At 31.5% G+C, this 115343-nt stretch carries 111 protein-coding genes and 1 tRNA gene (2 of these 112 only partly in view); 47 read left to right on the forward strand and 65 right to left on the reverse strand.

The annotated features are described in order from the left end of the window. Together ABNT61_RS10795 and ABNT61_RS10800 are read left to right on the forward strand one after the other, a co-directional pair. Window positions 1-158, forward strand: the 3' portion of a protein-coding gene (locus ABNT61_RS10795) for a putative signal transducing protein (RefSeq protein WP_348711112.1). 70 nt of this gene lie to the left of the window's left edge; the window shows 158 of its 228 coding nt (coding positions 71-228); the start codon falls outside the window, past its left edge; its stop codon occupies window positions 156-158. Window positions 159-202: 44 nt separating this feature from the next. Further along, window positions 203-276: transfer RNA gene (locus ABNT61_RS10800), tRNA-Arg, on the forward strand. A 518-nt stretch (window positions 277-794) separates the two neighbouring features. Here ABNT61_RS10800 and ABNT61_RS10805 read toward each other — a convergent pair. From ABNT61_RS10805 to ABNT61_RS10875, 15 genes are all read right to left on the reverse strand, one after another. Then, complete coding sequence (locus tag ABNT61_RS10805; RefSeq protein WP_348743211.1) at window positions 795-1904, reverse strand: hypothetical protein; 1110 nt, start codon at window positions 1902-1904, stop codon at window positions 795-797. Continuing rightward, window positions 1891-2952: a hypothetical protein gene (locus ABNT61_RS10810; RefSeq protein ID WP_348743212.1), complete on the reverse strand. Its 1062-nt coding sequence runs from the start codon at window positions 2950-2952 to the stop codon at window positions 1891-1893. The genes ABNT61_RS10805 and ABNT61_RS10810 overlap by 14 nt, the downstream gene beginning before the upstream one ends. Before the next feature lie 6 nt (window positions 2953-2958). Beyond that, the gene (locus ABNT61_RS10815) at window positions 2959-4887 is read right to left on the reverse strand and encodes an AAA family ATPase (RefSeq protein WP_348743213.1); all 1929 of its coding nucleotides are present in this window, start codon (window positions 4885-4887) and stop codon (window positions 2959-2961) included. A 23-nt stretch (window positions 4888-4910) separates the two neighbouring features. After that, a complete protein-coding gene (locus tag ABNT61_RS10820) occupies window positions 4911-7745 on the reverse strand; it encodes a type I restriction endonuclease subunit R (protein ID WP_348743214.1) in 2835 nt (944 codons plus the stop codon). A gap of 4 nt (window positions 7746-7749) precedes the next feature. Further along, entirely contained in the window at window positions 7750-8610 is an 861-nt protein-coding gene (locus tag ABNT61_RS10825; protein ID WP_348743215.1) for a GIY-YIG nuclease family protein, read from the reverse strand. A 17-nt stretch (window positions 8611-8627) separates the two neighbouring features. Next, complete coding sequence (locus ABNT61_RS10830; RefSeq protein ID WP_348743216.1) at window positions 8628-9110, reverse strand: hypothetical protein; 483 nt, start codon at window positions 9108-9110, stop codon at window positions 8628-8630. A 3-nt stretch (window positions 9111-9113) separates the two neighbouring features. Then, entirely contained in the window at window positions 9114-10445 is a 1332-nt protein-coding gene (locus ABNT61_RS10835; protein ID WP_348743217.1) for a pentapeptide repeat-containing protein, read from the reverse strand. A 9-nt stretch (window positions 10446-10454) separates the two neighbouring features. Beyond that, window positions 10455-11747 (reverse strand): restriction endonuclease subunit S, encoded by a 1293-nt coding sequence (locus tag ABNT61_RS10840; protein WP_348743218.1) that lies wholly within the window; start codon window positions 11745-11747, stop codon window positions 10455-10457. Window position 11748: 1 nt separating this feature from the next. Beyond that, entirely contained in the window at window positions 11749-13311 is a 1563-nt protein-coding gene (locus tag ABNT61_RS10845; protein WP_348743219.1) for a type I restriction-modification system subunit M, read from the reverse strand. 261 nt (window positions 13312-13572) lie between these two features. Then, the gene (locus ABNT61_RS10850; protein WP_348743220.1) at window positions 13573-14172 is read right to left on the reverse strand and encodes a TetR/AcrR family transcriptional regulator; all 600 of its coding nucleotides are present in this window, start codon (window positions 14170-14172) and stop codon (window positions 13573-13575) included. Window positions 14173-14234: 62 nt separating this feature from the next. Continuing rightward, the gene (locus ABNT61_RS10855; protein ID WP_348743221.1) at window positions 14235-15806 is read right to left on the reverse strand and encodes a GMC oxidoreductase; all 1572 of its coding nucleotides are present in this window, start codon (window positions 15804-15806) and stop codon (window positions 14235-14237) included. A gap of 3 nt (window positions 15807-15809) precedes the next feature. Then, the gene (locus tag ABNT61_RS10860; RefSeq protein WP_348743222.1) at window positions 15810-17639 is read right to left on the reverse strand and encodes a fatty acid desaturase; all 1830 of its coding nucleotides are present in this window, start codon (window positions 17637-17639) and stop codon (window positions 15810-15812) included. 115 nt (window positions 17640-17754) lie between these two features. Then, window positions 17755-20340, reverse strand: coding sequence for a TonB-dependent receptor (locus ABNT61_RS10865; RefSeq protein ID WP_348743223.1), 2586 nt, complete (start codon window positions 20338-20340; stop codon window positions 17755-17757). Continuing rightward, window positions 20341-21252, reverse strand: a complete 912-nt coding sequence (locus tag ABNT61_RS10870; protein WP_348743224.1) for a FecR family protein — start codon at window positions 21250-21252, stop codon at window positions 20341-20343. It abuts the gene before it with no gap. Window positions 21253-21306: 54 nt separating this feature from the next. Then, on the reverse strand, window positions 21307-21816 hold the full coding sequence (locus ABNT61_RS10875; RefSeq protein ID WP_348711105.1) for an RNA polymerase sigma factor: 510 nt from the start codon (window positions 21814-21816) through the stop codon (window positions 21307-21309). A 236-nt stretch (window positions 21817-22052) separates the two neighbouring features. Here ABNT61_RS10875 and ABNT61_RS10880 point away from each other — a divergent pair, with 236 nt between their 5' ends. From ABNT61_RS10880 to ABNT61_RS10900, 5 genes are all read left to right on the forward strand, one after another. After that, window positions 22053-24554, forward strand: a complete 2502-nt coding sequence (locus tag ABNT61_RS10880) for a T9SS type A sorting domain-containing protein (RefSeq protein ID WP_348743225.1) — start codon at window positions 22053-22055, stop codon at window positions 24552-24554. 1 nt (window position 24555) lies between these two features. Next, the gene (locus ABNT61_RS10885) at window positions 24556-24966 is read left to right on the forward strand and encodes a hypothetical protein (protein WP_348741403.1); all 411 of its coding nucleotides are present in this window, start codon (window positions 24556-24558) and stop codon (window positions 24964-24966) included. 272 nt (window positions 24967-25238) lie between these two features. Next, window positions 25239-26144, forward strand: coding sequence for a hypothetical protein (locus ABNT61_RS10890; RefSeq protein WP_348711099.1), 906 nt, complete (start codon window positions 25239-25241; stop codon window positions 26142-26144). Window positions 26145-26249: 105 nt separating this feature from the next. Beyond that, on the forward strand, window positions 26250-27791 hold the full coding sequence (locus ABNT61_RS10895; RefSeq protein WP_348743226.1) for a glycine--tRNA ligase: 1542 nt from the start codon (window positions 26250-26252) through the stop codon (window positions 27789-27791). Window positions 27792-27872: 81 nt separating this feature from the next. Further along, complete coding sequence (locus ABNT61_RS10900; RefSeq protein WP_348743227.1) at window positions 27873-28088, forward strand: hypothetical protein; 216 nt, start codon at window positions 27873-27875, stop codon at window positions 28086-28088. A gap of 55 nt (window positions 28089-28143) precedes the next feature. Here ABNT61_RS10900 and ABNT61_RS10905 read toward each other — a convergent pair whose 3' ends face one another. Beyond that, complete coding sequence (locus ABNT61_RS10905; protein WP_348743228.1) at window positions 28144-29712, reverse strand: G-D-S-L family lipolytic protein; 1569 nt, start codon at window positions 29710-29712, stop codon at window positions 28144-28146. A 5-nt stretch (window positions 29713-29717) separates the two neighbouring features. After that, on the reverse strand, window positions 29718-32474 hold the full coding sequence (locus tag ABNT61_RS10910) for a TonB-dependent receptor (RefSeq protein ID WP_348743229.1): 2757 nt from the start codon (window positions 32472-32474) through the stop codon (window positions 29718-29720). A 184-nt stretch (window positions 32475-32658) separates the two neighbouring features. On the opposite strand from ABNT61_RS10910, the gene ABNT61_RS10915 reads away from it, so the two are divergent. Both ABNT61_RS10915 and serS read left to right on the forward strand, forming a co-directional pair. Then, the gene (locus tag ABNT61_RS10915) at window positions 32659-33591 is read left to right on the forward strand and encodes a bifunctional riboflavin kinase/FAD synthetase (RefSeq protein ID WP_348743230.1); all 933 of its coding nucleotides are present in this window, start codon (window positions 32659-32661) and stop codon (window positions 33589-33591) included. Window positions 33592-33650: 59 nt separating this feature from the next. Next, entirely contained in the window at window positions 33651-34925 is a 1275-nt protein-coding gene (gene serS, locus ABNT61_RS10920) for a serine--tRNA ligase (RefSeq protein WP_348743231.1), read from the forward strand. A gap of 67 nt (window positions 34926-34992) precedes the next feature. Here the strand turns inward: serS and ABNT61_RS10925 are convergent, their stop codons facing one another. Then, window positions 34993-35136: a hypothetical protein gene (locus ABNT61_RS10925; protein WP_348711090.1), complete on the reverse strand. Its 144-nt coding sequence runs from the start codon at window positions 35134-35136 to the stop codon at window positions 34993-34995. A 120-nt stretch (window positions 35137-35256) separates the two neighbouring features. Here ABNT61_RS10925 and ABNT61_RS10930 point away from each other — a divergent pair, with 120 nt between their 5' ends. The 23 genes from ABNT61_RS10930 to ABNT61_RS11040 all read left to right on the forward strand — a co-directional run bounded on the left by ABNT61_RS10930 (window position 35257) and on the right by ABNT61_RS11040 (window position 54037). Beyond that, window positions 35257-37032, forward strand: a complete 1776-nt coding sequence (locus ABNT61_RS10930) for a tetratricopeptide repeat protein (RefSeq protein WP_348743232.1) — start codon at window positions 35257-35259, stop codon at window positions 37030-37032. An 18-nt stretch (window positions 37033-37050) separates the two neighbouring features. Further along, complete coding sequence (locus ABNT61_RS10935) at window positions 37051-37380, forward strand: DUF4286 family protein (protein WP_348711088.1); 330 nt, start codon at window positions 37051-37053, stop codon at window positions 37378-37380. 2 nt (window positions 37381-37382) lie between these two features. Next, entirely contained in the window at window positions 37383-37988 is a 606-nt protein-coding gene (locus ABNT61_RS10940) for a hypothetical protein (protein ID WP_348743233.1), read from the forward strand. Continuing rightward, window positions 37981-38715 (forward strand): subclass B1 metallo-beta-lactamase, encoded by a 735-nt coding sequence (gene bla / locus ABNT61_RS10945; RefSeq protein ID WP_348743234.1) that lies wholly within the window; start codon window positions 37981-37983, stop codon window positions 38713-38715. Before ABNT61_RS10940 ends, bla begins: the two co-directional genes overlap by 8 nt. A 17-nt stretch (window positions 38716-38732) precedes the next feature. After that, on the forward strand, window positions 38733-39557 hold the full coding sequence (rsmA, locus tag ABNT61_RS10950) for a 16S rRNA (adenine(1518)-N(6)/adenine(1519)-N(6))-dimethyltransferase RsmA (protein WP_348724840.1): 825 nt from the start codon (window positions 38733-38735) through the stop codon (window positions 39555-39557). Further along, window positions 39526-40875, forward strand: coding sequence for a magnesium transporter (gene mgtE, locus ABNT61_RS10955; RefSeq protein ID WP_348743235.1), 1350 nt, complete (start codon window positions 39526-39528; stop codon window positions 40873-40875). The genes rsmA and mgtE overlap by 32 nt, the downstream gene beginning before the upstream one ends. A gap of 4 nt (window positions 40876-40879) precedes the next feature. Then, window positions 40880-41515, forward strand: a complete 636-nt coding sequence (locus ABNT61_RS10960) for a hypothetical protein (protein ID WP_348743236.1) — start codon at window positions 40880-40882, stop codon at window positions 41513-41515. 28 nt (window positions 41516-41543) lie between these two features. Then, on the forward strand, window positions 41544-42092 hold the full coding sequence (locus ABNT61_RS10965; protein WP_348743237.1) for a hypothetical protein: 549 nt from the start codon (window positions 41544-41546) through the stop codon (window positions 42090-42092). A 192-nt stretch (window positions 42093-42284) separates the two neighbouring features. Next, on the forward strand, window positions 42285-43046 hold the full coding sequence (locus ABNT61_RS10970; RefSeq protein WP_348743238.1) for an SDR family oxidoreductase: 762 nt from the start codon (window positions 42285-42287) through the stop codon (window positions 43044-43046). Window positions 43047-43057: 11 nt separating this feature from the next. Next, window positions 43058-44281, forward strand: a complete 1224-nt coding sequence (locus ABNT61_RS10975; RefSeq protein ID WP_348743239.1) for an acyl-CoA dehydrogenase family protein — start codon at window positions 43058-43060, stop codon at window positions 44279-44281. Beyond that, complete coding sequence (locus ABNT61_RS10980) at window positions 44281-45348, forward strand: phosphotransferase family protein (protein WP_348743240.1); 1068 nt, start codon at window positions 44281-44283, stop codon at window positions 45346-45348. The genes ABNT61_RS10975 and ABNT61_RS10980 overlap by 1 nt, the downstream gene beginning before the upstream one ends. Window positions 45349-45366: 18 nt before the next feature. Continuing rightward, window positions 45367-46194 (forward strand): SDR family NAD(P)-dependent oxidoreductase, encoded by an 828-nt coding sequence (locus ABNT61_RS10985; RefSeq protein WP_348743241.1) that lies wholly within the window; start codon window positions 45367-45369, stop codon window positions 46192-46194. Between the two features lie 19 nt (window positions 46195-46213). Further along, window positions 46214-46768, forward strand: a complete 555-nt coding sequence (locus tag ABNT61_RS10990) for a hypothetical protein (protein WP_348743242.1) — start codon at window positions 46214-46216, stop codon at window positions 46766-46768. Window positions 46769-46916: 148 nt separating this feature from the next. Continuing rightward, a complete protein-coding gene (locus tag ABNT61_RS10995; protein WP_348743243.1) occupies window positions 46917-47612 on the forward strand; it encodes a hypothetical protein in 696 nt (231 codons plus the stop codon). Between the two features lie 30 nt (window positions 47613-47642). Next, complete coding sequence (locus ABNT61_RS11000) at window positions 47643-48221, forward strand: hypothetical protein (protein WP_348743244.1); 579 nt, start codon at window positions 47643-47645, stop codon at window positions 48219-48221. A 114-nt stretch (window positions 48222-48335) separates the two neighbouring features. Beyond that, window positions 48336-49988, forward strand: coding sequence for a SulP family inorganic anion transporter (locus tag ABNT61_RS11005; protein WP_348743245.1), 1653 nt, complete (start codon window positions 48336-48338; stop codon window positions 49986-49988). A gap of 90 nt (window positions 49989-50078) precedes the next feature. Beyond that, window positions 50079-50453 (forward strand): DUF2200 domain-containing protein, encoded by a 375-nt coding sequence (locus ABNT61_RS11010; RefSeq protein WP_348743246.1) that lies wholly within the window; start codon window positions 50079-50081, stop codon window positions 50451-50453. Window positions 50454-50490: 37 nt separating this feature from the next. Continuing rightward, window positions 50491-51087 carry a hypothetical protein gene (locus ABNT61_RS11015; protein ID WP_348743247.1) on the forward strand — a complete coding sequence of 199 codons (597 nt, stop codon included), beginning with the start codon at window positions 50491-50493 and terminating at the stop codon, window positions 51085-51087. A 32-nt stretch (window positions 51088-51119) separates the two neighbouring features. Further along, a complete protein-coding gene (locus ABNT61_RS11020) occupies window positions 51120-51647 on the forward strand; it encodes a hypothetical protein (protein WP_348743248.1) in 528 nt (175 codons plus the stop codon). A 48-nt stretch (window positions 51648-51695) separates the two neighbouring features. Beyond that, the gene (locus ABNT61_RS11025) at window positions 51696-52196 is read left to right on the forward strand and encodes a hypothetical protein (protein WP_348743249.1); all 501 of its coding nucleotides are present in this window, start codon (window positions 51696-51698) and stop codon (window positions 52194-52196) included. Window positions 52197-52263: 67 nt separating this feature from the next. Then, window positions 52264-52806 carry a DUF4287 domain-containing protein gene (locus tag ABNT61_RS11030; RefSeq protein WP_348743250.1) on the forward strand — a complete coding sequence of 181 codons (543 nt, stop codon included), beginning with the start codon at window positions 52264-52266 and terminating at the stop codon, window positions 52804-52806. A gap of 464 nt (window positions 52807-53270) precedes the next feature. Next, complete coding sequence (locus ABNT61_RS11035) at window positions 53271-53447, forward strand: hypothetical protein (RefSeq protein ID WP_348743251.1); 177 nt, start codon at window positions 53271-53273, stop codon at window positions 53445-53447. Between the two features lie 53 nt (window positions 53448-53500). Next, window positions 53501-54037: a GNAT family N-acetyltransferase gene (locus tag ABNT61_RS11040; protein WP_348711057.1), complete on the forward strand. Its 537-nt coding sequence runs from the start codon at window positions 53501-53503 to the stop codon at window positions 54035-54037. A 9-nt stretch (window positions 54038-54046) separates the two neighbouring features. Here the strand turns inward: ABNT61_RS11040 and ABNT61_RS11045 are convergent, their stop codons facing one another. Then, window positions 54047-54724, reverse strand: coding sequence for a LysE family translocator (locus ABNT61_RS11045; protein WP_348711056.1), 678 nt, complete (start codon window positions 54722-54724; stop codon window positions 54047-54049). Window positions 54725-54738: 14 nt separating this feature from the next. Further along, window positions 54739-55785, reverse strand: a complete 1047-nt coding sequence (locus ABNT61_RS11050; RefSeq protein ID WP_348743252.1) for a ferredoxin--NADP reductase — start codon at window positions 55783-55785, stop codon at window positions 54739-54741. A gap of 144 nt (window positions 55786-55929) precedes the next feature. Between ABNT61_RS11050 and ABNT61_RS11055 the strand changes: the two genes are divergently transcribed. From ABNT61_RS11055 to ABNT61_RS11070, 4 genes are read left to right on the forward strand one after another with little or no spacing between them, the layout of a single operon-like run. After that, window positions 55930-56268: a PadR family transcriptional regulator gene (locus tag ABNT61_RS11055; protein WP_348711053.1), complete on the forward strand. Its 339-nt coding sequence runs from the start codon at window positions 55930-55932 to the stop codon at window positions 56266-56268. Between the two features lie 5 nt (window positions 56269-56273). Next, window positions 56274-56939, forward strand: a complete 666-nt coding sequence (locus ABNT61_RS11060; RefSeq protein ID WP_348743253.1) for a hypothetical protein — start codon at window positions 56274-56276, stop codon at window positions 56937-56939. Window positions 56940-56942: 3 nt separating this feature from the next. Beyond that, complete coding sequence (locus tag ABNT61_RS11065) at window positions 56943-57599, forward strand: hypothetical protein (RefSeq protein WP_348743254.1); 657 nt, start codon at window positions 56943-56945, stop codon at window positions 57597-57599. Beyond that, window positions 57596-58288 carry a hypothetical protein gene (locus ABNT61_RS11070; RefSeq protein ID WP_348743255.1) on the forward strand — a complete coding sequence of 231 codons (693 nt, stop codon included), beginning with the start codon at window positions 57596-57598 and terminating at the stop codon, window positions 58286-58288. Before ABNT61_RS11065 ends, ABNT61_RS11070 begins: the two co-directional genes overlap by 4 nt. Window position 58289: 1 nt before the next feature. Here the strand turns inward: ABNT61_RS11070 and rsmI are convergent, their stop codons facing one another. Continuing rightward, the gene (gene rsmI, locus ABNT61_RS11075) at window positions 58290-58961 is read right to left on the reverse strand and encodes a 16S rRNA (cytidine(1402)-2'-O)-methyltransferase (RefSeq protein WP_348743256.1); all 672 of its coding nucleotides are present in this window, start codon (window positions 58959-58961) and stop codon (window positions 58290-58292) included. 38 nt (window positions 58962-58999) lie between these two features. Here rsmI and dxs point away from each other — a divergent pair, with 38 nt between their 5' ends. After that, window positions 59000-60775, forward strand: coding sequence for a 1-deoxy-D-xylulose-5-phosphate synthase (dxs, locus tag ABNT61_RS11080; protein ID WP_348743257.1), 1776 nt, complete (start codon window positions 59000-59002; stop codon window positions 60773-60775). 209 nt (window positions 60776-60984) lie between these two features. Further along, complete coding sequence (locus ABNT61_RS11085) at window positions 60985-62904, forward strand: CocE/NonD family hydrolase (protein WP_348743258.1); 1920 nt, start codon at window positions 60985-60987, stop codon at window positions 62902-62904. A 107-nt stretch (window positions 62905-63011) separates the two neighbouring features. Here ABNT61_RS11085 and ABNT61_RS11090 read toward each other — a convergent pair whose 3' ends face one another. From ABNT61_RS11090 to gdhA, 28 genes are all read right to left on the reverse strand, one after another. After that, window positions 63012-63389, reverse strand: coding sequence for a hypothetical protein (locus ABNT61_RS11090; RefSeq protein ID WP_348743259.1), 378 nt, complete (start codon window positions 63387-63389; stop codon window positions 63012-63014). A gap of 11 nt (window positions 63390-63400) precedes the next feature. Beyond that, a complete protein-coding gene (locus ABNT61_RS11095) occupies window positions 63401-63952 on the reverse strand; it encodes a DUF6705 family protein (RefSeq protein WP_348743260.1) in 552 nt (183 codons plus the stop codon). Window positions 63953-63968: 16 nt separating this feature from the next. Further along, complete coding sequence (locus tag ABNT61_RS11100; protein ID WP_348743261.1) at window positions 63969-64637, reverse strand: hypothetical protein; 669 nt, start codon at window positions 64635-64637, stop codon at window positions 63969-63971. 99 nt (window positions 64638-64736) lie between these two features. Further along, complete coding sequence (locus ABNT61_RS11105; protein WP_348743262.1) at window positions 64737-65156, reverse strand: hypothetical protein; 420 nt, start codon at window positions 65154-65156, stop codon at window positions 64737-64739. 210 nt (window positions 65157-65366) lie between these two features. Continuing rightward, the gene (locus ABNT61_RS11110; protein ID WP_348743263.1) at window positions 65367-65675 is read right to left on the reverse strand and encodes a hypothetical protein; all 309 of its coding nucleotides are present in this window, start codon (window positions 65673-65675) and stop codon (window positions 65367-65369) included. A gap of 265 nt (window positions 65676-65940) precedes the next feature. Further along, window positions 65941-66801 carry an ATP synthase F1 subunit gamma gene (atpG, locus tag ABNT61_RS11115; RefSeq protein WP_348743264.1) on the reverse strand — a complete coding sequence of 287 codons (861 nt, stop codon included), beginning with the start codon at window positions 66799-66801 and terminating at the stop codon, window positions 65941-65943. Window positions 66802-66867: 66 nt separating this feature from the next. Continuing rightward, a complete protein-coding gene (atpA, locus tag ABNT61_RS11120) occupies window positions 66868-68448 on the reverse strand; it encodes a F0F1 ATP synthase subunit alpha (protein WP_348741372.1) in 1581 nt (526 codons plus the stop codon). A gap of 21 nt (window positions 68449-68469) precedes the next feature. Further along, complete coding sequence (atpH, locus tag ABNT61_RS11125; RefSeq protein WP_348741371.1) at window positions 68470-69027, reverse strand: ATP synthase F1 subunit delta; 558 nt, start codon at window positions 69025-69027, stop codon at window positions 68470-68472. 10 nt (window positions 69028-69037) lie between these two features. Beyond that, a complete protein-coding gene (locus ABNT61_RS11130; RefSeq protein WP_348743265.1) occupies window positions 69038-69535 on the reverse strand; it encodes a F0F1 ATP synthase subunit B in 498 nt (165 codons plus the stop codon). A gap of 101 nt (window positions 69536-69636) precedes the next feature. Further along, entirely contained in the window at window positions 69637-69834 is a 198-nt protein-coding gene (gene atpE, locus ABNT61_RS11135; RefSeq protein ID WP_348743266.1) for an ATP synthase F0 subunit C, read from the reverse strand. A gap of 40 nt (window positions 69835-69874) precedes the next feature. Next, complete coding sequence (atpB, locus tag ABNT61_RS11140) at window positions 69875-71014, reverse strand: F0F1 ATP synthase subunit A (protein WP_348743267.1); 1140 nt, start codon at window positions 71012-71014, stop codon at window positions 69875-69877. A gap of 127 nt (window positions 71015-71141) precedes the next feature. Next, complete coding sequence (locus ABNT61_RS11145) at window positions 71142-71516, reverse strand: DUF6168 family protein (protein ID WP_348743268.1); 375 nt, start codon at window positions 71514-71516, stop codon at window positions 71142-71144. Beyond that, window positions 71509-71736: an AtpZ/AtpI family protein gene (locus ABNT61_RS11150; RefSeq protein ID WP_348743269.1), complete on the reverse strand. Its 228-nt coding sequence runs from the start codon at window positions 71734-71736 to the stop codon at window positions 71509-71511. Before ABNT61_RS11150 ends, ABNT61_RS11145 begins: the two co-directional genes overlap by 8 nt. Then, entirely contained in the window at window positions 71705-72124 is a 420-nt protein-coding gene (locus tag ABNT61_RS11155) for a polymer-forming cytoskeletal protein (RefSeq protein ID WP_348711024.1), read from the reverse strand. Before ABNT61_RS11155 ends, ABNT61_RS11150 begins: the two co-directional genes overlap by 32 nt. A 5-nt stretch (window positions 72125-72129) precedes the next feature. Continuing rightward, window positions 72130-74364: a tetratricopeptide repeat protein gene (locus ABNT61_RS11160; protein ID WP_348743270.1), complete on the reverse strand. Its 2235-nt coding sequence runs from the start codon at window positions 74362-74364 to the stop codon at window positions 72130-72132. An 88-nt stretch (window positions 74365-74452) separates the two neighbouring features. Then, window positions 74453-75148, reverse strand: coding sequence for an ABC transporter ATP-binding protein (locus ABNT61_RS11165; RefSeq protein ID WP_348711022.1), 696 nt, complete (start codon window positions 75146-75148; stop codon window positions 74453-74455). A gap of 18 nt (window positions 75149-75166) precedes the next feature. Next, the gene (locus ABNT61_RS11170) at window positions 75167-76636 is read right to left on the reverse strand and encodes a DUF5687 family protein (RefSeq protein WP_348743271.1); all 1470 of its coding nucleotides are present in this window, start codon (window positions 76634-76636) and stop codon (window positions 75167-75169) included. Window positions 76637-76740: 104 nt separating this feature from the next. Further along, a complete protein-coding gene (locus ABNT61_RS11175; RefSeq protein WP_348741367.1) occupies window positions 76741-77238 on the reverse strand; it encodes a DUF1761 domain-containing protein in 498 nt (165 codons plus the stop codon). Window positions 77239-77331: 93 nt separating this feature from the next. Beyond that, entirely contained in the window at window positions 77332-78327 is a 996-nt protein-coding gene (locus tag ABNT61_RS11180; RefSeq protein ID WP_348741366.1) for a DUF4837 family protein, read from the reverse strand. A 48-nt stretch (window positions 78328-78375) separates the two neighbouring features. Continuing rightward, a complete protein-coding gene (locus tag ABNT61_RS11185) occupies window positions 78376-79719 on the reverse strand; it encodes a lytic transglycosylase domain-containing protein (protein ID WP_348743272.1) in 1344 nt (447 codons plus the stop codon). Window positions 79720-79735: 16 nt separating this feature from the next. Then, window positions 79736-80497, reverse strand: a complete 762-nt coding sequence (locus ABNT61_RS11190) for an exodeoxyribonuclease III (RefSeq protein ID WP_348724795.1) — start codon at window positions 80495-80497, stop codon at window positions 79736-79738. Continuing rightward, entirely contained in the window at window positions 80497-81153 is a 657-nt protein-coding gene (locus tag ABNT61_RS11195) for a CoA transferase subunit B (RefSeq protein WP_348743273.1), read from the reverse strand. The genes ABNT61_RS11190 and ABNT61_RS11195 overlap by 1 nt, the downstream gene beginning before the upstream one ends. Before the next feature lie 2 nt (window positions 81154-81155). Continuing rightward, window positions 81156-81857, reverse strand: coding sequence for a CoA transferase subunit A (locus tag ABNT61_RS11200; RefSeq protein WP_348741362.1), 702 nt, complete (start codon window positions 81855-81857; stop codon window positions 81156-81158). Between the two features lie 38 nt (window positions 81858-81895). Continuing rightward, the gene (locus ABNT61_RS11205) at window positions 81896-84196 is read right to left on the reverse strand and encodes a penicillin-binding protein 1A (protein ID WP_348743274.1); all 2301 of its coding nucleotides are present in this window, start codon (window positions 84194-84196) and stop codon (window positions 81896-81898) included. Window positions 84197-84199: 3 nt separating this feature from the next. Further along, window positions 84200-84700 (reverse strand): gliding motility lipoprotein GldH, encoded by a 501-nt coding sequence (locus tag ABNT61_RS11210; protein WP_348743275.1) that lies wholly within the window; start codon window positions 84698-84700, stop codon window positions 84200-84202. Then, window positions 84678-86144, reverse strand: coding sequence for a regulatory iron-sulfur-containing complex subunit RicT (locus tag ABNT61_RS11215; RefSeq protein ID WP_348743276.1), 1467 nt, complete (start codon window positions 86142-86144; stop codon window positions 84678-84680). The genes ABNT61_RS11210 and ABNT61_RS11215 overlap by 23 nt, the downstream gene beginning before the upstream one ends. Window positions 86145-86315: 171 nt before the next feature. Continuing rightward, window positions 86316-87155, reverse strand: a complete 840-nt coding sequence (locus ABNT61_RS11220) for an alpha/beta hydrolase family protein (protein WP_348743277.1) — start codon at window positions 87153-87155, stop codon at window positions 86316-86318. Between the two features lie 65 nt (window positions 87156-87220). Then, window positions 87221-88564 (reverse strand): NADP-specific glutamate dehydrogenase, encoded by a 1344-nt coding sequence (gene gdhA / locus ABNT61_RS11225; RefSeq protein WP_348710995.1) that lies wholly within the window; start codon window positions 88562-88564, stop codon window positions 87221-87223. A gap of 183 nt (window positions 88565-88747) precedes the next feature. Between gdhA and pheS the strand changes: the two genes are divergently transcribed. Continuing rightward, window positions 88748-89767 (forward strand): phenylalanine--tRNA ligase subunit alpha, encoded by a 1020-nt coding sequence (pheS, locus tag ABNT61_RS11230; RefSeq protein ID WP_348710993.1) that lies wholly within the window; start codon window positions 88748-88750, stop codon window positions 89765-89767. Window positions 89768-89773: 6 nt separating this feature from the next. Continuing rightward, on the forward strand, window positions 89774-90169 hold the full coding sequence (locus tag ABNT61_RS11235) for a hypothetical protein (protein WP_348710991.1): 396 nt from the start codon (window positions 89774-89776) through the stop codon (window positions 90167-90169). An 848-nt stretch (window positions 90170-91017) separates the two neighbouring features. Here ABNT61_RS11235 and ABNT61_RS11240 read toward each other — a convergent pair. From ABNT61_RS11240 to ABNT61_RS11250, 3 genes are all read right to left on the reverse strand, one after another. Continuing rightward, window positions 91018-91380, reverse strand: a complete 363-nt coding sequence (locus ABNT61_RS11240) for a cupin domain-containing protein (RefSeq protein ID WP_348710989.1) — start codon at window positions 91378-91380, stop codon at window positions 91018-91020. Window positions 91381-91392: 12 nt separating this feature from the next. Continuing rightward, window positions 91393-92193, reverse strand: coding sequence for a DUF6503 family protein (locus tag ABNT61_RS11245; protein ID WP_348743278.1), 801 nt, complete (start codon window positions 92191-92193; stop codon window positions 91393-91395). A gap of 140 nt (window positions 92194-92333) precedes the next feature. After that, window positions 92334-93239 (reverse strand): hypothetical protein, encoded by a 906-nt coding sequence (locus tag ABNT61_RS11250; protein ID WP_348743279.1) that lies wholly within the window; start codon window positions 93237-93239, stop codon window positions 92334-92336. Between the two features lie 183 nt (window positions 93240-93422). Here ABNT61_RS11250 and ABNT61_RS11255 point away from each other — a divergent pair, with 183 nt between their 5' ends. After that, a complete protein-coding gene (locus ABNT61_RS11255; RefSeq protein ID WP_348743280.1) occupies window positions 93423-94781 on the forward strand; it encodes an alanine/glycine:cation symporter family protein in 1359 nt (452 codons plus the stop codon). 9 nt (window positions 94782-94790) lie between these two features. Here ABNT61_RS11255 and ABNT61_RS11260 read toward each other — a convergent pair whose 3' ends face one another. From ABNT61_RS11260 to ABNT61_RS11280, 5 genes are all read right to left on the reverse strand, one after another. Next, window positions 94791-97238 (reverse strand): hypothetical protein, encoded by a 2448-nt coding sequence (locus ABNT61_RS11260; RefSeq protein WP_348743281.1) that lies wholly within the window; start codon window positions 97236-97238, stop codon window positions 94791-94793. A 96-nt stretch (window positions 97239-97334) separates the two neighbouring features. After that, window positions 97335-98036 carry a M50 family metallopeptidase gene (locus tag ABNT61_RS11265; RefSeq protein ID WP_348743282.1) on the reverse strand — a complete coding sequence of 234 codons (702 nt, stop codon included), beginning with the start codon at window positions 98034-98036 and terminating at the stop codon, window positions 97335-97337. Between the two features lie 21 nt (window positions 98037-98057). Next, entirely contained in the window at window positions 98058-98690 is a 633-nt protein-coding gene (locus ABNT61_RS11270) for an FMN-binding negative transcriptional regulator (protein ID WP_348743283.1), read from the reverse strand. A gap of 42 nt (window positions 98691-98732) precedes the next feature. Continuing rightward, the gene (locus ABNT61_RS11275) at window positions 98733-100058 is read right to left on the reverse strand and encodes a kelch repeat-containing protein (RefSeq protein ID WP_348743284.1); all 1326 of its coding nucleotides are present in this window, start codon (window positions 100056-100058) and stop codon (window positions 98733-98735) included. Between the two features lie 119 nt (window positions 100059-100177). Continuing rightward, entirely contained in the window at window positions 100178-100519 is a 342-nt protein-coding gene (locus ABNT61_RS11280; RefSeq protein WP_348741350.1) for a HopJ type III effector protein, read from the reverse strand. Window positions 100520-100636: 117 nt separating this feature from the next. Here ABNT61_RS11280 and aspS point away from each other — a divergent pair, with 117 nt between their 5' ends. Further along, window positions 100637-102397 (forward strand): aspartate--tRNA ligase, encoded by a 1761-nt coding sequence (gene aspS, locus ABNT61_RS11285; RefSeq protein WP_348743285.1) that lies wholly within the window; start codon window positions 100637-100639, stop codon window positions 102395-102397. 113 nt (window positions 102398-102510) lie between these two features. Here the strand turns inward: aspS and ABNT61_RS11290 are convergent, their stop codons facing one another. After that, on the reverse strand, window positions 102511-102744 hold the full coding sequence (locus ABNT61_RS11290) for a hypothetical protein (RefSeq protein WP_348743286.1): 234 nt from the start codon (window positions 102742-102744) through the stop codon (window positions 102511-102513). A gap of 151 nt (window positions 102745-102895) precedes the next feature. Here ABNT61_RS11290 and ABNT61_RS11295 point away from each other — a divergent pair, with 151 nt between their 5' ends. Together ABNT61_RS11295 and ABNT61_RS11300 are read left to right on the forward strand one after the other, a co-directional pair. After that, window positions 102896-103600, forward strand: a complete 705-nt coding sequence (locus ABNT61_RS11295; RefSeq protein ID WP_348743287.1) for a DUF6503 family protein — start codon at window positions 102896-102898, stop codon at window positions 103598-103600. 8 nt (window positions 103601-103608) lie between these two features. Next, complete coding sequence (locus ABNT61_RS11300; protein WP_348743288.1) at window positions 103609-105387, forward strand: chloride channel protein; 1779 nt, start codon at window positions 103609-103611, stop codon at window positions 105385-105387. 40 nt (window positions 105388-105427) lie between these two features. On the opposite strand, the gene ABNT61_RS11305 is transcribed toward ABNT61_RS11300, so the two are convergent. Beyond that, window positions 105428-106075, reverse strand: coding sequence for an energy transducer TonB (locus ABNT61_RS11305; RefSeq protein WP_348743289.1), 648 nt, complete (start codon window positions 106073-106075; stop codon window positions 105428-105430). Between the two features lie 290 nt (window positions 106076-106365). Between ABNT61_RS11305 and ABNT61_RS11310 the strand changes: the two genes are divergently transcribed. Genes ABNT61_RS11310 through ABNT61_RS11320 form a run of 3 tightly spaced genes read left to right on the forward strand, consistent with a single transcriptional unit; the run spans window position 106366 to window position 109274 of the window. Further along, window positions 106366-107475, forward strand: a complete 1110-nt coding sequence (locus tag ABNT61_RS11310) for an alpha/beta hydrolase family protein (RefSeq protein ID WP_348743290.1) — start codon at window positions 106366-106368, stop codon at window positions 107473-107475. 30 nt (window positions 107476-107505) lie between these two features. Next, a complete protein-coding gene (locus ABNT61_RS11315; protein WP_348743291.1) occupies window positions 107506-108555 on the forward strand; it encodes a sensor histidine kinase in 1050 nt (349 codons plus the stop codon). Next, window positions 108552-109274: a LytR/AlgR family response regulator transcription factor gene (locus ABNT61_RS11320; RefSeq protein WP_348743292.1), complete on the forward strand. Its 723-nt coding sequence runs from the start codon at window positions 108552-108554 to the stop codon at window positions 109272-109274. Before ABNT61_RS11315 ends, ABNT61_RS11320 begins: the two co-directional genes overlap by 4 nt. 1 nt (window position 109275) lies before the next feature. Here the strand turns inward: ABNT61_RS11320 and glpQ are convergent, their stop codons facing one another. The 6 genes from glpQ to ABNT61_RS11350 all read right to left on the reverse strand — a co-directional run. Then, the gene (gene glpQ / locus ABNT61_RS11325; protein WP_348743293.1) at window positions 109276-110253 is read right to left on the reverse strand and encodes a glycerophosphodiester phosphodiesterase; all 978 of its coding nucleotides are present in this window, start codon (window positions 110251-110253) and stop codon (window positions 109276-109278) included. 86 nt (window positions 110254-110339) lie between these two features. Next, window positions 110340-111383: a hypothetical protein gene (locus tag ABNT61_RS11330; protein ID WP_348743294.1), complete on the reverse strand. Its 1044-nt coding sequence runs from the start codon at window positions 111381-111383 to the stop codon at window positions 110340-110342. 7 nt (window positions 111384-111390) lie between these two features. Further along, complete coding sequence (locus ABNT61_RS11335; RefSeq protein WP_348743295.1) at window positions 111391-111837, reverse strand: T9SS type A sorting domain-containing protein; 447 nt, start codon at window positions 111835-111837, stop codon at window positions 111391-111393. Window positions 111838-112196: 359 nt separating this feature from the next. Further along, complete coding sequence (locus ABNT61_RS11340; RefSeq protein WP_412766943.1) at window positions 112197-113111, reverse strand: glutaminase; 915 nt, start codon at window positions 113109-113111, stop codon at window positions 112197-112199. A 165-nt stretch (window positions 113112-113276) separates the two neighbouring features. After that, on the reverse strand, window positions 113277-115178 hold the full coding sequence (locus tag ABNT61_RS11345; RefSeq protein WP_348724756.1) for an amidophosphoribosyltransferase: 1902 nt from the start codon (window positions 115176-115178) through the stop codon (window positions 113277-113279). 74 nt (window positions 115179-115252) lie between these two features. Further along, window positions 115253-115343, reverse strand: the 3' portion of a protein-coding gene (locus tag ABNT61_RS11350; RefSeq protein WP_348710954.1) for a PfkB family carbohydrate kinase. It continues 836 nt past the right edge of the window; the window shows 91 of its 927 coding nt (coding positions 837-927); its start codon lies off the right edge, out of view; the stop codon is at window positions 115253-115255.

Genomic DNA, 115343 nt, shown 5'->3' on the forward strand with positions numbered 1-115343 from the left:
AAACGGGTATCGCTTCAATTGTAAAAGACAATAAAGAATCAGGTAGATTGGCCGGTTTTGGAACATTAGGACAATCGGTAGATTTATTAATTAATGAATCTGATTACGAGAAAGCGAAGGAGTCATTAGATTTTTTTCACAAAGAAATTTCTAAATAGTTTTACAGTTAAGAAAAATAATATATATTTGCATCCGCAAAAACGGCCTCGTAGCATAACTGAATAGTGCACTTGATTACGGCTCAAGAGGTTGCAGGTTTGAATCCTGCCGAGGTCACAAGTAACAACAAGGGTTTCAAGAAATTGAGACCCTTTTTTATTTTTACATTTGCACAAGAATTGCACATAATAAAGGAGTTACTGATTTCTAATATATTATATTTTATCTTGCATTATCTTTTCATAAAAACATCATAAAAACCTAGAAAACAAACAGTTAAACATTGTTTTCGATTTAAATATTTTAAATATTAAACTTTATTCATTTAACTTTAGGTCTGTTACTCTTGACTAAACAAACAGACAATTCTTTGCAAGAACCTTTATAAACTATAATCTAGGTGCTTTTCATTAGACAAACACTGATTAATAATTATATGCCATCACTAATAATAAATTATAAAGATTATATAGTAATGATTTTCAACACATATCTAAGTAGATAGAGTTTGTAAAGACAAAAAAAATTAAACACTAAATTCTTGGAAGCAACTCCATGGGTTTAATTTCTTTATTTTACCAATTCGAAAAAACACTCAAAATCACCTCCTCTAAGTCCATATAAATAGTAAAACACTATACTAAACCATCTCTATCTATTCCCTTAAGTAAAACATCTTCTTTTTCAATAAAAGGATCATACCAATCTCCTTTTGATCTAGCCCATTCAATCCATTGTTTCTTTTCCTCATCAAAAGTGTTATTTTCTTTTTCTAAACGTTCAAATTTATCAATGTAATTTCTAATATATAGGTTTTTTTGATGCCTATCTGCTAAGCTAAATAAGTTTTTAAATTCATCAATTTCTTGATTCCTTTTTATTTTGAAGTCTTCCTCTTGTTTCTTTTTAATCTCATATTGTTTGCGCCATTCCTCCCTTTCAATTCTTTTCTTTTTTTCTTCTTTTGCCCTAAGTTCAATTGTTGCAATTATTGATGATATTTTAGTCTCTAATGGATTTTTATCAGAATCTTTCCATTGTCTTTCAGGGTATATATCTTCCAGTTTGAAAGTTAAAACCCCAGATGGCTCTAAATCAAACCTATCCCAACCATTATCATTAACTCGTATTCTTTTAAGAGACTCTCTTAACCGTATCTTAATTGGTTCTTCATTAATAACTACACAAGTTCCCCTATCAAATTTTATTTCAAATCCTTTTTTCTTGAAAGCCTTTATCAAAGTATCCATAATTCTCAACGACCTAGATATATTCTTTTTTGATACTTCTATGTTTAAAATTCCATTTGATGACACAATTAAGCCTTTCGAATTACCCCATTCTCTTATTTTCTTATTCTTTAAATCTTTTCTAGCTGATATAATTAAGGGATCAAACTTCGTTATCTTCTCAGGAACAGTATGCTTTATTGACTTATCATTTTCAACCTGTCTTTTTAAAATTTGAAACTCTGATAAACCTAAATGAATTTCTTTTTCTCCCTCTTTTCTAATTTTTAATTCAATTATAATATCATCGTCTCCTTTCGGCAGAGGTGTAACCTCTACTTTCTTGTTAAATTTTATTTTTGACCAATACCCAGATTTAGGAAATGGTATATTGTGCTTGATACATATTTTACGTAAACCATTATCAGAATAAGAATACTCCTTAGCTAATTGAACCAATGGTTTTGACCAAACTAAATTATAAAGTTCTCTCCTGCTAATTTTATTCTCCCTCATTTATAATATTCAATTCTTTCAAAATATCCTTTTTCATTTTACTAAAAGGTCTTTTACTAAAATCTTTTTCATCATAATAAACACCGAAAGCCAATCTATACAATTCTTCTTGTGAAATATTTAAACCATTATAGGTATTAGAACTTAAGATTGAAAGATATCTTTCACTATAAGCCTGTTTTATTTTAAGTAATTCTTTCAGTTCCTCGGTATGAGCATTATAAACCTCTTCTATTTTGTAAGACCTCATTGTTCTCCTTACTACGTGATCGTTATTTGGATATAATAATTTGATTGCAAATCCAGACTTAGTTTTAGAAGAATACCTATAACTAAACTTAAAATCTTTATTATTAATTTTATCTAGATAAGGATGAATGTATACACCTATCTTAAAAATCTGATCACCTTTAATAGAAGTATTACATGTTGAACAACTAGGAATTAAATTATAAAATGACAAAGCTAAGAGTGAAAGTTTCTTTTTGGGATACCAATGATCAAATTGAGGGCGAATAATTTTCTCACCATTCTCAGAAACTACTGTATTGGTATAATTACGATTACAATAAGTACATGTATTTTTATCAAGTTTTGATGAAAGAATATAAGCATTATATTTTTTCTCTTTTTTTATAAATGTTGAATATGAAAAAACCTTTAAAAGCTTTATATTAAGTTTTTTAAACCTTGAAATAAGCCTTTTTTGAGGTATAGTCCTATCAGACTCTTTAATTGAAAGAAAGTTAATATAATCATTAAATTCTGATAAGCGAAAATGCGTTGCGGAAAGATAAAATCTTTCTAAAACATTCCATAAAAAATCAGGTTTAGCCCTAATAATCTCATCAATTCTTTCCCTCGTTAAATACCTTTGGATTCTAACTGACAACTCATGTTTAACCTTTCTAGTTTCTGGACAAACTTTACAACTAGAATCATTACACCCAATTCCCGTTAGTCTTTTATAAACCAAACAAACAATATTGTTGGCATGCATTTTAATTGCCTGTTGTACAACTAGATTTTCTGGATACAAGTATATCATTATTCATTAATTTAAGCCATTTAACCTTAATTGAAGATTAGATATCTGAGATGAAAGAATCATTTTTTTAGCTTGATTATTATCTATTAATTCATCCATCATTTCAGCTAGTTTCAATTGAACTATATGTTCGTCGATCAGCTTTATAATCTTCAAATTCATATCAAACTCTTCTTGTTTAAAGTTATAATCTTCTTTTAATCTAAATTTTCTTTCATTTTCATTTTCTATCCATCTAATTACTCCATTAATCTTATTCTGAGCAAATTCACCTACTAGAGCCTCATCTGTCTCTCCCATAAAAAACGAATCCTCTAGTAAATCCGTAATGTTTGCACCAAATGATTTTTTAGTAGTCATAAAATCAGTTGTAGAAGCTATTTTTGTTTGCCCATTCAAATTATATAAATACACAATATTAGATGATGGAACATCTGACAATGGAAAGGGGTCGTGAGATGTAAAAACAATCTGAATCTGACTTTTATTTAAAATTTCACCTTCTATTTTAGGAATTTTAGATTCAAAAATTAATGGTAAAATTTTAACTAACGTATTTACAAATTTCTTTTGCCATTTAGGGTGAAAACCAGAGGTAGCTTCATCAAGTAAAAGTATCTGAGGTCTATTTTCCTTTAAATGCTCATTTACATAAAAAGAAGAAAGAAGATTCAAAAGATTTTCTTCTCCTTGCGACAGTGAATAAGAAGGCAATACCCCACCTAATTGAAAATCCACTCTGATCGCAGACTCGCTGTAAATTAGATAGTTATCTTGATTAAAAAAAATATTATTTAACTCTTCTTGTTTAAAAAAGAAATTGTTTTCTATAAGTTTATTTAGTCCTTGCAAGGTTATTTCTTCCTTTTTAGGTAATAAACTATACCACTCTAACCCTAACTCTATAAAGTATTTTAATTTTTCTCCGTTAGATTCCTTCTCATATTTCTTTTTTATTTGTTTGAGCCAACTTACAACCTTTTCTTCAGAAAGTAATTTTACTTCATCTTCTAAATATGGCTCGTCAAAAGATTTATCTCTTTTTTTAGACATCCAAATAAACATCAAAACTCTAGACATTACATAAATTTTGATAATAGCATTTAACCTAAAATTAAAAGAAGTATCATCATACCTACTAAGGAAATTAATTTTTTCGATATACTCCTTTCTATCTATCAACTCCAATAATTTTATATCAAAATCTATATCTTTTCCTTTCTCACCTTTCTTAATCGCACTTAATTCAATTTCTAATTGCCATAGAACTTCTTCTGATAGTTTATCTATCTTTATTTTTGCATTTTTATATCTAGGAAAATCATTATAAACTTCTGAAATTTCATCCATTAACTTAGAATTACTAAACATCAAAAGCGCTCTTTGCTGTCTAATTGCATTAAGTTCTAATAAATTTTCATATTCTACACTATCAGAAGCTACTTTTGATAAAAAATAATTAGTAGAAGCCTGCGGATTATAATAAGAAAACTTTGGGGAATAAAACCCGTTTGCTTCAATATTATAACCATAATGATTTCGTTCATCTAAAATATTTTTTTCAAGAAAAGCAACATTGTTTTTATTAAAATCTAGTTTATTTAGTTTTAAAGTAGGTTTGCCTAAATAATTATTTTTAATCACTGTTACCTCCTTGTCTCTCTCAAAAAATAATACTACCTCTTTATTAGTAATTAACTCCAATAACATGGAAGTCTTTCCTACCCCATTACTTCCAACTAAAGCGGATAACAATGAAACATCTTTACCAAAAAAGTCAGAAATGTAATTTTCATTCTCCTTTCTTAATATCGAAATACCATTACTAGACACATTGTTAATTTTGTAAAAAAATTCTCCTCCCAGATTAACAACCACGTTTTTTCCAAATTGCCTATGGTCATCTAAATAAAATGCTGATAATTTCCAACTCATGTCTTAAAACTAAAATTTAATTTCTAACCCATCCCATTTATAAATGTTTCAACAAAACCAACAATCTTAGTTGTTATCCTCTCAGCTACCGAAGCTCTTTCTCTTAAACTAGGTCTAACATTCATTAGTCCAATAACATCATCTCTTAAAGGAGCTTTTTCAGTAAATAAATAATTACTAATTACATCAACTAATTTTTGATAGTCTAAATTTTCTTCTTCACTAAGCTGTTTAACTGCTTTCTTCTTTTCATTAGTCCAGTATGTATCGAATTCATCTGCTACTAATTCAGAGTCTCTAACTAATGGTAGATTTTCTTCAATGAAACGTTCTATTAATTCTTTTTTACTTCTTAATTGTGTATCAGAAGTAAGCATATCAGATATTGTTTTACGCTGTTTTTCTCTTTCTTGTGGCTTCTTTGTTTCAGCAAGTTGGGCAAGGAGTGTTAATATGTAAGCTACATTGATCTCATCTCTTCTAATTAACTCAATTTCAAAATCGATATCGTTTAAAATGGATACTTTTTCTTTCTCCTTTTTAACATCATCCCTTATATCTAAATATTTACTTTGATAGTCTTCAAAATCTTGCTCTGTAATTCCTAAATCATCAAAACTAAATTCGGTAAACGTAGTTAACACATTCTTTAAACGCATTAATTCTCGAAACGCTTTAACAAACTCTAGTTTTTCAGTTTCAGAAGGCAAATCATTTACACTATCTACCGTCGGAACAATTTCATACAACTTCTCTACCGATTCTTTAAACTTACTTGTATAATCTTCGTATGGCTTAACTACTATTTCTTCTATCGCTTCTTTATTAGAAAAAAGTGTTATAGCATCATCTGTTGCCTTTTTCAAATTTCTAAACGCTACAACATTCCCTTGAGACTTTACCTCATCTAGTATTCTATTTGTTCGAGAGTATGCTTGAATTAAACCATGATATTTAAGGTTTTTATCTACATAAATTGTATTTAGTAACTTACTATCAAAACCTGTAAGAAACATATTTACGACAAGCAATACATCTACTTGCCTATGTTTAACTCGCTTTCCTATGTCTTGGTAATAAGAATAAAATAAATTCGTAGAATAGTTCGTCTGGAACATATCGTTGTAATCTGAAATAAATCCATCTAATTTATCTCTAGTATGAGAATAGACAGGAGCAGGTTCATTTACATAAAAGTCTTCAAAATCTTCATCAGGAATAAAACCATTTGCATCTTCATCTAACTCATTAGCTTTATAAGAGAATATAGTAGCTACCCTTAAATCATGTTTTCCTTCTTCTTTTTTAGTTTTAAACAACTCATAATACTTTATGAGTGTCTTTACATTATGGACACAAAAAATTGCCGTAAATCTTCTGTTATGAGTTTTTCGAGTATGATTGTGAATAATATATTCCGTAACGTTATCTAATCGCTCAGGTGCTTCCATGACCTCTGCTTTATCAATACTATCGACATTGATATCAATTATCTCGTCTTCATCTTTACTCTTGAACGTACTGATGTACTCAATAGCAAACTTTAATACATTCTTATCCCTGATAGCATCCGTAATAACATACTTGTGCAAACACTCTTGAAACAAATCTTTAGTCGTACGTTTTCCTAATTTATTTTTAACGGAATTATCTTTAAAAATTGGTGTTCCAGTAAAACCAAATAATTGCGCATTTGAGAAAAAATCTTTAATACGATTGTGTGTATCACCAAACTGACTTCGATGACATTCATCAAAAATAAACACCACTCTTTCATTTTTTAAGGCTTCCATACTAGCCAAATATTTAGGCTTGTATATCGCTGTATTTAATTTTTGAATAGTGGTTACGATTAATTTTGTGTCATCAGAAAACTGTTTTACCAATTTCCCTGTATTATTTGTTGCATCAATACTACCTTCACTAAAACTATTAAACTCTTTGATGGTCTGATAATCTAAATCTTTACGATCTACGACAAATACTACTTTTTTAACTCCTTCTAAATTGGTAAGTATTTGCGCTGTTTTAAATGAGGTTAATGTTTTACCTGAACCTGTTGTGTGCCAGATATACCCAAACTTAGTACTGTTTTTAACTCGTTCAACTATGGCTTCAGTAGCATAGTATTGATACGGTCGTAATACCATTAAAATTTTTGAGGTATTTAAAACGGTATACTTGGTTATCATCTTAGAAACATGACAAGGATCTAAAAATCGAGCTGTAAACTCACTAAGTTGTGTTATTATTTTATTCTCTTTATCTGCCCAGTAAAATGTTTGTTTAAAGGAACGTGCTTTTATAGGATTATTGGCATAATACTTTGTGTTAACCCCATTACTGATGACAAAGAGTTGAATAAACTGAAACAACCCACTACCTGATTGATAGGAATGGCGTTGGTATCTATTGGTTTGGTTAAAAGCCTCTTTTAATTCTAAACCTCTACGTTTTAATTCTATTTGAACTAAAGGTAAACCGTTGATAAGTATCGTTACATCATAACGATTGGTATACTTACCTTCCATAGTTATTTGGTGCGTTACTTGGTATTGATTTTTACACCAATGTATTTGATTTAATAACTCAATATACCCTGTTGTTCCGTCATCTTTTGCGTAGGTAACTTTATCTCGTAACGTTTTGGCTTTTTCGTATATATTCCCTTTAGATAATACATTTAAAATTTGTTTAAATTCATTATCTGATAGATTGGTGTTATTATGCTTTTCAAGTTGACTTTTAAGATTAGCTTTTAAATCAACTTCATCCTTAATAAGTACTTTTTTATAACCTAACTCTTGTAACTGTTTTACAAGATTTTCTTCTAAAATATATTCTGATTCTTTTGTCATTTTCTTATTGATCTCCTAATTGTTGATTTTCCCATTCTTTATAAGTAATAGTAGTTCCTTTAACTTTCCAATTTTGAGGACCCGAAATTGGTGTTCCTGTCAAAAAACAGCCTGCTGTGGATGAACTGGTAGTAGGATAATCTTCTATAACAAATAGTTTCCCTTCTCTTATTTCGAATATTCCTTTTTCGATAAGAGCATTTCTTTTTTCTCTAATGGTTTCATATAGTGACGGACTAGATTTTTCTTTACCTATAGAGCCTTTTTTAATTATAAATAAATCATCTTGGATATAAGCTTCAGCCTTTACAAATCTATTATTCATTTCAAATTCTGCCACAGCTTTGGTTTTGTCTTGCTTTGTAATAATGGGTTGTAAAATGTTAACACCTGTTGCAGGTAGTATGAATGACAGATTTTCAACAAATACTTCCATATCACTAATATCTGGGCGTGGAAGTATACCTGTGTAATCGTTTAAAGATTTTTTATTTTCTAAATTGTAAAAGGTTTTTTCTATCAATTGAGCACAACGATACTCCAAGTAAGAACAGTGTGTTTTGGTTAGGTTAAAATCCTTCGTTTGTACTAAAATCAATTTATCCCAAAAATCTTTTTTATCATCATGATCTTTTAAACGGTTAATGCCGTTCATGGTTTCACCAACATATACTTTTTTTTCTTCATCAGAAACTAAAAAATAAATCCCTGCTTTATCTATATCATTCATTTTATATAAATCAGCTAGAGCAGTTCTTGGTGCAGCAATAACGTAGCCTGTCCAATTAATCATCTCAGCTTGAATAATACCATGATGATTCCCTTCTTCAAAAAATAATTTTACAGTTTTTCCTTTAGTTGTCATATCGGGGGCGATGTGTTTTATTTTTCTAATATTCTGTTTATCATTGCTAAATCTCTTTTTCCTATTTTATTGTAGAGTAAGTCAAATTTTTCTCCTTTGTTCTTATGAATTAAGTAGCTTTCAGCTTCAGATCTTCCAAAATCGATATAATAAAATGTCATTTTAATATTTCTCTCAAAATATGCTGTCAACCTCACTTCTTCCTCCTCTGAAAAAACTCCTTTTTTGTTAACATCAGTTTCAAATAGTTTTCTACCTCTTTGTTTTCTAAATGTATGATTATAAGTTCTTCTTATATCCTTCATCCTTTTTAATAAACTTGAGGTTTCACCTATATATACCAAATCTCCATCGTCAAATAAAGCATAAATAGCTGGTCTATCTTTAAAATTTCTATTTGCCCAATCCAAAGTATACTCAAACTTTATTCTTTTTGATGTTTTTAAATGGTTATCAATTTCATTTAAATAATTCAATATTTCTAGATTAGAGAACTTCATATACTATCTATATTTTCTAAAAGCTTGAACTGTTTGATAAATTCCATAACCAACAAAAATTCTTCCTAAAAAATCACAGATATAAAAACACTCACCTAAAGTATACTCAGAAAAATCATCTCCTAAATAATCGAATTTATGAGTAGGGTTTAAAAAGTTTAAAAAGTGAGATATATTATCATCTACAATGAATATATCTCCTGAAAATAAATCAAAAGTGTATTTAGAAGTTCCTAACATAGATAAACTAAAGAAAATACAGCCAATAACAAACGTGAAAACAAATCCTACAAAGTAGGATTTTCCATGCCCATTAGATAAGAAATTTAAAACTTGAATTACCTGATTTGTAAACGCTTTTAATTTTGAATACAGAAAATATAACCAGTGTTCATTTTCTCCTATTTCTTTTCTAAAAAACTCATTACTAAGAGCTTTAGATTGAGCAGAACGTTCTAGATACTTGAAATCTAATGCTCTAATATTATTGGACTGCCCATCATAATATTTTTTGATAATCCTATACGTTTCCTGCTTATTCTTTAAAGGAATATTCCCATTTTCAGATACATCTTGTTCGTAATCATTTTCGCTCTTTGGTTCTGAATGGTTAAAGTACTTTACTTTTAAGTCAAATAAGTTTAAATCTCCTTTTAAGATCGCTAAAGATAAATCTAAACCCTTTTCAAATTTTGCCCCCCTAAAGATACTAACACTGTTTAATAAGGTATATGTAAACAGTACATTTTCCTTAAATATTGCAGCAGAAAAAACTGTAGTCTCTAAAAAATCTGTTTTGTAAAAAATTACAGGCTTTATAAAAGTTGTATTCCAAAAATCTGCTAAACTATTGAAAGTTGTATTTCTAAAATTAGCTTCATTTACAATACAATTGTGAAAGCGAACTTTACCCTTCTTTGTATTTTCTTCTGAACCAAAAATAGCATCCTCAAAATTAACACTTAGAATATTACTATCTCTAAATTTTAGACTACCTGAATACCGCCATACTCTTACTACATTTTCAATAATACAATCATTATTAAACTCTATATTTCTATCTGAATGACCTATTGTTATTTTTTGTTTAAAAACACAATTACTAAAAATTAAGCTACCAATATTTTGAAGTGCTTCCGCTTCCATTGAATTAATTACTTCATTTGAAAATGGTAAGTTCAATTCAAAATCAATTTCGATTGCTTTGAAATCATCCTTTTCCAAAGACCAATTAAGAGGACTACCATACTCATCAACTTCTTCTATTACAAACTTTAGATCCTCCTTCCAATACTCTATTAACTCGTGTATATTTTTAGCAATTCTTTTTGCCATAATTTAGTTTTAAACAAACATCTGTTGTAACAATCCTTTTTTAAACTCTTTTGTTTCTTCTATTTGTGTATGTACTAATTGTATTTTGTCATCGATAGCCGATAAAAAGTTGGCTATTTTTAATTGTTCTTCCATACTAGGAAGGTTAATCGTTAATTTAATAAAAGCCGATTTAGAAATATTATATCTTGTACTACCTTGAGCTAAAGGAATTATTTTCTTCTTAAATTCTTTGCTACGAAATATATACTGAGAAAAAGCTGGAAAAAGTATTTTTAAATCTGTTCTAAAACCAAAACAAAAACTATTCAAGTACATTTCATCTACATCTTCTAATAAAACAGATGAAGTACCTATTTCATCTGGTGTTTCCGAAGATGTTGTAAAAAACACATCTCCATATTGTACATTTGTTTGATTATCATCTTTTGATATATCAACTAATCCACATTTTCCTATATCTATCTTTGAACTATCAAAAATCTGTTTGTATTGAATATAAGGTTTTCCTTGACCGAAATCTTTTTTAGTTTTCCCTGTTAAACCATTTATTGTATATCCTATATCATCCAACTTTTTCTCTTCCCAATCAGGGTACTCGTTCCCATCATCATCACCTTCGACTTCGCTCAGGTCAGGTTTAAATCGTAACTCTTGACTAAAGATTTTTTGCATTATTCCCTTTTTATATTCTTCTAAAAGAGCTTTCTTTTTTTGTAGTGATTCTATTTTTTTATCTACTGAAGATAGGAAGGATGTTATTTTTTGCTGTTCTTTAATTGAAGGAATATTGACTTTAATATTTTTTATATCCTCTACTCCCACATTTGATTGATTTCCAGTCCCTCCCTTACTTTCATTAAAAAAATAATGCAAAAATTTATTAGTTTTAAGTTCATAGTTTATAAAACCATTTACAGAAACCCCTTCAATCTCCCTTAATCTAATTAATCTTTGATTTAGTAAATACCTATCATCTAAGGGAATATTAATAGAATAGCCATAATCTTTTTTACCAACTGTTCCCGTTAGAGTAAGAACAGTATCTCCTTTTTTTAATAAAAACTTCCTATGCTTTTCTTCCAAGTCATTCCAAAAAGATGGATTTCTATCTAACCTTAATTCGTTTTTATAAACATTAGACATTTTGATTAGTTGATACTTTCCTTGATCATTTGACATTTCAAAACTTTTGAAAGCATTACCTGATTGAAAATCTATAAAATCTCCCATTCTTTCTTTCTTCCAGAGATTTGAAAACTCCTTGAACCTTAATAAAGGTACTTGTTTAACATAACTCATACTAAAAAGGAGTTTTAATATTCAGTTGTTTACAAAAGTCAGTAATGGTTGTGTCTACTGTTGTAATTTCCTTTTCTAACGTTTGTAATTGATTAGCAACCAAATCTAAATCTACAGGTACTTCTTCTTCAAACGTATCTACATAACGAGGAATGTTTAAATTATAGTCATTTTCTACAACCTCATCTATAGAGGCTACATAACTAAACTTATCCATAGTTGTACGTTCTCTATAGGTATTTACAATTTTATAAACATGCTCTTCTAATAACTTATTTTTATTCCCTTCTTTTTCAAATTCCTTAGAAGCATCAATAAATAAAATATTCTCATTATGCACTCTACATTTACTTAGCACCAATATACAAGTTGGTATTCCTGTTCCAAAAAAGATATTAGGAGGCAAACCAATAACGGCATCTAAATAGTTAAGATTTTCAATTACATATTGTCGTATGGTTCCTTCAGCAGCACCTCTAAACAATACACCATGTGGTAACACACAAGCCATAGTTCCATTCTCCGCTAAGTGGTGTACCATGTGTTGTACAAAAGCAAAATCGGCTTTACTAGTTGGTGCTAGTTTTCCGTATTGACTAAAACGATCGTCATTTTCATTTAACGGATTATTTTTACCTTCCCACTTTGCAGAAAAAGGTGGATTAGCTACAATAGCTTCAAAACGTAAGTCTTTATGTTGAGGCTCTTTTAATGTATCTTCTTGTTTGATATCAAACTGACGGTAATGTACATCATGTAAAATCATGTTCATACGAGCTAAGTTATACGTAGTTCTGTTTAACTCTTGTCCGTAAAACTCGTCAACCTCAACTTCTCTAGCCACACGTAACAATAAAGATCCTGATCCACACGTAGGATCGTACACATTCTTTAAACGTTTTTTTCCTGTAGTAACAATTTGGGCTAATATTTTAGATACTTGTTGTGGTGTATAAAATTCTCCTGCTTTTTTTCCTGCTCCACTTGCAAACTGAGAAATTAAATATTCGTAGGCATCACCTAAAACATCTGCTTCTGAATCCTTTAATGCAAAGTCTATTTTATCTAAATGCGATAATACTCTTGCAATTAATGTATTTCTTGCATTAGGACTTCTTCCTAATTTAGTACTATTTAGATCTAGGTCTTCAAAAAGTTGATTAAAGTCATCTTCACTTTCAGTACCCATAGTACTTTGTTCAATACTATTTAGAATTTGTTCTAAATCTTCTAATATAAAATTGCTTTCGTTTTCTATATCGGCATTTCCTTTTTTAGCCATAGAACTAAATAATTCTTCTGGCTTTAAAAAGTACCCTAGTTTAATTAAAGATTCTTCTCTAATCGCTTCTAAATCTTCAGTATTCGTAACTTTTACATAGTCTTTAACTTTTTCTGTTTCTAATAAGGTATTAGCGTATATGTATTGTTTTTCTGAAAGGTATTTGTAAAATATAAATCCAAGTATATAATCTCTAAACTCATCTGCATCCATTTTACCACGCAATTCGTTGGCAATATTCCATAATTGAGCTTCGAGTAATTTCTTTTGTTCTTCTGACATTAATTCCTAGTTGATTTGAAATTTAAAAATAGGTAAAATTGAAATTTTAATTACACTATTTGCCAAACAAATCAAAAAACAACTAAACAGAAATAAAAAAGGTTGGCTATTCCACTAAGCCAACCCTAAATAAAACATGTAATAATTTGTTCTATTTTATCCAAACCTCCTTATAATTGGATTGATTACGGCTCAAGAGGTTGCAGGTTTGAATCCTGCCGAGGTCACAAAAAAAAGGTTTCAAGAAATTGAAACCTTTTTTTATTTTGTTAATGCTTTAATTCTCAAGTGTAAATACTGAGAAACAATATCTTTTAAGCTTAGTTTTTCCTCTTTAAAATGTTCATGATCGGTCATAATATTCATGATAAAGGAATTATCCATTGCCAAAAGCAAGGCAATATTGAAATTTGCAAAAACTCCTGTTTCCATTCCTCTTTTATAAATTAAAGAAAAGGTAGATAAAATTCCATCTGTAACTTCTTTTATATGATTCCAAATTCGTGGAAAATTCGTTTGAATCTCTTCTAAAAAGTGAATCGAAATCCCTTCAATAGAATCACTTATTTTCAGCAAACTTTGTTCATATAAGGAAACTACATCTACGTCATCAGAAAGTTCTTCTATCACCACACCTTTTAAATCATTAAGTACCATTGCGACCATGGTTGCATAAATCTCCTCTTTAGTTTTAAAATAGGTGTAAATTGTACTTTTACTTTTCTGAGTAAGAATCGCTAAATCATCTAACGTAAGCTTATCCAGTTTTTCATTCTGAACCTTATAAAATAGTTCTCGAACCCAAATCTGAGCTTTACTTGACAATTCCTTTCGTTCTGTATCTAAAGCTTTTCTTCCCATCTCTAAAATTATCTTTTAATCAATTCCGTTCTTTTAAAACAGCAGTCTAATATATGGATAAGTTATTGTTTTGTTGGAATTTTCGACATTGCTAGTTCAGAAATTGCAGTTATAGATAATGAGGGATTAACACCTGGGTTTGCAGAAATCATAGACCCATCGCAAACATACATATTTTCATATCCATAGATTTTATTGTTTTTATCTATTACTCCTTCTTCTTTTGTCTTTCCCATAACGGCACCTCCCAATATGTGAGCTGTTGTTGGAGTACCTAATAATACATCGGCAAAATTCGAAAAAGGTATTGCTTTAACTTTTTGACTCAATAACTTAGCCAATTTTGAAGCTTCAGGAATAAATCCACTTGGTGCTTCGTTGGATTCTTTTTCTGTTTTTAACTGAGTTACTTTTCCTAATTTTAAACGTAATGTGCTATCCAAAGTTTGCATAAATAATAATACGGTAGTTCTTTTGCTATACGCTTTCGTAAAAATGGTTTTAAACAACTGAACTGGAGAAGAAAACAACACTCCAAAAACACCAAGAATTCGAACTATTGCATACTTATGTTGAACAGACGGAATTGTTAACGTTCTAAAAAAACCAGATCCTTTACCATATCGAACAGGCTCTAAATGACTATTCTTATCAATATGTAAAATAGAACCAATTGCGATTCCTTTTGAGTAATCTTTTGACTTCTTTTCAGTTGATGTTATCAATAACAATGATTCGTTATTTGTTCTGATATTACCACCAACCATTTCAGACAAATTTGGCAACGATTTTTTTTGCTTCAATTTTAATAACAACGGAACTGTTCCTAAAACTCCACCAGAAAAAACAACTCCCTTTGATTCTACTTTTATAGTTTTTGAAAATTTCGAAGTGCTTTTTTTAAAATAGATTTCGTAACCAGACGTTCCATTTTTATCTTTAGGTAAAACATCTAAAACTTCATGTTCTGCAACAATTTCAACTCCTAATTTTTGAGCGAAATACAGATAATTTTTATCTAAAGTATTTTTTGCATTGAATCTACATCCCGTCATACAAGCACCACAATAATTACAGGCAGCTCGATCAGGACCTTCTCCATTAAAATATGGATCTTTTACTTTTTCTCCAGGTTTACCAAAATGTACAGCAACTTTGGTTGTTGAAAAATGATCTTCTCGCTTTAAGTCTTTTGATAAATCTTGTATCAAATGATCTGCAGGACCAAAATATGGATTCTCTTCCGCGCCCAACATCCTGTATGCTTCTTTATAATGCGGTGCCAATTCCGTTTCCCAATCATTCAGTCCATTCCAGCTACCCGATGTAAAAAATTCCTTTTTAGGAATTGGTAATGTATTCGCATAAGTAAGTGATCCACCTCCCACTCCTACTCCAGAAAGTATACTAACATGATTTAGATATGTCATTTTAAAAAAACCAAACAATCGTAATCGAGGTTCCCAAAGCCATTTTTTCAAGTTCCAATTTGTTTTTGGAAAATCTTTAGGCTTAAACCATTTTCCTTTCTCAATAACTAAAACCGAATATCCTTTTTCTACAAGTCTTAAAGCACTTACAGACCCTCCGAATCCACTACCAATAATTACGTAATCGTATTTTTCCTTTGTCATATTTTACGATTTAAGTTTTATATCTGATTTAGGTTTACACATACAAGTAAGTATTAAACCTTCCTTCTTTTCATTTTCTAATAATACAGATTGATCATCTGATTTCCATGTGACTTCTCCATCCTTTAACTCACAAGTACAAGTTCCACATTGCCCCATACTGCATGCATAAGGAATCGCGACTTTATTCCTTTTCGCTCCTTCTAAAATAGTTTCAGATTCATAAACCGAGAAACTCTTATTATTCATAGTTATTTGAAACTTTTGACCAGACGGGGTTTCTTTTTGATAAGAGAACTCTTCAATACTAATTCGGCTTGATAAAATTCCATTTGAGGTCAGTACTTCTTTCGAAGCTTCCATCATAGGTGCTGGCCCACAGATATAGTAATTTGTGTACTCTTTAAAATCTATCAGTTCTTTCTGATGAGTTGTAGTCATTAAATCATACGTAATCGTTAATGAGAATTCATTTTTATACTGTTTTGCGAGCTCTTTTAATTCTTGGTGAAACATTATGTCATTCTCACTTTTACAGCCATAAATCAGCCTTATATTCGACAAACCGTCATCTAGAATTTTTTGTATCATGGAAAAGATTGGAGTAATCCCGCTTCCGCCAGCAATAAATAAATGGTTTTTTACTGATTCATCTTCTTGAATATTAAATGTTCCAAAAGGACCTGAAACATTCACATACTTTCCAACAGCTAAATAATCTAGGATTCTATTAGACAATTTTCCTCCAGGAACTCTTTTCACCCCAATTTTCAATTCTCCCGAATTCGGGTTAGAACAAATAGAATAGCATCTGCTTACTTTTTCTCCATCAACTAACATAGAAATTACTACATATTGACCTGCCTTGAAATGGAATGGAATATCATCGAGCTTCTTAAAAGTTATCTCAGCAGCATCATGAGTTAACATTCTTATACGATCAACTTGAAGAGAATACTTCCAAGTTCTTCCCTCCAAAACATCAACATACGTATTTCTTTTCTTGAAAATTCTTAAATCCTCAACACCAATTCCTTCAACTGGAGAATGCTTTTCTTTTAAGTCCTTTTCAATTAACTCAAACTTCTTTTTATAGAGATAAAAAGGAACTCTTGGGTACATATGATGAATTAAATGGTAACTCTGAAAAAAAGATAAAAACTCAAGACCTGGAACCTTAACAATTCTTGTATTGTAATGTTTATCCATATTATGATGGGGATAGTGCGGCAGCCAATCGAAAGTAAATCCTAAAATTGGCGCTGCTACTAAAGCAGGGAATAAGAAAACAACAAGGAAATTATACCAAAGATTGAATTGAATAACCAACACAAGGATAGTAAAAATGAATCCTACGAACAGAATCGTTTGGACTCTTGTTTTTCTCATGGCTTCATTTTCTTTACTTCGACTTCCTAAAGAAGTCACGTAATAATGTCCTATTAAAGTAAAACATCTTAAAAAAACAGATAAAAGATTATTTCCTCTAACATAGCCATCTGGATCTTCCTCTGAATCATTGGTATGCGCATGGTGTTTTAAATGAATTACTTTAAAAGCGCTAAATGGAAAGAACAGAAAACAACCGGCTATCCATCCTATTAAACTTTCCAAACTGTGGAATTTTACAATTCCTCTTGAAATATTCCCATGACTAGATTCATGAACCACAGTAAACATGCTATACGCCAAAAACGCTCCAATTGCGATTGCTGTAAGTTCATTAACAACACTCGCTTCAAATAAATAATATAAAAATCCATAAGAAGTTAATAACACCGTGAAAAGAATCAATGTTGGGTATGCTAGAGTGCTTTTGTTATTCAATATCATAAATCGAACTATTTTTACAAATATAGTTCGATTTATGTGTTTTGCAAAATAATTCTGTTACAGATGAGATTATACCCGACTGTTTGCTAATATATTACATCAAATATCAAAATTGTTAATTATATATAATTCTAAACATTACATTTGGAGTAAACCCAAGAGAAACCGTATCAGTTGTACCTAAAACTACGTTTGAATTTTGTCCATTTGTTAAGAAGAAACTACGTTGTAACTTATTGCTACGATCAAAAATATTTAAGAAAGAAACACCTAGTTTTCCTTTCCATTTTTTATTCTTAGATATATTGAATTGATATGTTGAAGAAAAGTCTAATCTTTGATAACTTTCTAATCTTCTTCCATTAATATCACCAAAGAAAAACTCTTGTGTTCCATTATTATTTCGCTCTAAAACCTCAGTAAAAGGAATACCTGTTCTATACACCCAACCTAGTGAAAAATCAAAATTACCAACCTTGTAATTATGAGACCATCTTAAACGATGTGTTATATCATTATTTCCGGAGAATGGATTTCCTTCATTTGTTTGTGGAAAAGTAAACTTAGTATCTCCATAGCTATAACTGATCCAGGAAGTATAATCATTAAAACGTTTTTTCAATAAGAAATTAATTCCCTTAGAAGTACTTGAGCCATTAGCAATAATATTAGCATTTGTAGCCACACTTTGCCCCAGTGATGTTAGTCCGTCAATCTTTTTATGATAGGCATTTACATCTATCATCCAATCATTTTTTCTAAACACTAATCCACTTGAAAATTGATCGGATTTCAAAATCGGGATTTCATTCTTGTTGGATAAACTCCATACATAATTCTCCAAACCAAAATCATTAGTTGAAAACTCTATAATCTGACTAATATTCTGTTGTTTTTTCTCATAGGAAAAATTCGCCCAGAAATTCGGAAACACTTTCACTTGAGTATAAATTCTAGGAGTAACAAAGAATAATTTTTCAAGCGAGAAATAAGTGTTTCTTAGTCCAATTCGAATATTAAACTTGTCTTCATTTTCATATATGTAGTTACTATATAAAGCGTAGATAGTACTTGAACTTGCTTCTTCAATATTATAATCACTATCTGGAGCAAACGAATATGTTCTGCCTAAATTATAAGCAACATCATTATTGATTAATTCAAAACCATAACCAATTTGATGATTTTTTCGGAATTGATTTTTAAGTTCTGTTTTAAAACTAAACTCCTTTATGGAGTTCTTTTTTAAAGAAGACTGGGAAAAAACTGGATCTACATTTTGACCTCCTATAAACGAATAATTTAAATCATAATCAGAATAGTACACGGTTGTTTCCTGAGATAATTTTTCATCCCATTGCTTCATCCAATTAGCACCTAATCCAATATTTTTCACATCCAATTGATCCGTTTGTAAAAAAGAACCATCACTTAAACCAAAACGATAATCCAACTTGTTACTTACAAATAATTGATGCAACATTAATTGATCATTCTCTCCAATTTCTAAGTTTAATTTGGTATTAAAATCTTGAAAATAGAACCTGTTGTTTTTATCAAAAACTTGATCAACATCATTTTTTTCATTTTGGTCTATAACTGTATTTTGAAATACTTTTTTAGCCAAACTTTGAAAGGTAGAAGTTTCAAAAAAGTCAGATAATGATCTTCTTCCTGAAACTAAAATTGAAGCTTTTTTTCCTAATGGCATTTTTAAAAAAGCATCAGCGTGAGTTAGGTTAGATCCAAATGCTGCGCTTATTTCCTTTGCCACTTTCGATTTTGTTCTAATATCTACAACTCCAGAAACATGATTTCCATATTGAGCTCCTACACCTTCACTCAACACATTTACTTCCTCAATAATGTATGGATTGAAAGCGGAAATCATTCCAAAAAAGTGAGCAGGATTATATATTCTTATTCCATCAAATAAAACCAAATTCTGATCAGGTGTACCTCCTCTAATGTGCAAACCTGATGAAGTTTCATTTGGACTTAATACTCCTGGCAACAATTGAACACTCTGTAAAATATCTGGCTCGGTTAACCCAGGTAAAATATCTCGTTGTTGTGGTTTTATAGCAATTGACCCATCTTTATTCTTTGAAATACCGTTAACCAAATAACTATTAATTAGTACTTCATCTAATTCAGATGAATACTCTTCAATTTCAAAAGTTTTACAATTATTTCCATCAATACTACCAACGGCTTTCTTAATTGTTCTATAACCTCCGTAAGAAATTATCAAAATATCATTTTTCTCAGCTTGCTTGAGTTCGAAGTAACCATTTTCATCTGAAAAAACTCCTACTTTTTTTTCTTCAATATAAACGCTAACACCTTCAATGGTTTCTTTGGAGAATATATCTTTTATGTATCCGCATAAAACACCTGGTCTCGGCTTTTTCTTTTCTAGGACTAAAATATATCTTTCTGTTGCTCGCTTGAAAATCAAACCAGATTGCTCCTCAAATTTTAGCAATAAATCCTCAAGTGAATCATCATAAGAAACTTTTGTAATTAACTTATCATTAATTACATCATCTGAATATGAAAATTTAATTTGGTGTAGTTCCTCAAGTTTTTGAAGTATTTGTTTAAGAGGAATTCCTTTTTTTAAGGTTTGCGAATAAATGTTGTTTACCATTAGCATGGTAAACAATAGACCAATGACCTGAAGTTTTCTAAAACTCATTTATTCCTCAACGAGTGTAATTCTGTTTTTATCTACAATTGTAGCATTTATTTTTAATGGTTTGAAAACTGTTTCTAAAGCAATACTTAAATTTTTATGAGTAAATGCTCCTGTAAATTTATGGTCAATATTAATTTTTTCAGCGTCTATTTCAACACTGTATTGATTTTCAATTGCTTTGATAACATATTTCAATGGAATACTTACAAAAGAACTTTCTCCATTCTTCCAACTTGGTTCTTCTTCACTAAATTCCCATTCCTCAGAAGTACCGTTTATGTTTCTGTAAGCTTTCCCTCGGGTTAAAAATATCACTTTTTTTTGAGATGACACCTTAACTTTACCTTCATAACAGCTAACTTCCATTAAATTTTTATCTGTCGTAACGTTAAATTGTGTTCCCAAAACAGCAACATTCCCTTTCTCAGTTTCTACCGTGAACTTACTTCCTTTCTTCACTTTGAAGAAACCTTCACCTGTTAATTCTACTTTTCTATTTACATTCCAATTCTTTTCATTGAAAGCAATTTCAGATTTTGAATTTAAAATAACTTCAGAACCATCTGGTAAATGAACTGCCATTTGCTCTCCAAAATCTGTAGTGTAAGTTGTTGGTGAATTTATAAATTGAAATATTCCAAAAAGAATTGCAACCGATGCTGCAACTGCAATTGTAATAGTTGAATATAAAGATCTAACTTTCCCTTTTTTTCTTGTATTATCTATACTGCCTTGAATTTTAGTAAATAAGGCAGATTTATCGTATGTCGGCGCAACTAATTCTTGTGATTTAGTGGCGATTTTATTGTATAACAAGAAATCCGGATGGTTTTTAAAATCATCCAGTTCTACTTCGCTCAAATCGTTATTCAGCCATCGAGCTAAAAAAGTATCATCGTATTCTTTCATCATGTTTAAGCTTCCTACTTTTATTTAAAAAACAGTTTACTAAAAATTTACCCTACCTTAGAGTACATCTATTTTTTCTCTAAGTTTTTTTAGAGCTAATGACATTCGTTTTTCAACAGCTTTAACTGATATTCCAACTATCTCTGCAATTTCAGTATATGTCTTTTTATCAATTCTATTCAACAAGAAAACTTCTCGTTGCTTTTCGGATAAATCTGCTATAGCATTTTGCAGTTTTTCCATAAACTCTTTCTCTTCTAAAATAAATTCAGGGGTTTCTTTTGTGTACTGTTTTGTTGTTTGCTTTTGATGTTTTAAAACTACTTTTTTATGAGCAACAACATTTAAAAACAGATTACTTGCCACAGTAAACAGAAAAGATTTCGCCTTAGAAATTAAAACTTTAGAACAACTTTGCCAAAGTTTAACAAAACTTTCTTGAACTAAATCTTCGGCAAGATGCATGTCACCACACTTGTAGTACATATAATTCCTTAGGGATTCAGAATGATTATCAAATATTTCTGCAAACACTTTTGGTTTACAAATTGATTCTTCATGCTTCATAGACAGCAAACTTAATTTTTTTTTATTAAAAAGTAGGGTATTTTTTTGGAAGTCTGTTTCATAGCCATATAAAGCGAATAATTACCCTATGACTTGAATAATTATTGAAATTCTAGAGTTCAATTTAATTACGCAAAAACAAAATTCGCCTTATGTATTTATAATCCTAACCTAAGAAGCTGCCCCCTCAAAACTTTTAATACCAGCTTCTTGGGTTTACCCAAACCATAATTAAAATGAGAAACAATCTTAAACTTTTAATCGCTTTATCATTAAGCCAATTCACAGTTTTGTCGCAAGAGACAAACTGGAGAACAGCACCTCTAGAGAAAGAGAGTAATTTTTATGAAATAGTTCAAAAAAATAGTCCCGCTTTAAAAGTTGCTCGAACAAAAAATGACCGAAAAAGTAGAAAACAAGTAAAACAATTCGAAAGATGGAAAAGCTTTTGGAAAGATAGAATTACTTCAGATGGATCATTCGTTTCTGCAGCTCATAATTACAATGAATGGGTGAAAGAAAACCAACGTCATGCAGAAATGACTGAAAGAAGTACAAATTCTTGGAGCTTGGTTGGTCCAATAAAACTACCTACTTCTTCTATTTCTTTTTACCCAGGAATGGGAAGACTAAATACCGTAGCTTTTAACGGATCTGACACAAATACAATGTATGTGGGAGCCCCAGGTGGAGGAGTTTGGAAAACAACAGATGGTGGAAAAACTTGGAGTGCAAAAGGTGATAATTTCCCGAATATGGGAGTTTCTGATATTGTTATTAATCCTACAAACACAGATGTTGTTTACTTAGCAACTGGAGATTGGGATGGAGTTCAAAATAGATCTCTTGGTGTTTTAAAATCAACAGATGCAGGTGAAACATGGAATACTACTGGATTAACATTCACGCTTCTTGAAAACAATAGAATCAGTAAACTTTTAATTGATCCTAACAATGTAAACACAATTTTTGCTACAACTGTAAATAGCATTAAAAGATCTACAGATGGTGGAACAACATGGAACGATGTTTACACTGAAAATCGTGCGACTTTTAATGATATTCAATACAAAATCGGGAGCAATTCAATTATTTACGCAACATCAAACTCAGGGAGATTCTATATTTCTAAGAATAATGGAAATACTTGGGAAGTAGCTTCTAATCCAACAAGTACAGGAAGATTGGATTTCGCATTAACAGCTAATAATCCTGATTTAATTACAACTGTTGATAATGGTGGTGTAATTCGAAAATCAACGAATCAAGGAACGACTTGGACAACAGCATCAACGATAGCACAATTCTCGTCTCAAGGCGGGTATAATGTTACCATAGCAGTTTCTCCATTAGATTCTAATTTAATTTTAGTTGGTGGTGTAGATGGATGGAGATCTAGAAATGGTGGATCTTCTTGGGAAAAATATTTAGATGGTTATTGGGTAAGTGGAAATCCGTATTTCTATGTTCACTCTGATCATCATGATATGGAATTTGTTCCTGGGACAAATATTGCATTCTCAGCAAATGACGGTGGACTTTTTAAAGGAGATGCTTCAAAAAGCACAAAATGGGATGATCTTTCTGAAGGAATTGCGATTACTCAATATTATAACGTATCAGGAACTCCTCAAAATGCAGGAAAATTAATAATGGGTGCTCAAGATAATGATATCGCAGTTTATGATGGAACTGAGTTTAAAGGAGAAAACCCGGGAAGTGATGGAGTTGAAGGATTATGGGATTACTCGAACTCAAACATCGCATGGACTTGTAGTCAAGCTGGAATATTTAGAAGAACCTTAAACGGTTTTACTACACCTGCTCAAAGCTTAAGTACTCCTGGAGGTGCTCCATTTGTGTGGGAATTAGAAATTCACCCTACTGATCCTAAAACCATTTTTGGAGGTTTTGGTGATATTTATAAGTCAACAAACAGAGGAGATAGTTGGGTAAACTTAAACTCTGGTTCTGGTGCAGTTGAATTTATTTCAATTTCTCCATCTAATCCGAATGTAATTTATGTTTCTGGAACTTTCGGAGTTAAGAAAACAACCAATGGTGGAACTAGTTGGACTAATGTGAGAACACCTAAAATTGGAAATGTAAAAAGTATTGAAATTCATCCAACAAACACTGATGAAGTTTACTTTGCATATTCAGGATATGGAAGTGGAAAAGTTTATAAGTCAACTGATGCAGGTGGAACATGGACAAACATTACCGCTTCATTACCAAATATTCCAACGCATAAAATCGTATATAAAACTGGAAGTACTGACGGAGAATTATTCTTAGCTACAGATCTAGGAGTTTATTATTGGACAAATACTAAAAACGACTGGGAACGCTTAGGAAGTGGATTGCCAAATGTAATTGTTCATGATATTGAAATTCATTATGGAACGGAAAAATTAAGAGCTGCGACGTATGGTAGAGGAGTTTGGGAAACTTCTATTAAGGCATCTGCATTAGGAACTGACGATACATTGCTTCCTGATAATGCGGTAACAATTTACCCAAATCCAACCACTAACAAAACATTCTCTGTAAGACTTAATAATTTAACAGGGAAAAGTAGAGTAATGATTTACAACATTATTGGTGGAGTTGTAAAAAATATCACTACTACAAATACTAGAGAAGAAATAAATCTGCAAAACTTCTCTAAGGGGATTTACATAGTAAATATTACTAACAATGGTAAAAGTTTATCTAAAAAATTAATTGTTAACTAGAATGAGATATTCATTTATCATTTTACTTAGCTTTTTATCACTTCTAAGTTGTCAAAGTAACTTAGAGGTGGTAAGCGCTAAGCGCAAAACTATTTATCCCGGAGTTCAAACCGCGAATCCTTACGTTAAATTTGTAGTTACATTAAAAACCTCCGATTTAATAACTATTGATAGTGCAACCATTGTTGACAAGAATAAGTGCTACAAGTTAAACCGTATACACACTGTTATCGAAAATACTGGAATGCAAAAAAAACATATTATTGAAGTGTTATTTAAAGGAAATGAAAATGTACTTCAAAGTTCAAACGATTCAGAAAACGGAATGTTGACCTTATATTATACAGCTTCAAACTCTCAAAAATCAATAGAGATTTCATCTTTCACACATCAAAAAGAGACGAGAAGATAATTTTTCAACTCTAAAATTATTGCTGATTTTATAAAAAAATCCATCGATTAATTTATAATAATTTACTCATCATTAAGTTATTAATAAAAAAACGATGGTATATATATTTTTTTAAGTTTTTGTTAACTATTACAATATTATACTATCTTTGAGCCTGGTTTTTTTGAATTAATTCAATTAATTGTAACTTAGCTCACTAAGTTAATCCCCCTTACTAGGCAAATGTTTTAGTTAATAATACATAAAAGTTAAACCCCAATATTAGCAATATAATGAGTTCTAAAATTACCATTAAACCAAGCGGTTTTAAATATCTATTTGCGGCATTGGTCATATTATTGATTGTTTACTCTTTTAAGCTGAATAGTGATTATCAAAAACTTGAAGATGCATTTTCTGAACAAAAAATAGAACTTCAAGCAGAACTTGACGAAATCATTGAAGATTACAAGAATGTTAATGTTAAGAATAAAGACTTATCTCAACGATTAGTAAAAGAAATTAATAAAATCATACTTCTTAGAGATTCTATTAAAAATTTAAAGAAATCTAACTATAATTTAATCGTAAAGTACTCTAGAAAAATAGTAAAACTAGAAAGAGAAAACAGACGTTTATTTATCCAGGTTGATTCTTTAAATAAGCAAAACTATGAACTACTTCAAGAAAATATTGTTGTTAAACAACAACTTGATGAAAACACTGCTTCTCAGAAAAACTTAATGCGTAAAAACATTTCGTTGCAAAAGAGGCAAGCACAACTTAAAGCAAAAGTTGATATCGCTGGAGTTATTAAAGTAAATAATATTGTTGCTGAAGCAATGAAAGAAAGAAGTAGCGGAAAATTAACTAGCACTTCAAGATCTAGAAGAACTGATGCATTTAGAATAAAATTTGATTTATTAGCAAATCCAGTAACTACTGCTGGTAAAAAAGAAATCCTAATTCAGATTCTTGATGAAGATAAAAAGGTAGTTGCTGCTAAAGGAAATAAAAAGATTAAAGATGGATCTTCAGTATTCTTTAGCGATAATATGTCTGCCAACTATGATAACAATAGATTAGGTGTTGTTTCATTAATACTAGTGAACAGAGATGACATCAAAAAAGGAACCTATACTGTTAATGCTTATGTCGATGGCAATTTTTCTGCTAGAACACAAGTAAAACTGAGATAGGATATTCGCAAAAAACACATCATAAAAAAGTGAAGAATCTAAATTCTTCACTTTTTTGTTTTTACACTATTATAAATTCAAACCATATTATATTTTTGCAGTATTATGGCAAAACAAGAAGATCAATTTAAAAAGGTTATTTCACACGCTAAGGAATATGGTTATATATTTCAATCATCTGAAATTTATGATGGTCTTAGTGCTGTTTATGATTATGCTCAAAATGGAGTTGAGCTAAAAAAGAATATTAGAGAATATTGGTGGAAAGCAATGGTACAAATGAACGAGAATATCGTTGGTATCGATGCTTCTATATTAATGCACCCAACAACTTGGAAAGCTTCAGGACACGTTGATGCATTTAATGATCCTTTAATAGATAACAAAGATTCTAAAAAAAGATATAGAGCTGATGTTTTAGTTGAAGATTACTGCGCTAAAATTGAAGCTAAAATTGATAAAGAAGTAACTAAAGCTGCTAAAAGATTTGGAGATTCATTTGATAAAGATCAGTTTTTAGCTACTAACCCAAGAGTATTAGGTTATCAAGAAAAAATAAATACTATCCTTTCTAGATTAGCTAAATCATTAGAAAATGAAGACTTGGCTGATGTAAAAGCCTTAATTGAAGAACTAGGAATAGCGGATCCTCTAACAGGATCTAAAAACTGGACGGATGTAAAGCAATTTAACTTAATGTTCGGAACTCAATTAGGAGCTTCAGCAGATAGTTCTATGAAAGTTTATTTACGTCCTGAAACAGCGCAAGGTATTTTCGTAAACTTTTTAAATGTTCAAAAAACAGGTAGAATGAAAATTCCTTTTGGAATTGCTCAAACAGGAAAAGCATTTAGAAATGAAATTGTAGCAAGACAATTTATTTTTAGAATGCGTGAATTTGAACAAATGGAAATGCAATTCTTTATCAAGCCAGGGACTCAAAAAGAATGGTATAAACACTGGAAAGAAAGTCGTTTAAAATGGCATTTATCATTAGGATTAGGAAGTGATAATTACCGATTCCACGATCATGAGAAATTAGCACATTACGCTGATGCCGCTGCGGATATAGAATTTAAGTTCCCATTTGGATTTAAAGAATTAGAAGGAATTCACTCTCGTACTGATTTCGACCTTAAAGCACACGAAGAATTTTCTGGAAAGAAACTACAGTATTTCGATCATGAAGAAAACAAAAGTTATGTACCATATGTGTTAGAAACTTCAATCGGATTAGACCGTATGTTTTTAGCTGTTTTCTCGAACTCTTTGCAAGAAGAGGAAATAGGTGACGGAAAAACAAGAACAGTATTAAAGCTACCAGCTGTTTTAGCGCCTACGAAAGTGGCTGTATTTCCTTTAGTAAATAATTCTGGTTTACCTGAATTAGCTCGTAAAATTGTAGACGATTTAAAATGGGATTTTACGGTTATGTATGAAGATAAAGACTCTGTAGGTAAAAGATACAGAAGACAAGATGCTGCCGGAACTCCTTTCTGTATTACAGTAGATCATGATACTTTAGAAGATAATACTGTTACTATTCGTCACAGAGATACCATGGAACAAAAACGCGTAAAAATCGACGATTTAAGAGCCATAATTAAAGAAGAAGTTGATATGCGTGCTTGGTTAATGAAAATGTAAGAAACTACACTTAAATAAACTTAGAAATCCTGTTAGTAATCTATTAACAGGATTTTTATTTTTGCACTAAATTATAATTGAATGAAAACGATACTTAAAATATTATTTGTAATCTTTCTTATATGGATGATTACTGGGATATATCTACTAAATACACAACATGAAAAAGCTCAAATAGTAATGGGCTTAGGAGTTTTATATATGTCTTTTATATTAATGCCTACATTTATCTATTATAGATATAAAGATGGGAAGTATAAAAAATATATAATCCAAAACGATAAAGACAAAAAATAAAAAGGTTGGGAAATTAATCCCAACCTTTTTATTTATCTGTGTTAAATTTACTCTCTTATCTAAACGTAGGTGAATAATTTGTAGGATAATCATCTGCTTTTGCCAATCCATCAGTAGCCGAAGCAAAATTACTCGAATATTGAGCATCTATAGCTTCTAAGAATTTATTAGCCATTAATGCATATCCTCTACCAGTTAAATGAACACCATCTAAACTAATTAATCCTCCAGTCACTAAGTCTGTAGTTAAGGTATATCTATCAAATTCAAGACCTCCAGTTGAAGCATTTTGAAGAACCACATTAAAATCAACAAAAGCTAAACCATTTGCGTCTGCAACACTTTTAAGCGTTGTATTATATGCATCTGTTGCCACTCTAATATTATTTTGCTCTTCAGGAGTCAAAACCCATTTATCTGCCAAAGGAACACCAACACCATTAACACTTGCTGGATTACTAGGGTCAGCTAAAGTTCCAATAAACGATGAGCTTGGTAAAACTAACAAATCTTCCTGGGTAGCTTGACGCATACTAACTAAAGCTGGATTAACCGCAGTTAAGTCTGTTAAATATTCGTCCATTATAACAACAGCATTATTACCTTCTGTAAAGTTTATTTGACGTTTATCAACTTCTGCTTGATCAAAACCTGCCTGATCTAATAAAGCAATCACTTGAAGCGGTAATAAACCTGCGTTCTTAGCATCTAAAACACCTTGTAAACCTTGGTTATATGCTGCATAAGCTTGATTCACACCAGCAACAGTAGCGGCATCTAAAGGAACAGGATTATGAGGCACTGTAGTAAAATGTGCTAATGTAGTTATATATGGTATATTCCCTATTACACCTTGTGCTCCATTTGAAGTTAATGTTGTAACCATTTGATTAACAACCCCTGCAAAAAGAGTAGGATCAGTAATATCAGCAGGTCCATATGAAGTAGCATCAGGATTCCCTGTTTGATCGACTCCAGCACCACCACCTAAGGCATAACCTAAAACATCATTTCCTCCGATTTCAGAAAGACTAAAGAAAGTTGGTGCATTTGCCATTGCATCTCCAAGAACCGTTGCTCCCGTACTAGAAGATATTCTAGCAAAATATGGATTTGCCTGTCCTAATGGCACTGCATTAACACTACCATATCCAGGAGCTACGAAATGAAAACTCTTTGCACCTGGAATGCCATAATTATTGTTGTTACTTGGTAATTTCGTTGTAACTTCAGTCGTTGGCATAGCACCAATAGAAGCTGGTCCAGATCCATTAAAATACAATCTAGGTCCCTGAATCATTGTACCACCGAATAGTAACCCTCCAATATTATCACTCATAAGAGGTTGAACGAAGTCACCTCCACCTGCCATTTGGAACTTTTGACTCATAATGTTTGGAAAAGAGCTCTCTTGAGCAGCTATAAACAAAGCATTATCGGTAAAACCTGCTGTAAACGATGCTCCAACAGCAACGTAACTTGAAAAGTTTAAGTTCCCTGTAGTAAGATCAACTTGAGGAACATCTGGTCCTGCAATTGGTTCTAAATCATTGTTAACATCACATGCTACTAATCCTAATAAGGCAATAGATAACCAACTATATTTTAATATATTTTTTTTCATCTTTTTTAGTTATTAATTGTCCAAGAAATATAATACTGAGATCCGATTGCTCCAATACCTGGTGCACTAAAGTATTCTTGTCCTGTTAAATTCGCTCCTCCTAATTTAATCACAGATTTAAGAGAAGGAATCTTATAATTCATTTGAGCATCAAGAACAGTTCTGGCGTCTACCATACCATCGTGGAAAGTAGATTCCCATAAAAACTCATCTTGCCATCTAACATTCACGTTAAATCCAAAATTCTCGAAAAGATTTGTATGTCCAAACTGGAATTTCACCTTATGCTCTGGAGTATTAAATCCAGGTTCGAAATCTGGATCAGAACTTTGATCAAAGTCAAACTTAGACCATGTATAATTTAATCCAACATTGAATCCATTAAACACTTTTGTGTTTAAACCTAAAGTAGCACCATACGAACTAATATCTGCATTTGAATTTGTGTAAGCATTAAAAATTGTTGTATCTCCATTTGCTAAAGCAGCTTGAGCTAAAGGAGTTGTTGTTCCTGGTACAGTATCAGAAAAATCAATTTTACCATATAATGGAACAAGAACATTCTCTACAGCAATAAAATCTTCGTATTCATTGTAATAAACACTTAAATCAACACTCAACTTGTTATCTCCTGTAGGAATAGCTCCACGATAACCTACTTCATAAGCAGTAACCTTTTCTGGTTTTACTAATCCAGCATTAGCAGAAACTGGATTACCAGATAAAACAGACTCTAAAGAGAATGCGTTTTCATAAGCCACTCTACCAGGTAAAGAAACACTACCTGCTCCAACAATAGCCTCTCCATTATCACTTAAATCAATTTGAGGAGTATTATATCTATCTAAATTGTCTGCAGCTGAACCAACTAAGAATGCTCTACCAACGTTTAACCCAATATATTGATCTTGTGTAGTAGGATTTCTAAATCCAGTCTGAAAAGATGCTCTAAAGTTGTGGTTTCTAGTTTCACCCGCAGCATATGCAACAGAAATTCTAGGAGAGAAGTTTCCGTCAAAATTTTGTGCTTTATCATAACGAACAGAACCAGTTAATTTAAGTCTGTCGTCCATAAGTTTCCTTTGCATTTGTGTATATAATCCGTATTCATCATAAGTGATAGGACCATCAAAATCAGTATAAATTGTTCCTCTTGAGTTTAAAGAATATTCTCTGTAAGAACCTCCAACTTGAATTTCTGCAAAGTCAATGTACTCTTTCAAGTTTAAATTTGCGTCAACATGACGAATTTGCGATTGATCTTGGAACTTTGAACCTGTAGCTAAATCTGGATCAGACGTTACTCGTTCAAATGCACTTTGGAATTCTGCAGTTCCAGGAATTAACCTATCTCTATCAGCAAAAGCTCTTGCCGCTTGATGACTAGAAGCTGTTACACCAGGTACTGCTCCAAGATAAGCTGCAGCATATTCACCAAACCAATCCTGATTAGATTTCCATAAATTATTAATATTAATACCTGTAAATCGGGTATCATAAGAATCTCCTGCATCTTCCGAAGTAAGATATCCTCTTACGAAGAAATACTTTCCTCTAAACTCTAACTTGTGTTGCTCCATAAAGAAATTCTTTATGTAGTAACGGTTAGCCCCTTGATAGATAGTATTACCTCTACCAAATTTAGAATTCCAAATAATCTCTAAACGATCATTACCCCAAGGACGATAGTGAAGAGATGTACCGAATTTCATACTTCTAGCATCATAATCCATTAAATCTCTTTCGTCGTAACCTGTTCTACTTACGTTTCCTATTGCCCCTCCTAAACTGGTAGCAACTTCATCTCCGTAAACATTTAAACCATCATAATTTGGATCTGAATCTCTATCCCCAAAAGTATAGTCTCCGTTTAACGTATTTCTATCATCAGTTGCAAACCATTCAGTTCCTTTTAAATATGATAAAGTCGCCTTAGCTGCAAAATAATCGTCAAAAGTGTGAGCCATACGAATACTTGTATCATAAAATTCGTTATTACCTGCAGCATCCTGAGATGTCAATCCAGTTTTGAAAACAAAGCTTATACCTTGATCATCAAATGGACTTTTACTTCTCATGAACATAATACCGTTGAAAGCATTTGCTCCATATAATGCAGAAGATGCACCTGGAAGTAATTCTACACTCTTAACATCTAATTCAGATAATCCTAATAAATTACCTAAAGCAAAGTTTAATGCAGGTGAAGAGTTATCCATTCCATCTACTAATTGCATAAAACGTGTATTAGCAAAAGTTGCGAATCCTCTAGTGTTTACCGACTTAAACGTTAAACTGTTCGTGTTAATATCAACACCTTTTAAATTTTCTAAACCATCATAAAAAGAAGGTGCAGAAGTGTTTTTAATTGCTCTAGAGTCAAACCTTTCAATAGTTACAGGAGATTCCATAACTCGTTCTGGTGTTCTAGAAGCTGAAATTACAACTTCATCTAACGCTGTAGCATTCTCCTTTAAAGAAACTTCTACAACTTGGTTGTTTTTAGTAATTTCTACTGTTACTGTTTGATACCCTAAAGAAGAAATTTCAAGTGTGAAAGGAGGTGTATCTGTAACAGTTAAAGTAAATTTTCCATCAAAATCTGTGTTTGTTCCCACAGCCTTTCTAGAAACTTTAATGTCGGCCCCTGGTAAAGGACCTCCAAGTGTCGCATCGTTTACCGTTCCCGAAACGGTAGTTTGTCCCATCATTAATGAGCTACAAAACAATGTAAACGCAGCCAATAATAACTTTTTTATCATAATGTAAATAATTTGTTAACTATATCGCAAAATACAATTTTTTTTCATTCATAAAATATTTTGTCAGTTTTTATTACTATTCACACATTATTCAGAGCGTTTTTTTATCATTTTCACATTTTATGACTTAAAATAAAATATTGCTATTTTAACTTGTAAATTTGCCTTAAAATATAAATTCAATTTGGAGACAGTCCATTCTATTTTTGATTTCACACCAACACATGAAACCTATGTTACTATAGGTACTTTTGATGGTGTTCACATTGGTCATCAGAAAATTGTAAAAGATTTAGTGAAGCAAGCACATGATAATAATAAGAAGTCTGCTTTACTAACTTTTTTCCCTCATCCTAGAATGGTTCTTCAAAAAGAGGCTTCTATTGAACTTATCAACACCATTGATGAAAGAAAAAAACTTCTTGAAGCAACCGGGTTAGATTATTTAATTATCCATCCTTTTAGTAAAGAGTTTTCTCGTTTAACAGCACTCGATTTTGTTAGAGATATTTTAGTGAATCAATTAAATGTATCTAAACTCATTATTGGATACGATCACCATTTTGGAAAAAATAGAGAAGGAAATATCGAACAACTCACCGAATATTCTCATATCTATAACTTCGAAGTTCAAGAAATACCTGCACAAGATATTGATACCGTAGCCGTAAGTTCAACTAAAATCAGAAGAGCTTTGAAAGAAGGAGCTCTTAAAACCGCTAATAACTATTTAGGATATCATTTTACAATCAAAGGAAAGGTTGTTGATGGTAAAAAAATTGGACATACAATAGGTTTCCCTACTGCTAATATAGAAGTTAAAGAAGATTATAAATTAATTCCTAAAGCCGGGGTTTATGTTGTAAAATCTTCAATTGACTCAAAAACGTTCTATGGAATGATGAATATTGGTAATCGTCCTACCTTAAATGGAAGTCATCAAACAATTGAAGTGAATTATTTCGATTTTTCGGAAGATTTATACAATCAAACTATCGAAATAGAATTACTTTATTTTCTACGAGAGGAAGAAAAATTCAACTCACTTGAAGCTCTTACCGACCAGTTAAAACAAGATAAACTCGCTTCTTTAGAATTCATTAATAATAATATGTAAGTAGCCGTTGTTTAAATGTAGCGCTTCTTTTATCTTTGTCGCTTAAATTTTTAAACAACATGTTACAAGTTCAATTTATTCGAGAAAACAAACAAACTGTTTTAGACGGATTAGCAAAAAGAAATTTTGCTAATGCTGAAGAAATTCTTGACCAAGTATTAAATGCAGATGAAACTAGAAGAGCTACTCAAGTTTCATTAGACGAAACACTTGCTGAATCGAATAAATTATCCAAAGAAATTGGTGGTTTCTTCAAGTCTGGAGAAGTTCAAAAAGCTAATTTACTAAAGGAAAAAACTGGACAGTTAAAGGAAAAATCAAAAGCGTTAACTGAAGAGTTGCATACTGTAACTGATAAATTACAAGAACTATTATATCAAATTCCTAACGTTCCTCATGTTTCTGTTCCTGCTGGAGTAAATGAAGAAGATAATGAAGAAGTTTTTAGAGAAGGAACTATTCCTGATTTAGGCGACAAAGCTTTACCTCACTGGGAATTAGTTAAGAAATATGATATTATTGATTTTGACTTAGGAGCAAAAATAACTGGTGCTGGTTTCCCTGTGTATAAAGGAAAAGGTGCTCGTTTACAACGTGCGTTAATCAATTATTTTTTAGATAAGAATACAGCTGCTGGTTACAAAGAAGTTCAAGTTCCTCATTTGGTAAACGAATCTTCTGGTTTTGGTACCGGACAATTACCAGATAAAGAAGGACAAATGTATCACGTAACTGGTGATGATTTATATTTAATTCCTACAGCTGAAGTTCCTGTTACGAATTTATTTCGTGGAGATTTATTGAAAGCTGATGAATTACCAGTTGCTTTAACAGGATATACTCCATGTTTTAGAAGAGAAGCTGGAAGTTATGGAGCTCACGTTCGTGGATTAAATCGTTTACACCAATTCGATAAAGTAGAGATTGTTAGAATTGAACATCCTGAAAATTCATACAATGCCTTAAATGGTATGGTTGAACACATCAAAGAAATATTGAGAGAATTAAAATTACCGTATCGTATTTTAAGATTATGTGGTGGTGATACAGGATTTACTTCTGCTTTAACCTTCGATTTTGAATTATATTCAACTGCTCAAGAACGCTGGTTAGAAATTAGTTCTGCTTCGAACTTTGAAACGTTTCAAGCAAATCGTTTAAAACTACGCTTTAAAAATAGTGAAGGAAAAAATCAATTAGTACACACATTAAATGGAAGCTCATTAGCTTTACCTCGTGTACTTGCTGGAATTATTGAAAATTACCAAACTGAAGAAGGAATTAAAATACCTGAAGTATTAGTTCCTTATTGTGGTTTTGATATTATAAATTAAAAAGTTTTTAGAAGTCAGTGATCAGTGCGCGCCGCTGATAACTGGATTTCTTCAAACAATGTATATATTAATTGGCAGCAATTGCCATCATTAATCTTTTGTATTTATTCATTTCAAGCAAAGCCTCAAAATACTGTGATATTTGACCGTTTTTCATAAACTCCTTTGCTTTTCTATTCGACTGCTCGTATTGTTTAGTTATGTTTTTCATAATAAATTTGTATTAGTTTCTATGTATAAGACAAATTCCGTGCCAAAACATTACACTTACCTCAAAAAAAACCATCACTTTTAATTAAAATTTAACATTTATCTTCCTTATTTTTGATTGATGAGATTTCGATTACTATTCCTAACCCTTCTGGTTCTTAGCGTTTTTACCCAAGCACAGTCAAGTTCTTTTGCACTGGCAGAAAATTATTTCAGAAATAGTGAATACGAAAAAGCAACTCAACTATATAAAGACTTAGTAAATCGAAGCCCGTATAACACTACGTACTTACAACGTCTGATAAGTTGCTATCAGGAAACAACGAAATTTGAGGCTGCACAAAAACTTCTTGAACAAAAAATAAAACGAATACCTAAACTTGCTACTTTAAAAGTAATGTTAGGTTACAATTACGAACGACAACAAAAAACTAAAGAAGCAGAAAAGCTATATCAAGAAGCATTAAATTCAATAACAAAAGAACCAGGTTATGGCGGTGCGATTGGACGATTATTTAAAGAGTATAATAAATTAGATCTTGCTGTTAAAGCATACAAAGAAACTTCGAAATTCAACTCCAATGCTAATTATGGTTTTAAAATAGCTCAGATTTATGGTGAGAAAGGAGATTTTGAATTCATGTTTAACGAATATGTAGATTATCTAGATAAAAATGACAATTATTTAAGTATTGTTAAACGTAGTTGTGCACGTTACATTTCTGACGATAGTGAAGATGAAAATAACATTTTATTTAAAAAAGCACTTTTACGCAAGTCTGCTAGTAATCCAAAAGACGTATGGAATGATTTATTACGTTGGTTATTTATCAAACAGAAGGATTACGGAAAAGCTTTTATCCAAAATAAGGCTTTATATCAAAGGAACAATGATCGCTTAATTAGTATTTTCCAACTTGGAGAAATTGCTTTCGATAATGAGGATTATGATACGGCTAAGCAATGTTTTGATTTTACTATTGAAAAAACCAACTATCAGCGAGATAAATTCAATGCAATTCGTATGAATCTTCAAATTGCAGTAAAACAAAATGATCCTGAAGTTGAGCAGAAGTTTGATGGAGTTTTTAAGGAATTTGGAATCAACAGTAATACATTCTCTATTCAAGTTGCACATGCTGATTATCTGACTTTTAAAAAGAATAAACCTGAGCAAGCAAAAAAAGTATTGGAAACAGCGCTTCCTTTTGCTGCCAATAAATTTCAAAAAGCAAGAGTTAAATTAAAGTTAGCTGATGTTCATGTATATCAAAGTTTATTCAATAAAGCTTTAATCTACTATTCTCAAATCCAAACTCAGTTCAAAAATCATGAACTTGGGCAATTGGCGAGATATAAAGTTGCTCAAACCTCATATTTTAAAGATGATTTTAAATGGGCAAAAGCACAATTAAAAGTATTAAAAGGTTCTGCAACACAATTAATTGCCAACGATGCTGCTGATTTATTCTTAGTTATATCTGATAACCAACCAAAGGATAGTGTACCTTCTGGATTAAAAGAATATGCGCAAGCGGATTTGTTAGCTTTTCAAAACAAAACGACTGAATCTCTAACGGTACTAAAAGATATCCTTTCAAAATATAAAGGTCAGCCTATTGAAGATGAAGCTTTATTCAAGCAAGCTGAATTGTTTGTAAAAACAAAACAAATTAATAAAGCCATTGAGAATTATAATCAAATTATTGCGTTAGGAAAGGAAGGAATTTTAGCCGACGACGCTTATTATTTAATGGCTGGTTTGTACGAGAACGAAATAAAAGACTTAGAAAAAGCAAAGGAATATTACCAAAAAATTATTTTTGATTTTCCATCAAGTATATATTTGGTAGATGCACGAAAGAAATTTAGAAAATTAAGAGGGGACTCTATTTAACATAGATAAAATAAAGGAATGTATATATACAACGTAACAATTAATATTGACGAGACGGTTGAAAAGGAGTGGTTAACTTGGATGCAATCTCATATACCAGAAGTACTAGCAACAGGAAGATTTACTAGTGCAAAAATGACTCAAGTTTTAGTAGAAGAAGAAATGGGCGGAGTAACTTATTCAATTCAATACACTGCAAAAACAAGAGAAGATTTAGACAATTACTATAAACATGATGCCGAAAAACTTCGTTCTGACGGAATGAAACGTTTTGCTGATAAAATGGTTGCTTTTAGAACTGAATTAAAAGTAGTTGAAGAGTTTTTTCCTATAGTTGCGAGTAACTAAGAATGCTGAAACGAATCGTTTACATATTTTTTCTTTGCCTAAGTTTAATTTTATCTTCTCAAGAAAAAGGAACGTTTTCTTTATCTGGTTACGCCAAAGTGATTGTAGGTAATGACACACTGCCCAGTAATGATTTGGTACTAGAATTAAAACCAGGTTATCATATTATTGAAACAGACAGTTTAGGTTTTTTTGAATTTAAAAACCTAAAAAAAGGAAGATATACGCTTAAGTATGTTTATGACGGAAGCATAAACAATAAATTTAAGATTCAGATTAAGAACAAATCAATTAAAAACTTCAATATAATTTACAATTCAAATTGTGAATTCACAAAAACTCAAGCACTTGAAGATATTAAGAACAACAATATAAGACTTATAGTATTAGGTGGAATAGCGATCTCTCATTTTAAAGATGAAGCTAATCATGAAAAGAAATACAATTTTAAGTATCACATATTTGGCTGTATAATAGAAGATTTCGAATGTATGAAACAATACAATCAAACAATTTTTAAATACTTTAACAATAAATACGGCGAAAAATGGAGAAAAGAGGTACGTGACGATGTTTACTTTTTAAACAGAACTAAGTATTATGAGTAAAAATGTATTTCTTTTATTTTCGACAGTTTTTTTATTGAATTGCGCAAACAAAACACAAAACTTTTCTTCTGATTTGATAAAAATCACCAAAGTATCGAAACATGTTTGGCAACACACCTCTACTCTAGAAACAAAATCTTTTGGAGATGTTCCTTGTAATGGTGCAGTAATGGTTAATGATGGAAAAGCAATTGTTTTTGATACTCCTGTTGGTAAGAAAGCTACAAAAGAGTTAATTACCTGGGTACAATCTGAACTCAATTCAGAGATTATAGCAATTGTTCCAACTCACTTTCACATTGACTGTTTAGATACGCTGGAAGAGTTTCATAATGCCAACGTTGAATCTTATGCTTCAGAAAAAACCATTGAACTAGCTAAAAACAACAACTCTAGTCTACCTAAAAACGGATTCGATTCATCCAAAGAATTTCAACTAGGAAACACAAAAGTTCTTGTTTCATTTATGGGAGAAGGTCACACTAAAGATAATATAGTAGCCTACTTCCCTGCTGACAATGTTCTTTTTGGTGGATGTTTAGTTAAAAGTTTAAATGCACCCAAAGGTAATTTAGCTGACGCTAATATTACCGAATGGTCCAACACGATACAAAAGATAAAATCTACATATCCAAATATTAAAATTGTTATCCCTGGACATGGAAAATCTGGTAATTCAGAATTATTAGATTATACGCAGCAACTATTTCAAGAAAGCTCTTTATAACTTGCTATCTTTGCAGCATGAGTGTACGCGCAAAAAAACATTTAGGTCAACATTTTTTGACAGATGAAAATATTGCTAAAAAAATAGCAGATACTTTAACTGAAACTGGTTACAATAACGTATTGGAAATTGGTCCAGGAATGGGAGTATTAACCAAATATCTATTAGAAAAGAAACCTAAAGTAACTGTGCTAGAACTCGATTCGGAATCTGTTTCTTATTTACAGGACACTTTTCCAGTTGAACACATCAAACTGGACACTTCGAGTGATAACTTTCAAATTATAGAAGGAGATTTCTTAAAGCAAAACTTACAACAGTTATTCAACGGAGAGCCTATAGCTATCATTGGTAATTTTCCATATAATATTTCGAGTCAAATTGTTTTTAAAGCGATAGAAAACAGAGATCTTGTACCTGAATTTTCGGGTATGTTTCAAAAAGAAGTAGCTCAACGAATTGCAGAAAAAAAAGGAAGTAAAGCCTATGGAATTATCTCTGTAATTGCTCAAGCATTTTATGATGTTGAGTACTTATTTACAGTTCCTCCAACTGTATTCAATCCACCACCAAAAGTAGATTCTGGTGTAATGCGTATGATTCGAAAAGAAAATTACACATTACCTGTGGATGAGAAATTATTTATAAGAGTAGTTAAAACTGCATTTAACCAAAGAAGAAAAATGCTTCGAAGCAGTTTAAAATCTATGAATCTCTCGGATAACTTAAAACAAGACCCTATATTTGCCATGCGTCCCGAACAATTATCGGTACAAGAATTTATAGAATTGACGGACAAAATTGCAAGTCATGGCGATAGAAATAACGAAAGAACTTCTTAAAAACGTTTCCAACTTAATCGCAAATCAAAAAGACAATGCGCTTTCTGATTTATTTACTGACGTACACCACGCCGATATCGCTGAAGTTTTAGATGAATTATCTTTTGACGAAGCTTTATACATTATTCGTTTATTAGATAGTGAAACTACTTCTGAAGTGTTAATGGACGTTGATGATGATGTTCGTGAAAAAATTCTTGAACAATTATCTGCAAAGGAAATTGCAGAAGAAATTGAAGAGTTAGATACTGATGATGCGGCCGACGTAATTGCAGAACTTCCAGAAGAACGTAAGGAAGCGGTAATGCAACAAATTGAAGATGAGGAGCATGCCAAGGAAATTGTTGAATTACTGCGTTTCGATGAAAACTCTGCTGGTGGTTTAATGGCTAAGGAATTAGTTAAAGTAAACGAAAACTGGTCTGTTTTAGGTTGTGTTACTCGTATGAGAGCTCAAGCCACAGAAGTTACCAGAGTTCACTCTATTTATGTAGTTGATGATAGCGGAAAACTAAAAGGGCGTTTGTCATTAAAAGATTTATTAATGGCTTCAACAAAGTCTAAAATTGCGGATATTTATATTCCAAGAGTAGATTTTGTAAATGTTCATGACAGTGCTGAAGATATTGCTAATAAAATGCGTAAATATGATTTAGAAGCCATTCCTGTTGTTGATGAATTAGGGATTTTAGTAGGACGTATTACAATTGATGATATTGTTGATGTAATTAAGGAAGAAGCAGACAAAGATTACCAATTAGCTGCCGGTATTACACAAGATGTTGAAGCCGACGATACTATTTTAGAACTTACTCGAGCACGTCTACCCTGGTTATTCTTAGGTTTAATTGGAGGAATTGGAGCCTTTTTAATTATGGGCGGATTTGAAGATTCTTTCAAAGAAAATGCTGTGTTATTTTTCTTCACTCCATTGATTGCTGCAATGGCTGGAAATGTTGGAGTACAATCTTCGGCAATTATAGTACAAGGTTTAGCGAATGATGATGTAAAAGGAAGTATAAACAAACGTTTAATCAAAGAAATGCTATTAGCTACCTTAAACGGGATTGCATTAGCTATTGTTCTTTTCATTTTCATTTGGTTTTATAATAACGATTTACAAACCTCTTTTGCTGTTTCCGTTTCTTTAGTTGTAGTAATTATTGTTGCTGGTTTAATTGGTACATTTATTCCATTATTTCTAGACAAACGTGGTATCGATCCTGCAATTGCTACAGGTCCGTTTATTACAACAAGTAATGATATTTTTGGAATATTAATTTATTTCACTATTGCTAAGTTAATTTTAGGAGTTTAAATAAATGAGAGTTTTTGTCCTTTGTACCGGTAGAAGTGGTTCTCTATCTTTTGTAAATGCTTGCAAACACATTAGAAATTTTACTACAAGTCATGAATCATTAGCTGATGTTTTTGGTAACGAAAGATTTAATTTTCCTAATAATCATATTGAAGTTGACAATAGGTTATCTTGGAGTTTAGGTCATTTAAATAAATATTTTGGTGATGATGCGATTTACATCCATTTAAAAAGAGATCGAGATAAAACAGCCAATAGTTTTTTTCAAAGATTTTATCTTCCTGGAAGTATTATTGATGCTTTTTGTGATGGTGTTCGAATGAACCCGGTAGAAAAGTTATCTAAAAAAATGAGATTAAAAGCTTGTTATGATTATGTTGATACCGTAAATACTAATATCGAGTACTTCCTATTGGATAAATCAAAAAAAATGACAATTAACTTAGAAACTATTGAACAAGATTTTCCGAAGTTTCTAGAGTTCATTAATGCCGATATTGATTTAGAGAAAGGAATTGAAGAATTGAGAAAATCGCATAATTCATCATTTCAACGAAAGTTAAACTTAGATTATAGAGTTAAGCTTACTATTATTAGAGAATGGAGACATTTAAAAATGTATTTCAGTAAAAAATCATAACCGAATACATTTTTCATAATTACAATAAATGAAAAAGAAAGCTCTTTTAATAGGGTTAATAATGCTTATTATTAATTCTGTAACCGCTCAACATACTGAAAGATTTAAAGAAATTACTTACATTTTTAAGCCATCTGATACCATTCTTGTTAACACAAAACATAAAAATGGTAATAAGAAAGAATTCGGGTTTTATTATACGTATTTAACCAATAAATATCAATATACAGTAGCAGCAGGAAAACATATAAGATATCATTACAGTGGTGGAATAGCAGAAGAAATGTACTATGATAATTTCGGAATATTACTTAAATCGAAATTCTATGATAGTTTCGGTAATTTAATGGAAGAGACAAAAGCTATCAGCATAGATACTAATGAGAAAGATTTGGATGCATTTTTAAGTTACAATAAGTCATATGATATAATTGTACATGAAAAGAAATATCAGTTCTCACCTGAAATTTGCGGTTGGTTCTTATTTAAAGAAGGTAAGCGAATGAATGGTAAAAAAATTGATAAATGGATAAAATATTATCCAAATGGAGATATAAAAAAAGTTAGAGATTTTTAAATTTTATAACAACTGAGATAATTACTTTTCATTTCATCTAAAAAATAAAATTTCAAGATTTTTTTAATGGTTCTCATTAAGTCTATGAAAAACCTCAAAATTTCAAAACATAAATTTCTTTTTTAACATAAGTAAAAAAATAAGCCATTTCAATTCCTTACTTTTAGAGTATTCAACTCAAATTCAACTATTGTGAATCGAAAAAACATACTCATTACTGGAGCTAGTTCTGGTTTAGGAAAAGGAATGGCCATAGAATTTGCCAAACAAGGCTGCAATTTAGCGCTATGTGCCAGGCGTACAGAAAAGCTCGAAGCTCTTAAAGAAGAACTACTTAACATTAACAGTAATATCTCTGTTTTTATTCGACCTTTAGATGTCACTAAGCAAGAAAATGTATTTTCAGTTTTCAATAGCTTCAATGAAGATTTTAAAACTCAAAACGGAACTTTAGATAGAGTAATTGTGAATGCTGGAATGGGAAAAGGAGCTTCTATTGGAAAAGGCTTTGCAAACCAGAATATGCAGACTGCTGTTACAAATTTCTGCGGTGCCTTAAATCAAATGGAAGCGGCTATGGAAATTTTTAGAGCACAAAACTCTGGCCATTTAGTTGTAATCTCCTCTATGTCTGCTTTCAGAGGTTATCCAAGAGCAATGTCAGTTTATGCAGCCACAAAAGCAGGTGTTAGAAGTTTAGCCGAAGGAATTAGAGCAGATGTTTTGAAAAAACCAATTAATGTTTCTACCATATTTCCGGGATATATTCAATCTGAAATGACAGATTCTATTGGTAAACCTCCACCGTTTATGATTCCTTTAGAAAAAGGTTCTAAACTTTTAGTCAAAGCCATCAATAAAGAAAAAGCAAATGCCTTTGTTCCTTTTTGGCCTTGGCGTTTTTTCAAATTACTAATGCCGTTTTTCACATTAAAAATGTTGAGAAAATTTTAAGCTATATCCTTATGAATTTCAGTCCTTCTCAAAAATCTAAAGACTATTTAAGTCGACTAAAAAAGTTCATGGAGCAACATGTATATCCAATAGAACATGAATTTACTCAATATTACAAACAACATAATTCTTCGGGAAACTGGAAAGAATGGACAGAACACCCCAAATTAGAACATTTGAAAGAGCTTGCTAAGGAAGCTGGTTTATGGAATTTGTTCTTGCCTGATAACGAATTAGGACAAGGATTAAGCGTACTTGATTATGCGCCACTCGCAGAAGAAATGGGACGTGTTTACAATGCAGCAGAAATTTTTAATTGTAATGCTCCTGATACAGGAAATATGGAAGTACTGTATCATTTTGGTTCCAATGATCAGAAAAAAGAATGGTTACAGCCTTTACTTGATGGAAAAATAAAATCTGTATTCTGTATGACAGAACCTGATGTGGCTTCTTCTGATGCAACAAATATAGAAACCTCCATAATTGAAGATGGAGACGATATTGTAATCAATGGAAAGAAATGGTGGTCTACAGGATTAGGACATCCTATGGCTAAGTTGGCAATTGTATTGGGAAAAACCGACACTTCTCAAGAAAAACACAAACAGCACAGTATGGTGTTAGTTCCATTGGATACACCTGGAGTAGAAATTAAGCGCATGCAAAATACATTTGGCGTATATGATGCTCCTGCTGGACATGGTGAAGTTCATTTTACCAATGTACGTGTTCCTAAAAAGAATTTAATTATGGATTTTGGAGCTGGTTTCGCCATTGCACAAGGAAGATTAGGGCCAGGAAGAATTCATCATTGTATGCGTTGTATTGGCGCAGCTGAACGTGCTTTACAATTAGCCATAATTAGAAGTGGAACCAGACAAGCTTTCGGAAAACCTTTGGCTAAACTCGGTGGAAATTCTGAACAGTTTGCTAAAGCAAGAATTGCAATAGATCAAGCTAGATTACTAACACATTATGCAGCATGGAAAATTGATGAACATGGTGTAAAAAATAGCATGACTGAAATTTCTGCCATAAAAGTAGTTGCACCTAACGTCTTACAAGAAGTGAGTGATATGGCTATGCAGATTCATGGAGGAGCGGGATTATCAGATGATTTTCCTTTAATTAATTTCTTTATACAAGCTCGAGCTTTACGATTAGCTGATGGACCAGACGAAGTTCATTTACGAATGATTTCTAGACTTGAATTTAAAAAATACTTGAGCTAATGTCGAACACAATTAAAGATCTTGAAAAACAACAACGCTCAGGTGAGGAATTAGACCTTAAGAGTTTATTACCTTGGATTAAAAATCATATTCCAACTATTGATGATAATCCTACAATAACACAATTCTCAGGAGGAGCGTCAAATTGGACGTATCGCCTAAAGTTTAATCAGCATGATATTATTCTTAGACGAGCACCACTTGGAAAAAAAGCAGCAGGAGCGCATGATATGCCAAGAGAATTTAAACTGCAGCAAAAATTAAAACCTCATTATCCTTATGTTCCAGAAATGATTGCTGTTTGTGAAGACGAATCTGTATTAGGATCTACCTTTTATTTGATGGAACGATTGGAAGGAATTATTCTTAGAAAAAATCCTCCCAAAGGAATTCATTGGGACGAAGATACGGTAAGAAAAATATGCTATTCTTTCTGGGATAAAATGATTCATTTACACAATGTAGATTACAAAAAAGAAGGATTACAAGATTTAGGAAAAGGTGAAGGCTATATTGAACGTCAAATTCTAGGTTGGAATAAACGATATATAAATGCTAAAACTTGGAATGTTCCTTCAGGGAAAAAGGTCAGACAATGGTTAGAAAACAATATGCCGAAGGAAGAAAATCTTTGTATAATTCACAATGATTTTCGATTAGATAATGTTGTAATCGATCCGTCAGATCCAGAAAATATCCTAGGTGTTTTAGATTGGGAATTGGCTGCTATCGGTGATCCTTTAATGGATTTAGGAAACAGCTTAGCCTATTGGGTGCAAGAACAAGATGATTTCTTCGTGAAATCCATCAGAAGACAACCGAGTAATATTCCTGGTATGTTAACCAGACAAGAAATTATAGATTACTATTGCCAACAAACAGGCAGAACAATTGAAGATTTCCGTTTTTATAGAGTTTACGGATTATTCCGACTCGCAGGAATTGTTCAACAAATCTACTTCAGATACTCAAAAGGATATACAAAAAACAAAGCTTTTAAAAACTTTTGGTTAATCTCTATTTACCTTATCAAAACTTGTGAAAATATTATAAAACGTAAAAAGTAACTTCTAACAACACCCCTTATGAATTTAAAAAAATTGAATGCTTTATATCCTAACAAAATTGCTTTTATTACTGGAGCAGGTTCTGGATTGGGCGCAGCTTTTGCTAAAGTACTTTCTGAAAATAATTGGACACTTCATTTAAGTGATATCAATGAAAATGCTTTAAAAAATGTAGTTGGAGATTTAAAAACAAATGAAAAAATATTTCAATATACATTAGATGTTGGCGATAAGCATCAATTTGAAAAAGTTGTTCAAGAAGTATTTAAAAACACCGAATCCGTAGATGTGGTCATTAATAACGCAGGAATTGGCGATGGTCTTTTATTTAAAGATTATCCTGTGGACAAATGGGAAAAGATGATAGAGATTAATCTTATGGGAACTTTTTACGGTTGTCATTTTTTTTCACCTCATTTAATCAAACAAAAAAGAGGATTGTTACTTAACGTAGGTAGTTCTGCTGGTTTTATGAATGCGCCTGCTATGTCCGCATACAGCACATCAAAAGCTGCGGTTTATTCATTATCAGAATCATTACACCATGAATTAAAGCCCTATAATATTCAAGTAAGTGTATTAACTCCGACGTTTTTCAAAACGAATATTATGGAAAATGCAAGTTCTCCAGTAATGAAAGGGTATGCCGAAAAACAAATGAAATACTCCAAAACAAATGCAGATGAAGTAGCAGAAATTACGTTGGATAAAGCAGCAAAAGGAAAATTTCAAATCATACATCCTACAGATGCAAAAACTAAGTTTTTTCTAAAAAAATGGTTGCCAAAATTAGTCGCAAAAGAATATCATAAGATGATGACTAAGCTTGTTAAGATGAATGGTTAATGAAAATATTACTTGATCAATGTTTAAATATCTCATTATATTCATTCTATCATTAACGCTTTGTTCGTGTTTCAAATGTGATCTTTATCTAACCAATCAAAAGGGACTACGGAGTTCTAAGTTATATAAAAAGTACTTAAAAAATAGAATTGACCCTAATCACGTCAATATTAAAACTCATGGTGTATACAAATCAATAAAATATAAGTACGAAGAAGAATCGAAAAAAATTTCTAAAATTACGGACACAATAAACTTAAAAAATGACTACTATTTTAAGTTTTATACCAACGGAACTTATTATAGCTTTTCAAAAAAACGAAATGCACCTTTAAATAAAAATTCTTTCGATCCAGAAAAAGGTAAAATAGGATTTGTTATTCATAAAAGAAATAAAAATTATTTTCTCGATTATTCAACGATAAACTGTGGTTCTTTTTCTAAATGGGAGTTTGAAACTAAAAAGGATACTTTAATCGTAAAACAGGGAAATAATAAAGGATGGCGAATTTTTTATTATTATGTATTACAAGATGTTTCTAATGAGTTCTTAAATTACCCCACGAAAATTTAGATTCTATTTAAAGTAATTATCCTACTCAAACCGAACTTCATACATTCTCGTTATTTACATCTCCCTTTCATTAGATTAGTAAACCTAAAGATTATTAGTAAATTCGCATTCGAAAATGAGTTTCTAAGCCGAAAAATTATTTTGAAAAATGACAAAAACAATCACTAAAGTTGTAATCTTATTTGTAATTCTTGTAGCCTCTTCATGCACAGGAAATGTTGCTGTTACCGAAAAAGAATCTAAAGCAATTAAAGAGGTTTTAAATTTTTATAACGGAAAATGTCATAGATCTAAAGGATTCGAAACCAAGAATGGAGAAACTAAAAATTTCTTCGAGCTTGAAATGAAGAAGAGTGATTTACTTGAAAAAAATAAAAAAAGAGCTAAATCTCATGCAGGTAACATTGCTCATTTATTTTACTCAAATTTAGAAGATGAAAAGTCAAATTATAATCAAATTCGAGTAAAAATTACGCTTAACGATGATACAACTTCAGATTATGTTTTTTCAGATGAACAATTGGAAGGAGTTGAAAAAATAATACCTAAGGTACAAGAGGTAAACGCTTATATTGAAACGGATAACATTGATGCTTTAGCAGATACATTCAACAAATCTATTTTACTTGAAAAAAAAGTGTTAGCTAAATTATTTGTGGACTTGAAAGACAAATACGGGGTTATAAAAAAATCTGAATTTCAAGGATTTACTCTAAGAGACACCAAACAATTCGGTAAAATAACTTCAGTATATATTGCACAAGTAAGAGAAAAAGCCGCTCTTTCAATGATTTTATTATTTAATTCGGTTAATCACGAATTATTATCTATTGAGTTTGAATAGAAATAAAACTTTACCAGAATCTATTTGCATATGAAAAAAATCGCTACTTGTTTAGTATTACTTATCTTAACCTCATGTTCTACAAAACAAAAAGACAAGAATGAGGAAAAGGTGGTTACTAGTGCTAAAAAAGAAAAATCCTTAGACAAAACTCCTGACTCTTTAAAAACAATTTTTGATGTAAACTACCAAGAAATTTTAGAAATTAAGGAATTTAAGAATTATGAACATAACTCCTCTTCAGTAATAAATTATAAAGATAGTCAATGGGAATATGCTGTAATCGTATTGCAGAAAGAAGAGTCTAGATTGGTAGTTTTTGAAAAAATTATAGAGACTGGATTACCTCGAAAAAAATTTCAAATTCTAGATACACTTCACTTAAATAATTTATCAAAATATGAATTTATTTCTGTGGGGTTATGTGATAAAAATGATATTGCTGACTCTAGAATTTTTGCTCGAATAAAATATAAAGAAACTGATCCTGATCTAGAATATTACACTGAAATTGAAGCAGCATGGAAGGTTAATCTTCAAAACAAAAAAATAGAAAAGTTATCTGATCTTTCAGGAATTAAATGTGTAAATGAAGGATACGGAATTTAATCAATCGACATTAAATTGAATTAATTAACTTTAAGCACTTACAGAAAAGGCATAAAACGCTTTCCCTGTATTTTAATTTAACCAAATGTTGCAAGCAACTAAAAAGAAAAAACAATGAAAAAAAAGCTTTTTGATTTTAAACATATAAAAGGAGATTTTACCGGTGGTTTAGTAGCAGGTGTTGTTGCTTTACCTTTAGCCTTAGCTTTCGGAGTTCAATCAGGAATGGGAGCAACAGCCGGATTATACGGAGCCATTGCTGTAGGAATTTTTGCTGCCTTATTTGGTGGAACTGAAACTCAAGCAAGTGGGCCAACTGGACCAATGACTGTGGTTTCAGCTGCATTAGTAGCTACAGCTATTCAATCTCACGGAAGTTTAGATAACGCAATGAGCGTGATTCTTCTTACCTTTTTAGTTGGAGGTTTATTTCAGGTAATTTTTGGATTCTTAAATATTGCGAGTTATGTGAAATACTTCCCCTACCCCGTTATATCAGGTTTCATGAGTGGTGTAGGATTAATTATTGTTATTCTTCAACTATTTCCTTTTGCTGGTTTAGGTTCATCAAAATCAACACTAGCTGTAATACAAAACTTACCAACATTATTTACAGAATTTAATGTTTCTGCGCTTATTTTAGGTGCAATTACAATCGCTATATATTATCTATTCCCAAAGATCACTAAAGCAATTCCAAGTGCATTAGTTGCTTTAATTGGAGCAACTTTAATTGCTTATTTCACTAAAATGGATGTTCCTTTAATCGGTGAAATTCCTTCAGGACTACCAGCTTTTAAACTTGGTGGAATTTTAAATGTTGATTCTAGCGTCTATTCTTTAGTTATAGAATATGCTTTAGTATTAGCAGTTCTTGGAAGTATTGATTCCTTGTTGACCTCTGTAATAGCAGATAATATGACCAAAACAAAACACAATAGTAATAGAGAACTTATTGGTCAAGGAATTGGAAATATGTTAGCTGCGGCAATCGGAGGAATTCCAGGAGCTGGAGCAACAAAAGGAACGGTTGTAAACATTAACGCTGGTGGAAAAACGAGATTATCTGGAATTATTCATGGACTTGTTTTATTAGCTGTTTTATTAGGACTTGGAAAATTAGCTGCTCATATTCCTCTTTGTGTTTTAGCTGGTTTACTTATTCCGATTGGTTTTAAAATTGTTGATTTTAAAGGATTAAAACACTTAACTAAAGTACCACGACCTGATGCAGTTGTGCTTGTATTAGTATTATTAATTACAACTTTTGGTAGTTTAATTCACGCTGTAGGAATTGGAATTACACTTGCTTGTTTATTATTCATGAAAAAATCAGGTGATATTAGTGAGAAAGGATTAGAAGTTGGAAAAATTTCTGATATCGACAATTCTAAACCTTGGCAAGACGAAAAAGAATTCTACGAAAAATATAAAGACAAAGTCATCATCAAACACTTATATGGTCCTTTATTCTTTGGATTTACTTCTTACTTTAAAGATCAAATTAAAGCCTTACCAGACGATATTAAAGCCGTGATTTTAAGAATGGACAGAGTTCCTTATGTAGATCAATCGGGTTTATACACTATCGAAGAAATAATTTTCGATTTACGAGCTCAAGGTACCGAAGTAATTATTGTAGGACTTAAAGATCAACCTAACGATATGTTTAAGGCTATTGACATAATTCCTGATCTTGTTCCTGAAGAAGACTTGTTTGATACTGTCGAGGAAAGTTTTGTGTATTTAAGAAGCAAGCTAAAATAGGTAGTAAATCTCCTCTTATTACGCCCTTTTCTGAAAAGGAAAGACTTGTCAATTTTTCTTTTCTTAATTTTAGAGTAAAATCATATTAAAATGGAAGTTACAGCTAAAAAGAATGAACAAGTTGCTAATATGGTATTTGGCTCAATTTACCCGCACTACGTCAACAAAGTAGAAAAAAAAGGCAGAACCATAGAGGAATTACATCAAGTTATTGAATGGCTTACTAGTTTCGATGCTAATAAACTACAGTCTCTAATTGATGAAAAAGTAACATTTAGAACATTTTTCGAACAAGCAACAATTCACCCAAATGCCCATTTAATTAAAGGAGTTATTTGTGGTTATAGAATTGAAAACATTGCTGATGAATTTGAAATTTATAGAAAATGTAGGTATTTAGACAAATTAGTTGATGAATTGGCAAAAGGACGTAAAATGGAAAAGATTTTACGAGAAGAGAAGTAATTTACTAATACTTCAAGTGTTCCAACACAATATTAATATGAAAAAGACCTTAGTCTTACTATTCTCATTCATCTCGTTAACCCTATTTAGTCAAGATATAAATCAGATTGATAAAGCATTAAATATACCTGATTCCTTGAGCTATGATGCGGAAATTCGAATTTATAAGGGTTTCGGTATTACCAATTTGACAGAAGTCTTTCGAATGTATAAAAAGCGAAACCAATGGAAGATCGAACGATACTTTTACTATGCACCTGTACAGGAAATGCAAAAACCAAATATTAAAAAGATCAAATTAACTGCTAAAACACATCCTGAGTTTGTTTGGCAAAGTATACTTCGAGCTAACATTCTCGAAATTCCAGACATGGAGGAAATAATGTATAAATTGCAAAAAAGAGGAGAAGTTCAATTCGTCGATGAGAGTTATGAAGTATGGAATAAAACATCTTTTATAACCGATGGAACAGGATTTAAAGTAAAAATTAAACGAGGTAAAGACTCCAATGAAATTTATTATGGAAATCCTGAAAGCTATTTAAAAATGTATCCTGAAGTTGATGAATTGCTTTTTTTCTCGGAACTTCTAAACGTAATTAAATCTGAATTTAATATGTGGAGATATAACTAGAAGAAAGCTATACTCTTTTAAACATAAAATAAATGAATCGAATACTTTTAATATTTGGAGTTCTCTTATTAATCTACAGTTGCAAATCAACCAGAACAGAACATAAATCAAAAACACTAAAAGAGTTCGTAAATCTATATGCCTTTATAGGTGAGAAAATTTCATTGACCGAATTTGATCCCAATAAGAATAATACAAAAATGGAAGTTGACTCTATAACAGGTGATACAATTTTGTATCACAATATTTCTATAGATTATGCTTTTAAAGCTAAATATAAGGTTCTAGAAAAAGTATATAACAAATTCAAATCAGACACTATTGAATTTTTAGTTTATGATCATTATGGCAGACCTAAATTTGAAAACTACGAAGTTGTTATTTTGTATTTATCAAAAGACAAGAATACAAATGAATACTATCACCAAAAGTATCAATTTGATCCTATAACTATTGATTTAGATAATGGAGACTGGATAGGCTTTGAAGGAGAGAGTATTAAAGAATTATTTGAAAGAAAAAAAAATGGAGTTTTAAAAGCTCGAGGAATATTTGATTAATCATTTTCTTGAACTATAATTTCAATTGTTTTTTTAAATTTTAAAAAAATGAAGCTAGTTATTTTATTAATTTTAATGTGTTTCACGACTTATTCTCAACAGTCAAACGCTAAGATTTACCAAGAGGCTTTTGAAAGTGGTAAAGCATTTTCTAAAAATATAAAGTCAGGAAGAATCGAACCTTTAAAAAGTAGAATTCCTCCAAAAGATACTTGGGATTACTCAAGGCTAGTTGAATACAAACAAAACATCGGATCTAAAGATGTTATTTATGGCAATTTCCTTATGCCTAATAAAGACAAAACAATTATTTCTTACAATTTATTTGCTTTTGATATTAAACAAAATTCCTACTATTTTGTAGCTGTTGTTTCTTATAAAGTAATCAATGAAAAGCTAGAGTCCAATGGTTCATATTTATTTACTGAAAAAATTGGATTGAAAAATTGGTGGATGAATGTCGCACGTTTTTACCAAGGAAATGACATAAAAGAAGTGCCAAAAAAATATTTAATTGAAATTTGCCCGCCGCCACCGTTTAGGGAATAATTCATAAAGTATAGTTTCCTGAGTTTTTTATAAATTTAGAATCTGAACACCTTTAAACCATCATATTATGGACAAAGCATTACAAACAATGATTGATAATATGCCTGAAAAAACAGGTAAGTCTCTAAATGAATGGAAAGCTATTCTTAAAGAAAAAGAGTTTACTAAACACTCTGAAGGTGTTAAGTACTTAAAAACAGAACATAATGTTACTCATGGATTTGCAAATACTATTGTAACCCTATCAAAAGAAGAGAACAATACTCCAGATGATTTGGTTAGTATTCAGTATAAAGGAAAAGAAATCTTATTTCCTATATATGAAAAGCTGATAGAATTTGTGAAAACACTTGGTGATGATGTTACGATAACTCCTAAAAAAGGAAGTGTTAGCATTATTCGAAAACGACAATTTGTTCTTATAAAGCCAGCAACTAAAACAAGAATCGATTTAGGATTTAAGCTAAAGGATAAACCAACAACAGATAGACTTGAAAACTCTGGTCCGTTTGGAACAATGTGTACTCATAGAGTAAAACTTTCTACTATTTCTGAAATTGATGAAGAACTAAAAAATTGGATTTTGGAAGCGTATTCAAAATCTGTTTGATTGAGAAGCATTAACCTAAAAAAATTAATGATAAAATATATAAAATACGTACTTTCTTTATTACTTGTTTTCGGGCAAGCAGAAGGTGAATGTTCTATATTTTCTCATTTACAAACTACTACGTATCATCAAATTTTAGTAAGCCGTAGAAGATATTCAACAAATCAAATTTCTTACTACAAACGAAAGGCGGTAGTCGTATCAAAGGTAAAGGTTCAGTTCTTAAAGGATTTCGCCTTCATCTCTATTCATTTTCATAATTTCTGCACACTTGTAGTTAAATTACATAGAAAGAATTTTCAAAGACTAAAATCTACTTTTATAAACCAATTCTTTCTAACATCTAGAATTGCTGCTAGCAACTTCGCATAAAGTTTATACATAATCTAAAAGGCATTTCGCCTACTAGCACTTACGAATCCAGTAAGTGTCAAATCTTATGTTTCATAGTTTAAGAAAACAGCATGTATAAACACACCAAAAACACAAAAAATAAAACAAGAAAAAGATCGTGGTTAAGAAGAAAGCTACTTTACATCATCACAGCTTTTATGTTGGGAATGTCAAACGCAATGTATGATGAAAATAAAATGATAACTGGAAATGACAATTATATAGAACAAGAACACAAGAAAGATTAGAAGTTTCATAAAAATTGATGATATTGTAGTTGAAAAAGTTAATCAACTATACTATGAAAATTCATATTGAAACAGAACGACTTATTATTCGCGACTTAGAGGAATTTGATGTAGACGGAATGTTTGCCTTAGATTCAGATCCCGACGTGCACAAGTTTTTGGGTAACAATCCTATTTCTAAAAAAGAGCAAGCTGAAGCTGTTATCGCCAATATCAGACAACAATATCTTGATAATGGCATTGGACGTTGGGCCGTAATCGATAAACAAACTAATGATTTTATCGGTTGGACTGGTTTGAAGTATGAAGAAGGTCTTCGAAAAGAGTTTAATTATTACGATTTAGGCTATAGATTCCGAAAAGAATATTGGGGAAAGGGAATTGCTACAGAAACAGCTCTAGCGTCTTTAAAATACGGATTCGAAACAATGAATTTGAAAGAAATTGGTGCTGCTGCAGATATCGATCATATTGCCTCGAATAAAGTACTACAGCGAGTTGGTCTAAAACTTATAGAAACTTTCGAGTACGACAATACACCACATAATTGGTATAATTTGACTAAAGAAGAATGGTTACGATTAAAATAAGAGTAAAAATCACCTTTTAATCTCAACCTTATTTATAAGTTCATCTATTTTCTCTTTTGGAACAAAACCTTTAAGCATCATTAATGCTCCAAAAGCAATAAGTAAAACTCCCATTCCACGTTTAATTCTATAAATCACCAAAGGAGTTAATTTATTACGTAGTTGTTTGGCTAGTAAAATTTTAATGATGTCGGTTGCAAAGTAACCTATAATAACTAATGTAAAATACCAAAATATTGAGGTAGGATTCATGTTTAAACTTGGTCCTACTACAACCATAATTCCTAACCATCCTGCTAAAACACCAATATTGATAAAGTTTAAAAAGAATCCATTTAAAAATAGCTTGAAATAATTATTTCCTTTTGCTACTTCAACTTCAGATTGATCTAGCTCCTTTTTATTGTTCTTATCTAAATAGGTAATTAGTCCATAAACAATTAGCACTAGACCTCCTATAAAAAATAAACGAGGATCATCTTTAATCTTTTCAAGTAAGTTTCTACTTCCATAGTAGGCAATACTAATAAAAACAATATCTCCTAAAATTACTCCTACATCAAAAGCGAGAGCTGCTCTAAATCCTTTTAGAACACTTGTTTTTAATAACATAAAGAATACAGGACCAATCATGAAAGACATGAAAAGTCCAACCAAAAACGCATCTTTATAGTCTAGTAAACTCATAATTTATAGCAATTTTATACATCATCAAAATCAACTGTAATTTTTGATGTTGTTGGGTGCGCTTGGCAAGTTAATATAAATCCTTCTTCTAATTCAGCATCTGTTAAAATTTGATTTTTCACCATTACTGCTTTTCCTTCAGTAACTTTAGCAATACAACTACTACAAACTCCTCCTTGACAAGAATATGGAGCATCTACATTATTGCGTAAACTCTCAGAAAGTATATCTGTATCTTGAGGCATCGTAAAAGTTGTAGTTTCATCATCTAAAAGAATCGTAACTTCAGTTTGACCATCTTTTACTTGACTTGCCGCTTCTTCATCGATAGAAGAAGTAAATAACTCAAATAAAATGGCATCTTCAGCAAATCCGTTTTCAGCTAACGTCTCAGAAGCGGTATTGATCATCTCTTCTGGTCCGCACAAAAATGCCTTATCGAAGTTAATATCTTTGTAAATATTCTTGATGAAATAATTTACATGAGCTTTATCAATTCTACCGAAAACAGAACCTTCAACATTTTCACGGCTAAAGACATAACTTAAATTAAATTGAGAAGTATAGTTCTCTTTTAATTCATTTAACTCTTTATAAAAAATAGTATCGTTTATAGATTTATTTCCATAAACCAATGTGAAGCTAGCAGAATCATCACTTTCTAATACTGACTTCACCATTGATAGTACTGGAGTAATTCCGCTTCCGGCAACAAAACCTATGTAGTTCTTGTTTGCTTCTGGATGTAAAAGAAACTTTCCTTCAGGCTTAGATACTTCTAATTCATCTCCTGATTTCAATTTTTCACTAGCATAAACTGAAAATGTTCCGTTTTCAACTGCCTTAACCGCTACTTTTACAGTATTACTTTTTGGTGAAGAACACAAAGAATATGCTCTACGAACTTCTTCTCCATTAATTGTTGCTTTTAACGTAATGTATTGCCCTGCAACAAATGTAAATTCTGATTGTAAATTGGTTGGTATATCAAAAACTAAAGAAACTGCCGCTGCTGTTTCTCTAATCACTTCTTTTATCTTCAGTTTGTAAAATTGACTCATTCGTAAAAATTTGACCACAAAAATACGGAAACAAAAGAAGATTTGTGGTTAAAGTATTGTGATAATAATATACCTAAGATTTTTATGTATAAGAAAATTATGTATATTTGTATACCTAAAAAACTTAGGTATTAAAAATTTGACATGGGAAATCAGAAATTATACAAAGGTTCTTTACAAACAATCATTTTAAAGCTATTAGCGGAAAATGATAAAATGTATGGTTATGAAATTACTCAGAAAGTAAAGGAATTAACTAAGGGAGAATTGCAAATTACAGAAGGAGCTTTATATCCTGCATTGCACAAATTAGAAGCAGAAGGACTGTTAGATGTTGAAGTTGCTAAAGTAGGAAACCGCTTAAGAAAATATTATAAACTTACAGAAACAGGAACTAAAGAAACCGTAAATCGGTTAGCGCAAATGCAAGAGTTTTTGAGCACAATGCAACATTTAGTAAATCCTAAATTTAGTTTAGAGTAACAGCTATGGAATTGAATAAAGAACAGATTAAAAAAATAGATTCATTTCTTGAAGCTATTGGTGTTGAGTACATTGATATTCGTTTTGAAATGGTAGATCATATTGCTTCAGAAATAGAAGATAATGTGGAAGACATTGATTCTTTTTTCAAAGAAGATGGCTTTCAAACCACTTTCATAAAATTTATGTTGAGCAAAAAAGAATCCCTTTTACAAAAGTATAGAGCTCAAGAAAAGAACTTGAATTTATTTTTTATAAAGTCATTTTGCAAAAGTATTGTAAAAACACTTTTAACCCCAATTACCTTAACAACAAGTCTTTTTTTAATTTTTATAACAACAAAACTTGGTCATACTTACTTTAAAGAACTGTCTATTTTCTTTATTACACTAACCTTTTTAATGCATATAAATACTTCCATTAAAATTAATGTATTTATGAAGAAATACCATGAAATTAAGTTTATCAGTTTTTATATGATACTTATTTCAATGTTGTCTTTATTAATTATGATATTCCCAGGCTTTATTCATGTTTTCGTTGAAGGGAATTACTCTACAGCTGCTTTGAATAAATCCTTATTTACGCTATTAGTAACAGGTATTGTACATCTTAATTTTTATCATAAAAGTAAGATTGTTATTCAAAGATTTAAACATTTAATTCAATAGGCTATGGAGTTGAATAAAGAACAAATAGAACATATTGATTATGTTCTAGAGAAAAAAGGTATTCAATACTGGGATTTACGTATTGAAATGATTGATCATATCGTTTCTGATATAGAAAATCACGCAACATCAGACAACTTTAAAAAAGAATTTGAAAATGCCTTAATTAGAGTAAAATGGAATAAGAGTTTATTGTCTGAAAACAAAGTTGGCTGGAAAAATATCAATAAGAGATATCGTAATTTATTTAAAAAAGAGCTGCTAAAATTCTTTCTTTCAACAAAAAAATCGTTTTTAGTGATAGCCTTTTTTATAATCTATTATACATTATCTCAAAACTTAACTTTTGCTATTTTCAGTAAAATTAGCTACATCATATTTACACTTCCGATGTTGATTGTTTTAGTATCTTCTATTTGGTTACTTTTCAAAAGATTTGGAAAGTCAGTCCACATCAGTTATGGACTATTTTATTTTTCTTTCTCCTTTCTGATGATAAATTCGGTAATTCATTTTATGAGATACACTTCCGATACAAACCAACAAATTATATGGTTGATTACCTTACCAATATATTTGGCAGCAATGTATGCGGGCTTCATAGTTTTTACAACTGCAATAAAAAAAGTAACACAAATTAAAAAAGAACTTGCGCTATGAAATTAACAGATAACAACATAACAGAATTATATAAATTTACTAGAAAGCATTTCGTTGAGCATTATGATGTTCAAACAGAATTAGTGGATCATCTAGCAAATGATATCGAAGCTATTTGGGAAGAAGATCCGAATCTAAGTTTTGAAAAAGCCAGAGATAAATCTTTCAAAAAATTTGGTGTTTTTGGTTTTATGAATGTCGTAGAAGAAAAGCATAAACAGGTTGGAAAAAGATATCGTAAAGTTTTATGGACATTATTTAAAGCGTGGTTTAAACTCCCAAAACTTGCAACAACACTGGCGCTAATTTTTCTGTTTTACACCATCCTTAGATTACCATCAATAGGAACATATTTCTATTATACTATCCTAGGAGTTTATATGGTTTACTTTTTTGTTAGATGCAGATTACTAATGGTAAAACATAAAAGAAAAGTAAAAGAAACTGGAAAAAACTGGTTACTTGAAGATATTATTTTTAAACTCGCTTCCTCTAATTTCTTAATACTGTTGAGTAATGCCTTCAACATACTTCAATTTGGAGATTTACTTCAAGAAATGCAATATGCTTTTCTAGTAGCTGTTTTATTGGTAATGTTATTACTTGTTGGATATATCACCTTGGTGTTAATTCCAAACAAAGCAGAAGAATTACTGGAAGAACAGTATCCCGAATACAGCCTAGTTTAGCTTATTTTTTACCATCAACAATAATTACAATTTCGCCTTTGGCTGGTTTTTCTGTATAATATGATAACACTTCTTTTACACTTCCTCGCTTGGTTTCTTCAAACATTTTGGTAAGCTCTCGAGAAACTGAAACTTGACGTTCTTCTCCAAAATACTCGGAGAAATTTGATAAGGTTTTTAGAAGTTTATGCGGACTTTCGTAGAAAATCATTGTTCTGCTTTCTTCTGCTAAAAGTTTCAATCGGGTTTGTCTACCTTTTTTAACCGGTAAAAAACCTTCAAAAACAAATTTATCATTGGGTAAACCTGAATTCACTAAAGCAGGAACAAAAGCTGTTGCTCCAGGTAAACATTCAACTTCTACCCCATTTTGAATACAAGCTCTTGTAAGTAAAAATCCTGGATCAGAAATTGCTGGTGTACCAGCATCAGAAATTAAAGCAAACGTTTCTCCAGCTTGAATTCGTTTTACAATATTCTCAACTGTTTTATGCTCATTATGCATATGATGAGATTGCATTGGTGTGCTAATATCAAAGTGCTTTAGCAGTTTTCCACTAGTTCTTGTATCCTCTGCTAAAATGTAATCTACTTCCTTTAAAACAGTTAGTGCTCTAAACGTGATATCTTCTAAATTTCCTATCGGTGTAGGTACCAAATACAGTTTACTCATATAACAAAGCTACAACAAAGTTTTAGTACATTTGTCTCATGTCTGAAAAGTTGTTACAACATATTAATTTTCCTAAGGATGTTAGGAGTTTAAATCCTGAGCAATTGCCCAAATTAGCTCAAGAATTAAGACGTTTTATCATTGATGTTGTAGCCACAAAAGAAGGGCATTTAGGTGCCAGTTTAGGAGTTGTAGAATTAACCATTGCGTTACATTATGTATTTAATACTCCTGAAGACTTATTGGTTTGGGATGTTGGACATCAGGCATACGGACATAAAATTTTAACGGGTCGAAAAGATGTTTTTCATACGAATCGACAATTGAATGGAATTTCAGGTTTTCCTAAACGAAGTGAAAGTGAATACGATACTTTTGGAGTTGGACATTCTTCAACTTCTATTTCTGCGGCATTAGGAATGGCAATCGCTTCTCAAATTAAAAAGGAAGACAAACAACATATTGCTGTGATTGGTGATGCTTCAATTGCTAGTGGAATGGCATTCGAAGCCTTAAATCATGCTGGAGTTACAAATGCAAATTTGTTGGTTATTTTAAACGACAATGCTATTGGAATTGATCCTTCAGTTGGTGCGTTAAAGGAATATTTAACTCGAATGAAATCAAAGCGAAGTGATATTGAACAACACAATATTATTGAAGCATTAAACTTTGATTATTCAGGGCCAATTGATGGTCATAATTTGGAAGAATTGATTTCTGAATTAAATCGCTTGAAAGAAATTGAAGGTCCAAAATTCTTACATGTTACAACAACTAAAGGAAAAGGATTAAAACAAGCAGAAGAAGATCAGGTTAAATATCATGCTCCTGGAAAATTCGATAAAGTCTCTGGTGATCTACTACCAAAACCCAGTATTACACAACCTCCAAAGTACCAAGATGTATTTGGTAAAACCATTGTGGAATTAGCACAGCAAAATGAAAAAATTGTAGGAATTACTCCTGCTATGCTTACGGGAAGTTCATTGAAATTTATGCTAGATAAATTTCCTGAAAGAACATTTGATGTTGGAATTGCCGAACAACATGCCGTTACTTTAGCTGCTGGAATGGCAACTGAAGGAATCATCCCTTTTTGTAATATCTATTCTACTTTTTTGCAAAGAGCATATGATCAAATCATTCATGATGTTGCTACTCAAAACCTTCCTGTAATTTTTTGTTTAGATAGAGCAGGTTTGGTTGGACAAGACGGAGCAACACACCATGGAGTTTTCGATTTAGCGTACTTACGATGCATTCCTAATATGATCATTTTTGCTCCACGAAATGAAGTAGAGTTGCGCAATATAATGTACACGGCTCAACTGGGATTAGATCATCCAATTGCAATTCGATATCCTAGAGGAAGAGGAATTACAGTAGATTGGCAAGGACCTTTTGAAGCTATAGAAATTGGAAAAGGAGTTTCTATCAAAGAAGGAACAGATATCGCTGTTTTATCTATAGGAACTATTGCCAAAAATGTTTCAGAAGCAATAGATTTAGCAACTGATAAAGCCAAGGTTGCGCATTATGATTTGCGATTCGTTAAACCATTAGATGAAAATTTATTACACTCTGTATTTCAAAAGTTTGATAAAATTCTAACTATTGAAGACGGAACGGTAAATGGAGGTTTTGGATCTGCTATTTTAGAATTCGCAGCAACACATAAGTATAACAATTCAATTACTGTTATAGGAATTCCAGATACTTTCGTCAATCATGGAACTATTGATGAACTTCAGCAACTTTGTAAAATAGATTCAGTTTCTATTTCTAATCAAATCAACGATTTAATAAAATAAGTTTTTCTTAAAATTTGAAGGTATCTTCAGATTTTAACATGGCGTGAATATAGCATTAGTTATATTTACCTGAACTTATCTATTAACCATGAAACGAACATTAATTTTCCTCATTTCAGCTTCATCAGAGAAATGATTAAAATTAAGGGGAGTTACTGAATGTATTTAAATTTTTTAAATATTCGAAAATTAAAAAATCTTAAAACCAGATGAAAATAAATCTTACCAAACTAATTCTTTTACTAGGATTAACGGTTACCATGAGTTGTTCTAAAACAGCTAAAAAAGAGGTTGAGCCTGTTAATTACGTAAAAGAAAATTACACCAAGAAAGAAGTAAAAATTACAATGCGAGACGGCGTAAAATTGCACGCCACGATTTACGCTCCTAAAGACACTACTAAAACCTATCCTATTTTATTACAGCGCACACCATATAGTTGCAGACCTTATGGTGAAGATCAAATGCGACCAAAAATTGGTCCGAATGAAATTTTAATGAAGGAAGGAAACATTATCGTTTATGAAGATGTTAGAGGACGTTGGATGAGTGAAGGTGTTTATGATAACATGCGTGCTTATATTCCAAACAAAACTGAAAAACAGTCGGATGAAACTACTGATACTTATGACACTATTGACTGGTTAGTTAAAAATGTTCCACATAACAATGGAAAAGTTGGAACTTGGGGAATTTCTTATCCAGGACATTATGCTACAGTTTCAACAATTGATGCGCATCCTGCTTTAAAAGCTGCTTCTCCACAAGCTTGTATTGGAGACTTTTTCTTTGATGATTTCCACCATAACGGAGCATTTTTATTAAGCTATTTTAGAGCAATTTCATTATTTGGAACGTATAAAGATCAACCAACGGATAGTGCTTGGTATTCTTTCCCAAAAATGAACACCCAAGATCAATATCAATTCTTCTTGGATAAAGGTCCATTGAAAAACTTAAACGAGTATTTCCAATACGATAAACCAGATTCTAAAAATGTGGCTTCAAAAAGTGATATTGATGATTTCTTCTGGAAAGAAATTGTAGAACACCCAAACTATGATTCGGTTTGGCAAAGTAAAGGAATCATTCAGCATTTAGATAAAGTACCTTCTACAGTAGCAACAATGATAGTTGGTGGATGGTTCGACGCAGAAGATTTATACGGGCCATTAGAAACGTATAAAGGAATTGAAAAAAATCAACCTAATAATTACAATACAGTTGTATTTGGTCCTTGGGATCATGGAGGATGGTCTCGTAGTAAAGTGAAAAATGCAGTTGGAAATTATTATTTCGGAGATTCAATTTCATTAAACTTTCAGAAAAATATTGAAACAAAATTCTTCAATCATTTCTTAAAAGGAAGTGGTTCAAAAGAAAGCGGATTGCCAGAAGCTTATGTTTATGATACTGGTAAAAAAGAATGGAAATCATATGATGTTTGGCCTCCAAAAAATGCACGAAAACAATCTTTGTTTTTAACCGAAGATCAAAATCTATCGAATACAAAAACGAACACATCTAAAATTTCGTTTGTAAGTGATATTAAAAGACCTGTTCCATATTCAGAAGATATTAAGACTGTTTTCACTCCTAGAAAATATATGACCGATGATCAGCGTTTTGCCGCAAGAAGACCAGATGTTTTAGTATTTGAAACTGAAATAATGGAAGAAGACATGACATTAGCTGGAGACATTTTAGCGAAGTTAAATGTGGCAACAACAGGAACTGCTGCCGATTGGATTGTTAAGGTAATTGATGTTCATCCAAGTGATTTGAAAAACGATAATGAGGATATGCAATCTCACATGAAGCTAAGCAACTATCATATGATGGTGCGTAGTGAGGTGTTAAGAGGCCGTTTTAGGAATAGTTTTGCTAATCCGGAACCATTTACACCAAATAAGAAAACAAAGGTAGATATAAAGCTACAAGACGTTTTTCACACGATTAAAAAAGGACACAAACTTCAAATTCAAGTTCAAAGTACATGGTTCCCATTAATTGATTTGAATCCGCAAATCTATGTAGACAATATTTATAAAGCAGATGAGAAAGATTTTAAAACACAAACTCACTCTGTCTTTACGGATTCTAGCATAGAGTTTACAGTTTTGAAATAAATCCTATTACATAATAGATAAAAAAAAGCGAATCTGATGAGATTCGCTTTTTTTATTCACACTTTATCTAAGTATTTGAATTACATCTTTCCTTTACATTAAATATACTATTGCTGTCTCGTATATTTTAATAAGTTTGTACTTCTATCACCTAAATAATCTAAATACATTACAGTATCATTTAATCCATTTATATCATACTCATTAGTGTCTTTTGGATCATTTATATTTACTGTTTTCAAATATGAAAAAGTAACTCCATTTGACGCTGTAGATTCACTAATACTATAATTATAAGTATTATCAATACTTCCTTGATAATAATCATATAATTTGCCATTTGTGGTAAACACTAACTTACACTCGAGACATCCTTCAGGAATCCAAGTTCCAATAATTAATTCTTTATCGTTTTGTATTGTTTGTATTATTGTAAAGCTAGCTAAGCTTAATACAAATAATATAAATAGTGTTATTTTTCTCATTTAAAAAACTTCTACTGTTTTGTCAAGTTTATTTTACGAGGGATTATTTGTTCATCTTCTTGAATACAATTATCAGAATAAAATTCTCCGTCAACTTGTAAAGAGAGCTCCATTTTTTTGTTTTGAGAATCATACACAGATATGTATATGTTTCCATTTTGACCACAATTTCCTCTACCAATGTATCGTAAAAGGTAGCCTCCTGATTTAGTTAAATAGCGACCACTAACTGTCATTACATCATTATCAGGTAGCGACAATGTGTTTTCTATAACTACTCCTTTAGCGTTTGTTATTTTATATCGCATTAATAATAAATCTTCTTTGAATCTTTCTTCTAAATATTCCTGTGTTTTTTTTATAATTCTAAATTCGTAGGTTTTGTTATCAAGGACACCTTTCCAAACCCCCTCATATTTGTTTAAAACATTATTTACGTCTTTGATATAAGCCCCTTCTGGTAAATCAGAATTGTAATCAACTAGATTTTCAATCGTAATTATTTGAGATTTACAGCTGATACTTATTAGTATTATGAACAATAAGGTTATATTTTTTTTCATGATTTTTTTATTTATGTTATTGACATTCGTCTGTGATTAAATCACCTGCGTTATTTAATGATTTCTTTTGTAAAGTCCCGTTGTCTTTAAATCTATACAAGTTAATACCATTCACCTTTATATGATCTCTTAAAAATACTAGAAAGGCTTTTTCTAAACCGCTTTTTGATCTCTTATCAACTGCTCTTTTGTAAGGTATATCATAGTCTCTAGCTTCCTTGAGTTGGTCAATAGGAAAATTTACATCTCCAGTAAAGGTAAGCACATAACTCCTTTTTCCTGTAACTAAAGTTCCATAGACTAGGTGTATTGGTATTCCATTAGATTTTGTTCTCCTAACAAGCTCTAAAAATTTGAGGACATCTTGCGGAGAAAATATTTTAATTGGTTTAATTAATCTAGGATTTCCCGATTTTGGGTCAATTCCTTCTTCGTAATCGTCCAAATGCGTGTGCATGTATCCTCGGGTATTTGCATCTATATCAAAAATTGCTGTATGTCCATTAACAGGTTGTTTTAACGCTTCATACACTCCACTTTTGTTTTGCTTATATCCAGATTCTTTTTTCTCTCCTACTTTTGTTCTTAATTCTTCAATTTTAGCCTTGTAACTTGGGTTACTTAATTGTTGGCTCAATGTTTTACACGGGTCTGGAATACAGTTTCCTGTAGCATTTTCAATCATCCCTGAAGGGCACTCACAGCTCTTGGTAGTTGTATTGTAAATTTTACCGTTTTTACAGATAAGTTCACACTTTCCTGTAGTTGGATTTTTTATATGTCCTTAAGGACATTTATCTTTCTCATCTGGATCTATTGGAGTTGACACGAAAGTCTCAGGGTTATCATTGTCACTACCACTGGAACCAGATAATCCTGAACCACCTCCCCCGCCTCCTCCAGGAGTTGGGTCTCCAGGATCTCTTGAGCCATGTCCTGGTCCACTAGGCGGGTCATAAGTTCCTCCAGTACAGTGTGAAAAATCAATAATATAACCAATAAAATCACTTCCATTACATTTGGTTATCCCATCATGTTGCAAAGCTGGCTCATGTCCATCAGCTCTACCTCCTTTGTTACATGCTTTATATTCTTCAATCCAAATTCCTTCACAAGGATTTGAACTATCTATACCTCCTCCACCATCATCAGTTGGTGCCCAATCAAAATCGTTTCCTCTTCTTTGTAATGGAATATTTTCCAAGTTTAGTTTTTCTTCAGGTATCTCAAAAGAAAAAGATCTTCCTTCCTCTTTTTCAGATGTATTTTTAGTATCTAAATAACTTATAAGAAAATAGGTGAATTTAGAGTTAGATTTTCGAACTACAAAATTTTCAAACTCAGAGTTTTTAAATAGATTCCTTTCAAGCTCAAAAGTCCATGTAATACTATTCTCTTTTTCAATTTTTATAACTTAATCTTGTACTATAGATAATTTTACTTTTTCATCTGAGGTGCTCTTACCTCGATATGCTTGTTTATTAATTACTAGATCACTTGAATGGTTTTCTAATAGAGAAACGGTTTTTCCAAAATCTAAATCTTTTACAAGTTCTGTGTAATTTATTTTTTGGAATGGGTTATGATATTCTTCATGACTCGTATGTTCATTTGAAGTTAATATGCCATAGTCTTCGTTTTTACAATTCCATAATCCAATCATTATTAACAAAATGGAACTAATTTTAAGTAAATAGGTTGAACCTCTAGGTCTAATTTTCATATTACAATTTAATTTATGGTTTTCTTTATTGTTCTTATTTGAGTTAAATGTTACCCAATTCTTTTTCAAGACTCAAAAATAAATTAATTTTCAAAATATTTAGTCTGGTTTCCCCATACTAAAGGTAAGGTAAAACCATACTTTTTAAAGAATGTAATATTTCAATTTTTGACGTTCATTATGATATGATAAAATATAATGTTATAAATACAAAAAGCGAATCTTTTTCAAGATTCGCTTTAAATATATTGATAATTAATATCTTCTAGTTATTCAATGCTTCTGCTCCACCAACGATCTCTAAGATTTCGTTTGTAATTGCAGCTTGACGAGCTTTGTTATATGTTAATAATAACTCATCTCTTAATTCCGTAGCATTATCTGTTGCTTTGTGCATCGCAGTCATACGAGCTCCGTGTTCGGCAGCAAATGAATCACGTAAAGCTTTATATAACTGAGTTTTTAATGACTTAGGAATTAATTCTAAGATAATTTCTTCCTTAGACGGCTCGAAAATATAATCTAAACTAACACTAGAATCACTTTCTACAGGTTGAATCGGTAAAAACTGTTCAACCATAGCAATTTGAGTAGCTGCGTTTTTAAAACGGTTATAGATTATTTCAATTTTATCGTAAGAACCATCTACGAAAACATCCATTAAATGTTGAGCTATAGCAGCAGTATTCTCAAAAGTTAACTCATCGAAAATCTTATTGTTACTCTCAACAACATTATATTCTTTTGATAAGATATCGTTACCTTTTTTACCGATAGTAAAAAGATCAACATCTGCATCGCTATATCTTTCCTTAATTGTACTAACAGTCTTTTTAATAATTGATGAATTAAATCCACCACATAAACCTCTGTTAGAAGTAATAGCAACTAATAAAACTTTTTTCACTTCTCTTTGTTCAGAATAAGCACCACCAACGTTCCCGTCTAATGTAGCACTAATGCTCTGTAAAAGCTCTGTTAACTTAGATGCATAAGGACGCATTGCTGTAATTGCATCTTGAGCTTTTTTCAACTTTGCAGCAGATACCATTTTCATGGCAGATGTAATCTGCATTGTTGATTTAATTGAAGTAATCCTGTTACGTATTTCTTTTAAGTTTGCCATCTATTATGAACTTAAAATTAGTTGAATTTCCTCACCTTTTACAGATGAGGAAATATTGTTTTATAATTATGCTGAATATTTAGCTGAAATCTCTTTAGCAACTTCAGTTAAAATATCAGTAACCTCATCAGTTAATTTTCCTGACTTTAATGTATCTAAAGCATCTCTGTGCTTAGCGTTTAAGTATTCGATATAATCTACTTCGAATTCTTTTACTTTATTTACAGGAACTTCCTTTAATAAGTTTTTAGAACCTGCATAGATAATTGCAACCTGATCTTCTACAGTAAAAGGATCACCTTGATTCTGCTTTAAGATTTCCACGTTACGTTGTCCTTTAGAGATTACGTTCATTGTAGCAGCATCTAAATCAGAACCAAACTTAGCGAATGCCTCTAATTCACGGTACTGAGCTTGATCTAACTTTAATGTACCTGATACTTTCTTCATTGATTTAATCTGAGCAGAACCTCCTACACGAGATACAGAGATACCTACGTTAATCGCTGGACGAACTCCTGAGTTGAATAAATCAGACTCTAAGAAAATCTGTCCATCTGTAATCGAAATTACGTTTGTAGGAATATATGCAGAAACATCTCCTGCTTGAGTTTCAATAATTGGTAATGCAGTTAAAGATCCTCCACCTTTTACTTTACCTTTTAATGAATCTGGTAAATCGTTCATTTCAGCAGCAATAGCATCGTCATTAATAACTTTTGCAGCACGCTCTAATAATCTTGAATGTAAGTAGAAAACGTCTCCAGGATACGCCTCACGTCCCGGTGGACGACGTAATAATAAAGATACCTCACGGTAAGCAACTGCTTGCTTAGATAAATCATCATAAATGATTAAAGCTGGACGACCAGTATCACGGAAATATTCACCGATTGCAGCTCCTGCGAAAGGTGCATATACCTGCATTGGAGCAGGATCTGAAGCGTTAGCTGCTACGATTGTAGTATAAGCTAAAGCTCCTTTTTCTTCTAACATGTTCGCGATTGCAGCAACTGTAGAACCCTTTTGACCTACAGCAACGTAGATACAATATACTGGCTCACCTGCATCGTAAAATTCTTTTTGATTTAAGATAGTATCAATAGCAACTGTAGACTTACCAGTTTGACGGTCTCCAATGATTAACTCACGCTGACCTCTACCGATTGGAATCATTGCATCAACAGACTTGATACCTGTTTGTAACGGCTCAGTTACTGGTTGACGGTAAATTACACCTGGTGCTTTACGCTCTAAAGGCATTTCGAAAGTTTCACCTTCGATTGGTCCTTTACCATCGATTGGGTTACCTAAAGTATCTACAACTCTACCTACAATTCCTTCTCCAACTTTTAAAGAAGCAATTCTTTCAGTACGCTTTACAGTAGATCCTTCAGTTACACCAGTTGAAGGTCCTAATAATACAACCCCAACGTTATCTTCTTCTAAGTTTAATACGATTCCTTCTAAACCGTTTCCAAAATCTACTAATTCTCCGTACTGTACGTTAGATAAACCGTAAACACGAGCAATACCATCACCCACTTGTAATACAGTTCCTACTTCGTTTAACGTAGCCTTTGATTCGAAATTTGTTAATTGTTCCTTTAAAATTGCTGATACTTCAGCTGGTTTAATTGCTGCCATCTTAAATCTTTTGATGTATAATTAAATTTTTGGAATATAATGACTGTCGTCAAATTCTCTTCTTAATTCGTTTAATTGGTTTGAGATACTTGCATCATATTGCACATCTCCAACACGTAAGATAAATCCTCCTAAAATATCAGGATTCACTATATTTTCAATTGCTGCACTGTTCCCAGTAATTTCAACTATTTTTTCTTGAATTTTAGCTTCTAACTCGCTAGTTAATTCAACAGCTGTAGTTACAGTAGCAACTTGCATTTTTTTGTAATAATCGTAAATAATAGAATACTTCTTTGCTACACTTTCTAGCATTAACATTCTCTTATTCTCAGCTAAAAGATTAAATAATCCTTTAGAGATATTATTTACTTTATCTCCGAATAATGCATCTAATACTTTTTTCTTATCAGCTGCTTTAATTACCGGACTTTTAAGCATTGCATCTAAATCGTCACTCTCAGCAATAGTAGCAACAATATCTTTCATATTGTTGTTTACTTCTTCATCTGAACCTTGCTCTTTAGCTAAGTTTAAGATTGCTTTTGCGTAACGTAATGCTGGTCTTGCTTCTTTCATCTTTACTTAATTAGTTTAAAGTAACGTCTTCTAACATTCCTTCAACAAGCTTTAATTGATCATCTTGTGAAGCTAATTCTTTTTTAACTACAGTTTGAGCGATACCGATAGATAATTCAGCAACGTTTTTCTTTAATTCTGCGATAGCAGCTTGCTGCTCTTGCTTGATAGTAGCTTTAGCACTTTCGATCATTTTAGCAGCTTCTTCACCTGCTTCTTCCTTAGCATCAGCGATAATCTTATCTTTTATCTCACGAGCTTCTTTCATCATTGCATCTCTCTCAGCTCTTGCTTCTTTTAATAATCTATCGTTATCTGCTTGTAAGTTTTGCATTTCCTTACGTGCATTCTCAGCTTGATCTAAAGCATTTTGAATACCCTCTTCTCTTTCGTCTAACGAGTTTAAGATTGGTTTCCAAGCAAACTTTGCTAATAAAACTAATAACACAATAAGAATTACCAACTGCATTGCAAATAACCCTACTGAAAAATCATTAAAAATATCCATAACGTAATGTTTCTGTTTGTCTTTTTTGTTGTTTAATTTTTAAAAACATTTCTGCAACCAACCGTTGCAGAGAATGTTTTCGTTTGTTTTTTTTCGGAATATTATTTTCCTAAAAGTAAAGCACCAAATGCTAATCCTTCTAATAATGCTCCGATGATGATCATCGCAGTTTGGATTTTACCAGCAGCCTCAGGTTGACGAGCAATTCCTTCCATTGCTTTTCCACCGATTTGACCTAATCCGATTCCTCCACCGATTACGATTAATCCTGCTCCAATTAAATTAAGAGTTCCAGTCATAATTTCTAATATATTAAATTAAACAAATTCTTATTCTAAATTAATGTGCATGATCGTGTTCATGCTCTTCTACTGCCATTCCAATAAATAAGGCAGATAACATCGTAAAAATAAATGCTTGTAAGAAAGCTACTAAAACTTCAATTACACTTAAAAACAATGTTAGTAAAAATGATATCCCTGTTGCTCCAACAGTTCCAAACTGTGATTTCAACAATAACATTAATGCTGCAATACCCATAACTACAGAGTGACCCGCAGTAATGTTTGCAAATAAACGCACTAATAAAGAGAAAGGTTTAATAAGGATAAAACCTACCAACTCTAAAAACGCTAAAATTGGTCTTAAGATTACTGGAACTCCTGGCATCCATAATGTGTGCGCCCAGAAATCTTTTGAACCATTTGTAATGTAAATCACTAAAGTAAATAATGCTAAACATACAGTAACAGCAATCTGACCAGTTACGTTAAACCCTAATGGAGTTAATCCCATTAAGTTTAATATCCAGATAAAGAAGAATACAGTTAATAAATAAGGCATAAACTTCTTATATTTTTTCTCACCAATATTTGGTCTTGCGATCTCGTCTCTAACGTATAATACTAATGGCTCTAATACACGTCCTATTCCAGTAGGAATAGCTCCTTTTTTATAACCTTTAGCTAAAGAACGGAATCCTAAAAACATTAACAACCCAGCCAATAACATTCCGAACACACTCTTGGTAATAGAAAAATCTAATACTTTGTGTGCATTTGTAGCATGATGAGTTTCATCAAAAGCAACATGCTCTGCTCCTTCATTTAATTCATAAATCTTACTGTGGATCTTAGCTAATTTTACACCACCTGCATCTACAACAACATGCCCATCATCATTGTGGTGAAACTTAGAAGACATAAACGTCTTTAAACCTTTACTTGTCCAAACAATTACTGGCAATGGAAATCCAAAATGCTTTCTTTCTCCTGCATCGTTAGTATACGAAAACAAAGCAAAATCATGTGAATCAGCCAAGTGATGTTTAATGTAATCTTGAATCTCCTCTTTGGTGTTTACTTTTCCACCGTCATTATCAGAAGATTGTTTTTCACCGCCTCCAGCGAAAACGTTTAATGAAGAAAATACTATTGCTAGTATTGCTAAACATTTGATAGGTTTTTTTGCTATCATCATACCTTTACTAAATATAGAATTTATGGTCTCTAAATTTCCGTGCAAAGGTACACATTTAATTAAAACTACAAACTCTTTTTTAGATATAGTTTTAAGCTGTTAAAATTTAAACAGGAAAAGCGTTAAACTACTTACTATTTAGGAGTTTAGAAACAGCAACCGCTTCTGTTATTAAAAACAAGAATAATGGTGCTACTAATGAAAATCTCTCAGGCTTAGATAAGTTGTCATTTGCGAAAACGGTAGAATTAAAAATCAGCACAAAAAAACCGATTTTTATAAATATGGAAGCCAAATATGCATAACCCGCTTGATTTGGCATATAATCTGCAACAAATTCAACAATTGTATACACAATTAATGCCGCAATGGTATGAAATAAGTATACACTTAAAAGCGAAAACGAAAACTTTTCTTCTACCACTAAATAGCTATTTAAAAAATAACTTACTATAAAAAGTAATACTAGAGCAGATAAAAAAAGTAAAATTCGTTTAATCATTTTTTGAAAGATTTGTTACTTGCCTTATAACCGAATACATAGCTATAAACACTGCGGCTAAAGTACAAATTTTCATATACATTTGATTTGGGTTAGGATATTTTCCATCCAACCATTCCCCTAGAAGATTACCTAAATAAATAGTAACTCCCATTTGAAGGGCAATTCCACTAAAACGAATGTATTTACTAAGCTGAGGCTTGCTTTCCTTTCTTGGCATCTTTCTCTTTACCTAATTCTTTAATTGCTCCTCTCATATTACAAGTAGCATTAAAAGAAGCTCCAGGCTCTGTAGATAATTGACCAACATTTACATTTCCTGTAATGTAAGCTGTAGTTTTTGCAGTTAATGTGTCAGAAACGTTGAACTCTCCAGCGAATTTACCTTCCACATCGGCATTTGTACATTGTACTGTTCCATTAATAAAACCACCTTTACCAATGATTACTCTACCTTTTGTGTTTAGTGTTCCTTCAAATTCACCATCTATTCTAAAATCTCCTTCTGAGATTAAATCTCCAGTGATTTTAGTTCCTTTACCAATTACGTTTCTATTAGAAGAATTTCTCTCAACGATCGATTCTTTTTTCTTGTTTTTTTTTAACATGAGGATTATTTTAAAAGTTTAATTATTTCGGTTGCTTTTTTGCCTTCGATTCGGTTTGCGTAGTTAAATGCAACAAATTCAAGTGCTTTTTTGTATTCGTCTTTACTTTTGTATTTACCGATTGCCAAAGCTCGAAGGAGAACAAATTTAGCAATTAATTCTGAATTTTGAGCTGCAGCACTTAAATTATCTACCTGATCCACAACATCTTCAAACTGATTATGCTTATATAAACTATAAACAAGTCTATATTTTTTATCAATTTCGTCAACCTTTTTACTCTCTGTAATTTTACTATTTGGCTTTCTAATAATTTCAGCAAACTTGGAATCTGCATAATTCTTTAAAATAAAATCCTTCTTCTCGTTAGCCTTTTCTTCCTCTCCTATTTCATCATAAAGTTGATATAAGTGATAATTGATTGGTAATACTAACTCAGGCTTATCATTAATTACATACAGCTTCTCGAAGTTACTGATAGCCAAAGTTGAGTTCTTGAATTGCTCCTTATAAATAAGACCTAATTGATATAACGCCTCGTTCTTGTCTACTTTTAATTTATTGATTACTGCAGGATCTGAAGGAATTTGCTTTAAATATGTTTCTACAACATATCTGCTATCTGTCTTCTCTGTTTGTACAGTTTCTTCTTCCTCAGTTTCTGATCCTACTTCATTTTTATCAGACCATCTCCAATTGTCTTCCAGAGGACGTTTTCCCCAAGATTTTTGGAACGCGACTTTCCCAAAACCAACAGACTGTGAATTGTAGAAATACCATTTACCTTGATTATTCCCTCCTCCAAAAGATGATCCTCCGCCAAATTGACTACCGAAATCTTGTGCGTTTAAAAGACGTTGTCTTTTCTTTTCGTCACTTTCTTTGATTTTCTCTATATATCCTTCAAAAAAAGCAGTTCGTTCATCAGAACTCATTGCAACTAGCTTAAGAACACTATCATTAGCAGTTACTGTTTCCTCAAATGCTCTTAACTTCGTTAATCCTTTATTTTTTCTTTTAATTCTACGAATTCTCTTCTCAGTTTCAAACTCTTCTGTAGTTGCTTTTAAAACACTATCGTAAAATGAACCCGCAAGTAAATACTCTTGTTTTTCGAAATATATATTACCTAACTTCTCGTACGTGTATGTTTTTTGATAAATATCTCTACTTGGAACTTCTAAAGACTTTAAATAAAAATCAATAGCCTTCTCAGTATTTCCACGATCTTCTTGAAGTACCCCTGCCTGATAATATAATTCATTTAGATACTTTCTATTATCCGAATTACGAATCAATTTTCTAAGTCGGTCAACCAATAAAACATTTGAAGAATCTTTAGCTTCTATATTTTTTACCATTTCGATACTCGCATGAATTCTATATTTTTCAGGAACCCATTTCTCATCAGCAAGCTTTCTAAACACCATTCTTGCCGAATCTTTTCTGTTTAATTCACTATAAATCTGACCTAAAACGAATGCATTTCTAGCAGATTGGTGATTCTTTAAAAATGAAGTTGAAATCGCAAGATTATCGATTACTTTCTGAATCGTATCTGTTTTTTCATAAGCCATTGCCATAGCAGTGTATGCTTGTTGTCTTTGTAATGGCGTTAAATTCTTTTCATTCTTATCTAGCTCAATTAATAGATTCAATGACTCTATAGCTAATTTTTCATTCTCTAAACGAATGTTTGATTTAGCTCTCCAAACCTTAGTATCATAAATTAAAGCTGCTTTTGGATAATTGGAAATTATGTAATTAAAAGCTTCAATCGCTGGTATAAAGCGTTGAGTATAATATCTTGACTTTCCTAATAAAAGATAAGCGTCATCAATTTTTCTGTTCTTTTCATATCCATTGATGTTCATAGAATGCTTCTGGATAGCTTTAGCCGCTTTTTCCTCTGCTCTATCAAAAGGAGTTGCTGGCGCACTATTATCCGAACCACCATCTCCATCAAATCCTGAACCTGGCGAACTAAACTTAATCAAGTTTGCATTTCTTTCGTCAAACTTTATAGGTTCAATTGGTAATCTTTTCCAAAAATTATCTACGTACCCATTTTCAATGTTCTTCAAACCTTTTTCAAAGGCTTGTTCCCCATTAAAAAGCACATTGTACTTTGTAGTTAATGCGTGAAAGTTTCTATTAATTACAGAATCTTTTTTAGTGCTACAAGAAAGCACAGAAGAAACTATAAGTATAAATATGATTAAGTTATATGATTTTTTCATGAAAAAACGCTCTACAAGTACAACAGATAAATATAGCAACTATTGTACTAGTGAGCGTAAAAATAGAAATAAAAAGCTAATTTTCTAATTACGATGCAAAATAGCTTTCTAATTCCTTTAATGTCACAGGAGAAGTCTGAATATCTTTGACCACATTACCTTTTTCAAGAACAACAATTCGTTCACATACTTCGGTAACATGACTCAAATCATGACTAGATACTAAAACGGTAGTTTCTTTCTCTTCTGTTAATTTTTTGATGATATTTTTTAATCTAATTTGGGTTGTTGGATCTAGGTTGGCAAATGGCTCATCTAAGATTACCACTTTTGGATTCCCCATAAGCGCCGCAACAATTCCTGCTTTCTTTTGATTTCCTTTACTTAAATCTCTCAAAAACTTTCTTTTACCTAAGATTTCCCCATTGAAAAATTCTTCGAACTGACTAAGGAAACTCTTGATATCAGCGGAATTCATTCCTCGTAATTCTCCAATAAACTCGAAGTATTCATCTGGAGTTAAGTAACCAATTAAAAAGCTTTCATCAATAAAAGATCCTGTGAATGTTTTCCATTCCTCACTTTTATTCACAGTAATATTATTACTATCAATGTGTCCCGTTGTTGGTCGAATTAAATCTAATAATATGTTGAATAACGTTGTTTTTCCTGCTCCGTTATTACCCACTAATCCAAACGACTCTCCTTTTGGAATATCTAATGTTGGAATATTTAAAACTTCTGCTGATCCGTACTTTTTTGAAATATTTTTTACTTGTATCATTTTTTTCTTTTTATGTAATTATTTTTTTTGATTGAAGGCATGAATTGCAGCATACTTATCTCTGATATACTTTTTCTCAATCAAATTCATGAAATAGTCTTTTAATAATAAACCTAAAACTCCAACTGTTGCAATTGCAATTATTCCTGCATTAAATCCAACATATTTGTTGAACACCCAGAACAGTAACATTGGTAATCCCATTAATGGTAATATTATTAAAAACTGTGTTGCACTTGTTCCTTGCGTATTTCCAAATCCTCCAGCTTGTAAGTCAATTCTTTTTCTATTAAATGAACCTGCAAATAATAAGAATAAAGTATTAAAACCTATGTTAAACACAGCTCCAGCTGTAATCATAAGAAACTTATCAACTCCGAAATAGATATAAGGAATACTTAAAATGTAAAGTACAAATGTCACTACACACATCAACAACCACTTACTCTCTAAAAACTTTCTGTATCGAATATTCTGACTCATAATCATTTTATAATATTCACTATCCCAAGCGGGAATAAATTGTCCAAAATTAATGGCAAATCCACCTGTAACAAATAAGGAAGCGAAAATTAAAAATGCAGGCATTTTCTCCTCGTAAGTCTTATCAGTAAAAAATATAACTGCATAAAACAAAAACAAAAACGACATTAAAAAAACCGTTTTGGTTCTTTTATTTCTCCAAATTAAACGCATATCGTTTTTAATGAACGGAGCTAAATCTCCAAGTTTATCCACAAAAGATAAATCTGCCGTTGACGCCTCTTTAGTTTTTACCTGTACAGCATCATCTAAATATAATTGTGCTATTAAATTTTTAAAATTTAGAATATACAAGACAATAACTAATAGAGCTGGCACTAAAACGTAAATCCAGCTGTTATAGAAACTACTAAAAATCGTTATACTATCCTGTCTGAAATTATAAATATCAAATTGTTGTAACGCTATTATACTTCCTAAAATCACAACAAGAGTTCCAAAAGCGATATTACTCTTATTCGTCAAGAAATTCAAGAAATTAGCAGATACAATTATTAATAACATAGCTGTTAGCCAACTCATCACATTTGACGCCGGGTATCCTTCTTTAATCAGAATCAAAGAAAATGGTATATAGAAAAATAGTCCAACGATATTAAAAAATGAAAATATCGATTTACTAAGAATATAATTCACCAACTTGCTTTTCTTTATATTTAATATCAGCATTGGTTTTACATTCATAACCGGTAATTTTTGCATCACATATCTAAAAATCAAATCACCGATTACAAAAAACAGCATAATTCCATTAACTATTTGAAGAGGATCTTGTTCTGGAAATTGTTTTTTTAAGAAATAAAAACCCCCTAAACCAATGGCTAAAAAAGTACCAATAAAGTATAAAGCAAAAATTCCCATAAGAATATTTACTGCTATACTTTTCTGCCAAAACATGGAACGAAAGAATTGTTTCCACTCTAAACTTAAAAAGCGTGATATCATATATAGTTTGAATTAATAGTTGATTAATTAGTAAATAAAACTTTAAAAATGTTACATAAAAAAAGCACCAAAAAAATTGGTGCTCATTATTTGTTGTCTTTTTTTTATAGCCATTGGCATATAATACCTCCCATAATTGCTAGGGTCACTATCCAGTAACCAGCATTGATTGCGATGTATTTAAAACTCTTTCTTTCAAACATTGCCTGTATCGCTAAAATCGGCATAACTGTAAAAAAACCTAATAAACCTCCATGTAATGTTCCGTGTTTAAAAGACCTAAAATTATGTCCATGACTTTCCATTATTGATGTAAATGTTTTATAACCTTCTCCTGTTTGTTCGTTAAACCCAGGATCCCCAGCGAAAACAGCAAAAACTCCCATTTGATGAATAACAACTGGCATTAACCCTAACGCTATTATAAATCCTAATACATAACATAACCCAAAAATTAGCGGCATGTTTGCTCCTTGCATACTTTCCTCTGTAAACCCCATCTCTTTCATCCATGCATTTTTAAATAAAGGTCCGTACCAAACGAAACCTATCACTAACGGTATTAATGCTGCCACAGCACAAATTAAAAAATTGAATTCCATTGCTTTACCAGTTTTAAAAGTTGATTCTCTCAAATATAAAAAAAAGCAGCAAATAAAATTTGCTGCTTTGATTTTCAATGAATTGAATTATCTCTATTCTTTAATTTTTAATGATTTTCCAATAGCCTCTAACTCGAAAACAAAATCTCTTTTGTTCACTGCAGGAGCAAATGTAAACCCTTCAAAAATGACTAATCTATTGTTCTTTTTATCCACTACGGTATAATTTAAAAACGGACCTGCCATAAAATCATTCTTCACTTCCCATTTACCTCTAGTTTCGTAGGCTTTTTTATTGTCTATTTGCGTTTCATACGTAAAAGGAGCGTAGGCTTTTTCAGTAATCATATACATTCCTTCTTTACTACCTGGAATAAACTTCTCTCCAATACTATCTCTAACCTTGGTAATATTGTCTACAATTGAATCTTCATTAGTTAATGGAACACTGTAAATTAAAATGTTATTTGTACCGTCTCCACGAGCGATTCCACTTTGTAAACGCTGACGCATCCATAAAAAGTTATTTAAAGTATCTTGAACTAAGCGGTATCTTTTCGGAATTGTAATATCTATTCCCAAATTTTTAACCGTTGCTAATTGCGTATGATCAATTCTTTCTTTGTGGAATATATTTTGAATAGCCTTGATATCTTCGTCTTTAAATATCTGGATGATTTCCTTGCCACGAGTTTGAATTAAATTAATCATTTCCTCCTCGTTTTTAGCTGTTGCCACAACAATTACTTGAGGAGCTGCATATTTATTCTTAATTACAGAGATGTCTGCCGTATCAGCTTTTTGAAATAATAAAACCGCTTTGTTATTTTTTACAAATGAACCAAATCCAGATGGATCAATTTGTGAAACCGAAAGTAATGTTTCTGGTTGTGGTAATCCTACTTGATGTTCTCCAAATACTCTTCGGATTTCATCTCCTGGTTTACCTATCCAATCTGTTCCTTTCATAACAACAAGGATTCTATTGGTGTTCCCAGTTGAAGAAGGAAGCGTAATTTCTCCTTTTTTTCCTCCACCGCAACTCACGATAAAAAGTGCTATTGCTAGTATTGCTATAATTTTTTTCATGCTAGTGTTTTTGTTTGATTAGTTTACAAGTGACAAAAATTATTCCATTTACATTCTTCGAGGATAAATATATAAACGCTGACCAATTCTTAGGTTCGTTCCTCGCATATTATTCCATCGTTTTATGTCCTTTACTTTTACTCCAAATCGACGAGCTATTTTACCTAAATAATCTCCTGAACGCACTTTGTAACGGATTCTCTTATCCATTTCAAAATACTTCGGTAAAGGCTTTTCTCGTAATGAATCTTCCGCAGCTGCTAAAGCATAAATTTCTCTTTCCTTATCTAAGAAATCAATGATTTTATTCCTTGGTAATCGAACAGAGAAATTCTTTTTCTTCACATAAGGTATAACATCTATTTTATACTTAGGATTTAAAAAAGAAAGTACTTCTTCGTCAACACCAATTTTCTCAGTAATCTGATCAAAAGTAATTGTTCTTTTTACCTGAACGGTATCAGTTTGAAAATTATAAATTTTTGGAGCTTCAGGGAAAATTCCAAGTTCTTCGTTGTATTTGAAAATATACATTGTAGCATAGAATGCTGGCACATAACCAGCTGTTTCCATAGGTAAGAACGGACGAATATTCCAATAATTTCTGTAACCACCAGATCGTTTAATTGCTTTTAAAACATTTCCCGGACCTGAATTATATGCCGCTAGAGCTAAATCCCAATCATTAAAAAGATCGTTCAAATAACTTAAGTATTTACATGCTGCGATTGTAGATTTTACAGGATCTTGTCTTTCATCAACATATGAATTTACCGCAAGTTTATATTGCTTTCCTGTTCCATACATGAATTGCCATAAACCTGTTGCTCCTACTCTAGATTTGGCTCTAGGACGTAGGGCAGATTCTACAATTGCAAGATATTTCATTTCTACTGGAATATCATACTGATCTAAATATTGTTCGAATAATGGAAAGTAATATTTCGCCCTTGCCATTAACGCAGGATAATACTTTTTCCTGTGTTTTATGTAGCTATTAATTACTCTTTCTAAGGCTGGATTAAAAGCTAAATTGAACGGTGTTGATGAATTAATTTCAGCTAATCTGGCTTTCAATAATTCTGGAGTTACAATTTTAGTTGTTGTTCCTGTGATGTCTTTATCATTTAAAACATATTCGAAGCTATCGAAAAGCGGCGAATTAAATTTACTATCAATTAAAAGACTATCTATTCTCTTTAAATCATCATCTGTATACTTTGTAAGCTGTTGCTTGGCTATAGGAAGCGTATTGGTTCCTAAATCTGAAACAGATTCGATTTTTTTCGCCGTTTCTCTTATTTCATTTGCTCGTTGAGTAGAATCTTTAGGAACTCCTTGAGCAAAAAGATTAGCAATACTAAATAGGCTTAAGACAAAGAACTTTTTCATTAAAACTTGTACGTAACTAAAATTTAAATTCTACAGCAACTGGGCAATGATCTGAATGTTTTGCTTCTGGCAAGATGTAAGCTCTAGAAATTTTATCTCGTAAAGGCTCTGTAACCATACAATAATCTAAACGCCAACCTTTGTTATTAGCTCTAGCATTCGCTCTATAACTCCACCAAGAATATTCTTGTCTGTCTGGATTCTTGAATCTAAAACTGTCTATAAAACCACTATCAATAAACTTACCTAACCATTCTCTTTCTTCCGGAAGAAAACCAGAAACTCCTTTCATTTTTGGATTATGAATATCAATTTCTTCATGACAAATGTTATAATCTCCACAAATCACAAGATTAGGAATGGTTTTCCTTAACTCAGTAGCATACTCCAGGATTTCGTCCATATAATTGAACTTAAAATCTAATCGAGCACTATTTGTACCTGAAGGTAAGTACATACTCATAATTGAAACCTCATCATAATCTACACGAATATTTCTTCCTTCGTTATCCATAGATTCGATTCCAGTTCCAAACTCCACGTGGTTTGGTTCTTTTTTACAGAACACTGCAACACCTGAATATCCTTTTTTCTCTGCAGACAACCAGTATTGATAAGGATAACCTGCTAATTCGAAATCCATGGCGTTAACTTGATCTTTTTGTGCTTTAGTCTCTTGAATACAAATTACATCTGGACTTGCCGCTTGTAACCATTCTGTGAAACCCTTTTTTAGGGCTGCTCGTATTCCGTTAACGTTATATGAGATTACTTTCATTATATACTCATTTCTGGAATTTCACCATCCACTATTAAAGTTCCTTCAGTAGCGTTTTGAATCTCTTCAACAGAAACTCCCGGAGCTCTTTCTAACAAATGGAATTTATCATCCTTAATTTCCAACACAGCAAGGTTAGTAACTATTTTAGTTACACAACCCACACCTGTTAATGGTAAAGAACATTTCTTTAATAACTTTGATTCACCTCTTTTGTTTGTGTGCATCATCGCTACAATAATATTCTCAGCAGAAGCAACCAAGTCCATTGCTCCTCCCATTCCTTTTACCATTTTACCAGGAATTTTCCAATTTGCTATATCTCCATTCTCCGCTACTTCCATAGCTCCTAAAATGGTCAAATCAACGTGCTTTCCACGAATCATAGAAAAACTAGTTGCAGAGTCAAAAAAACTTGCTCCAGGCAATGTTGTAATCGTTTGTTTACCCGCGTTAATAATATCCGCATCTTCTTCTCCTTCAAACGGGAAAGGTCCCATTCCTAAGACTCCGTTTTCACTTTGAAATTCAACTTCAATATCATCTCTTACAAAGTTTGCTACTAAAGTTGGAATTCCAATTCCAAGATTTACGTAATAACCGTCTTTTACTTCTTTTGCTATGCGTTTTGCGATTCCGTTTTTATCTAAAGCCATGATTAGTTTCTTTGTCTTACTGTGCGTTGTTCAATTCTCTTTTCATACTTTTCTCCTTGAAAAATACGTTGTACAAAAATTCCTGGAATGTGAATTTGATTTGGATCTAACTCACCCACTGGGACTAATTCTTCTACTTCAGCAACAGTAATTTTTGCTGCTCCACACATGTTAGGATTGAAGTTTCTTGATGTTCCTTTGAAAATTAAATTTCCAGCGGCATCACCTTTCCAAGCCTTTACAAAACCAAAATCGGCCTTAAATGCAGGTTCTAAAACATACATTTTTCCGTCAAACTCTCTTGTTTCTTTACCTTCAGCTACTTCTGTTCCATAACCAGCAGGTGTATAAAAAGCAGGAAAACCAGCCTGAGCTGCTCTACATTTTTCTGCTAAAGTACCTTGTGGAGTTAATTCAACTTCTAACTCTCCAGAAAGCATTTGACGTTCGAACTCGTCATTTTCTCCTACATAAGAAGAAATCATTTTCTTTATTTGACGATTCTGTAATAATAACCCTAATCCGAAATCATCTACTCCGGCATTATTAGATATACATGTTAGATTATTCACTCCTAATTTCACTAACTCACTTATAGCGTTTTCAGGAATTCCGCATAATCCAAATCCACCAAGCATTAAAGTCATTCCACTTGAAACGCCTTCTAATGCTTCTTGGACATTATTTACTTTTTTATTGATCATTTATTTAGTTGTTTGCTAAGTTTCTTTAGATTGATTTACTAGAATTCATCTTCATCTTTCTCCTTATCTTCTCCTTCTCCTTTTTTCTCGTCTTTCTTATCTTCTTCATGTTTAGCACAATCAATATTAATAGAAAGATCCGAAGGTTTATCAAAAGGTTCTTTACTAATGTTTAAAGATTTATCTTCATAACACTTTCTCATAAAAATTCCCCAAGTTGGTAACGACATTGCCGCACCTTGACCTTTATCTATTCCTGCAAAATGAATCGAACGATCTTCACCACCAGTCCATACTCCAGTCATTAAATTAGGAACCATTCCCATAAACCAACCATCCGTATGGTTTTGAGTTGTTCCTGTTTTACCAGCAATTGCATTATTAAATTTATAAGGATAACCTGTAATATATTTTGGCCTGTTGTAGGTTGTTCTTAAACGAACACCAGAACCCGCTTGAGTAACACCTTCCATTAAGTTAAGAATAACATACGCAGATTCTTCACTTAAAACCTCTTTGGTTTCTGGAACGAATGTATCTAAAACAGTACCGTTTTTATCTTCAATTTGCGTAATAAACATCGGAGAAACTCTCATTCCTTTATTAGCGAATGTAGAATATGCACTAGCCATTTCTAACAATGTTAAATCGATTGCTCCTAATGCAATAGACGGATTTGCTTGAAATTCTGTTTCAACACCAGCTGACTTTGCTAATCTCGCTACATTAACTGGAGAAACCTCATCAATTAAACGTGCCGTAATTACATTAATAGATCCGGCTAAAGCTTGTTTTAATGTTAATTCACCACCATACTTTTCTCCTGCATTTTTAGGAGTCCAGTCGTCTTCCATTCCATATTTTTCTTTTGGAATAGTATATGGAGTATTCGGTAATCTATCACAAGGCGATCTTTTTAACTGATTAATCGCTGTTGCATAAACGAAAGGCTTAAATGTAGAGCCTACTTGACGTTTTTGCTGTTTTACAGCATCATACTTAAAATGTTTGTTATTGATTCCTCCAACCCAAGCTTTAATATGACCCGTTTGTGGTTCAATAGAAACTAAACCAGAACGTAAGAAATGTTTGTAATAACGAATAGAATCGTATGGACTCATTACAGTATCACGATCTCCTTTCCAAGTAAAAACTCTCATATCAGTTTTAGTTTGGAATGCTTTTTCAATTTCTTTATCAGATTTTCCGGCTGCCTTCATTCGTTTGTAACGATCTGAATTCTTCTTGGCTCTATTTAATATTTTTCGAATATCACTTTTTTCAATATCGTAGAAAGGCGCTGTTCTATTCTTCTTTTGTTCGTCAAAAAAGTACTTCTGAAGATTTGCCATATGCTCTGTTACAGCCTCCTCTGCATATTTTTGCATTCTAGAATCAATTGTAACATAGATTTTCAATCCATCTTTATAAATATCATAAAACTCTCCATCCGCCTTAGAGTTGTCTTTTGCCCATCGTTTCATGAATTGCTTTAAATACTCTCTAAAATAAGTTGCTAAACCATCACTATGACTTTCTGGTGTGAATTTTATTTTTAAAGGTAGCTTTTGTAATGAATCTCTTTGTGCTTCCGTTAAAAACCCATTTTTCTCCATTTGAGAAAATACCACGTTTCTTCTTGCTAAAGATTTTTTTCTAGAAACTTTTCTGTGTGGATTATACTGACGAGGATTTTTAAGCATTGCTACAAGAATTGCAGACTCTTGAAGATCTAATTCTTTAGGCTCTTTACCGAAATAAATTCTCGCAGCCGAACGAATACCCGTTGCGTTAAATAAGAAACCTTGCGTATTCAAATACATCGTAATGATTTCTTGCTTGGTATATTGACGTTCAAGTTTAACCGCAACTACCCATTCTTTAATTTTCTGAATTACCCTTTTAAACTTATTCTGAGAAGCTTTTTTGGTAAACAAGTTTTTTGCTAACTGCTGCGTAATGGTACTTGCTCCTCCACCTGCTCCAAGTTTAGCAACAGCTCTTGCCAATCCTCGAAAATCAATTCCAGAGTGGCTATAAAAACGCTCATCTTCCGTCGCAACTAAAGCTTTTACTAAATTATCAGGTAAATCTTTAAATTGAATAGGAGTTCTATTGGCTTTTAAATAGTACTTTCCTAATGTTTTTCCATCTGAAGAAATGATTTCAGTTGCTAAATCGTTCTTAGGATTTTCTAACTCTTCGAAAGTCGGTAATGTTCCAAAAGCTCCCCAAGAAGCTAATAGAAAAATAAAACAGATTGCAAATAAACCTCCTAATACGATTCCCCAAAACCACTTTATATATTTTGTGAAATTCATAGTTTTCTTTTTTGTCATTTTTTAATTTATTTTTTCTATTCTAAATCCAACATTTACAATGCCATCTAATTCATTTATTCCTTCTACTTCTCCACCTTTTCTCATAGCCTGAAAGATGTCTAAAGTATACGATCCTTGAATTGGAAATAGAATTTGTTCTTTATAAAATAATTTACTCTCTTTTAGCTCAGAAAACCCTTTACCCAAAAACTTACCGTTTTTATCGGCCATATCGTACTCCAAAGTATCAACAATTTTATGACCATCAGGAAAGCTCATTTTTGTAACCAGAAATAAATTACTGTATTCGTAATCACTATTATTTCTAATGTTAATAAACAGATTTCTCTTTGCTAAAGTGTCTTTTACTTCAAACTGATACGTTACAGGAGTGTTGATTTCCCATTTGTTATTATCTATTGAAGTATATTCATCATAAACTCTTTTGGAATCACATGAAACCATTATCAATAAAAGTCCAAAAACCTTTAAAACTTTACTATTGCTTATTTTTTTGAGCATTATTATTGTTTCCAGAATTACGACGTTTATTTCTTCTTTGATTGTTCTGTTTTTTATTTGATGGAGAAGAATTCTGCTTCTGTCCTTGACCTTGCTTTTGACCTTGGTTTTGCTTTTGATTTTGTTTTTGACCTTGTCCTTGCTTTGGGTTCTGTTTATTTGTATTCTTCTTGTTTTGATTTTGACCAGAAGGCTTATTCGACTTATTATTTTGTCCGCCTTGCTTAGGTGTGTTCTTCTGGTTCGGGTTTTTCTTTTTGTTCGAAGGATTGTTATTGCCAGATTTCTTCTGATTGGCATTTCTCTTTCTATTACGGTTTCTATTCCTTTTTGGTTTTTTAGGTGTATCGAAACGCGTTAAACTATCTTGTCCTACAACATTTTCAAAATCAATCTTCGTTTCCTCTGCAATTTCTGCTTCATAATCTTCTAGAGGAGAACCTAACTCATCATTTTCATTCAAATCAATGATTTCTGTTACTTGCTCTAAAGACAACTTATACCACTTGAATTTCTCTTCTTTGTACGTATACCAGATTAGTTTTTTGAAGATATCCATTTTCACAAAAATAGCATCTCCTTTCTCTGTTTTTAATACAACATCTTGCTTTGGAAAATGACTTAAAGCATCTAAATAAGAATCTAGTTCAAAATTTAAACAACATTTTAATTTTCCGCATTGTCCTGCAAGCTTTAATGGATTTAAAGAAAGTTGCTGATATCGTGCTGCTGCAGTATTTACTTTTCTAAAATCTGTTAACCAAGTTGAACAACATAATTCTCTACCACATGAACCAATTCCTCCAAGACGAGCAGCTTCTTGTCGCATCCCAACTTGTTTCATTTCTACACGGATAGAAAACGCACTAGCTAGATCTCTAATTAACTGACGAAAATCTACACGATCATCTGCTGTGTAATAAAACGTAGCTTTATTTCCATCACCTTGAAACTCAACATCAGATAATTTCATTTTCAACCCAAGTCTACTAATGATTTCTCTTCCTTTTCGTTGTGTTTCTAACTCTCTATCTCGAGCGGTATTCCAAACGTCAATGTCTTTTTGCGTTGCTTTTCGGTAGATCTTTTTTACATCTGGACTATCCAGCGCAACTTTCCTTTTTTTCATTTGCACTTTCACAAGCTCTCCAGCTAAAGAAACAACACCAATATCGTGTCCTGGATTTCCTTCGACAGCGACAATATCTCCCATAGAAATGCTTAATTTTTTCTCGCCACTTTTGTAAAAATGCTTTCTTCCGTTTTTAAAACGTACTTCGTATATATTAAATGGAGCTTCACCGGTTGGTAAAGTCATATTCGATAACCAATCAAAAACAGCTAATTTATTTCCACTTCCACATGATCCTGTACCACAATTTCCATTGCTTTTACAGCCTTTTGGAACGCCGCTTTTGTTAGTTGAGCAACTGCTACAACCCATAATTTATATATTATTTTAATAACTTCTTAAATCTGATGCTTACTCAGTATCAAGAAATTAATTGTATTTCTTTGATTTATAGATAGATAAAAAAAAGTGTTTTCTTTTTTATCAATTCGTAAATATACTCATTCCTATGGAATGTGAAAATCACTTTACTCATTGAAACGCTTAGTTCCCTAAAAATGATTTACAAATAGAAACCACATCATCTAAATCCGAAGGTAATTCGTCTTTTTCCCAAGGATGTTTTGCTCCAAACACGTGGTTCGCATTTTCGATAATATGTAATTCGCTATTCGCATTCCAAGAACGTAAATCTTCAGCTTCTTTTATGAATATTGAAGTGTCACCATCTCCATGAATTATACATAACGGAATCTTTAAATTCTCTACCGCTCTTTGTATTGTTAAACGATCTTCATTCGCTTTGAAATCTTCATAAAACTGATAAAAGTGAGGCATTTGCTGTTTTGTTCTTCCGTTTACAACATACTTAACACCATCTTTTTTCCATTGTTGTAAATCTCCAATTGTAGAAGAACGCGCTCCAAAATTAGATACACCTCCAAGAGTAATTACATTTTTTATCCTTGAATCTTCTTCAGCCTTTATACAAACAATCCCGCCACCTCTACTGTGACCTAGTAATGAAATCGATTCTCTATTTAATTCTCCTTTAAATTCTTCATTAGAAACACACCAATCAATTACCGATTCTAGATCGTCTAGTTCTTTGGTATAATTATTATTACCGAAAGCTTCTAAATCTGGAAAATCTATCGGTTGATCTACGGTTCCTCCATTATGCGAAAAATTAAACTTCACAAAAAATGTTTCCTCAGCAAATGCTTCTGCCATGAAATCCCAAGCTCCCCAATCCTTAAAACCTTTATAACCGTGGCAAAAAATAAGTATTGGTTTTGCTTGATTTGTTTCTTTAAAGAAAACATCAAATACTATTGGTTTATTGTGTTTTCCTTGAATAACTCTATTCTTGATTTTTTTCATAGGTATAAAAATAAAAAGCTCATCATGAACTGATGAGCTTTTCTATATTATTTTGAGAATATTCTTTAGATTATTCCTTGCGCTAACATTGCATCTGCAACTTTAACGAATCCTGCAATATTTGCTCCTTTTACGTAGTCAACATATCCAGTCTCATCAGTTCCATACTCAACACAAGCAGCATGAATATCCTTCATAATCGCTTTTAATCTTTGATCAACTTCCTCACGAGTCCAGCTTAAACGTAATGAGTTTTGACTCATTTCTAAACCAGAAGTAGCAACACCTCCAGCGTTTGAAGCTTTACCTGGTGCGAATAAAATTTTGTGTTCGTGGAATGCAGCAATTGCTTCTGGAGTAGATGGCATGTTTGCTCCTTCACTTACACAGATACATCCGTTATCAATTAATGTCTTAGCTTCTTCTCCGTTTAACTCATTTTGAGTTGCACATGGTAAAGCGATATCTGATTTTACAGACCATGGACGCTCTCCTTTAAAGAATTTAGCTGATGGATATTTCTCTGTATACTCGTGAATACGTCCACGTTTAACATTCTTTAATTCCATTACAAAAGCTAACTTTTCTGCATCAATTCCGTCTTCATCGTAGATGTAACCAGAAGAATCAGATAATGTAACAACTTTTGCACCTAACTCAGTAGCTTTTTCACAAGCATATTGAGCAACGTTTCCAGATCCAGAAATTGTAATTGTTTTTCCGTTAAAAGAATCTCCTTTAGTTTCTAACATGTTTTGTGCAAAATATACTGCACCATATCCAGTAGCCTCAGGTCTAATTAAAGATCCACCCCAAGTTGCTCCTTTTCCAGTTAAAACTCCAGTAAACTCGTTTCTAAGTTTTTTATACATTCCGAACATGAAACCGATTTCACGTCCTCCTACACCGATATCACCAGCTGGTACATCTGTGTTAGGGCCAATATGTCTAAATAACTCACTCATGAAGGCATGACAGAAACGCATAATTTCGTTATCTGACTTTCCTTTTGGATCAAAATCAGAACCTCCTTTTCCACCACCCATTGGTAATGTTGTTAATGAGTTTTTAAATACTTGTTCGAAAGCCAAGAATTTTAAAATACTTGCATTAACTGTTGGGTGGAAACGTAAACCTCCTTTATAGGGACCGATAGCAGAATTCATTTGAACTCTATATCCTCTGTTTACTTGAATTTCTCCGCTATCATCTACCCAAGAAACTCTAAAAGAAATTAAACGCTCAGGCTCAACCATTCTTAATAGAATGTTCTTCCCGTTATAAATATCATGCTTTGCAATATAAGGGATAACTGTTTCAGCTACTTCTTGAACTGCTTGTAGAAATTCTGGTTCGTGGCCATTACGCTTTTCAACCAGTTCCATAAAAGCCTTTATTTTAGATTCCATAATTTAGTTATTCGAAAAATGTTTTTTTAATAAAAATAATGCACAAATATAGTTAAATAACTAATCTGACGTTTTAAAAAACTTCTTTTTTTGCTGAAACGAAAACGTTATAGTAAAGAGACAAAAGAAAAATGTTAATTCAGTAAAAAAACGTAAATTTGCCACTCAATTTTTTGAAGGATTATGTTAGATAAAGTTAAAGAGCTCATAGGAGACGTTCAAACATTTCAAGCAACTACAAAAGAAGAAGTAGAAGCTTTCAGAATAAAATACTTAGGTAGCAAGGGTTTACTTAAAGGTTTATTCGCCGAATTCAGAAATGTTGATGCTGAGTTTAAAAAAGATTTTGGGCAAGCTTTAAACAATTTAAGAAATGCTGCAGAAGGAAAAGTTGCGGAATTAAATGAAGCTTTAGAGAGTGCGGTTGAGGAAAAAGGAGTTTACGGAGACTTAACTAGACCTTCTGAACCAATTGAATTAGGTTCTCGTCATCCAATATCAATTGTTAAGAATCAAATTATTGAAGTTTTCAACAGAATTGGTTTTACTGTTTCTGAAGGACCAGAAGTTGAAGATGATTGGCATAACTTTACTGCATTAAACTTACCGGAGTATCATCCAGCAAGAGATATGCAAGACACTTTCTTTATTGAAAAGAATCCTGATACTTTATTAAGAACACATACTTCATCTGTTCAAGTTCGTTATATGGAACAGAATGAACCACCGATTAGAACTATTTCTCCGGGAAGAGTTTTTAGAAATGAAGATATTTCTGCTCGTGCTCACTGTATTTTTCACCAAGTAGAAGGTTTATATATTGATACAGATGTTTCATTCGCTGATTTAAAACAAGTTCTTCTGTACTTTACAAAGGAGATGTTCGGTAAATCGAAAATTCGTTTACGCCCATCTTATTTCCCATTTACAGAGCCAAGTGCTGAAGTAGATATTTACTGGGGATTGGAAACAGAAACTGATTATAGAATTACTAAAGGAACTGGTTGGTTAGAAATTATGGGATGCGGAATGGTTGATCCTAACGTATTAAAGAACTGTAATATTGATCCAACTAAATATTCTGGATATGCTTTTGGAATGGGTATAGAACGTATTGCAATGTTATTATATCAAATTCCTGATATTAGAATGTTCTATGAAAATGATGTTCGCTTCTTAGAGCAGTTTAAATCTGTCCTATAATTTTTCATGAGAAAAGATATTGAAATTTCTGAAGTAACTGGTATAGAAATGGCCGTTGTTTTGGAGCATAACGAAACTCATAACACTGAGGATTGGTATGTATATTTAATCAACAATAAAAATGTTGATTTAGATATGGCTATTATTGTTTCTCAAGGATTTTCCGAAAAGAAAACTACTACGGTATTCAGAAAAAAGATAGATAAACTTAAGGCCAATTCTTTTGTTAAGGTTGAAATGATTCATCCTGATGTATTTGCCTTAAATAACAGATTTCAGGTTTCTTTCTTCGAAGGAACTCAAATATTCGAAAAAACATTTTTATTCAAAGAAAATACAATTAAAGAAGGAAGTTTAAGAATGATTTCTTCTCTTAATAAAAGAGGTGTTTTAGTTAAATAAGCTTACAATTTTCTATTTATATAAAAACAGAAAATCCTTTTACATTTGGGGCTTGTAAAAGGATTTGTCTAGTTAACCAAATAATTTAAACTCTCAACTTAAATGAAAATAATTGTATTTTAAGGGGATAAATACTTTTATTTATTCTACTATTTACACTTCAAAGGTAGTATAGCTTCGTACTTATTTTTAACCAAATTCGATGTTTGATTTGCAACTGTAGATTAACTGTTTGATTTACTCGATAAGTTAAATTTTAGCATTTTTATTTCTCTTTTTATCGATAACATCAGTGTTATTTTAATCACCATTTATATTAAAATTAAGACATAAAAAAACTCTCTTATTGTAGGGGTGATAAGAGAGTTTTTGGGGTTTAGTTGAAAAAACTTTAATTCAAATTCAAAATGAAAAACAAAACTTTAATAGGGATTTATATACTTTACTTTATATTTTCTAACTGTGTTATTTCTTAATTACACCTCAAAGATACAACCCATTAACTCCTTGCTAATCAGATATTCGATGTTTCAATTTTATACTATAGATAAACTGTTATGATTTATCGTTAAATAAAAATGCGTTATAAAATGAATTAGATGAATGGTTTTTTAGGAAAGCTTAGAGCAAAGAAAAACCTTTTACATTTTGGGGCTTGTAAAAGGCTTTATTTTTTAACTCAAAAAAAATGAAAAAGTATTTTGTTTGGGGATTATTACTTTTTAAATTTTTCTTTACTACTATTAACACTTCAAAGGTACCACCATTAAAAGGTTTAAATCTGAAAATTTAGCCTTTCAGTTTTAATCTGTAGGTGAATGGATCGTATTTATCGATGAATGGTTTTTCTAAATCGATTCATAGGTTTCTACGGTAATATCCGCGACTACATCTCCAGTATGTTTTGTAGATAATGGCTCAAATAATAATAGATGAACTTCCTCTTTTGCGATTGGTTTATGAGGCACTCCTTTTGGAACTACATAAAACTCTCCTTCATTAACTATTACTGAAGAATCTTCTAAATCAATTTGTAACTGACCTTTCATTACCATGAACAATTCATCTTCATTATCATGTTTATGAAATACAAATTCTCCTTGTATTTTTGCTAATAATACTTGTTGACCATTTAATTCAGCAACCTTCTTAGGTGACCACTGATCGGTAAATAATCCAAGCTTTTCTTTAATATTTATAACTGACGACATAAGGTTTGGTTTTTAATACTTAAGAATCTCTACATTTTCTGTATCAATTCTAGAAACTTCTTTTAACTTATCATTTTCATATAAAGATGGTAATTCAGATAATGGAGTTCCTACTTCTGCTTTATAATTGATATAATCTTGAAATATGATACCTCCAATGTTTCTTCTATTATAACTACTTCTGAACCTAACACCTCCACCATTGACTTTGTAATTGTAAGCCAAATAATCGACTGTATTAGATTTTTTATTAACCCAGTAGTAATATTGATCTTCAAAATCTTTTCCTCCTCCTTCTTGCTTAAAAGTTACTTCTACTACATTGTAATTTTCATTCTTAATTGTAACTTCTCCTACATATGTTTTATTTACTGCTTTATCCTTCAATTTATAAGGTAGTGTTGCAAAATAAATAACAGAATTTAATGACTCTCCGTAGCGAGAAGCATCCTCTTCATTTAGATCTAATTTTTTACCATTAATTGTTCTTGAAAAATTTCCATTATCCAATACATCAATTACCTCTTCCTTTTTATCGTTTTGTTTAATCACAAAATAACGGTACAAATTGTCTTTGTTTGTAAAGCTGTATTGTCTATTTCTAAACACAAAAGTGTAAGATGCTTTATCGTATAATTCACCTCCGTGTGCTAGAATCGCAGAGTTGATGATTACCTCACCCTCACTAAGTTTTTCGGTCTTGATGTCTTCTGTTTTATTCTCTTCTTTAGGTGTTTCTTTTTGTTCTGGTTTACAAGAAAAAAATGTAGCGATAGCTAAAGAAAACACTACTAATTGTATTATGGATTTCATTGATGTTTGATTTGTCATTGTAAATATGTCCTATTTTTTTGAACAACTTACAATCCTTAACAAATATTTAGGGGTTTTCTAAAACATAAAAAAACCGCTTAAAGAAGATTAAGCGGTTTTTGAATATATATGTCTTAATTTTATCTCAAGCTAATTTTACGCTCTCCAGCTTTTGCACCATCAATATAAACTCGAACTTTATAATCTCCTTTTTCCATATTATTTCTATCTACAGAAATTAAAGAAACAATTCCAAGCTTTTGGTTTTCATAGTTCACTCTGATATAATCATTGTAAGCCATTTCAGAACCATTATCTCCTTGATTCTTTTCTGATAGAATTACATCATTATTTTTATCAAGAATTTGGATAAAAATATCTCTTTCACCCATTTCTGCTAATTCATTTTCTAATAAATCAAACTTAACTTTAAAAGCGTCTGTTTTTCTTGACTTTGTTGTACTTGTATATCTACCGTTACTTTTTTCTCTATACGTACTTATAGCAACATTCCCAATTTCAAGATTAGCGGCAACACCTATTTTTTCTTTTAATTGTTTTTCTTCATTCATTAAGCTTTCATTCATCTTAACCAATGATTCCTGAGATTTTTTATGCGCTCTTAATTTTTTCCTCACGGAATTATTCTCTTCTTCTAACTTGGTATTCTCTTGGTGAAGTTTATCTGCTTTCAGCATTAACTGTCTGTTCTCACGCTCGAGTTGAGTTACCTTTAAGCTATACTTAACCAGTTTATCATAATTTCCTTTTTTGATATCTTTAATAGAATCCTTAAGGGAAATCATTTTATTGATACTGGTAATAATTCTTCTTGATAAACCTTTTTTCTTTACCGACATTTTTTTGTAATCGGCAACTATTTGATCAAGTTCTTGTTGTAGTATAAGTTTTTCTTTTCTAAATTCCTCATCCAGCCTATTTTGGCTTTCGTGTGTTTTAAAAGAATAAACTACTAATGAAATTAAAAGTACAATAGGTGAATATTTCAAAAATTTGTTCACCGAAGCTTTACTTATTTTTGTCATCGTAGGGGGAAATTGAAGTTATTTGATATAAATTTATGAAAAATCTTCCGGTTTTAACATTTTATTTTTCCTTTTTTCGATAAGTTGACATTTATTCTCTTTGAATGACAGCCTTTTATAAAAATCAATAAATGATTGTAAGAGAATTTATTATAATATGTTAATTTCGTTTCAAAACAAAAAATGTTTCTAAATCTTCAAGATAGTGTCGCACAATTCTCCTCTTGGGTATGGGGAATTCCTCTTTTAATTCTTTTAATAGGAGGTGGATTATTTCTGTTTATATATTCTGGATTAGTACCTTTTCGTTATTTAGGTCATGCAGTAAATATTTTAAGAGGTAAATATGACAAACATAATTCTCCAGGAGATTTATCACATTACGAGGCATTATCATCTGCCATTGCAGCCACAGTAGGAATGGGTAACATCAGTGGTGTTGCAATCGCTATTGCAACTGGTGGACCTGGAGCTATTTTTTGGATGTGGGTTAGCGCTTTTGTTGGAATGGCTACAAAGTTTTTCACTTGTACTTTATCCATCATGTATCGAGGAAAAGATGAAGAAGGAAATGTAAAAGGTGGACCAATGTATGTCATTACAGAAGGATTAGGTAAAAAATGGAAACCACTTGCTGTATTTTTTGCTTTGGCAGGATTAATTGGAACTTTACCCGCTTTTCAAGCTAACCAATTAACGCAAACTTTAGTTGATGTATTTCAAGTGAATGAAAGCAATACTTTTACGGCTAAACTCTTATTAGGAATATCAATCGCAATTATTACTTCTTTGGTAATATTCGGAGGTATAAAACGAATTGGTAAAGTAGCTGGTAAACTAGTTCCTATTATGGTAGTAATCTATTTGATCACAGTTGCTAGTATTTTACTTCTGAAAGCTGGGGATATTCCTCAAATATTTTCTTTAATGTTTACAGATGCATTTTCTGGAAATGCAGTTATGGGAGGTGCCTTAGGTTCATTAATTATAACTGGTGTAAAGAGAGCTGCGTTTTCAAATGAAGCGGGAATCGGTACCGCTCCAATGATGCATGGAACTGCTAAAACTAGCGAACCAATTCGAGAAGGATTAGTAGCAATGCTCGGACCAGCAATTGATACCTTATTAGTTTGTACTCTTACAGCTTTAGCTATTTTGGCTTCTGGTATTTGGAAAAACTTTGACGGAAATGGAATTTCCCTAACTCTTTCTTCTTTTGATGCTGTACTTCCTTATGGACTAGGAAGCGTTATACTAACCATTTGTGTTTTAATATTTGCGTTTTCAACCTTATTCACTTATTCATTCTACGGTTATTCTTGTCTAAGTTTTTTAACAAATAAAAAAATAGGCAACTACTATAATTACATCTATATCGTAACTATAGTAATCGCCTCAATTATAAAATTAGACTTTGTAATTAATCTCATAGATAGTGGATATGCTTTAATGGCCATACCCACTGTTATCTCTACTTTAATATTAGCTCCTAAAGTAAAAAGAGCTGCTAAAGATTATTTCCAAAGATTAAAAACTGAATAATCAGGTTTATTAGAACTCATTTGTAATATATGTCATTGAAAACGTAATTACTCCAACTCCCGTAAATTTTATTCCTTGCGAAAAAGCAATATTTACGATATCAATTCCTCCAAACGTAGCAAAGTTAGCATTTCCGGCAGTTTGTAAACTAAGTTGAGAAATTTGTTCTCTGGTTAGGTTTGAAGTTGAAATTGTTCCAATTAATCCGACAGTTGGAATAGCGGCTTTAAATGGCAAACCTTCTATTCTAAGATAACCCGTAGGATTTCCTGATGTATTAATAGATGAAATCCTAGCCGATACTGTTACCATATTACCAACTCTTGAAAACATATTTTGACTAACATTATGGGAATACGTTCCATCTCCGTTAGTATCTACTAAGACCGGGGTCCAACTCCCACTTTCTGTAAAGTTATTTGGAAGTCCGGCACTATTACTATTTATAATAGGATTAGAAGGATCAGTATTATCAATACTAATATTGGTTCCAGCTTTTAAATTTGGAATATCATTGACATGTGCAATAGTTCCAGACTTTGGTTGAAGTGTATGAATAGTACTCCCAATTATATCTGCTTGAATAGTAGCTGAACCCGCATTTCCTGATTCTGTAAAGTCTAGTGCATTTCCTCCTGTTCTAATTCTACCTCCTGCAGTAATATTCCTCGCTATGTTTATGGAATTATCACTTTGAATATAACTCGTAAATAAATTTGAAGTAATTGTTTTCTCTCCAGAAATCGTTTGTTTTGTATCTGTTGTAACTGTATTTGTAGCTCCAGAACTATCAACATTAATCACTGGATTTAAAGGATCTGTATCGTCAATTGTAACATTCCTTCCTCCTTGAATTTTAGGAATATCGTCAAGACCTGCTATAGTATGGCTTTTAGGTTGAAATCTTGCTTGATATGATGAATCCCAACCTGTTTGAGGCGGCATAATTTGAAAGTTATTGCCAATACCATTAACACTTGTAATACCGTTTCTGTCTACTATTGTTCTTGATCCTGAAAGCTCTCCAATTCGTAATTGATATTCGTTTAAACTAGCTTTTGATACTCCTTGGAATGAAACTACATTTACATCAGGACCAATTCTTATTTCTGAAACGCCACCCATTACTCCGCTTTGAACAACTAATCCTCTTTCTATTGAGAATTCATTTTTTATTGGGCTTCCACTTATACCTCCATGAGTATTTGAAAGTACTAAACTATCTTTAGTTAACTTACTTTCTTCAACTTTCGTTCTTTTACCGTCACTTAAAGCTGATTCTCTGTTCCTATCCAAGCCTAAAATATCTGGATCATCAGAAGCCTCAGTAGTTTTCTTTATTGATAAAGTATCTGGAGTATTTTCAAATTGTGTGTTTTCAGCAGTATCCTTTAGGATAAATCCAGTTGTTGCTTCATTTGAATTCTCTAGAACTGTTTGTAAACCAGGAGTTCCTGATGAAGCACTAATTACTGGGTTCAATGGATCTGTTTCGTCTATGGTAATATTCTTACCTGCTTTTACTTTTGGAATATCATCAACACCAGCAAATGTGATAGATTTATTTGGCAATTGATATTCTTGGTTTTGAGTTAATTGATCAGACTTTATAACGGCATCTACATAAGTATTTGGTGCTGTAATTCCTTTTCTAATCTTTAATCCATTGAAAAAATCGTGTTCGAAAATATATCTTCCATTTGAAAATCCTGTTTTTCTAAAGATCATGGTATCAGCCAAATGTGCTGCATGAGTTACTGTTGGGTTTTCTCCGTTATATCCATTAACACTATATAGGATTTCATCGAATATAAAATCAGAACCTGTAACAACTTTAACACCTCCGACAAACTTATTATCGCCATACATAAGGTTTCCATTAGTATAGCTAAAAGATGCATATCCTCCTCGAGCTTTATCTCCAATTACCACCTCATTATTTCCATCGGCTAAAGTTCCTGTAGATTCGATTCCTTCTATCTTACTTGATGAATTTATTATCGGATTTAAAGGATCTGTTTTATCAATTGTTACATTTTCTCCAGCTTGTATTTCTGGCACATCAACAGGCTTAATTAAACCAGCAAAATCAACAGTAAATACAGAATCATCATCACGACGAAAAGTAGCAACTCCTTTACTATCAACACTACCTGAAACTAATCTAGATAAATTGGTATCATCAATGTAATTAGTTAAGTCAATTTCTTTAACAACTGCACCATCTTTTAAAAAATAAATCTTGTTATTATCAATATCAGATATATTGTATTCAGGAAGTTTTTGTTCTGAACTAACCACAACTTCTCCGTCAGCATTTATTACAAATCTTCTGTTTGCTTCTCCTGCTTCTTGTTGGCTATCTACATAACTATCGATTAAATTTCCATACTCTTCTTGAGTTGGTTTGTCTCCTGTTTCAAAGTAAGTTTTTATCGTACTTTTATTTTGTTTCATCCTAATTCTATTTTTTTCTAATATTAAGAAAAAGGTGTTTTCAAAATATAAAGTAAGACGACTGTTTTCAGTAGTTACAGTAAATTGTTTTCATGATTATTTACTCAGATAATACTTCACACTTTTCCAAAGTAAGAGGAAACTAATTGAAACAATTATTATTCCCCACATCCAATAGGAACCAAAAGTATTTATAGCAATATTTTGAGTGTCCGAATTCATGAGTTGACCTCCTCTTTCGAATTGTTTTGTAAACGTATAATTAAACTGAAGATAAGTACTTAAAGCACATTGTAAACCTAAAAATAACACTGTGATATTTTCAATTTTTTTATTCTTCAAAAACATAATAACGATGAATAAAACTGAAAATAAGGATAGTACTACAATTCCCCAATATGAGCGAATCCAAATAATTAAGGATAGGATAATGACTCCTGTTAAAACTCTAAGTAAAATTGCTGCATTTCTTCGAGATTTTGCCGAAGCAATTAAAACTGCTCCTGCAATTGCTGGACCAAGTAAACCTCCTGCGGCCGTTAACGCACTCGCTGTGGGAATTGAAAAGATTTTATTAGTAACTGTAGAATAGGCAACTCCACCTCCATTTTGATAAATTTCTAGGTACTTGAAATCTCCTCCAACTAATATTGCTGTTAATCCATGTCCCATTTCGTGAAACCAAGTTCCTAATAATCGAAAAGGATACTGCAATTGCACAAAATAAGGTAACTGTAGCAACAAGAAAATTGCACTGGCAATTATTAAAACAGTATAATCTAACTTTTTAGAATTCACTTTAACTTTTTATAACTCAGATTATGAGAAAATCTTCTCTTTTCTCTTTTTCATTTCTTCTCCTAATAACCCATCTAAACCTTTTTTTTCTTCCAGTTTTCGGATAATATTTGAGAATGTTTCTTCGTCCACACCTTGACTTAGTTTAAAAACTCCTTCTATTTTTTCAACTTTAATTTCAAAACCAGAAATGTGTGGCATTAATCTTTGTTTGTACGATTCAGATAAATTATCATAAATAGTTGGAGAACTAGCATCTCCATTTTCATGTAACAATGTAAAATCTCTCATTAAATTTATAAGCTGATCTCCTTCGAAAAAAGAAATTCTTCCATTAACATGAACCGTCATATAATTCCATGTAGATCCTTTGCTTTTATTCGTTCCCCAAGAGGCACTTACATATCCGTTCGGACCATTAAAAACAACTAAAATCTTGCTGTTTTTACTAAGTGCGTCATAATGATCGGTTTTTTTCATCATGTGACCAATCAAATAGAGTTCTCCTTCTCTTTGCTCTACAATCAAAGGAATATGAGTTCCTACAAAGTTTCCTTTTTCATCTAAACCTGTAATAAAAGCTAGAGGATAATGATTAATAAAACTTAGAAGTTCATCAACATTATCCTCTTTATAACTGGGTACGTTATACATGTGTTATTTTACTTTAAAATTTAGAAACACAATGTAGTCATTTTAATATTCATCATACATCGTTGTGTTCAATTCCTTTAAATCAATTGTGTACATTTTTTTCGAAGGTTTCAATTGAAATTGCTCTTTTACATAACCTCCTAGAAGATAGAACTTATTATCCACTAAAAACATTTTACTTGATTCGTACGGCAAATCAATTTTATATTCTTTTAAACCTTTATTACTGGTGTTGAAAGCATAAAAATGATTCTTGTCAAAAATATAAATGATGTCACCTTTTTTATCAATGGCGGGCATTTTCATTGTTCTAGGTAAAACTTTCTCAATTTGCCATTTTCCATTTTTTAAGTTGAAAGAAGTAATTCGATTCATTTTCTCATTTCCTTTTCCTCCAATCATGTATAATTTATCATTTACTTTAACACATTCTGTTTCCTTCGGATCAGGAAGTTTCCCTATTACATACCATTTATCTTCTTTAGTATTGTAAAGTGAAACATTATTCGAAAATTTCAATTTGTTTTTCTTTAATTTCTTGACAGAACCTCCAACTAAAATTATGCTATTGTCAATTTTTGCTACACCTTGATTTACACCATTTTGCTTATTATTAATTGATTTTTCAAGTTTATTCTTTTTTAAGTTAAAAACCTCAATATCATCACTTAAATATTCTCTAGTTCTATTCGTTGCAAGTCTTTTTCCTCCTAATAAATATACTTTATCATCAATAAGAACTGCTTTGTGATAAGCTCTTTTTAAAACCGGTTTCTCTAAGGAAGTCCAGCTTCTATTCTTTATATCGTAAATATGTACTTGATTACTATAGCCATTATAACTTGTGCGTCGATTTGCTCTATAAATAATCTCACCAAAGTTCACATTATCATCTTGCATTTCATTCATCTCTTGAAATGCCATTCTCATTCCGTCTGACAAGGATGACTTATCACCACCAAACACATAAATTTTATCTTTATAAAAAACAGAAGCAAATCCATGTAAGCCTTTTTCTAGCTCTGGTAAGGATTGAAAGTACAATTCTTTCTTCTTCTTTTTCGTAATCAAGATTTCGGATAAAACAACTTCCTTTTCGGTAAGAAAAATAGACTGATTCACTATTTCTTCAAACTTAATAGCTCTATCGTAAAACTTTACATGAGATAGAAAAACTCTGTCTTTATCTTTTATCTTTTCGAAAACTACCTTCCCATTTTCATCAGACACATAAACTTTCTTTTTTTTCTTTATGTGAACATTTTGAATCGGTTCTTTAGTTTTGGAATTTAAAATTGTGATGGTATGTTGGCCAAAGACAACTTGAGAGCAAATAATTAGTGAGACTAGTAAGAGTTTATTTTTCATGAGCTTAGCGATTTGGTATTCATATAAAAATAAAGGAAAATCGAAAGTTAATCAACGATTTAACTTTTTTTAACGAAGAAATTCCATCCAAGATTATACTCAAAAAAAACAGCCTGTAATTATAGTTTGATTAGCGTTTCATTTTCAAAACTTAACCCTTCAAATCCAGTTCTCATAAAATTTCTGATATTTTGATGTCCTGTTCCATTTGGATCATTCACAACCTCAGCGTAGTATTGACCGAAGCAAGCTAAGGTTTCCTCTTTTGATAGTTCTTCTTGGATTGCAAATGAAAACACTTTGCAAGATCCTTGGTTTTCTGTAGATTGATTTTCTAATTCACCATTTTTAAATGCTGAAGGAGTGAAATTATAGTTGCTTTCTATTAGTTCAATTGTTTCTTTAAAATCAATTGTAGCGGCTTCGTTTTGTAATTTATTTTTGAATTCAGATATCGTCATTTATAATCATATTTTAGAACTACAAAAAAATAGATTATTCAACTTAAAAACTAAACTCTAGTAATTTTTTACAAACTAACATTTATAGTTAAATTTGCGCATCTAAAATTATAGAAAATGTACAGATCGCATTCATGCGGTGAGTTAAGAGCATCGCATATTAATACAGAAGTTACCCTAGCAGGATGGGTTCAAAAATCAAGAGATAAAGGTTTCATGATTTGGGTTGATTTACGAGATCGTTACGGAATTACTCAGTTGATTTTTGATGAAGAGAGAACTTCTAAAGACTTAATGGAAAAAGCAAAAACATTAGGTAGAGAGTTTGTGATTCAAGTAAAAGGAACTGTTATTGAAAGAGCTTCTAAAAATCCAAATATCGAAACAGGAGATATTGAAGTTTTAGTTTCTGAATTAAACATTTTAAACGAAGCAAAATTACCGCCATTTACAATTGAAGATGAAACTGACGGTGGAGAAGATATTCGAATGAAATATCGTTATTTAGATATTCGTCGTAACCCGGTAAAAAATAGCTTAGTTTTCCGTCATAAGGTTTCAATGGAAGTTCGTAAATATCTTTCTGATAAAGGGTTTATTGATGTTGAAACTCCATATTTAATTAAGTCTACTCCAGAAGGAGCTCGTGATTTCTTAGTTCCTTCAAGAATGAATGCTGGACAGTTTTACGCATTACCACAATCACCACAAACTTTTAAGCAGTTATTAATGGTTGGTGGAATGGATAAGTATTTCCAGATTGTAAAATGTTTTAGAGATGAAGATTTACGTGCCGACCGTCAACCAGAGTTTACACAAATAGACTGTGAAATGGCGTTTGTTGAGCAAGAAGATATTTTAGAGATTTTCGAAGGAATGACTCGTCATTTATTAAAAGAAATTAATGGTGTTGAAGTTGATAAATTCCCAAGAATGTCTTTTGATGATGCTATGCGTTTATACGGAAATGACAAACCTGATATTCGTTTCGGAATGCAGTTTGGTGAGTTAAACGAAGTTGCACAACATAAAGAATTCAAAGTATTTAATGAAGCTGAATTAGTTGTAGGTATTGCTGTTCCTGGTGGAGCTTCATATACTAGAAAGGAAATTGATAAGTTAATCGATTGGGTGAAGCGTCCACAAGTTGGTGCTTTAGGAATGGTATATGTTAAGTGTAATGAAGACGGAAGTTTTAAATCGTCTGTAGATAAGTTTTACGACCAAGAAGATTTAGCTAAATGGGCAGAAACTACTGGAGCAAAAGCAGGAGATTTAATTTGTGTTTTATCAGGTAAAACTTCAAAAGTACGTGCACAATTATCTGCTTTACGTATGGAATTAGCAGAGCGTTTAGGTTTACGTAAACCGGATGAATTTGCACCATTATGGGTTGTAGATTTCCCATTATTGGAATTGGATGAAGAAACTGGACATTATCATGCAATGCACCATCCATTTACATCACCAAAACCTGGTCAGATTGAATTATTAGATACAGATCCAGGAGCGGTAAAAGCAAACGCTTATGATTTAGTATTAAATGGTAATGAAATTGGTGGAGGTTCTATTAGAATTCACGATAAAGAAACTCAAGCTATTATGTTTAAGCATTTAGGATTTACTCCTGAAGAAGCTAAAGAACAATTTGGTTTCTTAATGGATGCTTTTGAATATGGAGCACCTCCTCATGGTGGTTTAGCTTTTGGTTTAGATAGATTAGTTGCTATTTTAGGTGGACAAGAAACTATTCGTGATTTTATTGCATTCCCAAAGAATAATTCTGGAAGAGATGTAATGATAGACGCGCCAGCAACTATTGATAATGATCAATTACAAGAATTAAGTATTCAATTGAATGTTCAAGAAGAAGCTTAATTATAAAACATATAAATTATAATCCCGCCTAGTGCGGGATTTTTTATTTCACAAGATTGCCTTGAACATTTCTTTCAAGTGTAAAATTAGTCATTACGTAACGCATAAATAACCTAAGCGTTGTTCGTCTTTTTCCCTTTTATTAACTGAAATCCTTCATAAATTATGTAGAAAACGAATGTGTAACAGATAAAGTTTATCAAAATAAACATCAATGTTTCTAATTCAAATATTGGCTTTCCTTCACCAAATCCAACTACATAAAATACTTCGCTAATAATTTGAGGAGAAAAGAGTAACCCAATTCCTAACATCAATAATATTAAACCAAATACTTTTCTAAACATATTAAAAGCTAATCATTTAGTTTTGATTTATCACAAAAAACAACACGAACAATTATAATATGTAGCTGAAATACAGTTATATGATGATAAATTAAAAATCAATATTTATTGATTTATATTTTTATTAAATTTCCATTTTAAAACCAAATCTATGTTTCTACGTATCTCACTATTTTTAGCTTGTTTCAGCTCTTTTCTCTCATTTTCTCAAGAGATTTCTGGAAAAGAGTTGTTGGATAAAGCGATTCAATATCATGACCCACATGGAAATTGGAAAACATTTAAAGGAACCTTGAATGTTACCATGACAATTCCTAATAAACCAAAAAGAGAGAGCGAAATAAAAATCGATTTACCGAATGAATTCTTTTATGTAAAAGCAACTAGAGGAGAAAACACAACAGAATATACAGTTGATAAGAAAGAATGTAAAATTGCCTTTAACGGTGATCAAAATCCTTCTGAAGCTATTTTAAAAGAACATAAATTAAGTTGTGATCGAGCGAATCTTTACAAAAATTACTATAGTTATTTATATGGACTTCCAATGAAGTTAAAAGACAACGGAACTAATATTCATGATAAAGTAGAAAAGAAAAAGTTCAAAGGAAAAGAATATTTAGTACTAAAAGTAACTTATGATGAAAGTGTAGGTAAAGACACTTGGTATTTTTACTTTAACCCGAAGACTTATGCCATGGAGATTTATCAATTTTTCAAAGCAACAAAAGACAGTGGTGAATATATTTTACTTTCTGAAGAGGAAATAATAAACGGTATAAAAATGCCTAAAGTAAGAGCTTGGTATTATAACAAAGATGATGGTTACTTAGGTACAGACACGTTGGTTAAATAAAATAGTTGATGCTAATTTCTAAGAAAACACTAAAGCGAATTCTTATTTGGAGATATAAGAATGTTTCTGAACGTCAGTTCGTTTATGTTTTAAGTATTTTGGTGGGTTTCTTAGCAGGTTTAGGAACGTTAGTTCTAAAGAATCTTACTTATTTTTTTCAATGGATTTTAGAAGGGAATTTAATTAAAGATTATCACTACTCTTTTTACTTTTTATTTCCCATCATTGGTTTACTCTTAGTTCATATTATTAAAAAATATCTGCTTAAAAAAGAGATTGGTCATGGTATTTCAACCACACTAGAGGCTATTTCTAAAAAGAGTGGAATTATAGAACAATATAAAATTTATGCTTCAGTACTTACCGCTCCTATAACCGCAGGATTTGGAGGATCAATAGGATTACAAGGTCCGGCTGTAAGCACCGGTGCTGCGCTAGGGTCTGGAATTTCACAATTGTTTCACGTAAATACTAAAACCAGAATGCTATTAATTGCGTGTGCCGCAGCAGGTGCAATGGCATCAATGTTTCAAGCACCTATTGCAGCAATTATTTTCGCAATCGAAATATTTAGTTTAGACTTAGCTTTTGTTTCGCTCATTCCATTATTATTAGCTTCTGTTTCTGCAATTGTTACGTCTTATTTTTTCTTAGGTCAAGATGTGTTATTCTCTGTAAAAATTCAAGAAACCTTTCAAATTAACGACATTGCTTTTTATGTTTTTCTTGCAATTTTCACTGGATTCGCTTCCGTTTACTTTTCGAAAATCTACTTTATCATTATCAACTTTTTTAATCGATTTAAAAAAACATCGCAGAAGTTATTTTGGAGCTCCATTGCCATTGGTTTATTACTATTATTAGTTCCTCCTCTTTACGGAGAAGGATATTCTATAATTAACAATTTACTATTAAATGATGCCGCTGAAGCCTTAAAAGAACTTCCATATAAGTTTGATAAAAACAATGTTTGGACAGTTATCATTTTATTGATGATTGTAGGTGTACTAAAAGTAATAGCCATGACCACAACCTTTGCTGCAGGTGGTGTTGGTGGTATTTTTATTCCAACGTTAGTTATGGGAAGTATTTTAGGTAATGTACTTGCTAAAACTATTAATGCTTTCGGGTTTTCCGTTTCTGAAACCAACTTTACATTAATTGGAATGACGGGTTTAATGGCAGGAGTTCTTCATGCACCATTAACCGCTATTTTCTTAATTGCTGAAATAACTGGTGGATATGATTTATTTGTTCCTTTAATGTTGGTTGCTGCAGTTTCTTATGCAATAACTAAATACTTTGTATCTAACTCTATTTATGCCGTTGAATTAGCAGAAAGAGGAGAGTTGATTACTCATGATCGAGATAAAAATGTAATGATGATGATGAGTATTGAAAAAATTATTGAAAAAAACTTTATTTCTGTTTCTCTAGAAATGTCTATGCGACAACTATTAACCACTGCAGTTACAAAGTCTAACAGAAATATTTTTCCTGTTTTAAATGAAAACAATGAATTTCTCGGGATTATTCTTTTGGATGATATTCGTCCAATATTATTTGATGAAAAGCTATACGATAAGTTAACAGTATTAGATTTTATGAAAAGCGCGCCTACAGTTATTTTTAATACAGATAGCATTGAAAAAATTATGCAAAAATTTAAAGAAAGTGGCGCTTGGAATTTACCTATTGTAAAAGAAGACGGAACTTATATTGGCTTTATCTCAAAGTCCAAATTATTATCTGCTTATCGTTCTAAATTACTTCAGGTTACATCTTAGTATCATCGCACAATTCATAAAAAGAAAAGGTAAGTATAAATTACTTACCTATTTCAAAGTTAATAGCCATCAAATGCTTCACATTTACAAGTTCGTTATCAATTTTACCAGGCTTAAATTTTGGTAAACCTTTTATAATTCTAGTAGCTTCAGCTTCTAATAATTCACCATTAATTGGTCCTAAAGCAACAATGTTTTTTACACCTCCGTTAGCGTCAATAATAAAACTAGTCCATACAATTCCTTCAACACCTCTTTCTTTTAAAGACTCAGGGTATACTAAGTTATCATTTATATAGTTGTTTAACACATCCTTTAAGTTCCCTTTGTAATTCGCATTATTACCTGAAACTAATAAAACTGGTTGTTCTGTTACTTCACCTAAATACACATCTCTTGCTTTTACCTCTTTTTTAGGAGCCTTGTTTTTAGTTGAATTAATTGCGCTTAAATTCTTTCTTAGTTTATGATAATAACTATTTCTTCTTGTTCTTAAATACCTTTTTGTTCTTGGTTTAGGCATTTCTTTTTCTGCACTTTCTTTATCATGTAAACACTTATCTATAGTATTTAATTCCATTAAAAGATCGTCTGATGATGATGAGCTCACGCATACATCTTGTTGAGCAGTTATTATTGTCGTTGAAAGAAAAACAAAACCTAAAATCAATATTCTTTTAAAATTCATAATACAGGAGTTTAATAGTAGTTGTAAAAATTTAATTGTGTGTGTGTTTTTAATCACACCACAAAGAAACCTCAACTTCAAAGTTTTTGAATTCTAAAACTGCGTGAAAGGGAAAAATTAGGCTTAAAAGGGAATAAATCCCGTTCAATTTTTTCAACAAACCCAGTATTTACGTTGATTTTAAGTTTTACTTAGAATCAAATACCGTTTATGTTTCTATTTTACCACTCATCATAAATTGCCTTGAAAAAGTAAATTTGATACTTAGTTTAGCTAAAAAAATTAAAATTATGACACGTTTACTTTTAGCTTTAATAACACTAATTACATCTTCCGTAATTAGTCTTTGTGCTCAAACTTCACCAAGACCACAAGACCCTGTTGCTCCGTTACCATATTTGGTTGAGGAAGTTTCATTTGTAAATTCAAAGGAAAATATCACTTTAGCTGGAACATTAACACTTCCTAAAAATGAAAAAAATCCTCCAGTTGCAATTCTAATTTCAGGTTCTGGTCCGCAAAATAGAGATAGTGAAGTAAAAGCATTTAATCATCGTCCATTTCTTGTATTATCAGATTATTTAACAAGAAACGGAATTGCTGTGCTACGTTATGATGATCGAGGAATTGCTGAATCTAAAGGAAATTTTAAAACTGCAACAACTCATGACTTTGCTGATGATGCGGAAAGTGCTGTTGCATATTTAAAGACTAGAAAAGATGTTATCAACACTAATCAAATTGGGTTAATTGGACATAGTGAAGGAGGAATTATTGGTGCTATTGCTTCTTCTAGAAATAAAGATGTTGCCTTTTTTATCTCTTTAGCAGGACCAGGAGTAGATGGAAAGGAAATATTACTAACTCAATCTAGAAAGGCGTTAGAGTTAAAAAACGTATCCTCAGATCTTATTGATTTTAATGAAATGATTTCAAACGGGGTGTATTCAATAGTTCAAAAAGAACCAGACTCTCTTTCTGTTGCCAAAAGTACCCGTAAATTCTTTTTAGCGAAAAAGAAGGAGTTGCCAAAAAACTTGATGTTAATGCAAATGAATGACCAAGTCATAGACCAACAAATAAAAGCTGTAACTGATAAGTGGCTAATGAACTTTATTAAAACAGATCCAAAGCCATATTTTGCCAAAGTAACTTGTCCTTTTTTAGCTTTAAACGGATCAAAAGATATTCAAGTATTGTCTGAGCTGAACTTAAATGCTATCCGAAGTGCGCTAAAAACGTCAACAAATAAAGATGTTGAAATAAAAGAATTAGAAGGATTCAATCATTTATTTCAAGTAGCAGAAACAGGAAGCATAGAGGAATATGCTAAAATTGATGAAACGTTTTCTGAAAAAGCAATGGTGATTATAAAAGATTGGATCTTAAAACGCTTTTAATAATTAGTATCTTTCACTTTTACAAGATTTATGAATCTAAAATCGCAACAATTACTATTCTGGGCACTTCAAATTACGGGTTGGGGAATTCCATCATTTCTAAATGGTTACGCAAAATACATCTATAATACTGATCCTTTAATTAAAAAGTATCTCATTTTAGAAACGTTGCTTTTTTTTATTCTAGGTATATTTTGGACTACTATTTTAAGAAACTACATCAAAAATTATATTGCTTCATTTGATTCCTTAAAAAAGGATTATTCAAAAGTAATTATTGGCTATGTACTCTCTTCAATTGGATACACATTTACCTTAATTGGATTTTCATATTTGGCTTTTAGTTTTATACTTGAAAAAAACATGACACTTTCTTTTGGTAGAATAGTGTCATCTGCGATTAATATATTTCTTTTTGTGCTTTTTTGGTTGTTGTTTTATATCAGTATTAAAACTTTAATCAACTCTAAACAGAGGCATATTGAATATTTGGAATTAGAGAGTTCATTTAAAGACTCTCAGTTGAATACTTTAAAAGGACAAATTAATCCACACTTCATGTTTAATAGTTTAAATAACATCAGAGGACTAATGTTGGAAGATGTTGAAAAAGCTAGAGATATGATTACACGTCTTTCTGAATTGCTACGTTATTCACTTTCAAAAAGTAGTAATAGTACTATAAAACTAAAGGAAGAGTTAGAAATGGTTTCGAATTTTATTGCACTAAGTCATATTCAATTTGAAGATAGACTAACTTATAAGGAAGAGATAGATTCTAATCTTTTAGCATTGGAAATTCCTCCAATGATTATTCAAATGCTTATTGAAAATGCTATAAAACATGGTATTTCTCAACAAAAAAATGGAGGAACTGTACACTTACAAGTTTCGGAAATAGATAAAAATTTAGAAATTAAAGTAAGTAATACTGGTCAGTTAGAAAACAATAAAGAATCTACTAAAATTGGATTAAAAAATATTAGCGATCGTCTTCGTATTTTATATGGTGATAAAGCTAATTTTAAGCTCTTCGAAGAAAAACAAACTGTAATTGCTCATATTCAAATTCCGTTATGAAAACATCTATAAAAGCTGTTATTGTAGAAGACTCTAGATTGGCAAGAAAAGAGTTGAAGTTATTACTTAACGATTACGATCATATCAAAATAATTGGTGAAGCTGAAAATGTAGATGAAGCCTATGAGTTAATCAATTCTGATTTTCCTGATTTACTATTCTTGGATATAAACATGCCTGAAAAAGATGGTTTTGCTTTGTTAGAAATGTTAGATGAAATTCCGACAGTAATATTTACAACGGCTTATGATGAATATGCAATTAAGTCTTTTGAATACAATGCTTTTGATTATTTATTAAAACCAATTAATAAAAGTAGACTTCAAAAGACAATTGATAAGCTTCAAATTACTGAGAATTCAGAAAAAGAAGTAACCAATTTACTTACACCAACAAGTCAAGTGTTTTTAAAAGATGGTGAAGATTGTTGGATGGTAGCGATTCAAGAAATTACTCTTTTTGAAATTGTAGGAAATTACACTCGTGTTTATTTTAAAGACAAAAAGCCTTTGATTTATAAATCGCTAAATAAAATTGAAAGTCGATTACCACTAAACTATTTCTTTCGAGTAAACAGACAGCAAATTGTGAATCTGAAACATATTGTTAACGTCACTCCATGGTTCAACGGAAAATTAAAGTTCACCATGAAGAATGACATTGAAGTTGAAGTTTCTCGCAGACAGTCTGTAAAATTTAAGCAAGAGCTAGAATTCTAAACTATTTATTCAATAGTCGAACAACTTTATCTGGAAAGTCAGTAAAACATCCATCAATATTAGCTTCAAAAAGCAAGGTGTTTACGTGCTCTTCGAATGAAGAAAAATCACCTAATTGATCTGCTCTAAACGTATATGCATGCACTTTTAAGCCTAATTTATGAGCATCTTCAACTAAAGAAGTAAATTGCCATTTACCATCAACCTTTTTGTCTATAACTTGTTTATACCAAGGTCCAATTCCATCTGCGTAAGTAGCAAAATGATCTAGCTGTTTTGTTTCCTCTGGGAATTCTATTAATTGCACTAAAAACAAATCGGATTTTAACTCCTTTCGAACACGTTCCAATTCTTTAGCATCAAAACATTGAAAAATGCAATTGTCTTTTTTAGTAGTATATCCATATTCTGATAAAACCTCTAAAGTGATTTGAGCAATATCTTTTCCATTCTTATGATGAAACTCAGGATTCTTAATTTCTGGATAAATTCCAATACTATTCCCCGTACTTTTATTCAGTCCTTGAATCAATTCGATTTCTTGCTGTAGAGAATGTAACTTAAAACTCCCTTTTCCTTTCGGAAATCTATTCGGATAAAATTGTTTACCAGTTTTAGGATCGAAACGTTCAGAAACATGTAAACTCTGCAATTCCTCAAAAGTAAAATCGATCACATAGTATCGGTCATCTTCGCGTTTTCGCTCAGGAAATTTTGCAGCAACATCAGTAACATCATCTAAATAAATATCATGAATAACTACAGGAACATCATCTTTACTCAGCACTAAATCTTGTTCAAGAAAATCAGGATTCATTGCATAAGCCATAGCTTTGGCTTCCATTGTATGTTCTGGTAAATAACCTGAAGCTCCGCGATGAGCTACAATAATTTTTGAGTTCATAGAATTTGACTTTTTTTGAGTTTTCATACATGAAAAAACTAACAAAAAGGCTGCTAAAAAAAATAACTGTCTCAAAACTTTTATTTTGTTCTACATAAATGTAGAGCATATTTTTGAAAAAACCTTTTCTTTAAATTAGAAAAGGTTTAGTATTAGAACTTTTATTTGCTAACTGTATTAATTGGCGTTCCATTTAATGTAGTCGATTTCCAACTACTTGACCCTCCATTAAATTGTGAAAAACCATAAGCATTAGAGCTTGTATATACTACTATATTTATTGAAGAAGCAATAGCTTCTATAGGAGTTCCACTTAATGAAATGGGCTTCCAACTACTTGAACCTCCATCAAACTGTGAAAATCCATAAGCATTTGAATTTGTGTATACAACTATATTGAGATTAGATGCAGCAGCACCAATAGCAGTTCCATTCAATGAAGTAGCTTTCCAACTACTTGAACCTCCATTAAATTGTGAAAATCCATAAGCATTTGTATCAGTATAAACTACTATACTGTTGTTTGATGCAACAGCTCCTATTGGAGTTCCGTTTAACGAAGTAGCTTTCCAACTACTTGAACCTCCATTAAATTGTGAAAATCCATAAGCATTTGTATCAGTATAAACTACTATCTGATCATTAGAAGCAATTGCACCCAAAGGAGCTCCGCTTAATGAAATAGATTTCCAGCTACCTGACCCCCCATCAAACTGTGAAAATCCATAAGCATTTGTCTCAGTATATATTACAATTACTTTACTAACTTTACTTTTGGCTGTTATTGTAGCGGGTAAACTTTCAACATTTATAGTTTCTGCATACAAAGCATATGGTGTACTCATCAATTGGTTTGTCCCCGATATAGTATAATTATTTCCTCCTGCTGGGTCAATCTCTACTTTTAAAAACTTAGTGTTAATTCCCCATTTAATAGATGAAAATTCCCCAACACTTGCATCTCCATGCCCTATGTTTAAACTAAACAAGCCTTTGTCATTTGTTGTTTTAGTATGAGTTTCAGTATACACTGCTGTTCCAGTAATAGAACTATCTAGAATTGATATTTTTATTCCAATATTTTCATTTGCAATAACACTTCCGTCATTTTTAAATGCCACTGCTTGATAACTTATCCCTTGTGGTACTTGTGCATTTACCAAAAATGAACTTATTAGGAATAAATAAAATAAAAGCTTTTTCATCGTTTTTCTACTTCTTTATAATTTTAATAGATTTTATATTTGGGTTTTCTGTTTTTAAAAAATATATACCTTTAGACAAATTTGTTAGATTAACTCTATTCGCATTATTAAGTATTTGCTCGGAAACTAATTGACCTGAAGTATTATAGATAAAAATTTTCTTGATCTTTTTGTTAATATTAAGATTAAGAGAATGATTCGCTGGGTTTGGATATACTCTTATATCCTCTGACAATAATATTTCTTCAGTTCCCAATGTGAAAAACTCGATTTGTGTGGTAACTGCAATAATACCAGAACTTATATTGTTTTCATTATTGGATATTACAAAAACTTCACCCACTGAATGCATAAGGTTGTTGTTTTGAATTGCCCCGCTATTTACTGAACTAGTATTTTGCCCAAATGCATAGATGGATTTTAAAAGTAAAATACTCAGTATAATGTATTTCATATAATTATTGATTTGAATTCTTTTTTCTTCTTATATAATTTTTATAGGTAATATATTTCAGACATAACGATATTATGTCTTATATTACTTTTGAAATAATTATAATAACATGGATTAACTGAAAAAGTCTATCGATTTTACTTCCATAACATTTATAGCTTTTTGTGAATCTTTTTCATTACAAATATATAAAGAAAAACTAGTACACTTAAAATTTAAATGTTCATTATATTAAACGAATTATAACTATATTGAACTTAGAATATTCTCATGTAGCTTATAAAGATCAAAATGTATCTAAATTGCTCCTATCACAAACTTCTCTTTTAGTGATTTATAATTTTGAATTAATTTTCAAATCAAAAAATTGACTCCTCAGTTTCGGTAGTAAATGCTTCTAAAAATTTCATTCCTCGATAAGAATTTCCTTTTTCATTCAATTTAGGACTCCAAGCTGCGATGCAATATTTACCAGGATAAACTGCTACGATTCCTCCGCCAACTCCACTCTTTCCTGGTAATCCAACCCTAAAAGAAAATTCTCCAGATTCATCATAAAAACCGCAGGTTTGCATAATTGCATTTACCCTTTTTGTTTTACTCAGATTTAATACGTTATCACCAGTTGAAGTTGTAAAATTCGGATTGGCCAAATACATAAATACTTGTGATAATTCCTGGCAACTCATTTCAATTGAGCACATATGAAAATAAAAATCTAATACTTCTTCAGGTTCATTTTTAATATTTCCAAAAGACTTAATAAAATTACATAAGGCTTTGTTTCTATATCCCACCGAAGCTTCGGATTTAGCTACGGCTTCTGAATATGAAATATCCGATGATTTACAAAGTTCTCTGACAGCAGCTAAAAAATCTTCTTTTGGATTTTCATAATGGCTTACGAGCATATCACAGATGACCATTGCTCCACTATTCATAAACGGATTTCTTGGAATTCCAAAATCTGATTCTAATTGAACTAGAGAATTAAAAGGTGTTCCTGAAGGTTCAACATCCACGCGTTTCCATATTTCATCTCCAAAAATTTGATAGGCCAAGCTCAAAGACAAGACTTTAGAAATACTTTGAATAGAAAATTTTGTTTTCCAATTCCCTACCCCGAATTGCTCATTATTCATGTTTAATAAACAAACTCCAAAATTGTCCGAATCTACTTTGGCTAATTCTGGAATATAAGTGGCAATTGCACCCTTATTTTCTTCGGAAACTACATTATTATATATTGTAGTTAAAACTCTCTTATAATCGATTGTTTTCTCTTCTAATTTCATTTTGCTCTTCTTTTATCGCTAATTGAAAGCCAATGTAAAACAATTTGACTGAGTTTAAAATTCATTTGAAGTTTTCATAAATTAGTTCAAACTAAAAGAGACCGCTTTATCAGCAGTCTCTTTATAATTTATATCGCAATACACTTAGTATGCTCTTTTATTATTTCCTTCGTAAAAATTAATAAACGCTTGGTTTACTACTCGATGTCCACCAGGTGTTGGATAATCTCCTGTAAAATACCAATCTCCTTTATGTTTTGGACAAGAATTATGTAATCCTTCAACAGTCTGATAAATAATTTCAACTTCAGCGTTGATTCCATCTGTTTTCAACATTTCAGCAATTTTAGCTGAAATTTCTTCGTCTGTAAAAGGTGCATAAACTTCTTTAACAAAATTTACGATATCTTCTTTTTCTTCGGTTGCTTGTTGCGCTTTACATTTTTCGTAAACTTCATCAACAATATGATACATCTCTCTTTCTTTCAATAATTCTAAAGCAGCTTTAAATGCAATAAAATCACCAATTCGAGCCATATCAATACCATAACAGTCAGGGTAACGAATTTGAGGAGCAGAAGAAACTACTACGATTTTCTTAGGTGATAATCTATCTAAGATTTTAATAATACTCTTCTTTAACGTTGTTCCTCTTACAATACTATCGTCGATAATAACTAAGTTATCTGTAGGCTTTACAACTCCGTAAGTAACATCGTATACGTGTGCAACTAAATCATCACGACTACTATCATCTGTAATAAACGTTCTTAGTTTCGCATCTTTAATCGCGATTTTTTCAAAACGTGGCCTTTCTGATAATATTTCTGTTACTCTTTGAGCAGATAATTTTCCTCCTCCGGCTAAAATTTCGGCTGTTTTCTGTTGATTTAAAACATCTTCAGCAGCCTCCATCATTCCGTAGAATGAAGTTTCAGCTGTATTCGGAATATATGTAAATACTGTATTTGAAATATCGTCATTAATCGATTTCAATATTTCTGGGAAAACAAATTTCCCAAGGTTTTTACGCTCTTGGTAAATATCTGCATCACTTCCTCTTGAGAAATAAATTCTTTCAAATGAACATGATAATTTTTCTCTTTTCTTAATTACTCTTTCTAAAGAAGTACTTCCGTTCTTCTTAATAATTAGAGCTTTTCCTCTAGGTAATTCTTGAACTTCTTCAATTGGAACATTAAATGTTGTTTGAATTACTGGTCTTTCTGAAGCTACAACAACTACTTCATCATCCTGATACCAGAAAGCCGGACGAATTCCTGATGGATCTCTTAAAACAAATGCATCTCCATGACCTAATAATCCTGCCATTGCGTAACCACCATCCCAGTTTCTAGAAGATCTTTTTAAGATTCTTTGAATATCTAAATTCTCCTCTATAAATGGTGAAGCTTGCTTTTTATTAAATCCAGCAGCTTTTGCTTTTTTATACGTTTGAGCAACTTCATCTTCTAAAAAGTGCCCAATTTTTTCCATTACTGTAACCGTATCAGTTGCTTCTTTAGGATGCTGACCTAGAGTAATTAATTCTTTCATTAACTCTCCAGAGTTCGTCATATTAAAGTTACCTGCAACTATAAGGTTTTTGTGCTTCCAGTTACTTTGACGTAAAAATGGGTGAACATTTTCAATACTATTTCCTCCAAACGTTCCATAACGAACATGCCCTAAAAATAAGTTTCCAATGTATGGCATGTTTTCTTCTTGCCATTTTACATCTTCTAACTTCTCTGGATCTTTCTCAAAAATATCGTTGATTCTATTATTGATTTGTCCAAAAATATCCTGAATAGGTTGTGTTTTATTCGAACGAATTCTACTAATGTATCTTGTACCAGGATCAACATTAAATTTGATACTTGCTAAACCTGCACCATCTTGTCCACGATTATGTTGCTTCTCCATAAGGAGATACAATTTATTTAATCCGTAAAAAGCAGTACCGTACTTGTCTTTGTAATATTGAAGGGGCTTTAATAATCTAACTAAGGCAATTCCACATTCGTGCTTTAAAAAATCACTCATTAATTATACTTTTAGTTGTGTTGTGTGTTGTTTTTGTGTAATAAAAAATCCGCGCAAAAAGGCGCGGATTTTTATTAAACTAATTCTATATCAAATTGTGTTAGTTGCTTAAATGCTTGTAAACGAGTTTGCACTTCTGGTTTCGTTAGCGCTTCCATACGTTGT

The organism is Tenacibaculum sp. 190524A05c (assembly GCF_964036595.1).
Taxonomy (GTDB): Bacteria; Bacteroidota; Bacteroidia; order Flavobacteriales; family Flavobacteriaceae; genus Polaribacter; species Polaribacter platacis.

Excerpts from the sequence above, each read along its gene's own strand:
- ABNT61_RS11130 (WP_348743265.1), bottom strand. The coding sequence starts at position 69,535 with ATGGATATTTTTAATGATTTTTCAGTAGGGTTATTTGCAATGCAGTTG.
- ABNT61_RS11050 (WP_348743252.1), bottom strand. The coding sequence starts at position 55,785 with ATGAGTCAATTTTACAAACTGAAGATAAAAGAAGTGATTAGAGAAACA.
- ABNT61_RS11145 (WP_348743268.1), bottom strand. The coding sequence starts at position 71,516 with ATGATTAAACGAATTTTACTTTTTTTATCTGCTCTAGTATTACTTTTT.
- ABNT61_RS11165 (WP_348711022.1), bottom strand. The coding sequence starts at position 75,148 with ATGATACAAGTAAAAAATATTTCAAAAAAGTACGGATCAGCAGAAGTT.
- ABNT61_RS10890 (WP_348711099.1), top strand. The coding sequence starts at position 25,239 with ATGAGTTCTAAAATTACCATTAAACCAAGCGGTTTTAAATATCTATTT.
- ABNT61_RS10930 (WP_348743232.1), top strand. The coding sequence starts at position 35,257 with ATGAGATTTCGATTACTATTCCTAACCCTTCTGGTTCTTAGCGTTTTT.
- ABNT61_RS11330 (WP_348743294.1), bottom strand. The coding sequence starts at position 111,383 with ATGAAAAAGCTTTTATTTTATTTATTCCTAATAAGTTCATTTTTGGTA.
- ABNT61_RS11030 (WP_348743250.1), top strand. The coding sequence starts at position 52,264 with ATGGACAAAGCATTACAAACAATGATTGATAATATGCCTGAAAAAACA.
- ABNT61_RS11205 (WP_348743274.1), bottom strand. The coding sequence starts at position 84,196 with ATGACAAAAAAGAAAACTATGAATTTCACAAAATATATAAAGTGGTTT.
- atpG (WP_348743264.1), bottom strand. The coding sequence starts at position 66,801 with ATGGCAAACTTAAAAGAAATACGTAACAGGATTACTTCAATTAAATCA.
- pheS (WP_348710993.1), top strand. The coding sequence starts at position 88,748 with ATGTTAGATAAAGTTAAAGAGCTCATAGGAGACGTTCAAACATTTCAA.
- atpH (WP_348741371.1), bottom strand. The coding sequence starts at position 69,027 with ATGAAAGAAGCAAGACCAGCATTACGTTACGCAAAAGCAATCTTAAAC.
- ABNT61_RS11190 (WP_348724795.1), bottom strand. The coding sequence starts at position 80,497 with ATGAAAGTAATCTCATATAACGTTAACGGAATACGAGCAGCCCTAAAA.
- ABNT61_RS11060 (WP_348743253.1), top strand. The coding sequence starts at position 56,274 with ATGGAATTGAATAAAGAACAGATTAAAAAAATAGATTCATTTCTTGAA.
- ABNT61_RS11175 (WP_348741367.1), bottom strand. The coding sequence starts at position 77,238 with ATGGAATTCAATTTTTTAATTTGTGCTGTGGCAGCATTAATACCGTTA.
- ABNT61_RS10825 (WP_348743215.1), bottom strand. The coding sequence starts at position 8,610 with ATGACAACTAAAGGAAAAACTGTAAAATTATTTTTTGAAGAAGGGAAT.
- ABNT61_RS10805 (WP_348743211.1), bottom strand. The coding sequence starts at position 1,904 with ATGAGGGAGAATAAAATTAGCAGGAGAGAACTTTATAATTTAGTTTGG.
- ABNT61_RS11305 (WP_348743289.1), bottom strand. The coding sequence starts at position 106,075 with ATGAATTTTAAAAGAATATTGATTTTAGGTTTTGTTTTTCTTTCAACG.
- gdhA (WP_348710995.1), bottom strand. The coding sequence starts at position 88,564 with ATGGAATCTAAAATAAAGGCTTTTATGGAACTGGTTGAAAAGCGTAAT.
- ABNT61_RS11235 (WP_348710991.1), top strand. The coding sequence starts at position 89,774 with ATGAGAAAAGATATTGAAATTTCTGAAGTAACTGGTATAGAAATGGCC.
- ABNT61_RS10810 (WP_348743212.1), bottom strand. The coding sequence starts at position 2,952 with ATGATATACTTGTATCCAGAAAATCTAGTTGTACAACAGGCAATTAAA.
- ABNT61_RS11045 (WP_348711056.1), bottom strand. The coding sequence starts at position 54,724 with ATGAGTTTACTAGACTATAAAGATGCGTTTTTGGTTGGACTTTTCATG.
- ABNT61_RS11000 (WP_348743244.1), top strand. The coding sequence starts at position 47,643 with ATGAAAAAAATCGCTACTTGTTTAGTATTACTTATCTTAACCTCATGT.
- ABNT61_RS10990 (WP_348743242.1), top strand. The coding sequence starts at position 46,214 with ATGTTTAAATATCTCATTATATTCATTCTATCATTAACGCTTTGTTCG.
- ABNT61_RS11335 (WP_348743295.1), bottom strand. The coding sequence starts at position 111,837 with ATGAAATACATTATACTGAGTATTTTACTTTTAAAATCCATCTATGCA.
- ABNT61_RS11280 (WP_348741350.1), bottom strand. The coding sequence starts at position 100,519 with ATGACGATATCTGAATTCAAAAATAAATTACAAAACGAAGCCGCTACA.
- aspS (WP_348743285.1), top strand. The coding sequence starts at position 100,637 with ATGTACAGATCGCATTCATGCGGTGAGTTAAGAGCATCGCATATTAAT.
- ABNT61_RS10870 (WP_348743224.1), bottom strand. The coding sequence starts at position 21,252 with ATGATGAAAGAATACGATGATACTTTTTTAGCTCGATGGCTGAATAAC.
- ABNT61_RS11155 (WP_348711024.1), bottom strand. The coding sequence starts at position 72,124 with ATGTTAAAAAAAAACAAGAAAAAAGAATCGATCGTTGAGAGAAATTCT.
- ABNT61_RS11300 (WP_348743288.1), top strand. The coding sequence starts at position 103,609 with ATGCTAATTTCTAAGAAAACACTAAAGCGAATTCTTATTTGGAGATAT.
- ABNT61_RS11100 (WP_348743261.1), bottom strand. The coding sequence starts at position 64,637 with ATGATTGAAAATGCTACAGGAAACTGTATTCCAGACCCGTGTAAAACA.
- ABNT61_RS10910 (WP_348743229.1), bottom strand. The coding sequence starts at position 32,474 with ATGATAAAAAAGTTATTATTGGCTGCGTTTACATTGTTTTGTAGCTCA.
- ABNT61_RS11200 (WP_348741362.1), bottom strand. The coding sequence starts at position 81,857 with ATGATCAATAAAAAAGTAAATAATGTCCAAGAAGCATTAGAAGGCGTT.
- ABNT61_RS11270 (WP_348743283.1), bottom strand. The coding sequence starts at position 98,690 with ATGTATAACGTACCCAGTTATAAAGAGGATAATGTTGATGAACTTCTA.
- ABNT61_RS10875 (WP_348711105.1), bottom strand. The coding sequence starts at position 21,816 with ATGAAGCATGAAGAATCAATTTGTAAACCAAAAGTGTTTGCAGAAATA.
- ABNT61_RS11185 (WP_348743272.1), bottom strand. The coding sequence starts at position 79,719 with ATGAAAAAGTTCTTTGTCTTAAGCCTATTTAGTATTGCTAATCTTTTT.
- ABNT61_RS11040 (WP_348711057.1), top strand. The coding sequence starts at position 53,501 with ATGAAAATTCATATTGAAACAGAACGACTTATTATTCGCGACTTAGAG.
- serS (WP_348743231.1), top strand. The coding sequence starts at position 33,651 with ATGTTACAAGTTCAATTTATTCGAGAAAACAAACAAACTGTTTTAGAC.
- ABNT61_RS11055 (WP_348711053.1), top strand. The coding sequence starts at position 55,930 with ATGGGAAATCAGAAATTATACAAAGGTTCTTTACAAACAATCATTTTA.
- ABNT61_RS11310 (WP_348743290.1), top strand. The coding sequence starts at position 106,366 with ATGACACGTTTACTTTTAGCTTTAATAACACTAATTACATCTTCCGTA.
- ABNT61_RS10855 (WP_348743221.1), bottom strand. The coding sequence starts at position 15,806 with ATGACAAAGGAAAAATACGATTACGTAATTATTGGTAGTGGATTCGGA.
- ABNT61_RS10835 (WP_348743217.1), bottom strand. The coding sequence starts at position 10,445 with ATGGCAAAAAGAATTGCTAAAAATATACACGAGTTAATAGAGTATTGG.
- ABNT61_RS11295 (WP_348743287.1), top strand. The coding sequence starts at position 102,896 with ATGTTTCTACGTATCTCACTATTTTTAGCTTGTTTCAGCTCTTTTCTC.
- ABNT61_RS10925 (WP_348711090.1), bottom strand. The coding sequence starts at position 35,136 with ATGAAAAACATAACTAAACAATACGAGCAGTCGAATAGAAAAGCAAAG.
- ABNT61_RS11015 (WP_348743247.1), top strand. The coding sequence starts at position 50,491 with ATGAAAAAGACCTTAGTCTTACTATTCTCATTCATCTCGTTAACCCTA.
- bla (WP_348743234.1), top strand. The coding sequence starts at position 37,981 with ATGAGTAAAAATGTATTTCTTTTATTTTCGACAGTTTTTTTATTGAAT.
- ABNT61_RS11250 (WP_348743279.1), bottom strand. The coding sequence starts at position 93,239 with ATGACAAAAATAAGTAAAGCTTCGGTGAACAAATTTTTGAAATATTCA.
- ABNT61_RS11020 (WP_348743248.1), top strand. The coding sequence starts at position 51,120 with ATGAATCGAATACTTTTAATATTTGGAGTTCTCTTATTAATCTACAGT.
- mgtE (WP_348743235.1), top strand. The coding sequence starts at position 39,526 with ATGGCGATAGAAATAACGAAAGAACTTCTTAAAAACGTTTCCAACTTA.
- ABNT61_RS10820 (WP_348743214.1), bottom strand. The coding sequence starts at position 7,745 with ATGACAAAAGAATCAGAATATATTTTAGAAGAAAATCTTGTAAAACAG.
- ABNT61_RS11255 (WP_348743280.1), top strand. The coding sequence starts at position 93,423 with ATGTTTCTAAATCTTCAAGATAGTGTCGCACAATTCTCCTCTTGGGTA.
- ABNT61_RS11345 (WP_348724756.1), bottom strand. The coding sequence starts at position 115,178 with ATGAGTGATTTTTTAAAGCACGAATGTGGAATTGCCTTAGTTAGATTA.
- ABNT61_RS10850 (WP_348743220.1), bottom strand. The coding sequence starts at position 14,172 with ATGGGAAGAAAAGCTTTAGATACAGAACGAAAGGAATTGTCAAGTAAA.
- ABNT61_RS11035 (WP_348743251.1), top strand. The coding sequence starts at position 53,271 with ATGTATAAACACACCAAAAACACAAAAAATAAAACAAGAAAAAGATCG.
- ABNT61_RS11215 (WP_348743276.1), bottom strand. The coding sequence starts at position 86,144 with ATGGGTTGTAGCAGTTGCTCAACTAACAAAAGCGGCGTTCCAAAAGGC.
- atpB (WP_348743267.1), bottom strand. The coding sequence starts at position 71,014 with ATGATGATAGCAAAAAAACCTATCAAATGTTTAGCAATACTAGCAATA.
- ABNT61_RS10960 (WP_348743236.1), top strand. The coding sequence starts at position 40,880 with ATGAGAGTTTTTGTCCTTTGTACCGGTAGAAGTGGTTCTCTATCTTTT.
- ABNT61_RS10815 (WP_348743213.1), bottom strand. The coding sequence starts at position 4,887 with ATGAGTTGGAAATTATCAGCATTTTATTTAGATGACCATAGGCAATTT.
- ABNT61_RS10935 (WP_348711088.1), top strand. The coding sequence starts at position 37,051 with ATGTATATATACAACGTAACAATTAATATTGACGAGACGGTTGAAAAG.
- ABNT61_RS10830 (WP_348743216.1), bottom strand. The coding sequence starts at position 9,110 with ATGAAGTTCTCTAATCTAGAAATATTGAATTATTTAAATGAAATTGAT.
- dxs (WP_348743257.1), top strand. The coding sequence starts at position 59,000 with ATGTCTGAAAAGTTGTTACAACATATTAATTTTCCTAAGGATGTTAGG.
- ABNT61_RS11315 (WP_348743291.1), top strand. The coding sequence starts at position 107,506 with ATGAATCTAAAATCGCAACAATTACTATTCTGGGCACTTCAAATTACG.
- ABNT61_RS10995 (WP_348743243.1), top strand. The coding sequence starts at position 46,917 with ATGACAAAAACAATCACTAAAGTTGTAATCTTATTTGTAATTCTTGTA.
- ABNT61_RS11010 (WP_348743246.1), top strand. The coding sequence starts at position 50,079 with ATGGAAGTTACAGCTAAAAAGAATGAACAAGTTGCTAATATGGTATTT.
- atpE (WP_348743266.1), bottom strand. The coding sequence starts at position 69,834 with ATGACTGGAACTCTTAATTTAATTGGAGCAGGATTAATCGTAATCGGT.
- ABNT61_RS11025 (WP_348743249.1), top strand. The coding sequence starts at position 51,696 with ATGAAGCTAGTTATTTTATTAATTTTAATGTGTTTCACGACTTATTCT.
- ABNT61_RS11240 (WP_348710989.1), bottom strand. The coding sequence starts at position 91,380 with ATGTCGTCAGTTATAAATATTAAAGAAAAGCTTGGATTATTTACCGAT.
- rsmA (WP_348724840.1), top strand. The coding sequence starts at position 38,733 with ATGAGTGTACGCGCAAAAAAACATTTAGGTCAACATTTTTTGACAGAT.
- rsmI (WP_348743256.1), bottom strand. The coding sequence starts at position 58,961 with ATGAGTAAACTGTATTTGGTACCTACACCGATAGGAAATTTAGAAGAT.
- ABNT61_RS11320 (WP_348743292.1), top strand. The coding sequence starts at position 108,552 with ATGAAAACATCTATAAAAGCTGTTATTGTAGAAGACTCTAGATTGGCA.
- ABNT61_RS10840 (WP_348743218.1), bottom strand. The coding sequence starts at position 11,747 with ATGAGTTATGTTAAACAAGTACCTTTATTAAGGTTCAAGGAGTTTTCA.
- ABNT61_RS10865 (WP_348743223.1), bottom strand. The coding sequence starts at position 20,340 with ATGAGTTTTAGAAAACTTCAGGTCATTGGTCTATTGTTTACCATGCTA.
- ABNT61_RS11275 (WP_348743284.1), bottom strand. The coding sequence starts at position 100,058 with ATGAAAAATAAACTCTTACTAGTCTCACTAATTATTTGCTCTCAAGTT.
- ABNT61_RS11160 (WP_348743270.1), bottom strand. The coding sequence starts at position 74,364 with ATGAAAAAATCATATAACTTAATCATATTTATACTTATAGTTTCTTCT.
- ABNT61_RS11290 (WP_348743286.1), bottom strand. The coding sequence starts at position 102,744 with ATGTTTAGAAAAGTATTTGGTTTAATATTATTGATGTTAGGAATTGGG.
- ABNT61_RS10965 (WP_348743237.1), top strand. The coding sequence starts at position 41,544 with ATGAAAAAGAAAGCTCTTTTAATAGGGTTAATAATGCTTATTATTAAT.
- ABNT61_RS11180 (WP_348741366.1), bottom strand. The coding sequence starts at position 78,327 with ATGAAAAAAATTATAGCAATACTAGCAATAGCACTTTTTATCGTGAGT.
- ABNT61_RS11090 (WP_348743259.1), bottom strand. The coding sequence starts at position 63,389 with ATGAGAAAAATAACACTATTTATATTATTTGTATTAAGCTTAGCTAGC.
- ABNT61_RS10860 (WP_348743222.1), bottom strand. The coding sequence starts at position 17,639 with ATGATATTGAATAACAAAAGCACTCTAGCATACCCAACATTGATTCTT.
- ABNT61_RS10985 (WP_348743241.1), top strand. The coding sequence starts at position 45,367 with ATGAATTTAAAAAAATTGAATGCTTTATATCCTAACAAAATTGCTTTT.
- ABNT61_RS10905 (WP_348743228.1), bottom strand. The coding sequence starts at position 29,712 with ATGAAAAAAAATATATTAAAATATAGTTGGTTATCTATTGCCTTATTA.
- ABNT61_RS10845 (WP_348743219.1), bottom strand. The coding sequence starts at position 13,311 with ATGTCAGAAGAACAAAAGAAATTACTCGAAGCTCAATTATGGAATATT.
- ABNT61_RS11095 (WP_348743260.1), bottom strand. The coding sequence starts at position 63,952 with ATGAAAAAAAATATAACCTTATTGTTCATAATACTAATAAGTATCAGC.
- atpA (WP_348741372.1), bottom strand. The coding sequence starts at position 68,448 with ATGGCAGCAATTAAACCAGCTGAAGTATCAGCAATTTTAAAGGAACAA.
- ABNT61_RS11110 (WP_348743263.1), bottom strand. The coding sequence starts at position 65,675 with ATGAAAATTAGACCTAGAGGTTCAACCTATTTACTTAAAATTAGTTCC.
- ABNT61_RS10895 (WP_348743226.1), top strand. The coding sequence starts at position 26,250 with ATGGCAAAACAAGAAGATCAATTTAAAAAGGTTATTTCACACGCTAAG.
- ABNT61_RS10885 (WP_348741403.1), top strand. The coding sequence starts at position 24,556 with ATGAGATATTCATTTATCATTTTACTTAGCTTTTTATCACTTCTAAGT.
- ABNT61_RS11245 (WP_348743278.1), bottom strand. The coding sequence starts at position 92,193 with ATGAAATCCATAATACAATTAGTAGTGTTTTCTTTAGCTATCGCTACA.
- ABNT61_RS10975 (WP_348743239.1), top strand. The coding sequence starts at position 43,058 with ATGAATTTCAGTCCTTCTCAAAAATCTAAAGACTATTTAAGTCGACTA.
- ABNT61_RS11150 (WP_348743269.1), bottom strand. The coding sequence starts at position 71,736 with ATGCCAAGAAAGGAAAGCAAGCCTCAGCTTAGTAAATACATTCGTTTT.
- ABNT61_RS11005 (WP_348743245.1), top strand. The coding sequence starts at position 48,336 with ATGAAAAAAAAGCTTTTTGATTTTAAACATATAAAAGGAGATTTTACC.
- ABNT61_RS11085 (WP_348743258.1), top strand. The coding sequence starts at position 60,985 with ATGAAAATAAATCTTACCAAACTAATTCTTTTACTAGGATTAACGGTT.
- ABNT61_RS11065 (WP_348743254.1), top strand. The coding sequence starts at position 56,943 with ATGGAGTTGAATAAAGAACAAATAGAACATATTGATTATGTTCTAGAG.
- ABNT61_RS11260 (WP_348743281.1), bottom strand. The coding sequence starts at position 97,238 with ATGAAACAAAATAAAAGTACGATAAAAACTTACTTTGAAACAGGAGAC.
- ABNT61_RS11220 (WP_348743277.1), bottom strand. The coding sequence starts at position 87,155 with ATGAAAAAAATCAAGAATAGAGTTATTCAAGGAAAACACAATAAACCA.
- ABNT61_RS11210 (WP_348743275.1), bottom strand. The coding sequence starts at position 84,700 with ATGCTCAAAAAAATAAGCAATAGTAAAGTTTTAAAGGTTTTTGGACTT.
- ABNT61_RS10900 (WP_348743227.1), top strand. The coding sequence starts at position 27,873 with ATGAAAACGATACTTAAAATATTATTTGTAATCTTTCTTATATGGATG.
- ABNT61_RS11170 (WP_348743271.1), bottom strand. The coding sequence starts at position 76,636 with ATGATATCACGCTTTTTAAGTTTAGAGTGGAAACAATTCTTTCGTTCC.
- ABNT61_RS11070 (WP_348743255.1), top strand. The coding sequence starts at position 57,596 with ATGAAATTAACAGATAACAACATAACAGAATTATATAAATTTACTAGA.
- ABNT61_RS10980 (WP_348743240.1), top strand. The coding sequence starts at position 44,281 with ATGTCGAACACAATTAAAGATCTTGAAAAACAACAACGCTCAGGTGAG.
- ABNT61_RS10880 (WP_348743225.1), top strand. The coding sequence starts at position 22,053 with ATGAGAAACAATCTTAAACTTTTAATCGCTTTATCATTAAGCCAATTC.
- ABNT61_RS11195 (WP_348743273.1), bottom strand. The coding sequence starts at position 81,153 with ATGGCTTTAGATAAAAACGGAATCGCAAAACGCATAGCAAAAGAAGTA.
- ABNT61_RS10940 (WP_348743233.1), top strand. The coding sequence starts at position 37,383 with ATGCTGAAACGAATCGTTTACATATTTTTTCTTTGCCTAAGTTTAATT.